The organism is Microbulbifer rhizosphaerae, assembly GCF_014191725.1.
Classification (GTDB): domain Bacteria; phylum Pseudomonadota; class Gammaproteobacteria; order Pseudomonadales; family Cellvibrionaceae; genus Microbulbifer; species Microbulbifer rhizosphaerae.
Window position 1 is genome coordinate 57,672 of record NZ_JACHWZ010000013.1, and the last position, 111,119, is coordinate 168,790.

The window sequence follows — 111,119 nt, forward strand, 5'->3', positions numbered from 1 at the left end:
CCACTTCCCAGGTGTTCAGGATTTTTCCGCGCAGGGGCATGATGGCCTGGAATTCGCGGTCTCGGGCCTGTTTGGCGGAGCCGCCGGCGGAGTCGCCCTCCACCAGGAAGAGTTCACTGCGCGCGGTGTCGCCGCTGGAACAGTCCGCCAGTTTGCCGGGCAGCGCGGGGCCCTGGGTGACTTTTTTGCGTGCGACTTTTTTTGCGGAGCGCAGACGTTTCTGCGCGTTGCCGATGCAGAGCTCGGCGAGGCGGTCGCCGTCTTCAGTGTGCTGGTTGAGCCACAGGCTGAAGGCGTCCTTGGCCACACCGGAGACGAAAGCGGTGGCCTCGCGGGAAGAGAGGCGCTCCTTGGTCTGGCCGGAAAACTGCGGGTCCGCCAGTTTGGCGGAGAGCACATAGGAGCACTGGCCCCAGATATCCTCCGGCCCCAGTTTGACTCCCCGCGGCATCAGGTTGCGGATTTCGCAGTACTCGCGCATGGCTTCCAGCAGGCCGGAGCGCAGGCCGTTCACATGGGTACCGCCCTGGCTGGTGGGAATCAGGTTGACGTAGGATTCAGCGGTGACTTCGCCGCCCTCCGGCAGCCACTGCACCGCCCAGTCTGCGGCCTCGCTGGTGGCGGCGAAGCTGCCTATAAAGGGTTCCGCCGGCAGTACTTCCCAGCCGTGGTTCGCGTCCGCCAAGTAGTCCTTGAGGCCGTCTTCGTAGTACCACTGCTCGGATTCACCGTCCTGCTCGTTGATAAATATCACGGTGAGGCCGGGGCAGAGCACCGCCTTGGCGCGCAGCAGGTGGCGCAGGCGGGGCACAGAGAATTTGGCGGAGTCGAAATATTTCGGGTCCGGCATAAAGCGCAGGCTGGTGCCGGTGGTGCGCTTGGGGCAGCTGCCGATCACTTCCAGGTCCGAGGCCTTGTCGCCGTTCTGGAAACCCATGCGGTACACCTGGCCGTCGCGCTGGATGGTGATTTCCAGCACCTTGGACAGGGCGTTGACCACCGACACCCCCACGCCGTGCAGGCCGCCGGAGAACTGGTAGTTTTTGTTGGAAAACTTGCCCCCGGCGTGCAGGGTGGAGAGGATGACTTCCACCCCGGGGCGGCCTTGTTCCGGGTGGATGTCCACCGGCATGCCTCGGCCGTCGTCGCTCACCGACAGGGTGTGGTCTTTGTGCAGGACCACTTCGATTTTTTTCGCGTGGCCGGCGAGGGCCTCGTCCACGCTGTTGTCGATGACTTCCTGGGCCAGGTGGTTGGGGCGGGTGGTGTCGGTGTACATGCCCGGGCGCTTGCGCACCGGGTCGAGTCCCGTGAGTACTTCGATATCTTCGGCGGAGTAGTTGGCCATATTCTTATTGACTGCTTGTTGACAAATTCTGCTGTAGGGCGGGCCTGGGGCCCGCTTGCGGAGCTGGAGCCTTCAGCGCTCTAACAAATAGCTCCGCGTTCCCGGGGCAGGGGCGCTCCTACGGGTTAAATAAAAATTCAATTATCGGCGCGCAGTAGCGCGCGAAGCCCTGGAAGCTGTGATCGCCGCCGTCCTCGAGGGTCTGCCGCTGGCCGCGGTAGAAGTCTTCCGCCTCGCGACAGTCCAGAGTCTCGTCGCCGCGCTGGGCCAGCAGCCAGTAGCGCGCGGCGAGGGGATGGGGCAGCGATTCTTCCAGTTGGCGCATGGTATCAACGTCGGCCGGGGTAAGGCGATACTCCTGTGCCCCACCGCTGTAAGGCGTCAGCGTCTGCCCCAGGTAGTTGGGCATAAAGTGTGAGGGGTGCACCGCCGGATTGACCACCACCGCCGGCAGCCGGTAGCGCTCGGCCAGGTAACTGGCCCAGAAACCGCCCATGGAGCTGCCCACCAGGCCGATGGGACCACACTCGCCGCTTTTTACAAAGCTTTCCACCAGGCCGCTCAAGGAGTGGGCGGCAATGGCCGGATAGGGGGAGATCTGCGGCGCGCAGTAGACGATGCTCGGGTGTGCCTCCGCCAGCCATTTGCGCAGCAGCTGGCATTTGGTCGACTGCGGCGAGGAGAGGAAGCCGTGGAGATAGATGAGCAGGGGGCGGTTTTGCATGGGCGGGGATTATAGGGGTTTGGTGGGGTTTATGCCTTGTCCCAAAGCCGGAGGCGGGCCTGGGGCCCGCCAGCCGAGCTAGGGCTCGGCGCTCCCGGCTTAGCGCAGGGTTTTGTCCAGGCTGCTGAAGGCGCGGCGCAGGTCCACTTTCATGTCGTTCCAGAAGGTGACGCTGGTGAAGCGCTCCAGGCGGCCGGGGCCCAGCCCTCCGAATTTTTCACCAATATCCCGGCGGTCGCGGAAGCGCAGCATCAGTTTGCCCTCGTCATTGTAGAGTTCGCCCACCAAGACGCCGTAGGCGCTCTGCTCGGCGTACACCCGCCACAGCCAGGCGGAGGGCTCCAGGGGGGCGGCCAGGGAGAAGCGTTCCAGGCGCAACTGCAGCGTGTAGTCCGCCACTTGCGGGTCGGCCACCAGTTGGCTGTTGCGCGGGGAGAGAAATTTTTCGCTGAAGATCTCCGCCATCAGTTCCTGCAGCCTGGCCCGGTCTCTTGCGTCCAGCTCATAGTCCCGGGCGCGCAGGGGCTGGCCGGGGCCTGCGACGCGTTTGGTGTAGTCGATTTCCACCGGCACCACGTAGACAGCGGAGCCGCTGAGGTCGAAGGCAAAGGCAGCGGCCACGCTGTCGAGGCCGCTGGTGCGGGGCTGCAGTCCGTCCGCGGTCTCCGCTTCGGTGGGAGCGGCCTGCTGTGTGCAAGCGGAAAACAACAATACGGAAAACAGGAAAAACAGCGGAAAAACCACGCGCATCTTCAACCTCACAACTTCCGGGGACAAAGTTCCATTGTACGGGCGCAGCGGCGGGAAAGGCAGGTTAATACTCAAGTTTCGGAGTTCGAGGCGCCTGCCGGTGGCACAAGCTGAAGCGGGGTGCGCCTTTCCGGGACTGTCTGCGAGAGGGACCTCGCGGACAAGCCTACAGGGACGTATTCACGGCGTGTCCCGGAAAGGCGCACCCCGCTTCAGCTCCCGGAACTGAACCCCGAAACTTGAGTTAATAAAGGTTAATAACCAGCAGAGGCGAGATCGACACTGTATTCAGAGACGGTGACCCGCTCTACTCCGGTGCGATAACCGCCGTCGTTGCGCAGTTCGAACCAGCGGTAGCCGGGCATCTTCTCGTCCACGGAAAAGGGACCGCTGCCGGGAGTGAACTGAACGGAGGTGGAGGGAGTGGCGTGCAGGCCGATATGCCCCAGGCGGCTGTCGAACTGCTGGTGCACATGCCCCCAAACCACCGCTTTGACGCTGGGGTTATCGCCGATCAGTTGCAGGAAACGATCGCGGCCGCTACGCAGCATATGGCCGTCGATCCAGGCACTGCCCACCTGTACCGGCTGGTGGTGCATCAGGATCATCAGCGGGTGCGCAGCGTGCAGGGCCAGCAACTCTTCCAGGCGCTCCAGTTGGGAATCGTCGAGGCCGCCGCAGATTTGCCCCCGCAGGCTGCTGTCCAACAGCAGCAGGCGCCAGTCTCCCAGCGACACCACTTCCGGGTGCCGCCCCGGTGCCACCCGGTTCATGCGCGCAGGGTTGTCGTGATTGCCGGGCAGCCAGTACCAGGGAATTTCCACCCGCTGCATTTTTTGCAGGAAGCGGCGATAGGAGCCTTCGGAACTATTGGCACTGATATCTCCGGTGGCGACCAGAATGTCGGCATCGGACTGTTCCCGCTCGATCGCGCGCAGCACTTCGTCGAAAGTATGCCCGGTGTCCAGGCCAAGCAACTGGTAATCCGGCCGGCCGCCGATATGGGGGTCGGTAAACTGCACCAGGCGATGTACGGGCCCGACTGACTCTTCTATCACACGCTCACCTTGTCCACGCCCCCAGTGATGGCAGGCGGGTCAGAGCCGTCGGCCATCCAGTATCAGTTCAATTTCCGCGCGGCCATTCGCCAGGCAGTGGCCCAGCCATTCGCCGAGGAAGCGGTTGGCCTGCTGCCGTTCGTCCGCGCAGTGCATGCGCGGGTTGGGGTAAGTGAAGCCGGCTCCGTTGTCACCCACCGGTCCGCGTCCATCCACCGCCACCACTTCCGCCATGCGCGCGTCGTGGTAGAGGCGCACGGTGATCTGGGGCGGTGCCAGCCAGTTCCGCTCGCCGGTCTCAGCGCTCGCGTTCAGGCACACCTCGGTGGTGTAGCGGGAGCGGGACTGGACCGACAGTTCCAGGGCCCCGTGGGGCATCTGGTAGCGCCAGTGCTCCCTGTTCGCCAATTCCGGCAACAGTTTGCGCAGGCGCAGATAGTTGGCGTCGCAATCGGCATGATAGGCAGGTAAATCCACCCGATATTCTGTCTTGCCACCCGCCTCCCGGAGGCGGCGCGCACGCTTTTCCGCCACCGCTCTCGTTTTTACCGATAGGCCCATTATCGACACTCCAATTCTATTGTCGCCGTGATTCAGCTCTCAGTTTGCGCCCCTGCCGGGCAATTGAGCGGGATTCCTTTGTGACCCGCCATTCACAATGAGATTTTGTTCCTGCTTACGGCGATTTATTGAAACAATATTTCAGCCACCACCCATGCGCGCCCGATTCAACTGCAGCCACTGCAGGCTGATCACCGTGGCCGCGTTGTCGATCGGGCCGCCCGCCTCGGTGTGGGACTCCAGCACATCGAACACCGCCTGAAGTGGGAGCACCCGCAGGCGGATGTCCTCGTGTTCGTTATCCAGGCCGAAATGACCCTCGGCGCCGCGGAGGTCCGCCAGGGCGCAAAAGAGGTGCAGGCGCTCGGAGCTGCCGCCGGGGCTGGGCATATAGCTGCGAATGTAGTGCAACTGCTCCACTTCCAGCCCGGCCTCCTCCTGCAGTTCGCGCCGCGCCACGGCTTCCAGGGACTCGCTCTCCTCCACCATACCCGCCACCACCTCCAGACACCAGGGCCCTTCGGGGCGATCCAGGGCGCCGATACGGAACTGCTCAGTGAGCGCGACCAATTCGTGGACCGGGTCGTAGAGCAGCACCCCCACGGCGGCGCCGCGCACAAACAGTTCGCGCTCTATCTCACTGCTCCAGCCGCCGCGGAACAGCCGGTGGCGCAGGCGCAGTTTCTGCATGGTGAAGAACCCTTCAAACACCGCCTCCCGGGAGACGATTTCCACCGCGTCGCGGGCGAATTGCGGGGAGAGGTCGGTTTCGGTTTTTTTGTCGTTATCGGTCATTGTTCGGTTTTTCGCTTTGTCGATGACGTCCGTGGGCTTCAGTAGAGTGCGCCGTGCGCACCCTACACGAGTCCCAGGTTTCCGGTCAGTACGGTGGGAAGCGGTTAAAGATCAGTGCCATCTCCTCGCGCAGCCGCTGCTGGTTCTGCGCCGGGTCCCGGTAGCGGCCGGCAGAGGATACCGTGCTGCCGCGCCAAAGGGGTGAGCGCTCGGGGGAGAGTACATCCACCACCAGGGTGTTTTCGCGGTAGTGGCGCACGTCCAGCGGCGCGCGCCAGCCCCATCCCCAATAGCGATAGCCGCCGTAGAGGGCGAGGCTGTCTTCATAAACGGCAACCTTGTCCACCGAGTAAAGCTGGACCCTGACCACGAAATCGGCGCTTTCGGCACTTTCCGCCGGCCGGTAGCGCGTGCGCAACAGGCCGTCCGCCGCCTGCCGGACGCGCTTCAGCTCCAGTGGCGATACCGGGCCACTGGCCAGCGGGTCCAACAGGTAGTAGCTGTCGAGCCGGGAGAAATCGGCCTGGGGGTCGTAGTCCACCACCACCGGGCTGGTGGCGACGCAGCCGGCCAGCGCGAGCGCCAACAGGGGGAAGAGGGTGCGCAAAATAACAGTCATGCCAATCTCCTACTGCTGTTTTCAGAAGATCTGGCTTCCCTGCCTGGGTGTCTAGGGCGCCGCCGGAGGAAGATCCTTCAGGAGATCGCGCACCGCAGCACTGAGTATACGCCGGCGTTCCGCGGCGTCCTCCGAGCGCGTCATCAGCTTGGAGGCACTGCCGCCCCAGATGGACGGCTCCCCGGGGCGGCCGATGCCCAAGGTCAGGGTGACCCGCGGCGCACCGGTGCGCGTGGGCAGTTCCACCACCCCGGGAGTCGCGTTGCTGTCGAATTGCGCATCCCAGCTGGAATCGGTGGGGTCGCCGGCAAACTGCTCCTCAATCACCGCCACCTGGTAGTCCACCACCATGTCCGCGCCGGCGCCGTTCTCCACCAAACGATAACCCCGGGCGCCCATCTCCGCGGCCACTACGTCGCGCATTTCCTGGTCCAGTTCCACCAGTTGTGCCGACACCTCGGGCATATCACCGAGTGCCGACGGGCCCCAGGTATAGGTAGAGAAGGCCACCGGCGCCACCCGCGGCTCCACCCTCTGCACCTCCATGGTTTCACAAGCGGCCAATAGCAATACGGCAAGCAGGCCAATTAATTTTATACGCATAGCAAATCCCTGTTCCCTGTTACTTGGCCGGCTCGGTCGAACCGTACAATTCTATTTTAGGACTCCAGCGCAGCCACTCCGGTTTCGCCTCCGGATAGAGGGGGTAGTGGCTGCCGGATTCCACTTCCCGCCCCATATTCGGCCCCTCAGGGGTGGCGAAGGCGACGCCGCCGGCGAGGAGCGCCCGGGCCGACTCGGTGTGAACACTGAGGCCGCTCATCAGGCCGAAGTTGACATCCACACCGCTGGCGTTCCAGAACACCGTGTGTTCGCGCACCAGGGTGCGATAACGCGGCTCGATATAGACATAGATATAAACCCGGTCCGCCAGTTCCCCGAGAGCGAAACCGGTCACTTCCCCCACCTGCACCTGACGGTAGTAGACCGGGCTGCCGGGGGCCAGCGAACCGCGCCGCGGCGCGTCCAGGATCACCGTGAGCCCGGGGCGCATCATGGTGTCCGCCAGGCCGGGGGTCGGCGGCTCGGCAAGGGCGATGAACTCCAACTGCACTTCCCCGCCGCCGGGTTCCAGCGCCAGATAGCGGCCGCTGACGAGGGTGTCCAGGTTCTTCACTTTGTCGATATCTATCTGCGGCGACACCACCCAGAAGCGGGTGCCGGCCCGCGCGAAGTGCTCGGCGCGGTGATAGAGTTTGGCGGTGGCACGCACCGATTCCAGCTCGCGGCCAAGGCGCAGGCGGGTGATTTCCCCAACCTGGACGCCCTTGTAGCGGATCGGCGAGCCCTCTTTGAGGCCGGAGGCGTCGGACAGGGCGATATGAATGGTCACGCCCTCTTCCAGCGCAGCCTCGCGGCTACTGTAGAGATGGAAGGTGTCGCCGCTGCGCGCCGGGCCGGCGCTCTCCTGCGCTCCCGGGGGGCTCCCGAAGGCGACGCCGCCGCGCACCAGAGACATCAGCGAGTCGGCCTCCACCTCGACGCCGCCGAAGCTGGCGCTGGCGCGCAGGCCGCTGATATTCCAGAAGCGGGTGCGATTGTTCACCAGATAGGCATAGCGCGGCTCGATTACCACGAACACCTCCACGCGCTCGCCGTCTCGGCTCAGCTTCATACCCTGAACCGTGCCCACCGGGATGCGCCGGTAGTAGACGGAGGCGCCGCGCTGCAGGGAGCCGGTGGTGCGCGCGGTCAGGCGCAGGTGCAGGCCGGGTGCCCGCGGGTCCCGCGGCGGCGGCGAGGCGAGGGCGTCGAAGGTGCGCCGGGAGCGCTGGCCGCGGCGCAGATCCACCTCAATGCGGTTGCCCTTGAGCAAATCGCTGAGGCCGCTGGCGATATCCAGAGTGGGAGGAGCGATCCAGAAGCGGGTATTTTCGCTCAGCAGCTCGTCGGTGATCGGGTCCATCAGCACCGTCACCTCCATGCCTTTCATATTGCGACTGGCCTTCACTGAGCTGACCTCGCCCACCTTGATACCCTGGTAGAGCACCTGGGTGCTGCCGGGGGTGACACTGACCCCGCGATCGAAATTGAGTGTCACCGGAATACCGGCGTCCGCATCAGCGAAACTCTCGTAAAGCTTGAATTCACTGCCATCCACCGCCAGCGGCGAATGGCGCTGGTTTTCCGGGGTGTAGAAACTCACGCCACCGGCCACCAGCGCGGCCAGGGACTCCATGTTCACCGTCACCCCGCTGATATCGCCCTCGATGGACAGCCCGGAACTATTCCAGAAGCGGCTGCCGCGGTGTACCAGGTGAGCGTATTCGCGGCGGATAAAGAGGTCGATCTGCACCCGGGAGTCATCCTCGCTCAGATGGTAATTCTCCACCTGGCCCACCTGCAGTTGCCGGTAGTAGACCGGCGAACCCCGATTCAGAGACCCCAGCCGCGGCGCATTGACCACCACGCGCAGGCCCTCACCGCGCACGTGGGCGGGGGGCTCCGCCAGGGCCACGAATTCCCGCTCGCGCGCGCCGCTGCCCGGCTCCACGGCGATGTAGTTGCCGGACACCAGCGCCTCCAGGCCGCTCACCCCGGTGATCGAGAATTCCGGCTTGACCAGCCAGAACCTGCTGCCCTCCACCAGCAGGTACTCGGCACTGCGATTGAAATCCACCTCGGCGAGTACTCCATCGGCGCCATCCAGTTCCCGGGCATTGGGCACCAGGCGGAAATCCCGCACCACGCCGATATCCACCCCGGAGTACTTCACCGGGGTCTTGCCCTTTACGAGGCCCTCGCCGGAGGGAAAGAGGATAGTGACGCGGATGTCGCCCTGGGTGAAATCCCGGTACACCAACCACACTGCGATCAGCGCCGCGGTCAGCGGCAGCAGCCACACCAGGGGCAGGCCGCGGCTGCGCCGGAGCACGCCCTCCCGGGCAAACTCTTCAGCCATTCCGCACCGCTCCCTCCACTGCGCCCTTCCGCCCCCGGCGCGCATCGTAGGCGTCCCAGATCAGGCGCGGATCGAAGAAGCGGGCCGCCAGCATGGTCACCACCACCACGGTGGCAAAGGCGGTACTCCCGGGGCCGGCGGCCACTTCGGCGATGGCCCCCATGTCCACCAGCGCCACCAGGATGGAGATCATGAACAGGTCCAGCAGCGACCAGCGGCCGATCGCCGATACCACCCGGTACAACTGCATCGCCTGCAGAGGGATCAGCGGCAGGCGGAACTGTATCTGCACCAGCAACAGCACCAACCCCACCAGTTTCATCACCGGCACCGCGATACTGGCCACGAACACGATCAGGGCGATCCCCCAGAGGCCGGTGTCATACAGCTGCATCACCCCGCTGACAATGGTGCTGGGCTCACCGGCTCCCAGGTAAATGACGGTCATCACCGGCAGGATATTGGCGGGCACCAGCAGGAAGGCGCCGGTAATGACAAAGGCCCAGGTTAAGGTGAGGCTGCCCACCTGGCGGGTGTGCACCCGCGCGCCGCAACGGGGGCAGCGGCAGGACTCCTCGCCCTGGGGCATGCGCACCAGTTGGTGGCAGCAGAGGCAACTGGTGAGCCCGGATTCCCGCGCTTTTGGCGGCCCGGTCACGGCCCGTCTCCCGCGGCTTCCCCAGCCGGCGGCCGGTCCCGGCGCCGGGCCATGCGCGCCCAGACCGCGTGAGGATCGAAACTCAGGGTGGTCAGGTTGGAAACCAGCATCATAGCGGCAAAGCAGTAGAGTCCCGGCTCCACCACCATCTTCCCAAGGTCGCTCATTTTGACCAGCGCCACCAGTATGCCCAGCATATACACGTCCAGCATGGCCCAGTCCCGCAGGTGATGATACCAGCGCACTGCGTTGGCCACCGGGCGGTCCAGAGCCTCCCAGCCGCAGCCCCAACTGATAAAGGCCAGCAGGGTAAATTTGCCCAGCGGCGCCAGTACGCTGCAGAAGAGTACCAGGGAGGAAAGCCAGATATAACCGGCACCAAACAGCGACTGCACCCCGTTGAACAGCGTGTTTTCAGCGCCGAAGGTAAAAATGGAAAAGTGCAGCAGCGGCAGGGTGGCGGACGGGATGAACAGCAGCAGGCCGGTAAGGCTCAGTGCCGCGGTATAACGAATGCTGTGTGCGCCGTTGCGATGCAGAGTGGCATTGCAACGGGGGCACACCAATTTCTGCCCCAGGGGGGCCACCGCGCGCTCCAGCAACAGGTCGCACTGATGGCAGGCGCGCCGCCAGGGCCCGGGCTTTTTTTGCACTGCCTGCTCCATCGCAATTCTTGCCCTTTTCTGCAAGATGTTTGCCGCATCCAAAATAAATCCGGCTGCGTCTATTGCATCGATGAGTTTCGCCCGGATATCGGTAACACCGGTTTTTACCGCTTAATCACCGGTAGCCGCACATTCGCGTCGGTTTAACGAAGATATACCAAAATGCCGCCATCGTCGCCTCGACGCCCCCCCAGGCCACGGGTACACTTTCGCGACTGCTTTCGCCAGGGGGGAGACTGGCAGCGCTTTGAGACCGCACCCACCACAGGAAGTTTAAACAGATGAAAAGAAGTGATGTCACTCCGGGCCATTCCCCGCGCCCGTTGAAAACTCATATCACCGCCGCGCTGAAAACGCATTTCGCGGCCGCGCTGAAGGCTCCGCTCGCCGCCGCCCTAGTGGGCTTCGGTGCAATGCAGGCTCAGGCCGATACCCTGTGGGAGATCTACCTGCAGGCCCTGGACAACGATCCGCAGCTGGCCGCCGACCGCGCCGCTTATCACGCCGGATTGGAGGCGAAAAATCTTGGCCGCTCGGCGCTGTTGCCGCAGATCCAGGGCACCGCCGAGGCCAGTAAAGTCCGCTCCGATACCGACAGGGTCCAGAGCCAATTCAACGACGACGGCACTATCTTGGTGATTCCGACCACCACTAAGAGCGACACCGACGATCGAACTTACAGCGTCAGGCTGGACCAGGCGATATTCGATCTGCCGGCTTGGTTCGGCTACAAGCAGGGCAAGAAGATCAGCGAACAGGCCGCCGCCGAGTTCAGCGCCAACCAGCAGGAGATGATGCTGCGAGTTTCCGTCGCCTACTTTGACGTACTGCGCGCCTACGACGTGCTGGAGGCCGCAATCGCCGAAGAGGAGGCCCTGGCCAAGCAGTTGGAACAAACCCAGCAGCGCTTCGAGGTGGGTCTCACCGCCATCACCGACGTCTACGATTCCCGGGCCGCCTACGAGAACGCGGTAGCACGGCGGCTCACCGCCCAGGACGACTTGCTCAGCAATTTCGACGCCCTGTCGGTGCTCACCGGCGGCCACCACGATTCGGTGGCCCCCCTGGGCGGGGATTTCGCGGTGGTCGCACCGGAACCCATAGAGCGCAGCGCCTGGGTGGACTTCGCCCTGGCCAACAACTTCGACCTGAAGGCCTCCCGCCTGGCCGCGGATGCCGCCGGCTATAGCGCCCGCGCCGCCGCGGCCGAGCATCTGCCGACCCTGACCGGTTCTTTGAACTACCAGAAGTACCACAGCGACGGCGATCTGGAAATCGACTCGCAAACGATTCCAATCGATACCACTCAGGAAACCAGAATCGCAGCAATCACCTTGCAGGTACCCATCTACACCGGCGGCCGCCTCAGCGCCAGCCGCCGCGAGGCGCGCAACCTCGCCTTCCAGGCGGAGGACCTGAGCAATCTGGTGGAACGTGACACCGTGCAGAACACCCGCACCCTGCACCGCGCGGTGGTTACCGACGTGTCCCGGGTGGAGGCGCGCCAGCAGGCAGTGATCTCCGCCAAGAGCGCCCTGGAGGCTACCCAGGCGGGTTACGAGGTGGGCACCCGCAATATCGTGGACGTGCTGCTGGCCCAGCGCACCCTCGCCCAGTCGCGCACCGACTTCGCCAACGCTCTCTACGACTATATCCAGAATACCCTGGACCTGAAGCGGGCGGCGGGACTGCTGGCGCCGGACGACCTGCAGAGCCTGGAAAGGGAACTCAATCCCGCCACCCCGGTTTACCGTGTGGCGGAAGCGGTGATGGTAGCGCCGCCTACCAAATGAGCAGCGGCTCCGGGCTTCCCATCGGGCGAACCCTGCGTTCGCCCTAAATTAAACTGTCGATTTCCCCGACCAGCCGCTCCAGCGCACCGCTGTTCTCCGCCGCCACTTCCCGCCCGCGCTCACCGGCGCTACGGCGCCCGCTGTCATCCCGCAGCCAGTCCGCCAGTTGGTCGGCCAGCTGTTCCGCATCCTCCACCACGCGCATGCCGCCGGCGTCGATCAACAGCTGGGCCACGGTGGAGAAATTGTGCAGGTGCGGGCCGCATACTACCGGCACGCCCCAGGCCGCGGGCTCGATAATATTGTGCCCGCCCACCGGCACCAGGCTGCCGCCCACAAACGCCAGGTCACAGGCACCATAGAAACGCAGCAACTCGCCCATGGTATCCCCCAACAGCACCCGGTGGGCCGGGCCGGGCAGCCCGTCGTCGCTGCGCCGCAACAGGGCCAGGTTGCGGCTCCGGCACAGGCGCGCCACGCTGTCGAAGCGCTGGGGGTGCCGCGGCACCAGCACCAGCAGCAATTCCGGGAAGTCCTCCAGCAGCCGCTGGAAAGCGTCGAGCACTATCTCCTCCTCGCCGGCATGGGTGCTGGCCGCCAGCCACACCGGCCGGCCTCTGCGGCCGCGCCACTGGTGTGCCAGCACCTGGGCCTCACTCTCCAGCCCCAGGTTTATCTGCAGGTCGAACTTGATATTGCCGCTGGCGACCACCCGCTCCGCCGGCAGACCCAGTTCGACAAAGCGCTGCGCATCGGCGGGATACTGGGCCACTACGCGATCCAATTCTCGCAACATAGGCCGTGCCAGGCGGCCGAAGCGGGCGTAGCCGGCAGCGGATTTCTCACTCAGGCGGGCGTTGGCCAGCAGCGTGGGGATACCGCGCTGCGCACAGTGGGCGAGCAGGTTGGGCCAGAGCTCGGTCTCCATGATCACCAGCGCGTCCGGGCGCAGGGCATCGACAAACGGCGCTATACACTCCGGCAGGTCATAGGGTGCGTAATAGTGCAGCAGGCGCCCGCCGATCAATGGTTGCAATACCGCGCGCGCGCGCTCGGAACCGGTGGGCGTGCTGGTGGTAACCAGCCACTGCCAGCGCGGGTGGCGCGCCGCCAATTTTTCGATCATCGGCACTGCCGCCAGCGTCTCGCCCACGGAGACCGCGTGCACCCAGATCAGGGGCGCGCGGCTCGCGCGCTCCGGCACCCGGCCAAAGCGCTCACGCCAGCGGCTCCGGTACTCCGGCTGCGCGCGGCCGCGCCACCAGAGACGCAGGAGAATAAGGGGAACTGCGGCCCGGAGCAGCCAAGTGTAGAGGGAACGCATGGGGATAGGTATTTCGCTGCAAGCTTCTTTCGGGGCCGCCATGATAGGGCCTGTTTACTCTAAATTCGATAGCTGCATTACCGCCCTGAATGGGCTGGAAAAGGCCCTCTACAATCGGAAAGAATAAATTATCCCAACTTATCTTTCACAACGAATAAAAAATTTGGTATCGTCCTGCTCAATGCATGATGGTTCTTCGTCCGGCCGGACGGAGAACCCTATTGCACGCACGGGCAGTATGTTAATCGTTGGAGGTACGCGGCCAATCAAAGTTAGGGAGAAATAATCATGATAACTGGCAGAATGTGCACACTGCTTTGCCTGGGCTTGCTCAGCCAGTGGGCAATTGCAGATGGTGAACAAAAAATACAATCTGGGCTGAGGGCGCAGCTTGCCGCTGAAGAACAGCAACTGCTGCCGAAGCGACAGGAATATATTCGTTATTTCAACAGCGCCTATGCTGCTTATCCTTCCATACCCGACGGGACTCTTGAAGCCATTGCCTACGTACAGACCCGCTGGATGCATCTGGACCCGGACCGGTCAGCGGGACCTACCTCCCATCAGCATATGCCCAAAGCCTATGGGGTGATGGGCCTGTATGGCGGGGGAGGGTTTGAAGATCAGATCTCCCTGGCATCTGCAATCACCGGTATTGTGCCGGAAAAAATCAAACGGGATCCCGAGTACAACATACTTGCCGCTGCCGCATTGCTGGATGCAGAGCTGCGCGAAGATGCCGACCGGATGAATATTCTGCGGGGCGGGATGCTTATCAAGCCGAAACGGGAAGACATGACGCCGATTCTCAAGCGCTACGCGGGCTTCTCTCCTTATCCGGAGGAAAATGCCGCGCAGGAATACGTGCGAAACAGTTTCGCCTATGACGTCCTTCTCGCCCAAGATCGAGGCGTGGACGATCGGGGCATCAAGGTTCCCGAGAACCCCGTTTCCTGGGAGCGGGCCTTTTCACCTGAACAATTGACCGCGATGCGGGCACCCTTTGTCCGCCTGGATGTCACCGAGGATATCCTTGAAACCAGAGAGTATCGCGTTGATCCGATTACCAAAACGCTTCAGAAGAAAGACGCTACGGAAAGCAATTCTCTGGAGATGCCGGAAACGGGAGCGAATGCGCAGGGTTCCGTAAGTATTCAGAGTACGGATTATGGTCCCGCACGGTGGGTGCCGTCGCCGTACTACCACAATCGTTCCTCCTATGACTCCACCACTATCCATACCGCTGAGGGGACTTACGCGGGCACCATCAGCTGGTTTCAGAATAATCCTCGCTCGGTCAGTGCCCACTATGTGATACGCAGTTCTGACGGCCAGGTAACTCAGATGGTGCGCAACCATAACGCAGCCCACCACGTAGGCATCCATAATGGCACCACTCTGGGCATTGAGCATGAAGGCTATGTCGACAACAGCTCGTGGTATACCAACGCGATGTACAACAGTTCCGCCGCACTGGTGAAAAACTTTTGTGGTCGCTACGCGGCTATCGACTGCAGTAAAGCCTACAACGGGCCAGCGCACAGCTCGGCGGTAGTACTATCGTCCTCCATCGATGTCAAAGGGCATCAACACTATACCGGCCAGGACCACACCGATCCGGGAATCAACTGGAACTGGAGCAAATACTACTCGTTGCTCAACGACGGGTCCGACGGCAACCCGCACAACCCGTACGCCCCCGAGGAGATCTGCGGCAGCGGCTACGAGGTGATCGACTCGCACGCGCTCAGCGGCGGGCGGGTGTACCTGCTTTACAACAGCTCCAATGGCTACAACTGCGCAGTCACCCTCAAGACCCTCAATCTCGGCAGTCCGAGTGCAGTCTCGGCCAGCCTCCAGGTCAAAGGGGAAACCATGGCCACCGACTCAGGCAACTTCTCCTACTACGCCGGACCAGTGAAGAGATCCGCACCGGATACCTGCGTCAAATGGGGTGGTTCGGTCGGCTCCGGCTCCTACATGAGCGAATTCGAACACTGTGGCTAACCGACGGACAGCCTCGCAAGGTAGTACCCGATATCAGGACCCTCGCGTCGCATTTATCGCTTAACTATTAACCCGGCAAACTATTTGATTGCCGGGTTAATAAGCGCCATTCGGGACAGAGGGTATCGACGGCAAGGACCGGCTCTGCGATTTTTAGAGATGCCCTTCAGTCCGCCGCCTTTCTGCTATTATGGCCGGCGCCAGTTCCGCGCCGAGCAGAGGTAGTATGCCCCCCAGCCGCAAACCCCCACAAAAAGTCCATCTCGATGTCGCGGTGATCGGCGGCGGTATCGCCGGCCTCTGGCTGATGCACCGGCTGCGGTCCTCCGGCCTGTCCCGCGCCCTGTTCGAGCAGGAGGCGCTGGGCAGCGGACAAACGGTGGCCTCCCAGGGCATGATTCACGGCGGGATCAAATACACCCTCGGCGGCACCCTCACCGGAGCTTCGGAGGCGATCAAGGATATGCCGCAGGTGTGGCGCGACTGCCTCGAGGGCAGCGGGCAAGTGGACCTGTCCGCGGCGAAAATTCTCTCCGACCACTTCTACCTGTTTTCCAGCGGTGGCAGCGCGTCAAAAGTCGGCACTTTTTTCGCCAGCAAACTGACCCGCGGCCGCGTGCACCCGGTGTCCGGGGATGAGCGCCCGGAAATTTTCCGCCACGCGGATTTTCGCGGCAGCGTCTACCAGTTAGTGGATCTGGTATTGGATGTGCCCAGCGTGCTCGATGCACTGAGCGCACCGCTGCGCGACCAGCTGAAAAAGATCCGGTCCACCGCCCGCTGGCAGCGCGATGCCGAGGGCAACGCTGTTTTGTTCGCCGACGCCGACGGCGAAACCCTGGAAGTGCACGCGCAGAGATTTATTCTCACTGCGGGCCTCGGCAACGAAAAGATCCTCGAGCAACTCGGCTGTCGCACACCGCAGACCCAGCGCCGCCCGCTGCAGCAGGTAATGGTCCGCCACCACCTGCCCCACCGCTTTTACGGCCACTGCCTGGGCGCGGAAAAAACCCCGCGGCTCACTATTTCCAGTCACCCGCTGGGCGACGGCACCTGGGTCTGGTACCTGGGCGGCTCGCTGGCCGAACGGGGGGCATCCCTTTCGCCGGAAAAACTGATTACCGAAGCCCAACGGGAACTGTGCGAACTGATGCCCTGGGTCGATCTGGGCGACTGCCAGTGGGCCACCCTGCCGGTAGACCGCGCCGAACCCCGCCAGCGCAATTTCGCCCGCCCGGACAAGGCAGCTGCGCTGCGCACCGACAACTGCGCCAATGTGATCGCCGCCTGGCCCACCAAGCTGACTCTGGCCCCCAACTTGGCGGACGAGGTGCTGGCGCTGCTGCACGAGGACGATATCCAGCCGGCGGGCGGCGATATCGGCGCGCTGCAAACGCTGCCCGAACCACGGGTAGCGCCGACACCCTGGGAGAAAGCCTTTGCCTGAAATCACTCTGTCCCCGCTACCCCTGAACCCCCTGGGCGACACCGGCATGCAGGTGAGCGCCCTGGGGCTGGGCACCGTCAAACTCGGCCGCGACAAAGGCGTGAAGTACCCCGGCAGCTTTACCATTCCCGACGACCGGCAGGCGGCCGACCTGATCGCGCGCGCGCGGGCCTGGGGCATCAACCTGATCGACACCGCGCCCGCCTACGGCAACAGTGAGGAGCGGCTGGGCAAGCTGCTGCGCGGACAGCGCGACCAGTGGCTGATCTGCTCCAAGGTGGGCGAGGAATTTGCCGGCGGGCAGTCGAGCTTTGATTTTTCCGCACACCACACCCGCATGAGTGTGGAGCGCAGCCTGCGCCGGCTGCACACCGAGGTACTGGATATGGTACTGGTGCACTCGAACGGCGACGACGAACGCATAGTCCGCGAGGAAGAAGTGCTGGATACCCTGCGGAAACTCAAGCGGGAGGGACTGATCCGCGCCATCGGCATGTCCGGCAAAACCGTCGCCGGCGGCCTGTTGGCGGCGCAGTACAGCGATGTGGTGATGGTGACCTACAACCTGCGCGAGCGGGGGGAGGAGGCAGTGCTGGACTACTGCTGTAAAAACAACAAGGGCGTGCTGGTCAAGAAAGCCCTGGCCAGCGGCCATATCGCCGGAGAGGAAGGTGGCGATCCGGTACAGGCGAGTATGGACTTTGTCTTCGCCCACCCCGCCGTGACCAGCGCCATTGTGGGCACCATCAACCCGGTGCACCTGGACCACAACTGCAGCTGTGTGCTCCGTGCGCTCTCGCGCTCAAATCCAACCCGGACGTGAATGGCACTAAGTTAAGCCATAAGTTCGATGCGAAGGGCCTGATGCCGGGGGTTCTTTGCGGGACTGTCTGCGAGAGGGACCTCGCAGACAAGCCTACAGGGACGTATTTACGGGGGGGCGCCTAGCCCGTGTCCCGCAAAGAACCCACGGCAGCAGGCCCGCCCCTAAGCCTTAACTTAGTGCCATTCAACCCGGACGTAAATACTCTCAATCAAGCTCTCATACTCGTCATACCGGCGCAGGCCGGTATCCAGTCCAACGGCACACTGGGTTCCGGCCTGCGCCGGAACGACGAAGTTCAGGTTTCCGCCTCGGTCCAGTCCTGTAAATAGCGGTACAGGCGCGCGCAACTACCGAAGTCCGGATACTGGTGAAACAGTCCCTTGACCCATTGCTGCCGCGCCGGCACCGGCGCATCTTCCCGCAGTGCCTCTTCCAGCGCTCCCTGCAGCTGTTCCGTGGTCTCAGAGAAGTCCGACGGCAGTACCCGGTCGAAGGGCACGGCAAAACCGCGGCTTTCCATATAGCGCTGCAGGTCCCATGCGTAGAAGACTATGGGCCTGTCCAGCAACAGGTAATCCACCCAGATCGACGAGAAGTCGGAAATCAGCAGGTCCACTTCGCGCATCAGGCAGGACACGTCGTCGTACACCGCCTGAGAGCAGTCGACGATACGCTCCGAGCTGTCGATCAGCTCCCGGTAGAGGTCCAGGTCCCGAGGATGCGGGCGGATACCCAGCAACGCGTTGTGGCGCTGCAGCAGTGGTTCCAGCCAGTGCAGATCGTCCTTGCCCAGCCCCACGCTGCTGCGGTCGTAGTCGCGGAAAGTCGGCGCGTAGAGCAGGAAGCGGCGCCCGGCCTTGGCACTGCGCGCGCGCATGACCAGTTGCTGGCTGGCACCGGGCAATTCGGTGTAGGGCATGCCTAAAAAATCGTTGCGCGGCAGTCCAAACACCTTGATTTTTTTTGCTTCACTGACGAAAGCCCCGGCGATAATCGAACGCTCCAATACCGAAGCTACTGAAAACAACTTGATACGCCGGCTCTTGCGGAACTCGCGGTGGAACTGGTGATTGGTGAAGCGCTCGTCCAGATTGCCGATCGCCTTGATGGGAATACCGTGCCACAGGTTCACCAGCCGACTGGAGCGCACCAGGGAAAATTTGCCCAGTGCCAGCCGCTGGCTATGGCTGATAAAGCAGTAGCGACAGCGCAGGCGCAGGTGGATTTCGCGGCGGGAGCCACCGGGCACATACTGGGCCTCGCTGACGTCCGCCGGGCGCCCCTCGCCGCGGTAGTCGATCAGGTAGGTCTGCACCTCGCCGCGGGCATTGCAGTAATTCCACAACGCGCGAATGTTACCCTCGAAGGTCTGGTGGCGATTGATATAGAAGAGCCAGATATCCGGGCGCGGACGCACCATCAGGGAACGGAAATAATACTTCACCGCCAACAGGCGTTGCGTGACGGCCTTCACTCCTCCACCCCCCTGATGACTTCGATCAACTGGGTGGTGGAAATGGACGGCGTGCGCGGCAGATAGACCACGCGGCAGATATCGCTGCAGAAGTCGAAACGCCCCGCCCAGTCGTCACCCATCACCAGGATGTCGGCTTCATAAGCGAGGATATATTCGCGCTTTCTTTCCAGGGATTCCTCCAGGAACACATCGTTCACGCAGCGCAGCGCAGCGACGATGGCCATGCGCGACGCCTGGTCGTACACCGGGTAGCGCTGCTTCTTGGTGTAGTTCAGCTGGTCGGAGGACACACCCACCACAAGGGAATCGCCCAGCGCCGCGGCCCGCTCGAGCAGGCGCAGGTGTCCCAGGTGAAACACGTCGTAGGTGCCAAAAGTTATTACCCGCATAGGCAGGCCGGTTCTCGCTCTTTAAAAGTGTTTGCTAATGCTCTATCAGCGGAATTTTTATTTTTTAATTTTTTCCACTATCGCGGTGGTAGAGCAGTTGTCGAGAAAATCCAGCGAACGCACTTCACCGCCGTAGCTTTCCACAATCTGCCAGCCCACCACCTGCTCCTTGCTGTAGTCACCACCCTTCACCAGAACATCCGGTTTAAGCAGCTCCAGCAAGCGCTCCGGCGTATCGTCGTCGAAACTGGTCACCCAGTCCACCGCTTCCAGCCCCGCGAGCACCGCCATGCGGCGCTCCACCGGATTGATCGGCCGGCCCTCGCCCTTGAGCCGTGTCACCGAGGCATCACCGTTGACCGCCACGATCAGCCGATCCCCCAGGCGGCGTGCCTGTTCCAGATAGCCCACGTGGCCCGCGTGCAATATATCGAAACAACCGTTTGTAAACACGATTTTTTCACCGCGGGCACGAGCGTCGGCCAGGGCATAGACCAACTGCTCTCCTGTCATTACACCGCGCCCGCTGTGGCCCTCCGTCGCCAGGGCGCCGCGCAGCTCCGGTCCGGAAACCGTTGCCGTGCCCAGTTTGCCCACAGCGATGCCCGCGGCGATATTGGCCATCTCAACGCTGCGCGGCAGGCTCTCACCAGCGGCGATGCCCGCGGCCAGGGTGGCGATCACCGTATCGCCGGCGCCGGTTACGTCGTAGACCTCGCGCGCCCGGGCCGGAAGGTGCAGCTCCTGCAGACCGCGCTGCAGCAGGGTCATGCCGTGCTCGCCGCGGGTGATCAGCAGCGCCTGCAGGTCCAGCTCCTCCATCAGCTTTCCACCCTTTTCCACCAGTTCTTTTTCGCTGGCGCAGGGACCCACCACCAGTTCAAATTCCTGTAGATTGGGTGTGAGCAGGGTGGCGCCCCGGTAGCGGGCAAAATCCGCGCCTTTGGGGTCCACCAGCACCGGCAGTTGCCGCTCCCGCGCCAACCGTATCAGCTCCTGACACCGGGCCAGGGTGCCCTTGGCGTAATCGGACAGCACCAGCGCACCTACACCCTCTGCGCGGCGCGCGAGCAGTGCCGGCAGTCCGGCGCAGTCGGACTCGGCAAAGGGCTGCTCGAAATCCAGGCGCAACAGTTGCTGGTGTCGGCTCATCACCCGCAATTTGGTAATAGTGGGAGAGAGATCAGAGGCAATAAAATCACAGTGCACACCAGCGGCGCTCAGTGTCCGCTCCAGCGCCGACGCGGCGTCGTCCCGTCCCACCAGGCTGATCACGCTGGCCCCCGCGCCGAGGGAGGCCAGGTTGAGGGCCACGTTGCCGGCACCGCCGGGTCTGTCCTCGGTGTCCCCCACCAGCACCACCGGCACCGGAGCCTCCGGGGAAATACGGCCCGTATCGCCGGTCCAGTAGCGGTCCAGCATCAGGTCGCCAATCACTAGAACCTGGGCGCGGTTGAAAACGGGCAGGGGTGCGATCATAGATACCATCGGGCAAACAAAAATAAGTGGTCGGGGGAACCGGAAATCCATCCCGAATATCAAAGCCGGGGAGTTTAACACAAGCAAAATGTGCCAGAGGTGACACGCTTGGAAATACGGGGACCCACGGGCTCCTAGATAGCGCTGTCCTGTGCGGTTAGAATGCCGCACTATATTGCCGCCCCGCCGACGGGCGCCCGAGTACTGAGACACCCTATGCCTGTTACCGTCCTGCAACTCTGCCACTGCTACACCATGCCCTTTGTGGATATCAGCCAGCAGTACGCCGAACTGATGCAACGGCAGGGCGCGCGGGTGGTCACCGTTTTCCTCACCCGCCCCCGGGACGAGGCACTGGCGCAATCGCACAATTCCGACAAGACCGTTTTTCTGGAACTGCGCTCCCAGGATGTGCGCGGCCTTAAGCTGGGCCTGCTGCTGCGCCTGCGCCGCCTGTGCCGCGAGGAGGGCGTCAGCCTGGTGGTAGCACACCGCTGGAAGCCCATTTATCTGGCCACCCTGCTGCAACTGACCATGCCGTCGCTCAAGGTGAGCGGGGTGGCCCACGCCCTGGGACAACTGCAGCGCCACGGCCGCCGCCTGCTGTTTCAACTGTTCGGGCGCCGGGTGCATCTGTTGGGAGTCTCCGACGCTACCCGCGACGACCTGCGACGCTGCCTGCCGGCGGCGGCGCACTCCCGTGTGCAGACGCTGTACAACTATGTCGATTTCGATACCCTGCGCGACCGGCAGTTGGACAGGGTCGCCGCGCGCAAGGCCCTGGGTCTGCCCGACGACGCCTGGGTATTCGGCAATGTGGGCCGCCTGCACCCGCACAAGGACCAGGCCACCCTGCTGCGCGCTTTCGCACGGATCTCCGTGGAGCTGCCGTCTGCACGGCTGTGTGTCCTCGGACAGGGCGAACTGGAAACACAGCTGAGACGGCTCGCCGCGGAACTCGGCGTGGCCACCCGGGTCGACTTTCTCGGTGTGGTACACAATGCTGCGCGCTACTTCCGCGCCTTCGATTGTTTCGTGCTCAGCTCCAGGCGCGAGTCCTTCGGCATGGTGCTGCTGGAGGCGATGGCGGCGGACGTACCAGTGATCGCCAGCGACGCCGGCGGCGCCCGAGAAGTTGTGCACTCCCGTGTTTGGCGCCCACAGCCCGGCGATGCCGGGAGTTTTGCCGAACGCATGCTGGCACTGGCAGAGCTGGACGACGACGCGCGGGCAGCGCTGGCCGCCGAGCAACTGGCCTTTGCCAGTAGCCACTTCAGCCTCGGCGCCATCGAACAGCAGCTTAGCCAACTGGAACTGCACCAGTGGCTTCGGGAAGCCCCCCAGCTCGCAGACTCACAATCCCAATAAGAGCTCCGCAGAAGCTCGAGACAGAAACCGGTTTATGCAGTTCTCCATCCCTTTGAGGCGCAACCCCGAGCGCGCCGCACATTTTCTCTTCTGTGGCTTTATGATTTTTCTCGCCGCCTTCCTGCTGCCCCTGAGCACCAAGGCGGTCAACAATATTTATTACACTCTGGTGCTGCTGCCCCTGGTGTTCACACTGGATCGGGAGACGCTGAGGGATTTCCACTGCAGTCCGCTGGTCAATCTCTGGTATGCGCTGCTCGGCTACCAACTGCTCAGCTACGCCTGGAGCATCGAGTACAGCGAAGAATTCGTCCCCAATCTGAAGCGCCTGTTCTATCTCTACGGCCTGGGGCTGGTGATCTTCGTACTGGTCCGCAGCGGCAAGCCGCTGTCCCGCTGGGTGATTCCCGCAGCGCCACTGCTGATTGCATTGGCGGCGATAGGCAATATGCTCTGGTTCTACAGCGCACATGACTTTCCCCAAGCGCGCCTGGTAGGTGCCAGCCGCATCTCCAACCCGATATTCTTCGGCTCGATTGCCGCGGCCTTCTCCGCCGCCGCACTGGTGCAATGGCACGGCTGGAGTCGCCGCTACCGGTTGCTGTTGCTGCTGGCTGTGGCGGTCAACCTGGGCATTATCTACCTCAGCCAGTCGCGCACCGCGCTGCTCGGGGTGGGAGTCTGTATCGGCAGCCTGTTGCTGGTATTGCCGCGACTGCGCTGGCTGGCGTTGGCCTGCGCCGCGGCGCTGGGCTTGCTGGCACTGGTGGTCGACTGGCAGCCGCTGCTGGCCAGGGGCATGTCCTACCGCCCGGACATCTGGCTGGCCCAGTGGCAGAGGGTGGTGGAGAGCTGCAGCGCACTCTTTGGCTGCGGCCTGGGGGTTAACCCGCAAATAACACTCGAACCGACGCACAATCTCCACCATCCCCACTCCATCTACATGGCCTGGGTGGTATACGGCGGCCTGCTGGGCCTGGCGGCCTATCTCTCGGTACTGGGACTGATTCTGCGCGCCTCGCTGAAAGTGGAGCGGCTGCTGCCCTGGGTGGCTCTGCTACTGGTGGGGCTGGGAGCCACTATGGTGGATGGCGACAAACTGTTGGAATCCCCCAAGGCACTGTGGCTGCTGGTGCACCTGCCGGTAGCGGTGCTGTTGGCGGAACACGCCCGGGCTCGGCGCAAAGACGCGCCCGTTACAGCCGGTGACCCGCTCCGTAGCGACGCCGGTGCCGTTCAGTGATCTTGCGGTAATCCGCGGCGATCCAGCGCCGCACCCGCGCCGGGTCCCAACCGCGTTGTTCACCGTAAACCGCCTGTACCCGATGGACGAAGTCCGCGCTGCAACCGGCCTCCTCGCAGTCCACCAGGAAACGCGCCAGGTCCCGCGCGCCACTGCGCCCCGGGCGCGCGCGGGATACCGAATCCAGATCCACCAGCCAGGTTTCATTTCCGCGCCGGAGTATATTGCCCCACTTGAGATCCCCGTGGACCAGGCCCGCCGTGTGCATCGCCGCCACCTGCGCCAACAATCCTTCGATCGCAGGCGCCAGCTTTTCCTCGACACCCGGCGTGCCCGCGCAGGATAGCAGCGGCGTTGCGCCTTCCAGCCATTGCGCCACCTGTATCGAATGTCCACCGCCGCGGGCATAGCCCAGGCTCGACGGTACGGATACACCCAGCTGTTGCAAACGCAAAGTGGTGCGGTGCACAGCGGCCGCGCGCGCGGGCAGCAGCGGACGGTGCCGGTATTGCTTGACCAGCATTAGTTGGCCGCCGATTTCCACACGGCGGGTAGCGCGCCGCGCTTCCGACTTCAGCAGCTCGCAGGCCACCGGCCAGCGACCATGCAGCCAGTCCACCAACAGATTTTCATCCAGGTGCCCGGCGCGCAGCACACCGCGACAACCGCCGCGGCGCCAATATCTGTATTGGGAAAGTTCAGTGGTCACATATCATCCCGGGAGATATTCCAATATCTCAGTGGACAGGGAGCTGTTGCCGATGATCTTGCCGGCGGGGCGCCCGGCCATGCGGGCCGCCAGGCGCCTGCCAACCAGCGCGCGCAGGCGCCGCTCGGCACGCGCAGAGAGGCCGGCGGCGGCGCAGTAGGCACGCCAGAAACGCAGGCGGTCGGTACGCTGTATCTGGGGCGCCTGCAGCATATTGATCTGCACCAGATTGCGCACCCGCTCGCGCTCGCGCAGGTAGGGCATGCGGCGGCTGCGCTCGTTGTCGATAAAGTGAAAATGCGGCTGCCGAGCGACACTGTCCACCAGCACATTGAACGGGCGCAGGTCGCCGTGGGCAAAGCCCAGTCTGTGCAGCCGCCCCACTTGCGACCCCAGGTCGGTGATCAACTGGCGTTTCCAGTGCAGTCGCTCCCTGCTCTCGGGCCGGGTCAGGTAGCTGGCCAGATAATCCGCCCAGGCCACGCCGCAGATGCTCTCCATCACGATCCAGGGCACGGCCCCGGCAGTCTGTGCGGCGAGGATCCGCGGCGCGGAGAAGCCCGCCTCGAGCAACTTGCGGGTGTTTTTGCAGCAGCGCGCCGCGCGACTGCCGCGCAGGGCGGTCTTTAGCGGCTCCAGCCCCGTGCGCGACAGAAAAGCCTTGAAATAAAACTCCCGCCCGTCCAGGCGGATGCGCGCCACCCGGGCGTAGGGCGAACTTTGCACCCAGTGCCAGCTGCCGTCATCGGGCAGTTGCCAGTCCCGCGCCACCACTTGCGCGGCCATCTGCTGCAGCTGTTGTGCGATGGAATCCGCCATAAATCTCTCTCAAAACCTGATAGCACTAGCTCCCGTAGGGCGGATAAGCGAAGCGCATCCGCCGCTCCAATGTCCGACCGCGGTGGATGCGCTTCGCTTATCCACCCTACGAAAAAGCCTTCCGCACTTAAGTCGGCGTCATTAATCTCTAATCTAAACCTATCGTTTAACGCCCGCCGCGCGCTTGCGCGCCTCGCGCTCACGCACCCGGGCCATCTTCTGTGCGACGCTGCCCCAGAAGCGCTGCCGCCGGCGCAGCGTGTCCGCCGGGCTTTCGCCCTCGCCCAAACCTTCATAGCCGCGCACAAAACGCAGCAGATCGGTGCGGCTGAGGCCGATATCCACCGCGGAGAACCACAGCCCGGCGATATCCTTGATCCGCCAGCGGTTTGGCGTGCGCCCGCGCACCTGCGCCCGGTGCAGGTCGATCAACGACAGCCGGATATCGCCGTGCTCCAGCCGCTCGCTGTCGAGCAGAAAATGGCAAAGGTAGAAATCCCGGTGGTTGACCCCGCCGCAGTGCATGCGCCGCGCGATACGCGCCACCTCCGCGATCAGTTGCCATTTCAGCGCCCGCGACGGCGGGCGCCGGGGCCAGTCGCCGCAGAAGTCTTCCAGGCTGATGGAGGGCTCTATCGCCTCGGTGACAATAAACGAGCGCCTCTGCGCGGGGCTCCAACCGCGCTCGCCGAAGGCGGCCACTTTCATGGTGGCCAGATCCAGCTGTTCCAGCCGGCGGATAGCGCGCAGCTCGGTGGCCGCTCCCACCACCGGGCGGCGCAGGCGCAGCCACTGGCCGAGGATATGCCGCCAGCCCACACCGCTGTGCAGCTTGGCGAAATAGGCCTTGCCATTGAACTCGAAGCGGAAGGTACGCCGCCCAGGCATGGTGCGGAAATCCCGCCCCGGCGTGGTCCAGAGTTCCTCGAAGGGGTCCCGGTCGCGCCACAGATCCGCAAAGGGCCCGGTCAGTTCAATCACTCCTTCGCGCCTCCAACTCGGAGCGGATTTTCTCCAGCACCACCGGGCCGAGATTATACAGATCGGCCTCCTTACTATATGTGAGCGCAAACTTATGCCAGCTGTTGCGCACGCCGTCGTCCAGCGCTTCCATCAGTACTTCACCGAACTGCTCCCGTGAGAAGGGCTCGGCCAGTACCCGACCCGCGCCGGATCGCTCGATATGGGTGGCGTAGCCGGCGCAACCGGAGACGATCACCGGCAGCCCGGCGATCAGCGCCTCCACCAACACCATACCGGCGGCCTCCTCCCGAGCCGGGTGAAGCAGCACATCCGCGCCCATCATCCACTGGCGCACCTCTTCGGAGGGGCCGGCAAAGTGAACCCGGTCGGCCACACCCAGTGCCTGAGCCTGGCGCAGGTACTTGTCTGCCCCGCCCTGGCCAAGCACCGCCAGGCGCGCGCGGGGGCGTCCGGCCAGGGCCTCGATGCAACGGTCCACCCCCTTGCGCCGGAAGTCGCTGCCCACATGCAGAAAGACCACGTCGCCCTCGACCGCGTTGACCCGCTCGCGCACGAACTGCCGCGCGGCCCCTGCGGCTTGGGGGTCATAGGCAAAATCCCGGCCGATTCCCGGCGGCACCGGGGTAAAGCGCTCTTCCTCGGTACCGTAGCAATCGCGGTACTCGCGCTTCTGTTTTTCCGTGAGAGTGAAAATCTGCGTGCCGAGCTCCGGGGCGAATACCGCCCGCTCGAAATCGAGGAAATGCCGCGCGCGCGGGCTGAAGCGGCTGCGCCAGCTCTGCGCGCGGTTGGCCCGGTAGCAGGGGTCGGCGGCGAAATAGAAATCCAGCCCCGGCATGCGGTTGAACCCCAGCAGCGCATCCAGGGCGTAGTCGCCCCGCACCGACGCCAGCCAGCGGGCAAAATTGCGGTCTTTCACATGGTTCTGCCAGCCACCTTTTTTCCAACCAGAGGGTGCCAACACCAGTTCCAGCTCCTTTGGCTTGTCACCGCGCCACTGGCGGGTAAAGGCGGTGACTCTGTGCCCTTGCGCAAGCGCCTCCTCGGCAATACGCAGAAAGTCCTTTTGCAATCCGCCGAAGGGGAAGTATTTGAATAGCGCCATTCCGAGGTGCATTAGCGGGCTTCCTGTATTGCGGCCTGGAGTTCGTCCCATACCCTGGCCGGGGTCAGGCCGGAAAAAATGGCCGGCTTTACATCTGCATCGCCGGGAGGAAAGTCCTCGGCGCAGAGGTAGCGCTGGTTGGCGCCGTATGCACCTACCAGTCTCGGGGAGGTGGGACCGTAGAGGGAGACCGCCGGGGTGCCCAGTGCTGCGCTCAAATGGCCGAGGCCGGTGTCCACGGCCACCGCACCCTCGGCGCCGGCGATGGTGCCGGCGATTTCCGCCAGGTTCATCTTCGGCAGCACCGCGGCGTTTTCCACTCCCCGTGCCAGGCGGAGAGCGCGTTCGCGCTCGATCTTATTTCCCCAGGGCAGCAGCACCCGGTAGCAATCCGCGGCCTGTTCGACCAGTTCGCGCCAGTAGGCTTCCGGATAGTGCTTGTCTTCCCGGGTAGTACCGTGCAGGAACACCACATAGGGCGAGTCGCCCACCGGGGCCGGCCGTGCAAAAGCGCTGCGCGTCAGGCCGCAGTCCACCGCCTCTTCGCAGAGCCGGTAGCTGAGGGCCTCGGCGAACAGCCGGCGCAGGCGCAGCACCGCGTGCTGGTCTCTGGCCACGGTGTATTTGCGTTGATAAAAGAGGCTCGCCAGGGGCTCGCGGGCGCTGGCCCAGTCGTAACCGGCCACGGGCGCGGCCACCTTGCGGGCGATAAAGGCGCTCTTCAGCAGGCCCTGGCCGTCGATCACCAGGTCGTACCGTTGCGCGGCCAGTTGTTCGCGAAAGTGCCCCCACTCGCCGGAGCGGCGCGCGGCCAGTGGCTGCCTGCGCCAGCGGCGCAGGGCCACGGGGATCACCCGCTGCACCGCGGGATGCCAGGCGGGGATCTCGGCGAAGGCCTCCTCCGCCACCCAGTCGAAGCGCAGTTGCGGCAGGGCGCACGCCGCCTCGGTCACCGCGGGCAGGGTATGCACTATGTCGCCGAGGGAGGAGGTTTTTACGATAAGTACGTGCACGGAATCAGGTGGCCAATTGGTCGAGGGCGGAGACAACGCGATCCGGCATCAGTTGGGTCATGCACTTGTGGTGTCCCAGGGGACATTCGCGTTGAAAACAGGGGCCACATTCTACCTCAATGGATACTACCCTGACCCGTTCCCCCAACGGCGGGGTGAAGCCCGGGGAGGTGGAGCCGTACACCGCCACCAGCGGCCGGCCCAGGGCGGCGGCCACGTGCATCAGTCCGGAGTCGTTGCTCACCACTCCGTCGGCTTCGGCCAAAAGGTCGATTGCCTGGGCCAGGTCGGTTTCACCGGCGAGGTTGAAGGCCCACTGCCGGGTCTCATCGGGCAGTTGCTCGACGATCTGTTCGCAGACGGCGCGGTCGTTGGCGGAACCCATCAGCCATACCTGCCAGCCGCGGCCGATCCGCTCTTCGGCCACCGCCGCGTAGTGCTGTTCCGGCCAGCGTTTGGAGGGACCGAATTCGGCACCGGGGCAGAGAGCCAACACCGGGCGCTCTGCGTCCAGAGAGAGGCGGCCGCGCAGTTCGCCGGTATCGGTACCTACTTCCAGTTTCGGGTAGGGCAGATCCTGCGGCAGCGCTGCACTCTTTTCCAGGCCCAGGGCGGCGAAGCGCTGAATCATCAGCGGGTAGCGCTCTTTATCCAGCACGCGCAGGTCGTTGAGCAGACCGTAACGCAATTCGCCGCGCCAGCCGGTGCGCCGGGGGATGCCAGCGAACCAGGGCACCAGTGCGGATTTGAGTGAGTTGGGCAGCAGTATCGCCTGCCGATAACCGCCCCCGCGCAGGGCTTTGCCGAGGCGCCGGCGCTCGCCCAGGCCCAATTTGCCGTGGCCCAGGGGCATATCCACTGCGGCGCGCACCTCCGGCATCCGCTCCAGCAGCGGGCGGCTCCAGGCCGGCGCCAGCACGTCGATGGCGCAGTCCGGACGCTCGCTCTTGAGCAGCTTGAACAGGGTTTGCGCCATCACCATATCGCCCACCCAGGAGGGGCCGACGATCAGGATCTGCTGGGGGAGTGTTTCCGGGATGGGGTTCAAATGCGGCTCCGGCGGGTGAAACCGGGGATTTTATGAGAAGCGGGGGAGAGGAGCAAAATTTGTGCGGCTTTCGTTGCAGGAGCCTGCTTGCAGGCGAACGGCTACAGCGCTTCGTAGCCTTCGCCTGCAAGCAGGCTCCTACAGCGGGCCTCACGGCCCGCAAGCGGAGCTGGAGCTCCGCGGTCCCGGCTATGAATTCGCCGCCAGCTCCAGATCCGGATCAGCCACATCGGTCAGCCAGCCCAGGTGTGCCTGGCTCTTGCCCTGCACCACATCGAAATACAGCTGCTGCAGCCGCTTGGTGATCGGGCCCCGGCGGCCCGCGCCTATGCTGCGGCCGTCGAGCATGCGGATGGGCAGCACCTCAGCGGCCGTGCCGGTGAAGAAGGCCTCGTCGGCGATATAGACTTCATCGCGGGTGATGCGCTTTTCCACCACCTGGTAGCCGCACTCCCTGGCCAGCTCGATTACCGAGTTGCGGGTGATGCCGTCCAGGCAGGAGGTGAGTTCCGGGGTGTAGAGGACGCCGTCACTGACGATAAAGATATTCTCGCCGCTGCCCTCGGCCACATAGCCCTCCGGGTCCAGTAGCAGGGCCTCCTCGCAGCCGTTGCGGATCGCTTCCTGCAGCGCCAGCATTGAATTGATGTAGTTGCCGTTGGCCTTGGCCTTGCACATGCTGATATTCACGTGGTGGCGAGTGTAGGAGGAGGTGTTCACCTTGATCCCCAGCTCCCGCGCTTCCGGGCTCATGTAGCTGGGCCACTCCCAGGCGGCGACGATCACGTGGGCCTGCAACTGGTCGGCGCGCAGGCCCATGCCCTCTGAGCCGTAGAACACCATGGGGCGCAGGTAGGCTTCATGCAATTTGTTCTCGCGCACCACCAGGCGCTGGGCCTCGTTCAGTTGTTCCGCGTCGTAGGGCATGGGGATGTTCATGATTTTGGCGGAGCGGAAAAGTCGCCGCGTGTGGTCCTGCAGGCGGAAGATACTGGTGGCACTTTCGGTCTGAGCGCCTGCGGCGATTTTAGTTTGATAGGCACGCACGCCTTCGAAGACGCCCATGCCATAGTGCAATGTGTGGGTGAGCACATGCACCCGGGCATCACGCCAGGGGATCAATTCGCCATCGAACCAGATGGTGCCGTCGCGGTCGGCAAAAGACATGGGAAAACTCCTACAGATCTAGCTGTTCCCACTCTTCTGTAGGAGCGGCCGTTGGCCGCGATCAAGCTCGTATCTTCGCACGTACCGATCGCGGCCAACGGCCGCCCCTACAAGGGTGGAATTCCGGTAAAAACAGTTTAGGCGGGGCTCAACCGAGCAGCAGCCGCCAGCTTGTTTGCACGGTCTTTCTTTCCGCTTTGAAGTGGTCACCGGCAACAGCTCCCGGCAGTTGTTGTAGCGCCAGGCGATGACCTTCGGATCGGTAGGCTTTGTAGGCGTCGATCAGATGCGCGGCTTGGTGGGCCGGCATCAGGCCCGCCTCGGTGAGGCTTTCGAGTATGCGGATATTGTCGGTGTACCGCACAATCGACGGCGCTTTCCGCGCCCAGGCCAGTGCCGCATATTGAACCATAAATTCGATGTCGACAATACCGCCGGGGCCCTGCTTGAGGTCGAAAGTCCCGCCGTTGCTCTTATCCAGGTGCGCGCGCATCTTATCGCGCATGGCGACCACTTCGCCGCGCAATTTCTTCTCGTCTCGGGGTTGGCACAGCAGATCCAGGCGCAGCTGTTCAAACCCGGCGCAGAGGCGCGGGCTGCCCGCCACCGGGCGGGCGCGCACCAGCGCCTGGTGCTCCCAGGTCCAGGCGCTCTCGCGCTGGTATTTTTCGAACGCGGCCAGCGAGGTCACCAACAGGCCGGAGTTGCCGGAGGGGCGCAGGCGGGTGTCCACCTCGTACAGGGGGCCGCTGAGGGTGCGGGTCTGCAGGATGTGGATCAGCCGCTGGGCCAGGCGGGTGTAGAAACTCAGGTTATCGATTCTGGTGGCGCCGTCGGTGCTCTCTTGCGGATCGGCATCGTGCACGAAGACGATATCCAGGTCCGAGCCGTGGCCCAGCTCCAGGCCGCCCAGCTTACCGTAGGCGACGATGGCGAAGCGCATATCCCCATCGGAGCTGCCCGCGGGTGCGCCGTATTTTTCCAGCATCTGCCGCCAGGCCATCTGCAGTGACTGCTGCAGTATCGCTTCCGCCAGCCAGGTGAGGGAGTCGCTCACTTTCATCAGCGGCAGTGTGCCGTTCACCTCCTGGGCGGCGATGCGCAGACTCTGACTCTGCTTGAAGTGGCGCAGGGCCTCCATCTGCATCTCCAGGTCGCCGGGGTCCAGGCGCAGCATTTCCCGGCGCAGTTCATCGGCGATATCCTCCCGGGAGGCGGGTGCCAGCAGGCGGCGGGAATCCAGCAGTTCGTCCAGCAGTATCGGGTGGCGGGCCAACTGCTCAGCGATGCGGGGGCTGGCGCAGCACAGGCTCAGCAACTGGTTCAGTACCGGGGGATTTTCATTGATCAGCACCAGGTAGGCGCTGCGGCGCAGCACCGAGCGCACCAGCGGCAATACCCGTTCGAGGGCCAGCAGTGAATTTTCCTCCTGTGCGGCGGCCGCCAGCAACAGGGGGATAAACCGGTCCAGACGCACGCGGGCGGTACTGGGTAACGCGGAAACGATTCGCTCACCGCGCAGTTCCGCCAGCAACTTCAATGCCGCCGGGGCGGGGGCGAAGCCCGCTTCGCCGAGGGTGCGCAGGTTGACCGCTTCCAGGGTTTCACTGCCGCAGCCGGCCCACAGGCTCTCCCACTCCTCCGCCGCACTGGGTTCGGCGATCTCCTCCGGCGGCGCGATCACCGTGTCGAACTCCCGCTCGATCACCCCGCGCCGGTCGGCCAGTTCGCCGAGTAATTGCTCCCAGCTGTCGTAACCGAGGGCGAAAGCCAGTCGTTCGCGGCGCTCGCTCTCCGCCGGCAGGGTCTGCGTCTGCCGGTCGCGCTCCGCCTGCAGCGCGTGCTCGATCCGGCGCAGCAGCAGGTAGGCCACCGCCAGTTGGTCGGCGGCGCCGGGCTCCAGGTGACCGTCGCTCTCCAGCAGCGGCAGCAGCTTGAGCAGGTTGCGCTCGCGCAGGGCAGGCTCGCGGCCGCCGCGGATCAGCTGAAAGGATTGGACGATAAATTCGACTTCGCGGATTCCCCCCCTGCCCAGCTTGATATTGTCACCGAGGCTGCGGGCGCGCACCTGGCGCTGGATCAGCGATTTCATTTCGCGCAGCGCATCTATTGCGCCGAAGTCGATATAGCGGCGGTAGGTGAAGGGGCGCAGCAGCTCCATCAGCTCGGCGGCATCGGCCCCGCTGCCCGCCACCGGACGCGCCTTGACCATGGCGTAGCGCTCCCATTCGCGCCCCTGGGTCTGGTAGTAGTCTTCCAGGGCGGCGAAGTGGCTCACCAGTGGGCCGCTGTCGCCGTAGGGGCGCAGGCGCATGTCCACGCGGAACACGAAACCGTCGGCGGTGATGGCGTCCAGGGATTTGATCAGCCGCTGGCCCAGGCGCTGGAAGAATTTCTGGTTTTCCAGGGACTGCTCGCCATCGGTGTGGCCCGGAGAGTGGTACGCGAGGATCAGGTCGATATCCGAAGACAGGTTCAACTCGCGGGCCCCCAGTTTGCCCATGCCCAGCACCACCAGGGACTGGGGGTTGCCGCTGTCGTCCCGCGGCTCGCCGTAGCGGCCGGCCAGCTCGCGATGGTGCCAGTCCAGCGCGGTTTGAATACAGGTTTCCGCCAGATCGCTGAGGCGGGTGCAGACCCGGGGAATATCCCACTGGCCGGCGAAATCCCGCCAAATCGCCTCGGCGATGGCGCGGTTGCGCAGGCGGCGCAGCTCGCGGTCGAGGGCTTCCTCGCTGTCGATATTTTCCAGCGCGGAGGTGTCCAGGCCCAGGTCTTCGCTCTGCAGTAAATCGGGCAGCAGTTCGGGAGTACGGCAGCACTGCTGGAAGAAGAAGTCCGAGCCGATAAAGCTGCGCGCCAAATCCAGTTGCAGGGATTTGTCCTGCAACAGGGATTCGGCCTTTGCGGTGAGTTCTTCGCCCGCGGATTCTCGCCAGTGGTGCCACTGGTCATCGAGTTGCGGGCTGAATTGCGATGGGCAGGTTTCGAATAGTGGCATTGGCGGTGTTCCGATCGCGGCCATGGGCCGCTCCTACAGGCGGGCCTGCGGCCCGATGCGGAGCTGGAGCCCTTAGCGCTCTATAAACAGCTCCGCGGTCCCGGGAATTAAAACGCGATATCCGGCGGCGGCGCCACGCGCAGGACTTCCGCCACGGTGGTGATACCTGCGGCGACCTTCTTGGCGCCGGACAGGCGCAGGCTGTTCATGCCCTCGCGCATACCCTGGCGACGCAGCTGCTGCAGGTCGCAGTCGGGCGTGACCAGGCCTTGGATGGATTCGCTGAACGGCAGTATCTCGTAGATGCCCTGACGCCCCCGGTAACCGGTATTGCGGCACTCCAGGCAGCCCTCGGGGCGGTAGACCACGTCCGGCAGTGGCGCCTTCCAGGGCCGCACCAGCGCCTGCCAGTCCTCCTCGCTGACCTTGTCCTTGCGCTTGCACGCGGGGCACAGGGTGCGCACCAGCCGCTGGGCCATCACCCCCAGCACCGTGGATTTCAGCAGGTAGTGCGGCAGCCCCAGGTCCAGCAAACGGGTGACCGCGGTGGGGGCGTCGTTGGTGTGCAGGGTGGAGATCACCAGGTGGCCGGTGAGCGCCGCCTGCACTGCCATCTGCGCGGTTTCCAGGTCGCGGATCTCGCCCACCATGATAATGTCCGGGTCCTGGCGCATCAGGGTGCGGATGCCGGCGGCGAAGTCGAGGCCGATGGCGTGGTGCACCTGGGTCTGGTTGAAGCTCTCCTCCACCATCTCGATAGGGTCCTCGATGGTGGAGACATTCACTTCGCTGGTGGCCAGCTGCTTGAGACCGGTGTACAGGGTGGTGGTCTTGCCGGAGCCGGTGGGGCCGGTGACCAGGACTATACCGTTGGGGCGGCCGAGCATGGTATGCCAGCGGGCCAGGTCGTCGCCACCCAGGCCCAGATCGCTGTAGGAGCGCGCCAGCACCTCGGGGTCGAAGATCCGCATCACCAGTTTTTCACCGAAAGCGGTGGGCAGGGTGGAGAGGCGCAGTTCCACCTCGCTGCCGTCCGGGCGCTTGGTCTTGATGCGGCCGTCCTGGGGCTTGCGCTTCTCCGCCACATTCATGCGCCCGAGAATTTTCAGGCGGCTGGTGACCGCGGCGTTGACCTGGTCCGGCAGTTCGTGGATAGGGTGCAGCACGCCGTCGATGCGGAAACGGATGCGCGCCATCTCCCGCCGGGGTTCGATATGGATATCACTGGCGCGCTGGTCGAAGGCGTGCTGCAACAGCCAGTCGACGATATTGACGATGTGCTGGTCGTCGGCGTCCGGGTCCTTGAGCTTGCCCAGTTCCAGCAGTTGCTCGAAATTGCCGGCACCGGAGCTGCCCTTGAGGCCGCTGGCCCCGGAGATGGAACTGGCCAGGGAGTAAAACTCCACACAGTAGCGCTGGATATCCGCCGGGCTGGCCACTACCCGCTGCACCGTCCGACCGCTGGTGTGTTCCAGTTGTTCTTCCCAACCGCTGGTATAGGGCTGCGCCGTGGCTACCAGCAGCATGTCCTTGGTAGCCTCCACACAGAGGATCTGGTGGCGCTTGGCAAACTGGAAGCTCATCACCTCGGTGACTGCGGCCACATTCACCTTGAGAGGGTCGATATGGTAGAGGCCGTGAGAGGAGGAATCCGCCAGCCACTGGGTGAGGGTCCCGTCGTCCAGTACCTTGCCCGGGCGCTTGCGATTCTCCAGTTCACAGCTGGCGATATAGCTGAGCGGGTGCATTTGCGCCTGCTCAGCGGTGCGCGGGGTGCCGATCAGCCGGTTGGCGTCCTGTCGGTTGATATAGCCCTGGGATACCAGGTCTTCCAGCAATCCCCGCAAATCCAGTAACCTGTCCGCAACTTTGCCTACCATAGGGAAACCCATTCTTCCATTGTCCGACCGCGCATTGTAGCTCTATCGGAACCCGGTGACAGTGCACCGTTAACGCGCATTGTGCACAAACTTTCGCCACCGGGTGGCTCCAGGATCACCCGCGCGTACGGGGGGGAGATTTATGGGCGAGCGGGTTATTAACGCCCTTCCGACAAGTTGCGGTACCATGCCGCCCATTTGCGCCAGAGAGCAAAGGAGCACCCATGCCCCTGTCCAATATCGCCAGCCTGTTTGGCCGCTCGCCGATCAAGCCGATCAAGGAGCATATGGCCACGGCCCACGAGGCCTCGGCGGACCTGGTCCCCTTCTTCGAAGCCCTGATGCAGGGTGACCTGGCCACCGCCGAGCAGGTCCAGCAGCGTATCTCCGCCAGCGAGAACCGCGCTGACGACATCAAGAAAGACCTGCGCCTGCACCTGCCGGACAGCCTGTTTATGCCGGTTTCCCGCTCGGATCTGCTGGAGCTGCTCCACGCCCAGGATGAAGTGGCCAACACCGCCCAGGATATCGCCGGGCTGGCCACCGGCCGCAAGATGGAGATTCCGCAACAGTTGCAGCCGCTGATGAAGACCTTCGTCGACAGCGCCGTAGCCGCCTCCGCCCAGGCCCTGCTCGCCATCAACGAGCTGGACGAGTTATTGGAATCCGGCTTTGCCGGGCGCGAAGTGGATATCGCCCAGCGCATGACCGAGGAGCTGGACGAACTGGAGCGCAAGTCCGACAAGCTGGAAGTGGAAGTGCGCGCGGCGCTGTTCAAAATCGAAAAAGAACTACCGCCGGTGGATGTAATCTTTCTCTACCGGGTGATCGATTGGATCGGCGACCTGGCCGACCGCGCCCACAGCGTGGGTAACCGTTTGCAGTTGTTATTGGCACGCTAGGGGGCTTACCGTGGAAATTCTTACTCAATACGGCACTGTGCTGTTGATCCTGGCCTGCGTATTCGGTTTCTTTATGGCCTGGGGGGTCGGCGCCAACGACGTGGCCAACGCCATGGGCACCTCGGTGGGTTCCCGCGCGCTGACCATCAAACAGGCGATCCTGATCGCCATGATCTTTGAGTTCGCCGGCGCCTACCTGGCTGGCGGCGAGGTCACCGCCACCATCCGCAAGGGCATCATCGCGTCGGATGTCTTCAACGACCAGCCCGAACTGCTGGTGTACGGCATGCTCTCGGCGCTGCTCGCCGCCGGCACCTGGCTGATGATCGCGAGTATTCTCGGCTGGCCCGTGTCCACCACCCACTCCATCGTCGGCGCCATCGTCGGTTTTTCTGCGGTTGGAATCTCCATGGAGGCGGTGGCCTGGGGCAAGGTGGGCAGTATCGTGGCCAGTTGGGTGGTGTCGCCGCTGCTCGCCGGCACCATTGCATTTTTACTCTTCCGCAGCGTGCAGCGGCTGATCCTCAATACCGAGGACCCCTTCAACAATGCCAAGCGCTATATCCCCTTCTATATGTTCGCGGTGGGCTGGATGATCGCCATGGTGACTTTGACCAAGGGGTTGAAGCACGTACTGAAAGATGCCCAAATCGAGCTGTCTTTTTTGCAGGATGCGGGCATTGCCGCGCTGGTGGGTCTGCTGGTGATGGGTATCGGTGTGACCATGCTGAAGCGCATCAAGCGCGATCCGGCCCGCGAGCGGGAGAACCGCTTTGCCAATGTGGAGCGGGTCTTCGCCATCCTGATGGTCTTTACCGCCTGTGCCATGGCCTTCGCCCACGGCTCCAACGACGTGGCCAACGCGGTGGGGCCGCTGGCCGCGATAGTCAATACGGTGCAGACCGGCGCGGTAGGGGCCAAGGCCACCATGCCCTCGTGGATTCTACTGCTGGGGGGCGCCGGTATCGTGGTGGGCTTGGCCACCTACGGCTTCAAGGTAATGGCCACCATCGGCCGCAAGATCACCGAACTGACTCCGAGCCGCGGCTTTGCCGCCGAACTGGGCGCGGCCTCCACCGTGGTGCTGGCCTCCGGTACCGGCCTGCCGGTTTCCACCACCCACACCCTGGTGGGCGCGGTGCTGGGCGTGGGCCTGGCCCGCGGTATCGGCGCACTGAACCTGCGCATGATCAGCACCATCGCCGTCTCCTGGGTGGTCACCCTGCCCGCCGGTGCCGGTATTGCGATTCTGTTTTTCTTTTTCTTCAAGGGCGTGTTCGGCTAGCAGCCGGATACATAACTGCTAAAAAGGGGAGGCGTCACCGACGCCTCCCCTTTTTCTTGCCATGATGATCCTGGAATTCGCCGATATCGATAAGCGGCAGGGAAGTGATCTATCTGCGCGGTCAGATAACGCTATTATTATAGCCGCGGTGCTGATCGACAGGTGGCGCCATGAAAAGGATAAGGGACAGAGCTATGGGTAATTCCGCGGTACCAGACCTGAAACAGCAGCTGCAGCAACTGGTGGCCTGCCCCAGTGTCAGCGCCACCGATCCCAAACTGGACATGGGTAACCGCGGGGTGGTGGAACTGCTCGCGGCCTGGCTGGAAACCCTGGGCTTTTCGGTGGAACTGATGCCCCTTCCGGGCCAGCCGGACAAGGTTAATATGATCGCCACACTGGGGAAGGGTAACGGCGGCCTGGTACTGGCGGGCCACACCGATACGGTTCCCTACGACGAGGGCCGCTGGCAGACGGATCCGTTTGAACTGCGGGAAAGGGACAACCGCTTCTACGGCCTGGGCAGCACCGATATGAAGGGCTTTTTCCCTATAGCCATCGAAGCGGCCAAATCCTTTATCGGCAAACCGCTGCAGCAACCGCTGATTATTCTCGCCACCGCCGATGAGGAAACCTCCATGGCCGGTGCCCGCGCCCTGGTAAAGGCCAGTCGGCCGCGGGCCCGCTACGCGGTGGTGGGCGAGCCCACCGGACTGAAACCCATCCGCATGCACAAGGGCGTGATGATGGAAGCGGTGCGTATCACAGGCCGCTCCGGCCACTCCTCCGATCCTTCGCTGGGCGCCAGCGCCCTGGAGGCCATGCACAGGGCTATCAGTGAGCTGCTGGCACTGCGCAGCGAGTGGCAGCAGCGCTACCGCAACCCCGGTTTTGCGGTGCCGGTGCCGACGATGAACCTGGGTTGTATCCACGGCGGCGACAACCCAAACCGGATCTGCGGCTATACCGAACTGCAGTTCGACGTGCGCCCACTGCCGGGTATGCCACTGGCGGACTTGCGCGCAGAGCTGGACAAGCGACTACACGGATGCATCCAGGACGAAAAAATCCAGCTGGAGTACGCGCCGCTGTTTCTGGGCACCGAGGCTTTCGAGCAGTGTGCCGGCTCGCAGTTGGTGAAGGTAGCGGAGACGCTCACCGGCCACAGCGCGGAAAGCGTGGCCTTTGGCACCGAGGCGCCCTATTTCAAAAGCATGGGGATCGAAACCATCGTGCTGGGGCCGGGGGATATCGACCAGGCGCACCAGCCGGACGAGTATCTGGGGCAGGAGCGCATCGCACCGATGGTGGAGATACTGCGCGGGCTGATTGCGAAGTTCTGTCTGTAGGAGCGGCCGTTGGCCGCGATCAAGTTTGGTAGAACCGGATAATCTGATCGCGGCCAACGGCCGCTCCTACAGGGAAAACTGCGCGGTCCCAAAATACGGTATATTTCCACAATATTTCTTCAACACACGGAATACGCATTCGTGAGCGACAACAGCGCCTCCCTGAACTGGTTCCGCCACGCCGCGCCCTATATCAATGACCTGCGCGGCCGCACCCTGGTGGTCGCCGTTCCCGGCGATGCACTGGAACACGCCAATTTTCGCAATCTGGTGCACGATCTGACATTGCTGGTCAGTCTCGGTGTGCGCCTGGTGGTGGTGCACGGCGCGCGCGTCCAGGTCAATCGCGCCCTGGCCGAACACGGGATCGAGAACCGGTTTTACGGCAACACCCGGATCACCGACCGGGAGACGCTGGAGGTGATCAAGGCCGCGGTGGGCAGGCTGCGATTCGATATCGAGGCGGCCTTTTCCCAGGGGCTGCCGGATTCCCCCATGGCGCGCTCTGCACTCAAGGTGATTTCCGGCAATTTCGTCACCGCGCGCCCCATCGGCGTGCTGGACGGCACCGACCTGCGCTGGACCGGTCAGGTGCGGCGCATGGAAGTGAATACGATCGATCGCGCCCTGGAGCAGGGGGCACTGGTGCTGCTCTCGCCACTCGGCACTTCGCTGACCGGCGAGTTGTTCAACCTGAACTACCTCGACCTGGCCGCCGAGGCCGCCAAGGCACTGCGGGCGGAAAAGCTCATCCTGTACCGCGACACACCCCAACTGCTGGTCAACGGCGAAGCGGTGTATGAACTCAGCATCGTGCAAGCCGAACAACTGGCCGATCAGGTGGATAGCGAAACCCTGTACTGCGCCATCCGCGCCTGCAACGCGGGGACACCGCGGACCCACCTGCTGAGCTATGCGGACAACGGCGCGCTGCTGCAGGAACTCTTCCGCCGCGAGGGTGCCGGCACCATGATCTACCGCGATACCTATGAGGTGGTACGCCGCGCGCGCATCACCGACGTGGGCGGCGTTCTCGGTCTCATCCGCCCGCTGGAGAAACAGGGCATCCTGGTGCGCCGCTCGCGGGAAAAACTCGAGGCGGAAATCGACCACTTCACCCTGGTGGAAGTGGACGGCACTCCGGTGGCCTGTGCGGCGCTCTACCCGATACAGGATGAAGCGGGCGAGACGGTAGCCGCGGAGATCGCCTGCGTGGCCATCCACCCGGACTTTCGCGGCGGCGGCCGCGGCGCCAAGCTGCTGCACCACCTGGAGCGGCAGGCGGGAGTCCTGGGGCTCGGGGAACTCTATGTACTGACCACCCAGGCGGAACATTGGTTTATAGAGCAGGGCTTCTCCCAGGTTGCAGTGCAGGACCTGCCCGCGGCGCGGCAGTCGCTCTATAACATACAGCGCAATTCCCGCGTTCTACATAAGCGGCTTTCTACGCAACAATCTCTCTCACAGCCAGAAAAGAAAGGACAGGCATCCTAGTCAAAAGCACTACCGGGAGACCTTCCGCCAAGTTATCCTAAAAGCTGTCTTTTTTTGCTAAGCTGTCGCCCCATTTCGTACAGCCGGACACAGACTCTATGCCCCAGTACCGCTCCCGCACCTCCACCTTCGGCCGCAATATGGCCGGCGCCCGTGCCCTGTGGCGCGCCACCGGCATGAAGGACGACGACTTCAACAACAAGCCGATTATTGCGGTGGCCAACTCCTTCACCCAATTCGTGCCCGGCCACGTGCACCTGAAGGATATGGGCCAGTTGGTGGCGCGGGAGATCGAGAAAGCCGGCGGGGTGGCCAAGGAGTTCAACACCATCGCGGTGGACGACGGTATCGCCATGGGTCATGACGGCATGCTCTACAGCCTGCCCAGCCGTGAGATCATTGCCGACTCGGTGGAATATATGGTGAATGCCCACTGTGCCGACGCGCTGGTTTGCATCTCCAACTGCGACAAGATCACCCCGGGGATGTTGATGGCCGCGCTGCGGCTGAATATTCCCGTCATCTTCGTCTCCGGCGGTCCCATGGAGGCGGGCAAGACCAAGCTGGCGGAACACAAGCTGGACCTGGTGGACGCCATGGTGATCGCCGCCACCGATTCCGCCTCCGACGAAATGGTCGAGGCCTACGAACGCTCCGCCTGCCCCACCTGCGGCTCCTGTTCCGGCATGTTCACCGCCAACTCGATGAACTGCCTGACCGAGGCCCTGGGCCTGTCGCTGCCGGGCAACGGCACCCTGCTGGCCACACACGCGGACCGCCGGGAACTGTTCCTGAGCGCGGGGCGGGAAATCGTCGCCCTGGCCAAGCGCTACTACGAAGGGGACGACGACAGCGCCCTGCCACGCAACATCGCCAACCGCGCCGCCTTCGCCAACGCCATGGCCCTGGATATCGCCATGGGGGGCTCCACCAATACCATCCTGCACCTCCTGGCCGCGGCGCAGGAGGGCGAGGTGGACTTCACCCTGGCGGATATCGACCAGCTGTCGCGCAAGATCCCGCAGCTGTGCAAGGTGGCGCCGAACACGCAGAAATATCATATCGAGGATGTGCACCGGGCCGGCGGGGTTATGTCGATTCTCGGCGAACTGGAAGCGGCCGGGCTTCTGGATGCGAGCCTGCCCACGGTGTACAGCCGTTCTTTTACCGAAGCGCTGGCGCAGTGGGATATCCGCCGCACCGACGACCAGGCAGTCCACGACTTCTTTCGCGCCGGCCCCGCGGGCATTCCCACCCAGACCGCCTTCAGCCAGGATTGCCGCTGGTCGAGCCTGGACGGCGACCGCGAGAACGGCTGCATCCGCTCCGTAGAGCACGCCTATTCCGCAGAGGGCGGCCTGGCGGTACTGTTCGGCAACCTCGCGCCGGACGGCTGCGTGGTAAAGACCTCCGGCGTGGAGGAGGAGCTGTGGCAGTTCGAGGGCCCGGCGCATGTTGTCGAGAGCCAGGAAGCCGCCGTGCAGAATATTCTCGACGGCAAGGTGAAATCCGGCGAGGCGGTGATCGTGCGCTATGAAGGGCCGAAGGGCGGACCGGGTATGCAGGAGATGCTCTACCCGACCAGCTACCTGAAATCCAAAGGGCTGGGCAAATCCTGCGCGCTGATTACCGACGGTCGCTTTTCCGGCGGCACCTCCGGTCTGTCCATCGGTCACGTGTCCCCAGAGGCCGCCTCAGGCGGCGCCATTGGCCTGGTGGAGAGCGGCGATACCATTCGTATCGATATCCCTGCGCGCACCATCGAAGTGGATATCCCCGAGGCCGAGCTGCAGCGGCGCCGCCAGGCGATGGCCGCCAAAGGAGATTCGGCCTGGAAACCGGTTGAACAGCGCCCACGCAAGGTGAGCAAGGCATTGAAGGCCTACGCCCTACTGGCCACAAGTGCCGACAAGGGCGCTGTGCGCGAAATCGATTAACCTATTGTAGGAGCGGCCCATGGCCGCGATCGATCTGCCTTCGTAGTAGATCCCGATCGCGGCCATGGGCCGCTCCCACAACAGGGGCATCAATCCGCTATTTGGTACCGGATCCGGTTGCGCACACCGTGGCGCTCCACCGGCTTGCCATCCTCCAATTGCGGCTGGTACTTGAACCTGGCCGCCGCGGCAACGGCAGAGCGGTTGAAGACATCCGTTAGCCTCCCCTCGCTGTCGTAGCCCGCCACTGCCCGCGGGTCCCGCACACTGCCGCTTTTGGTTATGGTGAATTCCACCACTACATAGCCTTCGATTCCACGACGCAGCGCCGCTGAAGGGTATCGGGCTGCCGGCTTGAATACCGGTATCGGGTCCCGCGATACAATGACTTCCGTTCCGCTACCTTGCGGCCTCGGCGGTGCAATTAACGTGGGCACTACAACCGGATCGACAGTGGTTTCAATGATGGTGGTCACAGGCTGTGGCGGTACTGCCTGCGGCGGCTGCGGAGGGTCGTTCCTGATAACCGTCGGTTCTCGCGTCGGCATATGCACGGGTTTGATCGGGCCGAGATTGTCTTCGGGAGGCTCCGTATAATCGGTGGCGATCAGGTGGCTCATAATAAATAGCAGTGCCAGGGTACTGATCGCGGCCAGACCGAGGCTGCGGCTGTAAGTCGAAGCAATGACAAAGAAAACAAAGGGATTTTGTTGAGGATAAGCTCTATCCATAACACCTCTCCTGATTATTATTAGGGTGTTGGAATCGGCGGCCGAAGCCGCCGGCGTTGGAAAAAGCTGATCAGCTGTCTCTATTAATAGCAGAATTAAATAGAGTTGCAAACTATTCTCAGTCGCAAGCTCAATAAGTAATCAGTGCTGTAGGAATGGGTAAAGCGCAGCGTGCCCACCCGTCCCGCAATAAAAAAGGCCGCACATCGCTGTGCGGCCTTTTTGGCAGGATAGTGGCAATTATTAAATTGCCAGCTGCTCCTCGCGCTCCTTCTCTGTCTCGATGTAGTTGATCCACTGTTCGGCGTACTTCTTCGAGCTATCGTGTTCCAGAGCCTTCTTGAGGCTGCTCAGCGCATCGTCGTACTTCTTCAGGTTGGCATTGGCCATACCCAGCACGATGTACAACTGGCCCGGGCGCTTGATGCCACCCTTCCTCAACGCCCTGTCACCCATGTTGACGGCCTGCTCGTTCTTGTCCAGGTCCAGGTAGATACCAGCCAGACGGGAGTAAAGCTCACCCTTGGCGGACAACTTGGCCGCGGCCTCAAGGTTCGGGATCGACTTCTGCAGCTCCTGGGCCATCTGGTACGCCTGGGCCAGGGTTTCCAGATTCTTGGAGGTGCGCTCGATCTTCTTCTCCTTGATCCCCATGTCGATCACCTTGGCGCCCTTGTAGGGCATATCGTGCCCCATAAAGAGATAGGCCATATTCAACAGCTCTTTCTCTTTTTGCAGGGCACCGGCGATATAAGCCGCTTCCATCATGTGCAACTGGTCTTTCTCGCGCTTCAATTCGCCGTACATACTCGCCAGCTGCTTGTAGTACTCGCCTTTGGGGTAGTGCTTGACCAGTTTCTCGAGAATGTTGGCGACCATCTTATAGTCGTTTTTCTCGTAATAGAGATAGCGCTGCAAACCGAACCAGCTCTCCTTGGGCACCTTGCCCTCTTTCTCGTACATCGACACGGCGGTGTTGATATCCGAAAGCGCCCTGGCCTCGTCACCCTTCTGGTAATAGATCTGGGCGCGCAGGTTGTAGGAGTCTGCAGTGACCTGCTCTGGAGCAGCAGCGGCAAACCACCGGTTCAGATAACTCAACGATTGATCGTAATTCTCAGTCACGAAGGACAGCTGGGCAACGGTAAATAGGGTTTCCACTTCCAGCGCCTCAGTCAGGTTTTCCGAACCCTGCCGCAGAACATTCTGGTAGGCACCGATGGCTTCCTTATAGCGCTCCATGCTGTAGTACACGAAGCCGTAGAAGTAGTACATCATCGCGATTTCGTAGCCGTTGAACTTGTCCTTGTCGGCCTCCATCTCCCGCAGCGCCTCCAGGGCCCCATTCCAGTTCTCCGCTTCCGCGGCTTCCTGTGCCTTGCCCAGCTTTTTCGACACGTTTTCACGCATCGACGGTACTTTGCGCGTCTTCTCCTCGGCCGCTCGGGCCTGGGCGAAGCCGGCTTCAATGCCCACCGCTTCCAACACGGTGACGCTCACCGCCGGCGCCAGTACCAGGGGCAGCGCCACGGACGTGCGCAGGACGAATTTGGACAGCCCTTTCGTCATGGTCGTCATATTCATATGCGTCCCCTATTAGTTCTTGGCCATATTGAAGCTGATCTTGGTCTTCACACCGGGCACTTCCATTGCCTGGCCATCCACGACCCTCGGCTTGTACTTGTACTTCAAGGCCGACTTGATCGCCGCGCGGTTGAAGATAGTTGTGGGATTGCCGTCCAGGGTAAAGGCCTCCACCACCTTCGGATCGCGCACGGAGCCGTTGGTGGTCACCGTATACTCGACGATCACGTAGCCCTCAATACCCCGCTGCAAGGCGCGACGCGGATACTGCGGCTGAACCTTTACGATGGGCAGGTAGTCGCCCTCGCTAAAGGCGCCACCGAGACCGCCGATCTTCAGATCCGCACTCCCACGGGGCGCAGACATGTTGATGCTGTCGTCCAGGTTCGGTTCATCGTATTCCGGTTCCGGCATTTCCGGCGGCGGCTGCTCCGGCTCGTCGGGCTTGTCCGGTTTACGGGTGTCGTACTGGGTTTCGATCTTCTGCTCGGGCATCACCACATCGGCAACCTTGATCTGCTCCTCATCCTCGGGAGCACCCATATTTGCCTGAATCAACTGATGCATGGTGAAGATCAGGGCGAAAGTCGTGGCTATCGCCAGCGTACCCGCCCCTGCTAGTCTTGCCGGATTCATAGCTGTTAACTCTTTTCTGTCGCGACCGATACTTTCTCGATACCGATTTCCCTGGCGGCATTCGCAATCAGGGCAACCTTCTCGATATCCGCTTTCTTATCGGGTTGAATTACCAACCACCCCTTGGGGTTTTGTGCGTAGAGACGCTCCAGGGTGATTTTCACCAGGCGGTCATCCACGTGCTCCTTGGCAATCCAGATTTCGTTGCTCTCGTTAATCGCTACCAGAATAGAGGCGGCCTTGAGGTCAGCGGTTGTCGCTTCCGGCTTCACCACATCGACACCGGGAACCTTGATAAAGGTGGCGGTGACGATAAAGAAGATCAGCATGATAAACACCACGTCCAGCATGGGCGTGAGGTCGATCGCTCCCGCTTCTTCTTCTGCCGTATTTTGTTTTCTGCTCATAGCAACTCTCTTAGCGAACTTTCCCCGTGAGGCACTTCCGAGGGAGTGCCCCGGGGAAAGTTTCTGGCTTGGCTAAACCTTCTCGGCAAATAGGCGCGCGCTTTTGGCGGGCCACTTGCCCTATGTGTGCCTTAGTGATCCATCGTCAGATGGTCTTCCAGCAACTGGGTCTCACGCTCCGCCTTGCGGCTGATATAGGTGTTGGCAAATACCCCGGACAGTGCCGTAACCATGCCCGCCATTGTCGGGATAGTGGCCATGGAAACACCGCTGGCCATCTGCTTGGCATCACCGCCGCCGGTTATCGCGAGGACCTCGAACACATTGATCATGCCCCACACCGTGCCCAGCAGCCCGAATAGGGGTGCGAGGGCCACACAGGCCTGAATCATGTCCAGATTGTCCCCGATCTTCTCGGATACCCGGGAAATCAGCGCGTGGCGGATCTGGTGGGCGCCCCAGGATTTGCGCTCGGAGCGCCCCTCCCACTGGTCCACCGCTCCCTGAACGTCACCTTTCAACCCCTTGTTGAAGTAGAAGACCCGCTCGAAGATCAGCGTCCACATAAAGAAGGTCAGGCCGGCGATTAGAAACAGTACTGGCCCGCCCGACGCCATAAAGGCGTTGACGGCGGCCCATGCGTCAGTCAATGCGTGCATGTTGCCGCCTCCTCTTATTTGCGCTCAGCGCTTTCCGCCACGATACCGGTGCTCTGCTCATCCAGGATATGCAGGATGCGCTTGGCGCGGCCGTTGACGATGGTGTGCATCAGTACGGTGGGGATCGCCACGCACAGACCCAGTACGGTGGTTACCAGTGCGGAGGAGATACCACCGGCCATGGCCTTCGGATCGCCGGCGCCGAAGATGGTGATCGCCTGGAAAGTCACGATCATACCGGTCACAGTACCCAGCAGACCCAGCAGCGGGGCTACCATGGCGATGATCTTCAGCAGGTTGAGACCGGACTCGATGGCCGGGCGCTCTTTCAGCACCGCCTCTTCCATCTTCAGTTCCAGGGTCTCGCCATCCACACCGCGGTTCTCTTCCGCCACCGCCAACACGCGGCCCAGCGGGTTGTTGGTATTCGGCGTGGAAGAACGCAGCTGAGCGTTAACCTTGGCACTCATACCGGACAGCGCAATCAGGCGCCAGATGGCCAGCAGCATCGCAAAGGCACCCACCGCGGAGATGATGTAGCCAACAATACCGCCCTGATGCCAGCGCTCAACCATACTCGGGCTGTTGATCATGGCCTTCAGGTAGGAGCCGCCGGTGGGGCCGGTGGGGTCGACACCGAAGGCATTAAAGCCGGAAGTGGCGGCCTGCAGGTTGGCAGCTTCGCTCTGGAATTTGCCGCTGGGCTGGCGTACCAGCTCGGCCATTTTGCTACCGTCGATCAGTTCCAGGTACTTGCCGTTGGAAACCAGGTTGAAGTTACCCACGCGTACAACTTCCTGCTCGACCTGCTCGCCGTCGGGTTTGATCACTGTGCCGGTGAACTTGACCACCTTGCCGGACTCGACGGTCTCGCGCTGCAGTTCGTACCACAGGCGCTCGATCTCCTCGATGGTCGGCAGCTTGGTAGCGGAGTCCATCTTGCTGATCAATTGGTCCAGAAATTCGGTGCGGCCGGGGTACTGGGCGGATACGAGGGAGGTGCTCAGGTTGGCGCGCAGGTCGCCGGTGGTGGAGGTCAGGTGGCCGAACAGCTCTTTCAGGGAGCCCATGCGCTCGTCCAGTTGCTGTCGCTTCTGCTGAACCAGCAGTTCCTGCTCTTTGTACTTCTCCTCTAACTGGGCGGAGCGGGCCTCTTCGGCCGCGCGGGTGTTTTTCGCCTGGGTCAGCAGGGCCTGCTGATTGGCCTTCTGGCGGCGGAATTGTGCTTCGCGCTGCTGGTGCTCTTTGGATTCGGCGACCTTGGAGCTGCGCACCATCTGCAACAACTGGTCCAGGGATTGGGCTTTTTCCTGGGCAACGACGGAGGCGCTGATCAGGCCAGCCGCCGTGACGACGGCTGTTAATGAAAGGACGCGTTTGGCGATAGAGGTTCTCATTGCGCTGCCTCCGGAGCCGGAATCGGCATGTTCATGATGTCTTGGGTGGCCTGCTGCTTGGCGATTTTCAGGCCCTGCAGAACGGCGCGGCGGTATTCGCCGGCATCCACTTCCACCCAGCCCTTCTGCTCTTTGTCGTAGGCCATGGTAATCTTGGAGTCCTTGGTCTGCGCCAGCAGGGCGATACGGCCGATCTGCAGCACGTTCACTTCGCGCTCCTGGCCATTCACATTCAGGGTATCGCCGTAGCTACTGAGCTTGCGGCCGTATTCGGCTTCAAAGTTGTACAGTTCCAGTACCTGGCGGAATTTCTCCGCGGCGGTGATATCGGAGCGGTCCATATTCCTCTTGACGCCTTCGAGGTTGGCCAGACGCTCTTCCAGCATGAAGGGCGCGTCCAGTTCGATAAACTGTTCCAAGCCGTCCAGCATACGCAGGATCAGCGGCTGAATTTGACGTTCGATAACGGTGACGTTGTCGATGGACTCTTCCAGGTCTTTGATCACTGACAACTGGTTGGCCAGTTGCTTCTCCAGCTGGCGGTTGTAAACGCGCAGGCCGTCGATTTCCTTGTTCACCACCTTGAAGTCCTGCAGCAGGCTGGTGGTTTCCTCAGCGATCTTGTCGATGCGCTTTTGCGAAGCCTGAGCCGCAGAGGTCTTCTGCTGGCCTACGGTGAGGACGTTGTCGAGTGTATCCGCAGTGGCTACGCTGCCGTAGAGTGCGCCGGCAGACAGCGCAGTGGTCAGCGCCACAGCCATGAATCGCTTGGTTTTCATTAGACCCCCCAGTGGGTTCAATATTTCACAACATGGTCGCGATGATTTAGCTGCCACAACGCGGTGTACGTTTGTTTTAACAACAGTGGTTTGAAGACAGCTAAGAGCCGCACATTGTAAACAGCCGATTTGATTATTCAAATGTCGATTGACAGTATCGACCTCCGTGTGTAGCGAAGTAACAACCGGGTAACACTCCCGGGTTTCCTGCACACATTTGCGGCGACGTTCGCGGTGCGAGCGAGGATGGAATTTAACAGAATGAACACAAAATAATCAAACTGTTTTTATTTCGACCTGTCGTACTGGACTAAGCAGTAGTTATATTCATCCCTTTCCGAGGCCGGGTAACACGCCCGACTGGATTCCTTCCACTGGTCACACAAGGGTGGAAAGAAGGCGTCTCCTTCCACCTCGGCATCCACTTCTGTGAGATAGACACGTTTCGCCTGCGCCAGGGTCTGGCGATAGATCTGCGCGCCGCCGATCACCATCACCTCGGCGGCGCCGCTGGCAGCGGCGGACCGCCGCGCCAGCTGAAGCGCCTCTTCCAGGGAGGCTGCAGACTGTACCCCCTCGGCACTCCACTCAGGACTGCGACTGACCACGATATTGTCCCGTCCAGGCAGCGGTCGTCCGATGGACTCGAAAGTCACACGCCCCATCACCACCGGCTTGCCCAGGGTGGTGCGCTTGAAAAACTGCAGGTCGCCGGACAGGCGCCAGGGCAGGCCGTTGTCGCGGCCGATGGCGCCGTTGCGCGCCACCGCGGCGATCAGGGCTATGGGGATTTCCGCCATTACACTGCCACCGGTGCCGGGATATGCGGATAGGCCTGGTAGCCGCGCAGTTCGAAGTCCTCAAAGCGGAAGTCGAACAGTTCGGCCACTGCGGGGTTGAGGAGCATCTGCGGCAGCGGCAACGGCTCGCGGCTCAGTTGCTCCTCCACCTGCTCCAGGTGGTTCAGGTAAAGGTGGGCATCGCCAAAGGTGTGGATAAACTCGCCCGGCTCGAGGCCGCACACCTGCGCCAGCATCAGGGTAAGCAGGCTGTAGGAGGCGATATTGAAGGGCACCCCCAGGAAGATGTCCGCGCTGCGCTGGTACAGCTGGCAGGACAGCCGGCCATCCGCCACATAGAACTGGAACAGGGCGTGACAGGGTGCCAGGGCCATGCGCCCGACGGCGGCGTTGCCCCGCGGAGATACTCCCTCGTCAGGAAGATCGGCGGGGTTCCACGCGCTCACCAGCAGGCGGCGGGAATCCGGGCGGTTCTTCAGTTGCTCCAGCAACTGCGCTATCTGATCGATGCGGCGCCCGTCCGGCGCGGGCCAGGAGCGCCACTGGCAACCGTATACCGGCCCCAGGTCGCCCTCCTCGGTGGCCCATTCGTCCCAGATACGCACACCGTTCTCTTTTAAGTAACCGATATTGGTGTCACCGCGCAGGAACCACAGCAGTTCGTGAATAATCGAGCGCAGATGGCACTTCTTGGTGGTGATCAGCGGAAAGCCCTCGGCCAGGTCGAAGCGCATCTGGTAGCCGAACACGCTGAGGGTTCCGGTACCGGTGCGGTCACTCTTGCGGGTGCCGCTGTCGCGCACATGACGCATCAGGTCCAGGTACTGCTTCATTACTGTGTGCCCCCTTTCGCCTGGCCCCGACCTTCGGGAAGCGGCTGGGTGCGGTAGCTCCATACCATCATCGCGACGCCCGCGGCGATCATCGGCAGGCTGAGCAACTGGCCGCGGGTCATCCAGCCGAACAGGTCGAAGCCGATATGGCCATCCGGCTCACGCACGAATTCCATCGCAAAACGGAAGATGCCGTAGAGAGTCACGAACAGGCCGCCCACCGCCAGGCGCGGGCGCGGTTTACTGGAGTAAATCCACAGCACCACAAACAGCACCAGACCCTCCAGGAACGCCTGGTACAGCTGCGACGGGTGGCGCACCAGCAAATCCGGGTCCCGCGGGAAGACCATCCCCCAGGGCACGTCCGTGGGCCGCCCCCACAGCTCCTGGCCGATAAAATTTCCGAGGCGACCGAGGCCCAGGCCGATAGGCACCAGTGGCGCCACGAAGTCGATCAGTGCGGGGAAAGTGGTGCCGATCTTGCGCGCGTAGAGAGTGGCGGCGAGCATCACCCCGATCAGGCCGCCGTGGAAGCTCATGCCGCCCTCCCATACGCGGAACAGGGACAGGGGATCGGAGGCCAGTTCACCGAAATTGTAAAAGAGCATATAGCCGATCCGGCCGCCCACCACGACGCCGATGGCGCAGTAGAGAATCAAATCCTCCACTTCCGACTTGATCACCGGCGACCAGGGCTTGCGGCTGCGCCGCAGGGCCAACCACCAGGCGGCTGCAAAGCCGGCCAGGTACATCAGCCCGTACCAGTGCACTTTCAGCGGGCCTATGGCCACGGCTACCGGGTCGATTTGGGGATAGGGGATCATTGTGACTTCACAGTTATTGGCGAGCTCATTGAGATGAGCGAAATCTTACCAGTTAAAGCGGGCGGAGAGTAATGCGGAATAATGATGAATGCGGAATGCGGAAACTCACCGCGTTAGCCGCTACTATTCCGCATTCATCATTCATCATTCCGCATTCATCATTCATCATTCCGCATTCCGCATTCCGCATTCCGCATTCATCATTCCGCATTCAATCCATGTGCCTATTGCTGTTCGCCTACCGCCGCCACCCCGAATACCCGCTGCTGATGCTCGCCAACCGGGATGAGTTCCACGGTCGCCCCAGCGCACCGGCGTCGCCCTGGGAGCGCGGAGAATTGGTGGCCGGGCGCGATCTGCAGGCCGGCGGCACCTGGCTGGGTGTGGCCAGGGGCGGGCGCGCGGCGGCGGTTACCAATGTGCGCGAGCCCGGTCGTGCCCCGCCAGCCGATACGCTCTCGCGGGGAGATATCCCGCGGGATTTCCTGCGCGGGCAGCGGCTGCCCTGGGATTACGCCACGAGGCTGGAGGCGGCGCGTTATCGCGGCTTCAATGCGGTGCTCTTCCAACTGGGTGCGGAGCCGGAACTGGTCTGCGCCGGCAACCGCCACCGGACCTTCGCCTTCTCCCCCGGGGTCCACGGCATTTCCAACGGCGCTCCGGACGCCCCCTGGCCCAAGGTGCTGAAAGGGAAGGCCGGTACAGAGCGGCTGTTGGCGGGTATCCAGGGCGGAATCGATAAGGACAACTTCGTGCGCCCGGCCCTGACCCTGCTGCAGGACAGTACACCGGCGGCGGTGGCGGAGCTGCCCCATACCGGGGTGGACCCGGCGCTGGAACTGGCGCTCTCTTCCATTTTTGTGCAGATAGATACCCGCGACTCCCCCTCCCGCGGCTCCTATGGCACCCGCGCCAGCAGCCTGGTGGCGGTCGACCCTCGGGGGCGGACGCAGTTGTGGGAACAGAACTACTACAATGGCGAATTGAACGGCCCGCTGCGCCATTTTCGCCTAGATTGATAGTCGACGGTCGGCGGGGATTGTTGGGGCGGAGCTTGTGTTCGCCCACGAGCCTGGGGCGTCTCCTCCCCCAACTTCCCCCACCCCCTCAGAGAGGGGAGCGCTGAGGCCCAGCCTTGGGTCGTGACTCCCATAGAGTCAAATGAATCAAACGCCAAGCAAACTCCGGATTTATTGCCATACTTACTTTCACAGGCAGCTGGATGTTGACTTACGCGCAACTCAGCGCCGTTTGCTGCCTCTTCATAAAGGAAGGTCGCGCGGGACGCATGACACAGGCGGGCCGTCGATAGTATCGACGAACAATAGGATCGGTTCGCCGCAGGTTGGGAAGGTATAAACGATCTGGCGCCCGGCCACCCCAAAATCTGGCAACCCGGGCCCTGCAGTATCGCTGAGGTACCATGTCGTATTTCAACCCCGAGCGCCGCACACACAAGTCACCGCTGCCGCTGATGATCCTCGGCAGCCTGTGCGTTTTCGCCCTTTATTTCGCCTTCGCTGCCAATCAGCAAACGGTGCCGGTGCTGCCGGAGAATGCCGTGCGCCCCCATTTGGTGCGCTGGCTGGAAGAGAACCCCGACTCCTGGCCCGCCCAGGATCCGATCTTCAACCCGGCGGCGGTGCGGCGCATCTACCAGCGCACGGATTACCGCCTGCTGTGGTTCGACAACTACAGCCTCAGCGACACCGCCAACGACCTGTTGAAGCAGCTCACCGCCTCCAGTTCCGGCAACCCCAGCAGCATGGTGGACTACCGCTACCACCTGGGCTACTTCGACCGCACCCTGCGCGACACGCCCCAGCGTCTGCAGATGGCCGCGGTACTCGATGTGCTGCTCACCGACGCTTTCGTGTCCTACGCCCAGGACACCCAGTTGGACCGGCTCAAGCCCAAGAGCCGCCGGCAGCTGAATATCACCCCGGTGCATCATGCGGAGGGCGAATACCGCCTGGTGGGATTGCAGATGCCGCGGCAGGCCGCTGCCACCCCCAGCGGGCGCAAGTACTTTCGCGGCTATACCCGTGGAACCCGTGGAACCCGTGGAACCCGTGGAACCCGCGGAACCCGCAGTCGCAGCTACAACGTCGAGCGCTCGCGTCACTACTCCACCTACTCCGCCCGCCGGCCGTCACCCTCGCGTTTCTCCCCTGGCGGCCTGCCCCCGCGCAACGGCTACCGCAGCTATCGCAGCGAGAACGGGCTGCCGCCGGTGGGGCGGGTTCCGGACCACAGCGAAGGTCCCTATATAGAGGACAACATACTCTACGGTGGAGATGCCGCGGCCCTGCGCAACGAGCTGGCGCGTCTCCGCAACCTGGCGGACAGCGGCCGCTGGCGACCTCTGCCCAAGGGCCCCGCCATGACTATCGGCGCGCGCCATCCCCACGTAGCCCAACTGCGCAACATGCTGTCCCTCTACGGCGACTATCATAGCTACGGCGGCGAGCCCAACAGCGACAGGTTCGACCGTCGCCTGCACGAAGCGGTGCTGCGCTTCCAGGCACGCCACGGCCTCAAGCCCGACGGTATCGTCGGCCGCCTGACCCGCCAGCGGTTAAACCTCTCCCCCACCGCTCGCGCACATGTCATCGAGACCAATATCCGCCGCCGCCAGCAGTTGCCGGCAGACCTGGGCAGCCGCTTCGTACAGGTCAATATTCCCGAATACAAGTTGCACTATGTGGAGAACGGCCGGGTCAGGCTGTCGATGAACGTGGTGGTAGGCAAAAAGAAACACGCCACGCCGGAAATCAATACCCGGGTGAGCAAGGTGATATTCAACCCCACCTGGACAGTGCCGCGCAGCATTCTGGTGAATGAAATACTGCCCAAGGCCCGCGCCAACCCCAGCGGCATGGAGAACATGGGCTACCGGGTAGTGAGCGGCAGCGGCGAACATCTGCCGTTGACCCCCAAAAACCTCTCCGCCGCCGGCCGGGGCTCCTACCTGATGCGCCAGCTGGGCGGTGAGGACAATATCCTCGGGCGGGTCAAGTTCGAGATTCCCAACAAGTACGATGTGTACCTGCACGACACCCGCGCCAGGAGTCTATTCACCCTCACAGACCGGGGCTACAGTCACGGCTGCGTGCGCCTGGCAAAACCACGACATCTGGCCCAGGCGCTGTTGCAGGATCAGGGCGACTGGGACCAGTGGCGCATCGACCAGCTCACCACCGGCGACGAGACCACCGAGGTGAAACTGAAACAGCGGGTGCCGGTGTACATCACCTATTGGACCGCCTGGGTGGACGGCGAGGGGCGCCTGAACTTCCGCCCGGATATCTACGACAAGGACGGCCTGGCGGCCAATCAATTCTAGCCAATCTGGTGTTGGCGAGTGGCGGGAGTGGTCTAGCAGCGCTTCCCGCCGCCGGCCACTCTCATATATTCCAATTCCACCCTTAGGCCTCCCGGCGCATTCCCCAAAGGTATTGGGGCACCCCCTCCCTGCAAGTTACCAATGTGAATACGGCGATCCGTCCGCCGACTCACTCCGGCTTGCAGGGAGTAGACCATGGGTCTCCACACCAGCCAGTACATTCGCAACCCTCTCAGCTGCAGCGCCCTGGCGCTCGCAATGGCGCTCGCGGTGGGTGCCACCCCGCCCGTCACCGCCCAGGCACCGGCGGTCGAGCCACACCTGGAGGCGCTGGACAGCTTCGCCCCCTACGGCCGCCAGTACGCGCTGATGCGCGAGGAACTGGCGCGCTATAGCGCCCTCGCCGAGGGAGACCAGTGGCGGCCCCTTCCCAAGGGGCAAACCCTGTCACCGGGGATGCGCGATCCACGCGTCGCCCACCTGCGCAGCCTGCTGATGCAGTATGGTGACTACCCCCTCGACGACCACACGGACACCGCCGCACCCATGGATGAATACGACGCCCGGCTGCAGGAGGCGGTAAAGCGCTTCCAGCGGCGCCACGGCCTGAAAGAGGACGGCCTGGTGGATCAGCGCACCCGCGAGCGCCTGAACGTCGACCCCGCCCGGCACGCCCGGACGCTGGCCGCCAACCTGAAGCGGTGGGGGGAGATGCCCAAAGACCTGGGCCCCCGCTATATCCTGGTTAACATCCCCGATTTCAGCCTGCGCCTGATGGACCGCGGACGCGAGCAGTTCCGCATGCGCGTGGTGGTGGGCAAGACCCGCACCAAGCACCAGACCCCGCAACTGGCCACGCGCATGACCCGGCTGGTGTTCAATCCGGTGTGGCGGGTACCGCCCAGCATCGCCGTGCACGAATTGCTGCCCAAGGGCGGCGGCGCCCTCTCCGCCCGCGGCTTCCGACTGGTCAACCATCGGGGTCGCGCGGTGCCCTTCAGTGCGCGCAACATCGCCGCCACCCGCCGCGGCACCGTCAGCCTGCAGCAGAAGGGCGGCCCCAAAAATGCCCTGGGGCGGGTCAAGTTCGTGATCCCCAACAGCCACGCCATCTTCCTGCACGACACCCAAAGCAAACACCTGTTCAAGCGGGGGCAGCGCGCCTTCAGCCACGGCTGCATACGCCTGGAAAAGCCCATCGAGTTCGCCCGCAGGATGCTGGCCGAACAGAACGGCTGGGGAGAGGAGCGTATCGACCGCATGGTGCACAGCGGGCGCACCCGCGCCGTGGAGCTGGAGCAGCCGATACCGGTGTACATCGCCTACTGGAGCGCCTGGGTGGACGAGGAGGGGTTGCTGCAGTTCAGGCCCGATATCTACAACCGCGACAACCCAGGGGAAACCAGCGGAAAAGAAACCGATAACGACTGACCGGGGTGAAACATGGCACTTGTCAGGAAACGCTGGCGGCTGCTGGCGGCCATCGCCTGCCTGGGCGCTGCGGCCGCAGTGCCCGCAGCCGGCGAGAAGCCGCAGATCCATCCCGCGCACGCCGGCGAGCAACTGCGTGCGCAGGCCGCCCACTACCGGCAACTCGCCGGGCACTGGGAACCCATTGCCCCCGGCGGCCCCCTCCACCCCGGCGATCGGGGCGCGCGCGTGGCCCAGTTGCGCCGCCTGCTCCAGCTCTACGGCGACTATCAGGGCCCACCGGGACCGGTCCGCACCGCCAGCCGTGACAGCGCGCGCTTCGACAGCAGCCTGCAGCGGGCACTGGAAAACTATCAACGCCGCCACGGCCTGGAGGCCAGCGGCGTCGCCGGGGCGGAAACCCTGGCCGAACTGGCGGTCCCCCCGGGCCAGCGCGCGCGCCAATTGGAGTTGAATGCCGAGCGGGGGGACCAGTTGCGGATCCCCAGGAAGGAGCGCTATGTGCTGATCAATGTGCCCGATTACCGCCTGCAACTGGTGCAGAACGGTACGGTCACCCTATCCATGAAGACAGTGGTGGGTAAAACCAGCAGCCGCACTCCCACACTCAGCAGCCGGATCACCGGGATAGTATTCAACCCCACCTGGACAGTGCCGCGCAGCATCCTCCTCACCGAACTGCTGCCCAAGGCCCGCAACAATCCGCGGGCCATGCACGAGCGGGGCTACCGGGTGGTCAGCTACCGCGACGGCGACACTTCCCCCATCTCAGAGGACAGCCTGGCCCGCGCCGCGAGCGGCAACGCCACGCTGCGCCAGGTAAGCGGCGCCGGTAACACCCTCGGACGAGTCAAATTCATACTGCCCAACCGCAAGTCGATCTTCCTGCACGACACCCAGGCACACAGCCTGTTCGACCACCGTGAACGCGCCTTCAGCCACGGTTGCATACGCCTTGAGCGGCCCCAGGAACTCGCCTACGCCCTGCTCGACGAGCAGGGATGGGACAGGGTCCGTATCGCCCAGGCTACCAGTGGGGATGAGACAGTGAGGGTCCAAGTGAGCCAGCCGCCGCGGCTGTTCATTACCTATATGACCGCGTGGGTCGATCCCGGGGGCCGTCCCCAGTTTCGCCGCGACATCTATCGCAAAGACGACGGCTAGCCCCGGATAGCCAATACTGAACAGTCATAAAAAAAATAATTTATTACGAAAACCCCTGAGATGACAACGCCATCTCATATTCCCCTGCCTGTTTCCCCTGATCTCCCCACTTCCGGGCTTCTCTGCATAGGGTGTGGAGAAAAAAATACCAGGGGTCCCTTTCGATTGTTTCTTCATTAGCAGTGTACAGTTTGTAACCGCAGGTTATTTTTTGTACATTCCTTCCCGTGCCCTTTGGCACCAAAAGCAACCCCCAGGCAAATTGACATAGAGATAACGAGGCGGAAACAGGATATGAATAATCCCTCCAGACGCCGGTTCTTGGCCGTAACCTGCGCAACAGCGGCGGCGGTCAGCGCTGGACCGACACTCGCAAGAGCGGGCAGCTCCCGCACCCTGAAAATGCGCAACCTGCATACCGGGGAAAGGCTGAGCACCGCCTATTGGGCCAACGGCAGCTACAACAACAGCGGTTTGAAGCAGTTCAACCGTCTGCTCCGCGACCACCGCGCCAACGAGGTGACGCGCATGGACCCGAAGCTGTTCGACATCGTGTACAAGCTGAAGCAGAAGCTGAACTTCAACGGCGAGGTCGAGATCATCTCCGGCTACCGTTCAGCCAAGACCAACGCCAAGCTGCGCGCAGCGGGCCGCGGCGTGGCACGCCGAAGTTACCACACCCGCGGTATGGCCCTGGACATCCGCATGCCCGGTATCAGCACCTCCAGGCTGCGCCGCGCGGCCCTGGACCTGAAGGCGGGCGGCGTCGGCTACTACCCGAAGAGCGGCTTCGTGCACGTGGATACCGGACCGGTCCGCCGCTGGTAGTCCAGGGGACAGAAGCCAGTTGTCAGAAGACAGAAAGGCCGCCGGAGCAATCCGGCGGCCTTTTTTATGCTCAAGTTCCGGAACAGAACCGGGGACTGGTACCACCTTGTGGGAGCCAGCCCTGCTGGCGAAGCAAGTGTCGCCGGTATCTCAATCGCCCTCAGGCAGGCTCCCACAATGTGTTATCCACCAATAGTCCATCCACAACCCCGAAACCCGCCTAGCCTGCGGGACCCAGCTTCACTGGGGTCATCTCCTCCTCGGACGCCGGCACCTGGGTAACCCCGGACATCAGCCCCGCCAGCCCCTCCAGCAGGTTCCGCGCCCGGGCCAGCTGACTGAGTTCCGCCAGCTCTATGGGGTCCTCCATCTTCAGCAGCAGTTCCTCCAGCGCGGCGAATGTCTGCGCCAGGGCCGCCGCCTGGTGCCGGTCCAGCAGCAGTTCGGCCAGGCCGGCGCCCTGGGCCGGCAACCAGTTCGCCTGCAACTCGCGCAGCGAGGCCAACAGCGCCTGCTTGGAATCCGCCGCGCGGCTGCTCTCCACATCGCTCTCGGAACTCTCCGGCAGACGGCGCAGCAGTTCTTCGTCCACCAGCCGTGTGTGGGCCGCGCGTATCTGCTGAAGTCGCTCCACAGGGGCCAGGGCCAGGAAATGGCGGGACAGGTCATTGGCGGCAAAGGGCCAGCGATCCACCAGGCCGTCGATATCCTCCCCCATGCCCTCCCCGATCAGACGGGTGAGTTCGCGGCGCCGGTTGGTGGCCTGGGCCTCCGGTTTTTCGCCGGCGCCGACGGCGACAAACTGCTCTGCAGTGCGCTCGCTGGTGGGCCCCCAGAGCATGATCTCCATGGCGTGAAAACCGGTGCTGGCCTCCTCGTGTGCGGTGAGCCGGTGCTGCCTGCGCAGGTTGGGCAGGGTCAGCTCGATCGCGGTATCGTTGACGATGCCGCTGTCCGAGTAGCCGGGCACCGTGTCCAGGTAGCCGGGCTGCGCCGGCCAGCTGTCCAGAGCCAACAACAACGCCTGCCCCTGTTTGCGCAACTCTGCGGGAGCAAAAGCCACCTGGATATAGGGCAGCGCGGCGGTGAACTCTCTGTGGGCATCAAGCCAAGCGAGTTTGGCTGCCTCCAGGTGATCCTCGCTGGGCTTGTCCAGCAGAGTGGCGACAGCGCGGTTGAGCGCCTCCACCGCCGCTCGGGCGTCGGCCAACTGGACCTGTCCCGCCTGCCACACACCGCGGGACAGCTCTTCCGCCGCCGCCGGATCCACGGTCTCCACTACCGGCCGCTCCGGCACCGGCTGCTCCGCGCCTTTGCGTTCACAGGCCGGCAGCACCGACAGGGCAACCAGCAACAGCGCCGGGCGCAGTCGCCGAACCAACTCTTCGATCACAATTCTTCCCCACACAAGCAAAATAAGACTAACCCCCCCGGAAACCTGTCAGTCGCGCAAGCTGATAACCGGCCAGCCGCGCGCCTCGGCCTCCGCGCGCAAACGCGCATCGGGATCCACTGCCACCGGGTACTGCACCTGCTGCAGTAGCGGCAGGTCGTTGATGGAATCGCTGTAGAACCACTTCTCTCCGTCGCGGTACTCAGGATTGTGCGCCAGCCACTGCTGCAGGCGCACAACCTTGCCACCCTGGTAACAGGGCTCGCCTACCACCCGGCCGGTAAAGCTGCCTTCCAGCTCCTCAGGCTCGGTGGCCAGCAGGGTGTCCACCCCCAGGAGTTCGACGATGGGCTCCACCACGAAACGGTTGGTGGCAGTGATAATCATAATATGGTGACCGTCGCGGCGATGCCGACCGATTAACGCTTCTGCCTTCGGCAGCCAGATTTCGCTGATCACCTCCTGCATGAACTCCCGCTGCAGGTTGTTGAGCTGCCCCCGGGAGAGCTGGGCCAGTGGCTCCAGGGCAAACTCCAGGTAGGCGAAGATGTCCAGTTCACCCCGCTGATAATCGCGGTAGAAGCGATCGTTGGCGGAGCGGTAGCGCTCGCCGTCGACGTGCTCGCGCTCCACCAGAAACTCCCCCCAGGCGTGGTCGCTATCGCCACCGATAAGGGTGTTGTCCAGGTCAAAGATTGCCAACTGCACCGATTTCTCCCCATCATAACTATAGGCGCGACGGGCAATTTTACTCCGCCATCGCGCTGCGCACACCGCCTTCTGCGCCTAATTGCCGTAACCTCCCCGCTGTGGAACAATGCTGGGCAACACTGCGCGGCGACAGAACCGCGCGAAACAGATTCGAGGACGGTATTTTGAGCGACGGCAAGGCAGTGCAAGCCGGGCGAAAAAGCCGCCGCAGATCCATCGGACAGCCCAACTCCGGCGATAGCGGGAAGAACCGGGGGCGCGGAGGCGACAGCAGCAACAATATCGACACCGAGGGCTTTCGCCCCAATGTCGGGATTATCGTGCTGAACGCCCGCGGCCAGGCACTGTGGGCGCGGCGGGTGGGTGGCAAGGACGCCTGGCAGTTCCCCCAGGGGGGGATCAACCCGGGGGAAACTCCGGAACAGGCCCTGTACCGGGAGCTTTATGAAGAGGTGGGATTGACCCGCGACCAGGTCAGCCTCATCGCCTGCACCCGCGGCTGGTTGCGCTACCGGCTGCCGCAACGGCTGATCCGGCGGCGGGCGGAGCCCCTCTGTATCGGCCAGAAGCAGAAGTGGTATCTGTTGCGCCTGGAGGCTCCCGACAGCGCTATCAGTTTCGACAATGGCTACAAACCGGAATTCGACCACTGGCGCTGGGTGAACTACTGGCACCCGCTGAGCAAGGTGGTGACCTTCAAGCGTGAAGTATATCGGCGCGCGCTGACCGAATTGGCTCCGCAGCAAATACAATTGGAGAAGCGCTTTTCAGAAGACAGGAACCAGAAACCGGGGGAGTGACCCCCCGCCCGCTGGTTTTCCCGTCTTTTGTCATCAGGAAAGGAGGACAGGCCTTTGCTCGGATCCCTGCGCAGTATCGTCCAGGAAGTCAACGCGGCCCGGGACCTGCATGCAGTATTGGATATCATCGTACGCCGTGTGCGCGAGGTGATGCACACTCGCGTGTGCTCCGTCTACCTGCGGGACAAAAAGTCCGGCAACTACGTGCTGATGGCCACCCAGGGGCTCAACCCGGATGCGGTGGGCAAGGTGCGCCTGGCCCCGGGTGAGGGCTTGGTGGGCAATGTGGTCACGCGCGAAGAACCCATCAACCTGGAGCAGGCAGAGGCCCACCCCGCCTACCAGTACTTCCCCGCCACTGGTGAGGAGCGCTTTTTCGCCTTTCTCGGCACTCCCATCATCCACCACCGCAACGTGCTCGGTGTATTGGTGGTGCAGCAGGCGGAGAAGCGCCGCTTCGACGAGGGCGAAGAGGCCTTCCTGGTCACTCTGTCCGCACAGCTGGCCGGGGTCATCGCCCACGCCGAGGCCACCGGGGCACTGGCGACTATCGGCAAGCAGCGGCACGAAGCCAAGTTCGGCGGGCTTGCCGCCTCCCCCGGGGTAGCCATCGGCCGCGCGCATATCATCATTCCGCCGGCCAATCTGGCCACAGTACCCTATTCCTCCTGCATGGATGTGGACGCCGAACTGGAGCTGTTCCACCAGGCGCTGACCAGCGCCCGCGGCGAGATCCGGGAGGTAGGCGAACGCCTCAAAGGTGAGCTGAACCGGGAGGAGCGCGCGCTGTTTGACGCCTATATCAGCATGCTCGACGACAACTCCCTGGCGGTGGAAGTGTGCGACCGCATCCGCCAGCAGCTCAGCGCCCCCCGCGCCTGGGCCGAAGTGATGCTGGAACACGTGCGTCGCTTCGAGGCCATGTCCGACTCCTATTTTCGCGACCGCGCCGCAGACGTGCGCGACCTGGGTGCCCGGGTGCTGATGCACCTGCGCCAGCAGCAGCAGAGCCAGCGGGACTACTCGGAAAACACCATACTGGTCGGCGAGGAGTTGACCGCCGCGGTACTCGCGGAGGTACCGCGGGAAAAACTTATCGGCCTGGTGTCGGTAAAGGGCTCCGCCAACAGCCATGTGGCGATTATCGCCCGCGCCATGGGCCTGCCGGCGGTGATGGGGGTCCAGGACCTGCCCTATGAACAGATAGACGGCGCCGAACTGGTGGTGGATGGCTACCGCGGCGAACTGCACGTGCACCCGGGCCGGGAACTCCGGCGCCGCTACGACAGCATCGTGGAGGAAGAGCGCGAGTTGGCGCGCAACCTCGACCACCTGGCGGGCCTGCCCGCGGAAACCTCCGACGGCCACCGGGTGCGCCTGTGGGTCAACACCGGGCTGATGGCGGACGTGGTACGCTCCCTGGAGCGCGGCGCCGAGGGGGTGGGACTCTACCGCACCGAGGTACCCTTCCTGCTGCGCGACCGCTTCCCCTCAGAGGAGGAGCAGCGGGAGATCTACCGCGAACAGCTGCAGGCCTTCGCCCCCCGCCCGGTGACCATGCGCACCCTGGACATCGGCGGCGACAAGGCCCTGGCCTACTTTCCCATCGAGGAGACCAACCCCTTCCTCGGTTGGCGCGGCATTCGCGTCACCCTGGACCACCCGGAAATCTTCCTCGGCCAGGTGCGCGCGATGATGAAGGCCAGCCTGGGGCTGGACAACCTCCGCATCATGCTGCCGATGATCAGCGGCGTGGGAGAAGTGGACGCAGCGCGGGTGCTGGTGGAGCGCGCGCACCGGGAACTCCTGGACGAGGGCTATGAAGTCGCGCTGCCGCCGCTGGGCATTATGATCGAGGTGCCCTCGGCGGTTTACCAGGCGCGTGAACTGGCCGAGCGGGTGGACTTCATCTCCGTGGGCAGCAATGACCTCACCCAGTACCTGCTGGCAGTGGACCGCAACAACAGCCGAGTGGCCAATATCTACCACGCCCTGCACCCGGCGGTTCTGCGCGCACTGCAGGAAGTGGTCACCGCCGGGCGCGAGGCGAACACCAAGGTGGGAATCTGTGGCGAGCTGGCTGGCGACCCCGGCGGCGCCCTGCTGCTGATGGCCATGGGTTACGACGTGCTGTCCATGAACGCCACCAACCTGCCCCGGGTCAAGGCCGCGCTGCGCGCGGTACGCAAAGCGGATGCGGACCACTTGCTGCAGCAGGTGCTGGTCATGGACAATGCGGATGAAATAGAGGAAACGGTAGAGGAATACCTGAAAGGGCTGGGACTAAAGGCGCTGCTGCAGCCGGCGGGGGATAACGAAGTGGCCGGGGGTTAGTGGTCGGTGACCGATGATCAGTGACAAAAAAGCCGCTGCCAACCGCAGCGGCTTTTTTGTCACCGGTTACTCCTCTGCCTCAGCCCGGTAGGCCTCCGCATCCAGCAGCTTGTCCAGTTCACTCGGGTCGCTGGGCTTGACGCGAAAGAACCAGCCGTCGTCGTAGGGAGAGGCATTGACGGTTTCCGGGGCGTCTTCCAGCGCCTCATTAACCGCGACCACCTCGCCGGAAACGGGTGCATAGATATCGCTGGCGGCTTTTACCGACTCCACCACACCCGCCTCGTCACCGGCGGCCAGGTTGGTGCCCACTTCCGGGGTATCCACATAGACCACATCCCCCAACGCATCCTGGGCGTGGTCGCTGATACCAACGGTCACCGTGCCGTCCTCTTCCAACCGCGCCCACTCGTGGCTGGACAGATATTTCAGTTCACTGCGAATTTCGCTCATGTTGTGATCCCTCTAATTATCAAATTACGGATTTTCCGTTGCGCACAAAACAGGGTCTTACCACCTTTACCGGTACCGGTTTGTTGCGGATTTCCACCTCAGCGGTTTCGCCCACGGTTACCGGGACCCTCGCCAGTGCGATGGAGTGGCCCAGGGTGGGGGAGAAGGTGCCGCTGGTGATGATACCGCGGCCGCCGTCGCCGTCCACCACCACTGGCTGGCCGGCGCGCAGCACGCCGCGCTCCTTCAGCGCTAGCCCCACCAGCTTTTCCTTTACGCCCTCGGCTTTTTCCTTTTCCAGCGGTGCGCGGCCGATAAAATCGCGCTCTTCCGGCAGCCAGGCGATGGTCCAGGCCATGTTGGCGACCAGCGGCGAGATATCCTCGTTCATCTCGTGGCCGTAGAGGTTCATGCCCGCCTCCAGGCGCAGGGTGTCCCGCGCCCCGAGGCCGCAGGGAGCCACACCGGCATCCGCCAGCGCGCGCCAGAAACCGGGGGCATCCTCTCCAGGCAGCATGATCTCCAGGCCGTCCTCGCCGGTGTAACCGGTGCGCGCCACGAACCAGTCGCCGCGGGCCACACCCTGGAAGATATCCAGATCGTCGATGGCCGCGATCCACTCGATGCCCAGCGCTGCCTTCGCTTTGTCGAGCGCCTCGGGCCCCTGGATTGCCACCATGGCGAGTTCGGGATGCTCGCTCAGGGTTACGTCGAAGGATTCCGCCTGACGGTTCATCCAGGCCAAGTCCTTCTCGCGGGTAGCACAATTGACCACCAGACGGTAACCGGATTCCTGAAGGTAGACGATCAGGTCGTCGATCACCCCGCCCCGCTCGTTGAGCATACCGGTGTAGAGGGCCTTGCCGGGGTTGCCGTCCAGCTTGGCCACGTCGTTGGCCAGCAGATGGCGCAGGTAATCGCGGGCGCCGTCGCCATCGATATCCACCACAGTCATATGGGAGACGTCGAACATGCCCGCGTCACCGCGCACCCGGTTGTGTTCATCCAGCTGCGAGCCGTAGTGCAGCGGCATATCCCACCCGCCAAAATCCACCATCTTGCCGCCCATGGCGACATGCGTGTCATACAGAGGCGTTCTGTTTCCCATCTTTGTTCTCAATCCAGTGCGAGTGAAAGCCGCGTATTCTAGGGCCTGTTCACACTAAATTCGATAGCCGCGTCCGCCGGCAAAGATGCCGCAAGGAGGCAACATCGATAGAAAGCTATATAAATATGCCAAAAAATAACTTTTGGCGATAACGCCTATACGGTAGTTTTAGCCGACACTTCCCGGACACACAATGACTATGGATTGGGCTGGCTGGTTTTCCCTGGCGCTGGTATTCGCGTCCCTGGCAACGCTGATTTTTACCCGACTGCAGCCGCACCTGGTGATGATGGCGGCGCTCACCCTGCTCAGTGCCAGCGGCGTGCTCACCGCCGAGGAGGCGCTGTCCGGCTTCGGCAACAGCGGCCTGATCACCGTCGCCGCCATGTTCGTGGTCGCCGCCGGCATCCACGGCTCCGGCGGCATCGACCTGCTGGTCAAACACCTGCTGGGCAGGCCCGGCTCGGTGCGCGCGGCCATGTTGCGGGTGTTCACTCCGGTGATGGCGCTGTCCGGCTACCTGAACAACACCCCGGTGGTGGCCACCATGATCCCCGCGATCAACGCCTGGGCCAAGCGCATCGATATAGCGCCGTCCAAACTGATGATTCCGCTCAGCTACGCCGCGATTCTCGGCGGCACCCTGACCCTGATCGGCAGCAGCACCAACCTGGTGGTCAACGGCCAGTACCAGGCGCTCACCGGACGCGAGAGTTTCTCCCTGTTCTCCATCGCCGCCGTGGGGCTGCCCGCCGCTCTCGCCGGCACCCTGTTTATGCTGCTGTTCTTTCCCCGCTGGCTGCCGGACCGCCGCGAAAAGAAACCGTTTGGCAACCTGCGCGAGTTCACCCTGGAAGTCGCTGTCGCCCACGGCGGCCCGCTGGTGGGGCAGACGGTGGAAGAGGCCGGGCTGCGCGGACTGCGGCGCGTCTACCTGGCGGAGATAGAGCGCAACGGCGACGCAATCACCCCGGTGCGCTCGGAGGAGGTATTGCGCGGGGGCGACCGGCTGGTGTTCGCCGGGGATACCCAGGCCATTTCCGACCTCCTGCGCATGCGCGGCATAGTGCCCTCGGAGGAGGACGCCAGCGAGACCCTTGCCACCGAGCGCGGCGAGCGGAGGCTGGTGGAAGTGGTGGTCTCCCCCCGCTGTGACGCCATCGGCAGCAGCATCCGCGACGCCCAGTTCCGCAGCCGCTACGGCGCCGTGGTGCTGGCGGTGGCGCGCAACGGCGAACGGGTGGCCGGCAACCTTTCCAGCATCAGGCTGCAGGGGGGAGACACCCTGCTGCTGGAGACGCGCCCGGCGTTCGTCAGCCGCCAGCGCTTCAATCGCGACTTCCTGCTGGTCAACGAACTGGAGGAGGAGTCCCCGCGCCACGAGAAAGGCTATATCGCCTGGGGCATCATGATCGCCATCGTGCTGGCCGCCGCCAGCGGCCTCACCAGTATGCTCAATGCCGCCCTGCTGGGCGCCGGCGCCATGCTCGCCAGCGGCTGCTGCTCGGTGAACCAGGCGCAAAAGAGCCTGGATCTCACGGTGATTCTCACCATCGCCGCCTCCTTTGCACTCGGCGTCGCCCTGCAGAAGACCGGCGTGGCCACTGTTCTGGCGGAGGGCGCTATCAGCCTTTCCGGAGGCCGCCCCTGGCTGATGCTGGTGGTGGTCTACCTGTGCGTTTCCCTGCTCACCGAGATGGTCACCAACAACGCCGCGGCAATTATCATGGTGCCCATAGTGCTGCAGATCACCGGCAACGCAGGGCTGAACCCCGAACCCTTCATGTTTGCGGTGATGATGGCCGCCTCCGCCAGTTTCGCCACCCCGCTGGGCTACCAGACCAACCTGATGGTCTACGGCCCGGGTGGCTACCGCTTCAGCGATTACCTGCGGGTGGGCATTCCGATGAACCTGCTGGTGGGGCTGGTGAGCATCGCCGTGCTGCTGAGCGGCTGGGACCTGACCGCGACGTGAATTCTTCTTTGCGCCGCCCCACTCCGGGTGTATAAGGACTTCCCTGCGCGCCCCCGGAGTACCCTGTTGAACCCACCCCCTTCCACTGCCGCCGAGGCCCGCGAGTTCGGTCCCGGCGGCGGCGACTCCCTGGACCCAATCGCCGCCGCACTGCGTGAGCACGGCTATATCGTTCTGCCCTCGCCGCTGCCACCGGCCCTGTTGGGCGCGCTGCTGCGTCACTTCAAATCCATCGACCGCGAGCGTTTCCGGCGCGCCGGTATCGGCCGCGACGAGGACCACCAGCTCAACCGCTTTGTGCGCACCGACGAAATCTTCTGGCTGGACAAGTCCAACCCGGCGGTCTCCGCCTACCTGGGCTGGGCGGAGACCCTGCGCCTGGGGCTGAACCGGAGGCTGTTCCTGGGGCTGTTCGACTACGAGTGCCACTACGCCTACTACGATCGCGGCACCTACTACAAAAAGCACCTGGACGCCTTCAAGGGCGGCACCAACCGTGTGGTCAGCACCGTGCTCTACCTGACTCCCAACTGGCAACCGCAGGACGGCGGTGAGCTGGTGATCTACCCGCCGGAAGGCTCGGGGGAAGAGCCCCTTGTCAGGGTGGCGCCGCGCTTCGGGCAGATGGCGATCTTTCTCAGCGAGGAGTTCCCCCACGAAGTGCTGACGGTGCACCGGCCCCGCTACAGCGTTACCGGCTGGTTCCGGGTCAACAATTCCCTGGGAGAAAATATCGATCCGGCGCGCTGACGGGTGAGCCCAATGTACCCTCACCCTGTAGGAGCGGCCGTTGACCGCGATCTGACTGTGCTACGAAGCCAGTCAGATCGCGGATACTGCTTTCTCCACCTATTGCAAAAAATTCAGCTCTTTCATGGCAATAACTCGCATTCTCCGGCGCGGCGACGCCGCGCCGACAGGGAAAATCGGGATCGGGACACGCGGGAAAAGCAGAGTTATTAATCCGTCATAAAACGTTTTAATAATCGGCGCGGCCCATGGGTTCTCTGGATATCGGGTTATGCGGAAGGAGGGGCTCGTATGGAGTTGCCGCTGCGGGCTATCTGAAAAGGAGTCTGACTGCACAGGCGGGGAATTTGAAGATGCCCGAACGGCTCCCCCGCAGTTGCGAGAGCGAGTTGAAAATCTCCATCGCCGTCTTCATCAGCGGGAGGGAAGCCCTGGTCATCGCCGCCAGCTTGCATGTAACTGGCGACATTCCCAATCTTTTGAGTTTCAACCGGGCCCGTCTCCGCCTGCACCGCATTGCACAGCAGCAGCGACTGAAGAACAAGAAATAAAAGCCCGGTTCGCACGAAAAAAATCCTACATTAAAATCACGAATACCTGAATTGATAGACCGCGACGGTGGAGCGGGGTTTCATCATTTGTCGCTGTCCGGCCGGTCGACGGTATCACTTTCGGTTTCCCGTCCATCCTGCGCCTCCTGGACATCTTCGTCCACCTTTAATCCATATCTTTTCGAGCGCCAGCGCCACAGGCGCTTGGCGACTTCCTGGCGGTCCGGGGTCTTATCCGCCTCGTCAACGATCTCCTCCCCCAGCAGGGTTTCCAGCAGATCTTCCAGGGTTACCAGCCCCTCCAGGCCGCCGTACTCATCCACCACCGCGCTGATCTGCACCCGCCGCGCGAGCATTTTCTGGAACGCCTGGTAGATGTTAGCGGTCTCCGGCAACATCAGCATATCACGCCGGTATTCCGCCAGTTTTTCCGCCGAGTTGCCGCGGGCGTAGGCCAGCAGCAGGTCCTGCTTGAGCACGAAGCCCACTACGCAGTCCGGGTCCTGGCGCTCGTAGACCGGGATGCGCGAAAAGCGGCTTTTTTCCACCTCTTCATAGGACTCTTCCACAGTCGCGTCCTGGGACAGGGAGAAAACCACGGTGCGCGGTGTCATTACCTCGCGCACGGAGTGGTCGCGCAGGGTGAAGAACAGGTTGTGCAGGATATTCGATTCGCGCCGTTCCAGCTGTCCTTCCGCCTCGCCCAACTCCGCCATCACCGCAAACTCCGCGCGGCTGAAACCGGTGAGTGTAGGTTCGTGGGAGAGCCCCCGGGTCAGCCACTCGGACAATTTCACAAACGGATACAGTACCCATACCAGGAGCCGCAATACATAACCGGTCACCGGCGCCAGCTGGCGCCAGTAAAAGGCGCCCAGGGTCTTGGGAATAATTTCCGAGAAAATCAGGATCAACAGGGTGAGGATCGCGGAGGCCAGGCCCAGAAACTGGCTGCCGAAAACCGCCGCCGCCTGGGCGCCCGCACCGGCGGCGCCGACGGTGTGCGCCACGGTGTTGAGTGTGAGGATCGCCGCCAGCGGCGCGTTGATATTCTCCTTAAGCTTGCGCAGCACTCCTCCCGCCCTATGCCCCTCCCGCTCCAGCAGGCTGATGTACGGCGTGGAGACACTGAGGATCACGGATTCGGCGATCGAGCAGAGAAAGGAAAAACCCAGCGCAATCAGAACGTAGGCGATCAGTAGAATCATAAATCGTTAGAGCCTGTCTGGACTCGTGCAGGAAACTTTCCGGAGCCAGGCTTTGCAAACTTCACACAGACTCCCTCGATTTTATTTAGCAAAATTTCTCGCGCCACCGGCGAGACAGTAGCAGAACGCCAGCAGCAAACCGCAGAAAAATCCCCCCAGGTGCGCGGCATTGGCGATACCGACGCCGATAACATACTCCACCAACCCGCTGGCGCACAACAGCAGCCAGGCCACCGCCAGCCCCACGATACCGGGGGGCACATCCCGCCAACCCGGCTGCCAGCGCTGCAGTACGAATACGCTGCCCACCAGCGCGTAAACCACGCCGGACATGCCGCCGAAAAGAATTTGCGGAGACCAGTAGTACTGAATCAGATTGGCCACCGGGGCGGAGATGAAAACCAGTATTGCAAAGGGAAGGGTGCCGGCGCGCGCCTCCAGCGGCCGGCCCAGAATCCAGACGCCCAGGGCGTTGAACAGCGCGTGAGGTAATGAGAAATGCACTATCGCCGGCGTCCACAGCCTCCAGTAATCTCCCTCAGTCCAGTGCCGCGCAAGGGTGGACAGGCCGGAACTTCCGGTTCGCTCCGGGTAGATGATCAATCCCCCCGCCAGATCTTCCCGCAGCAGAAACCAGCCGGCAAAGCACAGCGCGATCAGGATCAGGCTGAGGGGTGTACGCCGCCAGGGCCAGGTTGGCAGGAATACGGCGGAAGCCGCCTCCTCCGCTTCACTTTCCCCGGTGGCCTCCACCGGCTCCACGCGGATATCCGCGAGATTGATTTCCCCCGCGCGCCACCGTTCCAGCAGCGGGCGAAGCATTTCCGCCAGCTGCGGATCGGGGGTGGAGACCACTTGGCGGTTTCCCTCTTCGGCAATGCGCAAGGGGAGGTGATAGCGCCGAGCAAATTGCGCCAGTTCGGTGAGGTCTCTGTCGAGGGGGAATTCGCAGATGTCGATCCAGTGATTCAAGAGACAGGACCTGTATTAGCAATCGTGCAACACCGTGGCGGGCCTATGGCCCGCTTGCGGAGCTGGCGGCGGGCGCTCCCGAGCTCCGCGGTCCCGAGTCCCGAGTCCCGAGTCCCGAGTCCCGAGTCCCGAGTCCCGAAAAAATTACACCGCCATGGCGCGGAGAATGATGCGCTTTTTCAACAGCGGGCTGGCGTCCACCATACTCAGGCCGGTGTTGCGCAGCCAGCGCCAGTGCAGGTCGCCGGCGCCGAACAGGGATTTGAAGGTACTCATGGCTTTGAGGGTGGCAGCGTTGTCGCCGCGGCGGCGGCGCTGGTAGCGGGACAGCGCCGAGGGGTCCGCGGGCTCAAGGCCGCGGTTCAGGGCGCGACCTATCTCCTCGCTGAGCGCGCGCACGTCCTGCAACCCCAGGTTGGCCCCCTGCCCGGCCAGGGGGTGAATATTGTGGGCGGCGTCGCCAATCAGTACTGCGCCGGGGCCGTAGTAGGACTCTGCGTGGCGCGCCCGCAGCGGGAAAGAGAAGCGCTCGCTCACCGATTCGACACATCCCAGGCGGCTCTCGAAAGCCTTTTCCAGGTTCAGTGCGAAGGCGCTGTCGTCCAGCATCATCAGCTCCCGCGCCAGGGCCTCGTCCGCCGACCAGACCACCGCACAGTGGTTGTCGTCCCCCAGTCCGGCCAGGGGCAGGAAGGCCAGCGGCCCGCTTTTCAGGAAGCGCTGCCAGGCGGTGTGTTGGTGCGAGGCTTCGCAGCGGGCCACGCACACCAGGGCCGTCTGCTGGTACAGGGTGTCGCGGGTGCGGATTCGCAGCAGTTCGCGCACCTTGGAGCGGACGCCATCGGCCCCCACCAGCAGGCGGGTACGCAGAATTGCCCCGTTCTCCTCCAACCCCTCAATGACGTTCACGCGGTCGCTGCGCGCCTGCAGGTGCCACAGGCCGCAGTCGCGCCACCAGCTCTCCAGACGGAAGCCGGTAATCACTTCCACATTGGGCAGAGCTTCGATGCGCTCGCGCAGCGCCGATATCACAACGCTGTTTTCCACGATATGCCCAAGGTTGGGCAGCTGCACATCGCGACTGTTGAAGCGCACCGAGCCGGTGCCCTCCGCATCCCACACACGCATTTCAGTGTAGGGGCAGGCGCGTCCGGCAATCGACGGCCAGGCGCCCACCTCGTCGAGCAGTTCCTGGGAGGCCTGGGTAAGCGCCACCACCCGGGGATCGTAGGTGGCCGCGGAAACCTCCGGCAGCTCCCCCGCCTCCAGGAGAGCGACCTGCAGCTGTGGGTGGCGTACCGCCAACAGGGCGGCCTGGGCCATGCCCACCATGCCGCCGCCAACGATCGTGATATCCATGCGTTCTCTGTTCATCCGGCGTCTACCACCTGCTGCTGTATCCCGCCACTTACAATCCGAACCCCGCCGCCTGGCCGACAAAGCCGGCGCGCAACGGCGGCGCCAGGGTCAACCCCAGCAGCCCCGCCTGGCGCAGGCCCCGGGCCCACAGGCTCCCGGAAGCGAATAGCGACGGCACCCGATCGCTGAAACCGATGGTCAGCTGTTGATCCAGCCGCCGCTCGCGGCCGTACTCCTGTAACAAGTCTAGCTCTCCCGGCGGCGCGCCGGCGGCGCAGCCGCGGGCCAGGGTCAGGGCCAGGGCATGGCAGTCGCGCAGTGTGAGGTTGAAGCCCTGCCCGGCCACCGGGTGCAGAAAATGGGCGCAGTTGCCCACCAACACCAGACCGCGGCGCCATTGCTCTTCCGCCAGGGACAGGCTCAGGGGATAACTGTGCACTTTACCGGCGCGCAGTATGCGCCCGGCGCGCCAGCCGAAGGCCCGCTGCAGGCGTTCGACAAAGGCACCGGCCTCCAGGGACGCGATCTGCTCGGCCTCCTCGTCGGCACAGGTCCACACCAGTGCCACGCGGTGCTGGCCGTCTCTCCGGGGCAACGGCAGCAGGGCCATGGGCCCCCTCTCGGTAAAGCGCTCGTAGGCCACACCGCCGTGGTCCCTCTGCAGGCCGACGGTGGTGATCAGCGCCCGCTGGCGGTATTCCACCCGCTGCACGCCGATATTCAGTTGGTGGCAGAGCGGCGAATCCACACCGTCTGCCACCACCAGCAGGCCCGCCTGCAATGTCCGCTCCGAGCCGCCCTCCTCCGCGCGCCAGCTCAATTGGGCCCCCCCGCTCTCCATGGTCACCGCGCGCACCTGCGCCGGCGCGAGCAGCTGCGCATCGGTTTGCGCCAGGGCGTCGTAGAGTACGGGGCCCAGAGCGGCATTCTCGATCACCGCGCCGAGCATGCCGGCAAAACTGGCGCGCTTCCGCGGGTCCGCCTCCAGGATCGCGCCCAGGCCCCGGCCCCGGTCCGATACCTGAACCCGTTCGATCGGCGCACAGTAGTCGCGCAGCCGCGGCCAGAGTCCCAGCTCGGAGAAAATCTGCAGGCTGCCGGCGGCCACCGCGGTGGCGCGGGTGTCGAAACTGGGCAGCTGCGGGGCGGTGCCGGCGGTTGGCAGCGGCAGCGGCTGCCGCTCCAGCAGCGCCACCGACAGCTGCGGGCAGAATTTTTGCAACAGCAGCGCGAGGCTGGCGCCGGCCATGCCGCCGCCAACGATGGCTATGTCCACAGTCTTTACCACAGTTCCCCCTGTACCTGGCCCTCGCGCATGGAGTATTCGATATCCGCCACGGTTTTGGGCGCCGCGGCGGAAAGCACCTCCGGGCCGTCTTTGAGCAGCGCCACATCGTCCTCGATGCGGATGCCGATACCGCGAAAACGCTCGGGCACTTGATCGTCGTCCGCGGCGATATAGACCCCCGGCTCCACGGTCATCGCCATTCCCGCCTCCAGCTGCCGCCACTGGCCGTGCACCCGGTAGTCGCCGGCGTCGTGCACGTCCATACCCAGCCAGTGGCCTGCGCGGTGCATGTAAAAGCGGCGGTAGGCGCCGGTTTCGATCAGGCCGCTCACCTCGCCGCGCAGCAGGCCCAGGTCCACCAGTCCGCGAGTGATGACTTCCACACTGGCGAGGTGGGGCTGGTCCCAGTGATTGCCGACGCGGATCTCGTCGATCGCCGCCAGTTGTCCGGCGAGCACGACTTCGTACAGCGCCCTCTGTTCACCGCTGAAGCGGCCATTCACCGGGTAGGTACGGGTGACGTCGGCGGCGTAGCCGCGGTACTCGCAGCCGGCGTCCACCAGCACCAGATCGCCGTTTCTAAGCGGCGCGCTGTTGGCGCTGTAGTGCATCACCAGCGCGTTGCGCCCGCCGCCGACAATGGTGGGGTAGGCCGGTTCACGCGCACCGGCGGCGACAAAGGTATGCAGTATCTCGGCCTCCAACTGGTATTCATACAGGCCGGGGCGGCAGTTGGCCATGGCCCGTGTGTGCGCTTCGGCGGTGATCTGCGCGGCGCAGCGGAGCAGGCGCAACTCCTGGGCGCTTTTGAACAGGCGCAGGTCGTGCAACTGGTGATCCAAATCCACCAGTTCCGGCGCCCCGGCGCTGCCGCGGGCGCGATCGATTTCACGCAGGTAATTCTGCAGGCGCCGATCCAGTTGCGGAAAGCGCCCCAGGGTGTAGTGGATGCGCTCGCGCCCCTCCAGCAGGCCGGGCAGGATATCGTCCAGGTCGCCGATCGGGAAAGCGTCGCACAGGCCGCAGTGTTCCGCGGCGCGCTCCGGGCCCAGTCGCGGGCCCTCCCAGGTTTCCTTTTCCGCATCGCGCTCGCGGCAGAATAACAACGCCTCTCCCTGGGTTCGCCCGGGCACCAGCACCAGCAGCGCCTCCGGCTCCTCGAAACCGGTGAGGTAGAGAAAATCGCTGTCCTGCCGAAAGGGAAAATAGGTATCGCGGGAGCGCAGCTGTTCGCGCGCGGCGGGTACTATCGCCAGGCTGCCGGGGAGCAACCCGGCAATCAGCCGCGCGCGGCGACGGGCGAATTCCGCCTTGCCGATGCCCATAGCAGCGCTTCTGGAGATGCCCATAGCTGCACTTCTATAATTGGTCATCAGTGAACGGTGGGGCCGCGGCTCTCAGCTGCTGTGTCAGTGAAAATATTCAGCACCGCCATCCGCACATACTCCTGCACCTGCACGAGCTGGTTCTCCGCCTCTTCGGATTCGCCCGCGGCCTGCTCGTCCACCTGCGCAATGATACCGATATCCCGCAGGGCCTCACTGCTGGTAGGCGGCAATTCGCCGCTGTGGCCACCGATGCCAAAACCGTGCAGGAACCCCTCGCACCAGTGCCCCAGGGTGAGGGTACGCTCGGCCAGGTCTTCACTTCCGCTGAGCAGCAATTGGAATCCGAAGTCGCTGTCGCGCAGCTGCCGCAGGCTGTCCTCCGCCAGTTGCAGAAACTCCCGGTTCAGGTCCGCGGGCACGGCTTCCAGCTGCAGAAATTCCCCCAGTTCCCTCTGCCAGCGGCTTTTATCCGGCCGTGCGCCGGCGGCCAGTACGCCGCACGCGAATCCGTGCAGTTCGCTGGGGTCCACTTCGCCACCGGCGGACAAAATCGTGTTGGCCAGGGAATCGAAGTCTTCGGCTGCGCGAGTCATAACTACGCTCATTCAAAAATGGTCAGGATTTGTGCAATTCACCACTTTCGACCAAAGTGGCCGCAGGGCAGGGTGCAAAATTGTGATTGCCTGCGCGGGCGGGCAATTGACCCTCCAATACGCCGGCCATATAGTAGCGGAATAACCCGGTCTACGCAGGAATTATGGACAAGTTGCAAGCGCTAGAAAGCACAGTGGACTCGCTGATCGCCCGCTGCCAGCAATTGGCCGAGGACAATCGCGAGTTGCGCCAGCAGGAGGCCGAGTGGCTGCGCGAGCGCCAGCGTCTGGTAAAAAATAACGAGGCCGCCCGCTCGCGGGTCGAGGCCATGATCAACCGCCTGAAAGGGCTAGCGCAAGAATCCTGATGGGTGAGCCAACTCTGACCTCAGAGACCGTCACGGTCTCCATACTCGACAAAGAGTACCGCGTGGCCTGCCCGAAAGACGAGCAGGCCGAGCTGCAGGCGTCTGCGCGGCTGTTGCACGAGCGCATGTCGCGTATCCGCGCCAGCGGTTCGGTGATCGGCCTGGAGCGCATCGCCGTGATGGCGGCGCTGAATATCGCCCACGAACTGATTCAGGCCAAGGCGGAACTCACCCGTGCCCCCCTGGAGCAGGAGATGCTCGAACGTCTGCAGGAGAAGGTGCAGTCCGCACTTGGTGACATCGACTCTTGACTTTGGCGTTTGCACGGCATTTCCGGCACAGAGCCGTTTAGCCTTTTTTCCCAGCGCGCGTTATACTTCTTCTGCCCTGAGGTGTTGGCCAGTTGACTATGTCCTCGAGCCGATAACGTCACCCTGGCGGCTTCCAGCGGGTACTGGTGCGCAAGTCCGCCAAGCAGCGGAAAGCCTAATGTATCCCGGAGGCCTCCACCTTGAACCCTACGGTTCAAGGCTACGTCTTCAGCCGCACGCTCGGGGCTCCTCTTTCAACTCCGGATAATTCATCCTTGAATTATTCGGACACGCCGATTGCGGCACATGTCCCAATCGGCTCCTGCCAGATCGGCAACCTGTACAGCAGGAAGTCTCCTCCAAGTAAACTTCATGCGTCCAACAATGCAAGAAACCAAAGCGCAACTGCGCCGCAGAATGCGAGCGGCAAGGCGCGGCCTGAGTCCATACCTGCAACGCCGCGCCGCTACCGCGGTTGCCTCCCGGTTGAGCCGCAGCTCGCCGTTTCGGCGCGCCCGGCATATTGGCATCTACTGGCCGATGGACGGAGAGGTGGATGTCCGCGGGCTGGTGCGGCAATTTCCCGCCAAGCATTTCTACCTGCCGGTGCTGCCGGCGGCGCCGCGGCCGCAGCTACGTTTCCGCCACTGGAGCGGCGGGACGCTCAACTACCGCAACCGCTATCGCATTCCGGAGCCCCTGCGCGGCCCCGTCCAGTCGCCGTGGCGGCTGGACCTGGTACTGGTACCGCTGGTGGCCTTCGACCCCGCCGGCGGGCGCCTGGGCATGGGAGCCGGCTTCTACGACCGCACCTTCGCCTTCAAACGGCGACTGCCGGGCGCCGGCCCGCAGATGATCGGCGTGGCGCACCAGTTGCAATGTGTGGAGCAACTGCCGGTGGACGGCTGGGATATTCCGTTGAGCGCGGTGGTAACGGAACAGCAGTTGTATCGGTGTGGCTGATGGTCGGCCGGGCTGCGCAAACGAAAAAGCCGGACGCGAGAGCGTCCGGCTTTTTCGTTTGCGGGCCGAGCGGGGCGCTTAGCGCGTCACCACTCCCTGCTGCAGGGCCGCCGGCGGCTCCGGGTCGTCAGAAGCGAAGACCTCGGTGAGACCGGCACTGCTCAGCAGCACTCCCGCAACAAAGACAACCACGGCGATTGTCAGTGCATCGGGTTTCATGGGGACCATCCTGTACGATCGAGTGTGTTCTTGTTATGAGCGTTTCACCCTGCGTTAGATTCACTTCAACGCAAAAGTTCCGCATCAAGCAAGATACTCGACTACCGGTGGAAAAGTAACCGGCCAGGCTGCATTTTCGTGACAAATGTCGCAAATTTAACCCAAAAGTTCGACAAATCCGTTCGGTTGAACCCGCATTTCTCACAAAGATCCGTAGCGAGGCGGTTCCAGAGTGCGGCATGGCTGGCTTTCGCGACAGGAGGAGCGCGCAGGCGTACTTGCAGTACATCGAGCAATCCGACCGAGCGAAAGGCGGCCAGGTCGTGCTCTGGGGCCGCCGCAGTAGGAAATTTGTGAGAAATGCGGGCTAACTGGCCAGGAAAAACCGGTAGGCGGGATTGTCGCTTTCGTCCCAGAAGGGGTAGTGCAACTGCTCCAGCAAGTTCCGCAGCTCTCCCCGCTCCCCCTCCGCCACCTGCATACCCACCAGCACCCGGCCATAGGCGGCACCGTGGTTGCGGTAGTGGAACAGGGTGATATTCCAGCGCCCCGCCAGCTGTTCCAGGAACTTGCGCAGCGCCCCCGGACGCTCGGGAAACTCGAAGCGGTAGACCGCCTCGTCCTCCAGCCCCGGAGCGCGCCCGCCCACCAGGTGGCGGATATGCAGCTTGGCCATCTCGTTGTCGGTGAGATCGGTGACTTTGTAGCCGCCATCCGCCAGTTGCTGTACCAGCTGCGCCCGGTCCGCATCCGCGGCTACCTGCAGGCCGACAAAGATGTGCGCCTCGCCGCTGTTGGCATAGCGGTAGTTGAACTCGGTGATGGCCCGGTCGCCGAGGCTGCGGCAGAAGTCCAGGTAGCTGCCGGGGCGTTCGGGGATGGTCACCGCCAGCACCGCCTCGCGCTTCTCGCCTATCTCGGTGCGCTCGCTGATATAGCGCAGGCGGTCGAAGTTGATGTTGGCTCCGCTGCACACAGTGGCCAGAGTGGCATTGCGGCTGTCGCTCTGCTCCATGTATTTCTTCATGCCGGCAAGGCCCACGGCGCCGGCGGGTTCGGCGATGGAGCGGGTGTCCTCGAAGATATCCTTGATCGCCGCGCAGATCTCGTCGGTGGTCACGGTGATGACGCCGTCAATCGTCTCCCGCAGTACGCGAAAGGTCTCAGCGCCGATCTGCGCCACTGCCACGCCGTCGGCGAATAGCCCCACCTGGGGCAGGCGCACCCGCCGGCCCGCCTCCAGCGCAGCCTTGAGGCAGGCGGCATCTTCCGGCTCCACCGCGAAAACTTTCACTTCCGGACGCACGTATTTGATATAGCTGGCCATGCCCGCGGCCAGGCCGCCGCCGCCCACGGGTATAAACACCGCATCCAGGTTGCCGGGGTGCTGGCGCAGCAGTTCCATAGCCACTGTGCCCTGGCCGGCGATGACATCCGGGTCGTCGTAGGGGTGTACGAACACCAGGTCGCGCTCTTCCACCAGTTGTTGTGCGTGCGCGGCCGCTTCGTCGAAGGTGTCCCCGTACAGCACCACCTCGGCGCCGCGCATGCGCACCGCGTTTACCTTGATCTGCGGGGTGGTGGTGGGCATTACGATAGTGGCGCGCACCCCCAGCTGCGCCGCACCCAGCGCCAAACCCTGGGCGTGGTTGCCGGCAGAGGCGGCGATGACACCGCGGGCTCGCTGCTCCGCGGGCAGTTGCAACAGCTTGTTGTAGGCCCCGCGCACCTTGAAGGAGAACACCGGCTGCAGATCCTCCCGCTTGAGCAGAATGCGGTTGTTGAAGCGGTGCGACAACTGGCGCATGGGCTCCAGCGGGGTCTCCGAGGCGACATCGTAGATGCGCGCGTCTAAAATGCGCTTGATATAGGACTTGGGCATGGTGGGACAACAACAGCCATTGCGGTGAATTCAGCCCACCAGTCTAATCTCCCGGCAGCATCATTGCCACCAAAATACGACTTGCACGCGAGTTTTTTCTCTCGCGCAGGCCTTTATTCAATAAAAATTGCACAGGGGAAGCCTTTTGACCAGCACAACCCAGGATCAGCTCAAGCGCGCCACCGCCCGCGCCGCCGTGGAAACCATCGCACCCAAACTGGAGGCGGATTCCATTGTCGGCGTGGGTACCGGCTCCACCGCCAATTTCTTTATCGACTACCTGGCGGAGATCAAGGGCCGGTTCGACGGCACCGTGGCCAGCTCCGAGGCCTCCGCCGAGCGCCTCAAATCCCACGGCATTCCGGTGTACGACCTGAACAGTGTGGACGGCATCCGGGTCTATGTGGACGGCGCCGATGAGACCAATCCGGCGCTGCAGCTGATCAAGGGCGGCGGCGCCGCGCTCACCCGGGAGAAGATCGTCGCCGCCTGCGCGGAGGAGTTCGTGTGCATCGCCGACGAGAGCAAGTGGGTGCCGGTGCTGGGCAGCTTTCCGCTGCCGGTGGAGGTAATCCCCATGGCCCGCTCGCTGGTGGCGCGGGAGCTGGTCAAGCTGGGGGGCGACCCGGTGTACCGCCAGGGGGTGGTCACCGACAATGGCAATGTCATACTGGACGTGCACAACCTGGAGATCATGGAGCCGGTCGCCCTGGAAGAAGCGATCAACAATATCACCGGCGTGGTGACCAACGGCATCTTCGCCCTCCGCCCGGCGGACCTGCTACTGCTGGGCACTGCCGCCGGGGTCAAAGCCTTTAGCGCCCAATAGAAAGTCTTTAGCGCGCAATAGAAAACCTTTACCGCCAAATAGAATCATGCTGAACAATAAGAAGCCCCTCGTCCTGTTCCTGCTGCTGTGCACCGGCCTGACCGCCGGCTGCGCCACCAGCCCGCCCAGCAATCCCGGTGATATCTGCTCGATTTTCCGCGAGAAAAAGGGCTGGTACGGCAAGGCCAAGGACGCCGAGGAGAAGTGGGGCTCCCCCATTCCCACCATGATGGCGGTGCTGCACCAGGAATCCCGTTTCGTGCACGATGCGCGACCGCCGCGCACCAAGATCCTCGGTTTTATTCCCGGCCCGCGCCCCTCGGATGCCTACGGCTATCCCCAGGCGCTGGACAGCACCTGGCGCAGCTACCAGCGGGCGGCGTCCCGTTACGGCGCCGATCGCGATGATTTTGGCGACGCCATCGATTTCGTCGGCTGGTACAACAACACCAGCCAGCGCCAGTGCCGCATCCGGCCCGACGACACCTACCATCTCTACCTGGCCTACCACGAGGGCCACGGCGGCTTTAATCGGCGCACTTTTCGCAGCAAGTCCTGGCTGAAGAAGGTGTCCCACAAAGTGTCCGCCCAGGCGCAGACTTACCAGAGGCAGCTCGCCGGCTGCGAGAGTTCGCTGAAGCGGCGCAAGAGGTTCCTCGGGATTTTTTGAGTCGTGACCAGCCAGTTCTCAGATCTGGTGGGGCGCAATTCTCTCCGATGAGTTTTAGGCGGCAAATGGCGCGATAACCTCGCGGGAAGCGTCTAAGCTGAGCAGAACAACGCCTTTTCCGCGCCTCCGCGGCGGGGCGCTTGTCGCCTTACCGAGACGCTGGGCCACATTCCCTGTGTAAAAGCGTCCGCCACCTGTCTCTGTCGAGGTATCCAATGAAAGTACCAGCTATCGCACTCGCGCTTTTGTTTGTCGCCCCCATGGTTATCGCCCAGGCTGGCGGCGGAGAGGTCGCTGTTCAGCAGGTCCAGAAAGTCACCTTCAGCGATGCGAAACTGGAGAAATTTGCCAACGCCTATCGTTCTATTGTCGACCTGAGCCGCGAATATGCGCCGAAAATCAAGGCATCGAAAAATATCGAGGAGACGGAAGCGCTGAACCGGGAGGCACAGTCCAAGATGCTCTCGGCGGTCAAAGCGGCGGGGCTGAGCAAAGAGGAATACCAGGAAATCGCCAATCAGTTGAAAAGCGACCAGACACTGGTCAAGAAGGTCAACAAGCTGCTGCAAAAACAGCAATAGTCAATAAACAGTCTCCAATGATCAATTACCAGCAAGCTGGTAATTGATCATTGTTTATTGGCTATTGGTCACTGCCATTCCGGCGTTGCTGATCAACTATGCGGCGGAACGCAAGAGCGTTGTGTGCGCCAAATCATTCGGGGGCCGGCGAAGACACACCGAGTACCCTGCAGATAGCCGGCAGCTGTTCCCGCACCCACTGCCGATCGAAGGAACCCCAGTCTTTCAGCACATAGTAACCGTCGTTGTTGCGCACGCCCTGCTGAACAAATTCCACCCGGGTGCCGTGCCCCGGCAGTCCCTTGGCGATAATGTCCTGCACCGTGCGGCGCGGCCAGCCTGTGGCCTCCTCCAGTGCCGGGTTGTTGGGCTTGGGCATGGTCTCGATCAGATGGGCGATCAGCATGCGCCGACAGATGGTGGGATTGAGCTGCTTTTCCAGTTCCGGATTCATAGTGATGTCCTGTTGTGCATCGACTGTTTGTAGCACAGCCTCGCCCCTGTCCCAACCCTGAATGCAGTACCGACGTGACACCCAACCCTGTGCCCGGCCGGTCACTATCGCCATTCACCCAAACCTGACTTTCCCCGCCGCATTGCGCATAATCCCGAGTCCAATCCACATCGACTGGGGACAGGACAGTGGAGACAGAAACGCAAATCGAGCACGAGACACATCCGGGTATCCTCGCCGCCGCGGTGCAGGCGCAGCTGGCCGGGGCTCGGGCGGCGGGGCTGGACTGCCGGCAGTTGCTGCTGGATGCGGAGATAAATCCAACCCTGCTGGAGGAACCCGACAACCGCATCCCCCGCGAGCGTGTGGCACTCCTGCTGCGCCGGGAGTGGGACCTGCTGGCGGACGAGTCCGGCGGTTTCCTGGCCCGCCCCTGGCTCCCCGGCACCTTCGCGATGATGGGCCACGCCTGTATCAGCTGTCCCAACCTGCGTCGCGCGCTGCTGCGCTCCGGGCGCTTTGTGTCCATGGTCAGCGACGATCTGCAGATCAAGCTGGTGGAGGACGGCGAGGAGGCCCGGCTGCTGATCCATCACGGCAACGACCGACACCTGCCCAACCAGATTTTCGTGGAATCCCTGGCGCTGATCTGGCTGCGCTTTTTCAGCTGGCTGATCGACCGCACCATTCTGCTGGAACGGGTGCACCTGGCCTTCCCGCCACCGGACTACAACGAAGACTACAGTGATATGTTTCCCTGCCGGCACTATTTCCACCAGCGGGAGACCTGTCTGGTGTTCAGCACCCGCTATCTGCAGATGCCGTTGGTACGCGACGAACAGCAGCTCGCCGAATTTCTCGGCCGCGCTCCCGAATGCCTGCTGGCCCAATACAAATCCGACAACAGCTACACCGGACGCGTCCGCCGCATGCTGCAAAACCAGGGCGGGATCGAAAACCTCTCCCTGGACGACGTGGCCGCGCGCCTCTACACCTCGCCGCAGACCCTGCGCCGTCGGCTGAAGGAGGAGGGCAACAGCTGGCAGGACATCAAGGACTCTGTACGTCGGGACATGGCCGTGTACCAGTTGAAAAAACAGGAGACCGCGGTAGCGGAGATCGCCGAGCGACTGGGTTTTTCCGAGCCCAGCGCCTTCAACCGCGCGTTCAAGAAGTGGACCGGGCTGGCGCCGGGGGCCTATCGGGAGAAATTCCGCGGTCCGTAGATACCCAGTCTCGAATCGAACTCACGACTCGTCATACCGGCGCAGGCCGGACGACCAAAGCGTGAGTTCACCTCGCCTCTGTATCGCCGAATCTCCCTACCCAAAGGTCACCACCCGCACACTGATGCGGCGGTTTTTCTCCTTGCCCTCTTCGGTGCTGTCATCGGCGATCGGTTTGGCCGAGCCCATACCTGTCGCGGTTATCCGGTTGCCATCGATACCCTTGTCCACCAGCATCTGACGCACTGCTTCGGCGCGCTCTTCGGAAATCTGCTGGTTCTTCGCCTCGTCGCCCTCGCCGGAAGTGTGGCCCTCGATGGCGATGGTGACCCCCGGATTCTCCTGCATAATTTTTACCAATACGTCCACATCCGGCACCGACGGGCTGGTGACCGTGGCGCTGTCCGGGGCGAACTGAATGCCCAGTGGAAATTCGCGGTTGGGGTCCCGGGCGGCATTGTCCAGGTACTCGCGAAAACTGCTGGCGAAATCGCCGCCGGTCACCGCCTCCATGGTGGTATCCCGGGAAGTTGTTTCCGGTGCGGCCGCCACAGAAGGAGTCGCCGGTTCGCCGGTAATCACTGTTTCATCCTCCAGGATCACCCCGCTGGGCCTGTCCTCCACGCGATCTTTCCTGGCACACATATTCAGCGCGTAGAGTGCCGCCAGGGCGATCAACAGCGGCCAGAACCACTTGCCGAAACTGGCGCCACGCCTGCGCTCCTCCGGGGTCCGCGCCGCTTGGGGTTCCGCGTGCCCGCGGGAAAAAGCCCGGGCCCCTTCTCCGAGGCTCTCAAAGCTGGTGACACCCAACTCCTGCAGCATATCGCCCGGTAACTGGTCCTCGATATAAGGTTTCTGATCCAGCAGCAGCGTGGCCAGCCCACCCATATCCAGGTTCTGGCTTCTCGCCTTTTGACCCAGGACCGACATGGTTATCGGGGCAATCACCCTCAGCAGATTGCCGCCGGTCTCGACATCCAAACCCAGCGACGAGGAAAAAGCCTGGATGATGTTGCCCCGTTTGTTTCCGAAAATGGTATCGAGCATGTCGTCGCCACTTTCCTGCAGGCCGCTCATCCGCTCGGAGTCCCTGGAAATATGGCTAAGCGAGGATAAATCCAGCTCGCTGTGGCCGGTGACCATATTGAGCATGCTGCCCAGGCCGCTCCGGTCGGTGCCCCTGTGCAACATACCCGCTATGGTGGTGGCCATCCCCGCCTTCAGAGCGGACTCCCCCTTCCCCGCCGGAATGCCCAGAGCGCTGTCGAGAGCACTGATGCCGGTTGGTCCCAGCTGCCGCTCAGCCACCTCCAGTAAATTCTCCGCCATAGCGAATCCTCGTCGTTTAAAACAACAAAAACGTCTCTCCTGAGTGTATGGCAGCGTTATCTTCGGGTTAGTCCGATTCCGAATAATTGACGGTCCGGACCCACGAATGGATTTATGGTCACCACCAACAGAGGGCGTCACCCCCACTGACGCCTTTTATCATTGCGCCATTGCAGGGCGCGACTAACTTATAGAAACTCAAACAATAACCAGCGAGGCAACCCCATGCCCAGCGAAGCCTATATCTACGACGCCATCCGCACGCCCCGGGGCAAAGGCAAGCCCGGCGGCGCTCTCTACGAAGTCAAACCCGTCACCCTGCTCGCCGACCTGCTGCGCGAACTGCAGCGCCGCAGCGGCCTGGACACCGAGCGAGTGGACGATATCGTGATGGGCTGCGTCACCCCGGTCGGCGACCAGGGCGCGGACATCGCCAAGGTCGCCGCGCTGGTGGCGGGCTGGGACGAGAATATCGGCGGCGTCACCCTGAACCGCTTCTGCGCCTCCGGCGCCGAGACGGTGAACCTGGCGGCGGCCAAGGTGCGCTCCGGATGGGAAGCGCTGGTAGTGGCCGGCGGTGTGGAATCCATGTCCCGCGTGCCCATGGGCAGCGACGGCGGAGCCTGGGCGGAGGACCCGCACACCTCGATGGAGATCGGCTTCGCGCCGCAAGGCATCGGCGCCGACCTGATCGCCACCCTGGGCGGCTTCAGCCGCGAGGAGGTGGATCGCTTCGCGCTGCAGTCGCAGCAAAAGGCTACCGCCGCCTGGGAGAGAAACGCCTTCGGCAATTCCATCGTGCCGGTGCGCGACCGCAACGGCCTGTTGATCCTGGACCGGGACCAGTTGGTGCGCCCGGACACCTCCATGGAGGGGCTGGCGCAGCTGAAACCCTCCTTCGCCGCCCTGGGCGACCTGGGCTTCGACAGCGTCCCCCGCGCCCGCTACCCCCAAGTGGAACACATCCGGCACGTACACACCGCCGGCAACTCCTCGGGTATCGTCGACGGCGCTGCGGCGCTGCTGATCGGCAGCGAAACCGCCGGGCGCGACCTGAACCTCACCCCGCGCGCGCGCATCGTCTCCGCCGCAGTCGTGGGCACGGACCCCACCATCATGCTCACCGGCCCGGCGCCGGCCACGCGCAAGGCGCTGGCGGTCGCCGGTTTGCAGGCCGGCGACATCGACCTGTTCGAAGTGAACGAAGCCTTCGCCGCGGTGGTGCTGCGCTTCCAGCGCGAACTGGATATCGATCCCGAAAAAATCAACGTCAACGGCGGCGCCATCGCCATGGGCCATCCCCTGGGCGCCACCGGCGCCATGCTGATCGGCACGCTGCTGGACGAACTGGAGGCGCAGCAACTGCGCTACGGGCTGGTTACCCTCTGCGTGGGCGGCGGCATGGGCGTGGCAACCATTATCGAGAGGCTCTAAAAATGGAAATTGGCAAGATGAAATCCATTCGCCTGGAAAAAGACAGCGACAATATCGCCCACCTGATCCTGGACAACCCCAACGCCTCCGCCAATGTAATGGACCGGGATTTTACCGAGTCCCTACGCGAAGCTGTCCAGCAGCTGCAAAACAGCGATTTCACCGGCATCATCATCCGCTCCGCCAAGAAAACCTTCTTTGCCGGCGGCGATCTCAAGGCGCTCTATGCGGCCAAACGGGAAGACGCGGCGGAGTTCTTCGACAGCTGCGAGGCACTCAAGGCGGACCTGCGCTGGCTGGAAACCCAGGGCAAACCGGTGGTGGCCGCGATCAACGGCGCCGCTTTGGGGGGAGGCTGGGAAATCTGCCTCGCCTGTCACCAGCGCATCGCGCTGGACAGCGGCACGGTAAAAATCGGCCTGCCGGAAGTCACCCTGGGGCTGCTGCCCGGCGGCGGTGGCTGCACGCGTATGCCGCGCCTGCTCGGCCTGCAAAATTCCCTTCCCTACCTGCTGGAAGGCAAGCAGTTGAACGCGCAGCGCGCGCAGGAAGCCGGCCTGATACACCAGTTGGCGCAAACCCCGGAGCAACTGCTGGAACTGGCGCGCACATTTATTCTCGCCAATCCGCAGAGTCAACAGCCCTGGGACAGCCCCGATTACCGCATGCCCGGCGGCGATGCCAACAACCGCAAAAACACCCAGCTGCGGATCATTGCCCCGGCGATGCTCAGGCAGAAGACCAAAGGCTGCCTGCCGGCACCGGAGGCGATCCTCGCCACTGTGGTCGAAGGCGCCCAGGTGGATTTCGATACCGCCAGCCGCATCGAATCCCGCCATTTTGTCGAACTCGCCTGCGGACCGGTGGCAAAAAATATGATCGGCACCTTCTGGTTCGGCAAAAACGCCGTCGAGGCCGGCGACTGCCTGCCGGAGGCGGTGCGCGAAGAAATGCGAGCGGAAAAAATCCAACCGCTGCACAAAATCGGCATCCTCGGCGCCGGCATGATGGGCGCGGCCATCGCCTATGCCTGTGCCGGAAAGGGCGTGCAGGTTGTGCTTAAAGATATTTCCGCGGAGGCCGCGCAGAAAGGCAAGGGATACGCCGACAAGGCGCTGCAAAAGCGCCTGCAACAGGGAAAGACCGACGAGAACTCCGTGCGGGAAATCCTCGACCGCATCCATCCCACCGCAGACCCGCAGGATCTACAGGGCTGTGAACTGGTGATCGAGGCGGTTTTCGAGAACCGCAAACTCAAAGCCGAAGTCACCGTCGAGGCGGAGACGCAATTGGCCGAGAGCGCAGTCTTCGCCTCCAACACCTCCACCCTGCCTATTACCGGCCTGGCCCGCGCCAGTACGCGGCCAATGAATTTTATCGGCCTGCATTTCTTCTCCCCCGCGGACAGGATGCCGCTAGTGGAAATTATCCGCGGCGAACAGACCTCCGACGACACCCTGGCCCGGGCCTTCGCTTTTGTTCGGCAGATCGATAAGACACCGATCGTGGTCAACGACAGCCGCGGTTTTTTCACCTCGCGGGTGTTCGGCTGCTACACCAACGAGGGTATTGCCATGCTGGGGGAGGGCGTCTGCCCGGCGAGCATCGAAAACGCCGCCGCACTGGCGGGTTTCCCGGTGGGACCACTGGCGGTCAGCGACGAAGTGTCGCTCACACTGATGGGCAAGATTCGCCAGCAGACTGTCGCCGATCTGGAGACGGAGGGAAAAACCCCGGCCGCCCATCCCGCGGATTCAGTGGTGGACCGCATGTTGGAACTGGGCCGCGCCGGTAAAGCCTCCGGCGGCGGCTTTTACAGCTACCCGGAAGGCAGGAAAAAACACCTATGGCGCGGACTGGAGGAGGAATTTCCCGAAGCCGAACAGCCGCCGCTGGTGGATATCGAGGAGCGGCTGCTGTTTATTATGGCCCTGGAGACCCTGCGCTGTTATAACGAGAAAATTCTGCGCAGTGTGCGCGAAGCCAATATCGGCTCCATCTTCGGCATCGGCTTTCCACCCTGGACCGGCGGTGCCCTGCAAACTATCAACCAGTACGGCCCGGCGGAATTCGCCCGCCGCGCCCGGGAACTGGCGGAGCGCTACGGCGAGCGTTTTGAACCACCGGAAATGCTGTTCGACAACCAGGCCCTGACCGACGAATGAAATCTTGTGGGAACGGCCCCTGGGAACGCCGAGCTCCAGCTCGGCTTGCGGGCCGCAGGCCCGCTGTCGCGGCCAACGGCCGCTCCTACAATGAAAAATAACGCAGGAGAAAAACCATGATCCCGAGAACCGTCTTCAGCGAGGAACACGAACAGTTCCGCGACACCGTGCGCAAATTCCTGGAAAAAGAAGCCGCGCCCTTCCACAGCCAGTGGGAAAAAGACGGCCAGGTGGACCGCGCGCTCTGGACCAAGGCCGGGGAAATGGGTTTTCTCTGCCCGCAGGCGCCGGAGGCCTACGGCGGCCTGGAAGTGGATTTCGGCTACAACGCCATCATCGACGAGGAAATCGCCCGCGCCGGCCTCACCGGCATCGGCTGGGGACTGCACTCGGATATCGCCGTGCCCTATATCGTCAACTACGGCAGCGAGGAACAGAAACAAAAATACCTGCCCAAGTGCATCAGCGGGGAAATCGTCACCGCCATTGCCATGACCGAGCCCGGCGCCGGCTCCGATCTCCAGGGCGTGCGCACCACCGCAATCAAAAAGGACGATCACTACCTCCTCAACGGCTCCAAGACCTTTATCACCAATGGCCAGCACGCCGACCTGGTAATCGTGGTGGCCAAGACCAATCCCGAAGCTGGTGCCGCCGGCACCAGCCTGCTGCTGGTGGAAGCGGACAGCCCGGGATTCAAAAAGGGCACCAACCTGGAAAAAATCGGCATGAAAGCCCAGGACACCTCGGAGCTGTTCTTCGACGACGTCAAAGTGCCGGCGGACAACCTGCTCGGCGCCGAGGGCCAGGGTTTTATCTACCTGATGCAGGAACTGCCCCAGGAGCGGCTGAGCGTGGCTCTCGGCGCAATCGCCAACGCCGAGGCCGCGCTGGGCTGGACCCTAAACTATGTGCGCGAGCGCAAAGCCTTCGGCCGCGCCATCGCCGGCTTCCAGAACACCCAGTTCAAACTGGCGGAACTGGATGCGGAACTCACCGCCATGCGCGTATTCACCGACCGCTGCCTGGAACTACACTACGAAAGGAAACTCGACGTGGCCACCGCGGCCAAGGCCAAGCTGCTGACCACCGATTTCCAGTGCAAACTGCTCGACGAATGCGTGCAACTGCACGGCGGCTTCGGCTACATGTGGGAATACCCCATCGCCCGCTCCTGGGCGGACGCACGGGTGCAGCGCATCTACGCCGGCACCAACGAGATTATGAAATTGATTATTTCCCGGGAACTTCTGAAGGAATAAAACAGGGGACTCGGGATGTAGGATGGGCAAAGGAGCGCAGCGACGTGCCCATCACCACGCGCCTGATGGGCACGCTGCGCTTTGCCCATCCTACAGTCCCCATGTAGGAGCCTGCTTGCAGGCGAAAAAGCTACGAAGCCCTGACCCGTTCGCCTGCAAGCAGGCTCCTACAGCGAAATCGCGAACCCTACCTATCGGCAAACAGTCATGTCCAACAACAAAGCCCCACTCAACGGCCTCAAAATCCTCGACTTCACCACCCTCCTCCCCGGCCCCTACGCCACCATGCTGCTGGCGGACATGGGCGCCGACGTACTGCGCATCGAATCCCCCACACGGCCGGACATGCTGCGCGGCCTGCCGCCGATGGTGGGCGCTGACAAGAGCATCTCCGCCGCCCACGCCACCATCAACCGCAACAAAAAATCCCTGGCCCTGGATTTAAAAAACCCCAAGGCGGTGGAAATCGTGCGGCGACTACTGGTGGAATACGACGTGGTGCTGGAACAGTTCCGCCCCGGGGTAATGGACAACCTCGGCCTCGGCTATGAAAACCTGCGCGAAACCCGCGAAGACCTGATCTACTGCTCCATCACCGGTTACGGTCAAACAGGGCCCCTCAACGACCGCGCCGGGCACGATATCAACTACCTGGCCCTGTCCGGCCTGGCCAGCTATTCCGGGCGCCTGGAGAGCGGCCCCAGCCTCGCCGGCACCCAGGTCGCGGATATCGCCGGTGGTTCTCACCACGCGGTAATGTCGATTCTCGCCGCCGTTTACAAGCGCAGCCAAAGCGGCGAGGGCAGCCGTATCGATATCGCCATGACCGATTGCGCCTTCGCCATGAACGCCATATCCGGCGCCTGCGCCCTGGCCGGCGGCGGCAACCCGGAAATCGAGAGCGAACTGCTCAACGGCGGCAGCTACTACGACTACTACCGCACCGCCGACAACCGCTATCTCTCCGTGGGCAGTCTGGAACCGCAATTTGCCGAGCGCTTCTTTACCGCTCTCGGCAAACCCCAGTGGCTCTCCAGGATTGTGCAGGAGGACCAGCAGGAATCCCTCAAGGGGGACATCGCCGAACTCATTGCCCAGCAACCACTGGACCAATGGATGCGACTGTTCGCGCACATCGACGCCTGCGTGGAACCGGTACTGGATTTTCTCGAGGCGGCGCAGAGCCAGCAGATGCAGCAGCGGCGAATGATTTGCGAGGCGACGGACAGTGATGGCGAAGCGATCGCCCAAATCAATACCCCCTTCCTGTTCGACGGCGAAAAACCGCAACGGCACAGCGCCGGGGCACCGCTCGGCACCCACTCGCGGGAAGTGCTGGGTGCGTTGGGCTACAGCGGGGAGGATATCGAGCAGCTGCGCGCCGATGGCGTTATTGCCTGAGGTTCCAGATCGAGACTGCCTCTGAACTCTGCTTCTTCCGAGATAGGTAAGGTGCGCTTCGAGTTCAGCGTAAGTCGCGACTGATGGACATAGCGCACACTATCGCGCGTTATGCGCTGTAGTTGCAACAGCAGTATGCCTGGCTCCGGATTCCGCTTATTATCCTATGCACCGGAATTTCGATGATAAGAAACCGGCAGTAACCACTCCCGCGCACGGTCAGGAAAAGCGCGTTTCTGGCGAGGGAGTGTCGCTTCCTGATCGCGCCGCGCTGCAGAGTCCCGCAAAACCATGAGTGAGAATGAAACCCTGACGGCACAAGAACCTGTCTCTACCGAGAGGCAGGAAGAGTATCCCGTGCAAACCGGCAGCAGCGATGCAGGTGACTCGCCGAACGTCGCCGCCTGCCGCAACTGTGGCGAGCCGTTGCTCGGCTCGCACTGCTATGCCTGCGGCCAGCCGACGAAGAGCCTGGTGCGGCAGTTCCCGGAAATGATCGGCGACTTCTTCAATTCCGTATTCGGGCTGGATTCCCGCATAACGCGCACTATAGTGCCGCTGCTGCTGAGGCCTGGATTCCTCACCAATGAGTACTTTGCCGGGCGCCAGGTGCGCTATGTGAGCCCGGTGCGGCTGTTTGTATTCCTGTGCCTGACAGCCTTCTTCGTCGCGCAGCTGAGCAGCGACTGGCGCTCCGACGATTCCGTTAATCGCCCCGCCGGCAACGCGCTCATTGGCGGTGTCGACCTGCCCTCGGTGGAGCACAACATCAGCGAGGCCACCAGCGTTGCCGAAGTCGTACGCTTGCGCGATCTGGCGCTGAAAGAGATCGACGGCATCGCCAAAGAGGACGCCGACATGCCCGGCGTCCGGGGCCTGCTGAACGGTGTGGAACAGATAGTGCGCAGGCATGCGCAGCAGCGTATCGCCGCACTCGATCCGGCCTCAGCCGCGGGCGACGATCCCCAGCAGCAAGTGGCCATCGATCCGCCCCGGATCGATGGCGCACCCACAGCCGTAAACACCTGGCTTGTGCGCCAGAGCACCCGCTTGGCGAGCAATATCGAACGTATCGAGCGCGATCCAAACCTGCTCAAGGATGCGCTGTTCGGTGCCATTCCCTCCACGCTGTTCATTGCGCTGCCGTTTTTCGCATTGATGCTGAGCCTGCTGTACCTGTTCAAGCGCCGCCTGTATATGGAGCACCTGATCGTTGCCCTGCACAGCCATGCGTTTCTATCCCTTGCCCTGCTGTTGATCGTGATCCTGTTTGACCTGCGCGCCTGGCTTACCGAACCGCATACCCTCCCCCAGGCACTGTTCAACCTGGCACTGCTCGCGCTGGCGATGTGGATGCCGCTCTATCTACTGCTGATGCAAAAACGTGTTTACCAGCAAGGTTGGCTGGCCACCTCGCTGAAGTTCACGGCGCTTGGCGTCGGCTACCTGATCCTGATTGGCGCCGCCGCAACCTTCACGGCACTGGCGAGCGTGGTCAGCCTCTAGCCCGGATATTGCACCACGCCGCTCAGTTTTTTGTATAACGCTATGATTTTCAGTAAATTTCCCGAGATATTCCCGGGTGACATTTTGCTGCCCACCACTGCTGGCCGCGCCTTCGCTTGATCTCTGCACGCTCATCACGGCCCGTGGCGCAATATCCGGGCTAGGCGGCAAATCGCGGATTTTGGATATTGCGCACTATATCGCGCGCTACGACTCTGATCCCTGGCATCCTGAAACTGCAGCTCCGCCAGGCGCTGATACAATGGCGATTCCCTATAAGCTCCGAGTGATTTCCCTGCGCGATCAGCTGCTCCTGATCCAATACGGCAATGTTATCGGCATGAGGAATCGTCGCCAGCCGATGGGCGATAGTGGTGGTGGCGCGCCCTTTTACACTAGCTGTCTAGTATCAAATGACGCTGAAACTGTACTCCGACCGTAATCATTTCTTGTATCATCGCACCTCCGCGCATCATGTTAGGATGAATCAACCGTGTCCAGATTATTTGAAGAAATTGATAGCCAAGCCTCACCTTTGGGTGAAATCTCCCTGCGCCGACGGCGTATTCCCGCGCTTGGAGACAGAGATATCTACGAAGTAAAGCTGGGCGATGAATTCCTGATGTCGAGCATGTTTGTGGAGGCGGAAGAGGCCCTGTCCACGCTTGGCCTGGCTCAGGTTCAGGGCGACAGGCTCGATGTGGTCGTCGGAGGCTTGGGTCTGGGTTATACCGCCGTGGCGGCGCTGAAGGATGAGCGGATTGCCGAGCTGCTTGTGGTCGAGGCCCTGGACACGGTCATTGGCTGGCACAGGGATGAACTGGTTCCACTTGGGAAAACCCTCAACACAGATCGGCGCAACCGCTATGTGCACGGCAGCTTCTTCGATCTGGCCACGGCCCCGGATACGGGTTTTGACCCGGAAAGCCCAGGAAAAAAATTTGATGCCATTCTCCTGGATATCGACCATTCCCCGACCGAATTCCTCAATGCAGACAACGCTAGCTTTTACACCACCGAAAACCTGGCGCTTATGGCAGAGCAGCTTAAACCCAAAGGCGTATTTTCCATGTGGTCGCAAAACCTGCCGGAGGAAGGCTTTGAGTCTTTATTGAAAACGGTTTTTGAGACTGTCGAGTCTCATGTGATTTCTTTTTACAACCCGTTTCAAAGTGGCGAATCTACGAACTCCGTTTATGTTTGCGCAAAGGGGCGGACCCGCCCCCAATAATTCGCCTAGCTATCCATCGCCGCAAACGCCTCGGCGATCGTCATTGGTGCCGTGGGACGGGCGTACATGGATTTCAGGTATTCCCTTAACTTGGGTGCGCCATCGAGCAACTGTGCTTCGATCGCAGCCGATTCAGTCAGCACAAGATCTCCGTCGACCAGTACCGGGACCTTGGCGGCGGGGTTGAGCGCAAGAAAGTCTTCTCGCCGGCACTCACCTTTCAAGATATCCACAGGGAGTAATTCGTACTCCAGGCCCAGTTCATTGAGCAGCCAGATTACGCGCAGTGCGCGGGTCGGCGGCGTTCCATATAGCTTGATCATTTCCAGCTCCAAGATTTCTTCAGCAGTGGGACAGCCGATTGACACGGCCTTCTCTGGCAGTCGTCAACCGGCCTCGGAAGTCGCCATATTCAAGACGTGGGGATTGGCAGGCACTCCATCACTTCCACGCTGTCACCGGGGAAGATGGTGAAGTGCGGGTGTTCTTCAAAGAGCTTTGCCGCCTCTTCGTGGGTTTCCGCCTTTACGATGACATATCCCGACATGTTGTTGCGGGTGTCGGCAATTCCGTTGGGGTCAATACGCTTGGTCTTGCCCAGCGGGCCGCCAGACGCCACGAGAATGTCTTTGTGCTTTTCCATCCAGGCACCCCAGGCGGCCATGCCCTTCTGCATGCGCTGCTGGCGTTCGTCCTCGGACAGGTCTTCCCATCCTTTCATTGAATCCGGGGTGCCGAGATAAATGGCGAGAAAGCTTTTCATCGTTTCTCCTTTCGGTTCTGTCACTGATTGATTTCCGGTTCTACCAGGCGGGCCAACGCCGATAGCGATTCCTGCCAGCCGAGGTAACACATTTCAACAGGAATCATGTCGGGAATGCCTTCCTGAACGATGGTTAGTTCGGTACCACAGGACACGGTCTTGAGAGTGACCGTGACATTCATGGTGCCGGGCAGGTTCGGGTCGTCGAAGGTGTCGGTGTAGCGGATCAATTCGTTCTCCACCAGTTCCTGGTATTCACCGCCGAACGCATGGCTGTGCCCGTTGGTGAAGTTGGTGAACGAGGCCTTGAAGGTGCCGCCCACCTTGGCATCCAGGTGCGCGAACTCAGCGTAGAAGCCGTCTGGTGGCAGCCATTTGGCCATCGCCTGCGGATTCAGAAAGGCGCGATAGATGCGCTCGGCGGGTGCGCGCAGGACGCGATGAAGACGTACGGTTCCGCTCATGGTGTTTCTCCTGGTGAGTACTGGTGCTAGGTGTTGTTACTGCACGCAGTAGCTGGATATTGGTACTGCGTATTGAAAGACATCGATTCCCCTCAGCCGGCGTTGCCGCCGGCCTGGTTGCCTTTTTCCATCAGCTCCCGTGCCGGGCGGACTTCCACCGAGCCGTATCGGGCCGGCGGGATCTTGCCGGCCAGGGCGATGGCCTCGTTGAGGTCTTTGGCTTCAAGCATGTAAAAGCCGGCGAGCTGTTCCTTGGTTTCGGCAAAGGGGCCATCGGTGGCGGTAATGCGGTTGTCGCGTACCCGCACCGTGGACGCCGTGCTGGTGGGCAGCAGTGGGCTGCCGGTGATGTAGTGGCCGCTTTCGCTCAGGCGGGCGACACACTCTATGCATTCTTGATTGAGCGAGTCCCATTCCTCCTGGGACTTACGCTCCATGATCTTTTCGTCGTAATAGACTAGCGCCAGGTACTTCATAATGTACTCCTCCTGTTTCGATAACGACTGCGTTCGGGCGGTTTGGGGTTACCTCTCCAGGGTCCATATGGTGCCCGGGCGCGCCGGCGGCCGCTGTGACGCAATGCGTATTGTTTCGTTGAATTCATGCGGTTCGATAGTTAGTCGAACAGAGGCGGCGGAGTTCGACAGGGGGACGAAGCTTTTTCAAAAAAAATTGCCGAGCGCCGGCATCCAGTTCGGCCAGGCGGCGTGCCGGAAAGCGCCGTTCCGGTGCCTGTCTAGCCAGTGCCAGGGCGCGCTACGCGCTGTAAACTGGACAGTCCCGCAGCAAGGGGGCCTGCATCCCGCACAGTGGCAAATCTGGCCTAAAGTTGCTATAGAAAGGTACTGTAGAAAGTCACTATAGATCATGGGTAGGCGAGCCCGTACAATCCTGGCCCATCATTGGTTATGTCGGCGAGTAGCCGCCCAGCTAGGCAGACAAGATGCCCGATTCCCAGCCCAATAACCCGCTCCACGGTATTACCCTGGCTACCATTGTCGAAGAGCTGGAGGCCCACTATGGTTGGGACGGCCTGGCGGAGCGGATCGATATCAACTGCTTCAAGAGCGATCCATCACTGAAGTCCAGCCTCAAATTTTTGCGCAAGACGCCCTGGGCGCGCAGTAAAGTGGAGGCGCTATACATAGCGACTTTCAGCAAGCAAAACCCCTGGGGCGGCCACTGACCTGCTTTGAGTTGCATGCGCCCAGCGGCTACACGCTTGCTTGGAGTCAGGGACGAATGGCATTAGGTTAAGCCTGTTCTGCCTTGGAGGATGGGCAAAGGAGCGTAGCGACATGCCCATCTTCCGCGGCACTGATGGGCACGCTGCGCTTTGCCCATCCTACGAAAATCACTGTGTCCGGCTTAACTTAGTGCCACTCGAATCAGAGGCCATCTTTATCGGCGCCACCCGCCTCGCAATCCTTAAGCACCGGCTTCCTGGAACTGCAGTTCCGCCAGGCGTTTGTAGAGGGGTGAGACTTCTATAAGCTCCTGGTGGCTACCCTTTGCCACCAGCTGCCCCTGATCCAGCACCGCAATATTGTCCGCGTGCAGAATCGTCGCCAGCCGGTGGGCGATGATGATGGTGGTGCGGTTCCGCATCAGCGCCTGCAGAGCCTGCTGCACGTGATACTCGCTCTCGGCATCCAGCGCACTGGTGGCCTCGTCCAGCAGCAATATCCTCGGATCTTTCAGAATCGCACGGGCAATGGCCAGGCGCTGTTTCTGCCCGCCGGACAGGCGCGTGCCCTGCTCCCCCAGGTGGCTGTTGTAGCCATCGGGCAATTGCTGGATAAACTCATGGGCATGGGCTGCCTTGGCCGCCGCGATCACCTCCTCATCGCTCGCGTCGGGTTTGCCGTAGCGGATGTTGTAGCAGACATCCGCGGTGAACAGTGCCGGCTGTTGCGGCACCACCGCGATTTGCCTGCGCAGAGACGCTGTGTCCATCTTGCGAATGTCGACGCCATCCAGTGTGATGCGCCCGCCCAGCGGGTCGTAAAACCGTTGCAGCAGTTCCAGTAGCGTGGATTTGCCCGCGCCCGAGGGGCCGACCAGCGCCAGACTCCTGCCGCCTTCAACATTCAGGCTTAACCCGAGTACGGCGGGCTGATCGGGCCGGGAGGGATAACTGAAATCGACGGCCTCGAAGGCTACTTGGGCGCAGGATAGGGCACTGGCTGCGCTTGCAGCACCCGTGCTTACCGGGATCTCCGACTCCACCTGCAACAAGTCCATGAGCCGCTCGGTGGCACCGGTCGCGCGCTGCAACTCGCCATAGACTTCGGAAATGGTCGCTACGGCGGAACCCATCATGACGGCGTAAAAGACGAATGCCGCCAGGTCGCCGCTACTCATGCGCCCGGCGATCATGTCGTTGCCGCCCACCCACAGCAAACCGCTTACGGCCCCAAACATCAGCAGTATCACCACCGCTATCAATAGTGCCCGCTGACGTACACGGCGTTTGGCGATTTTAAATGCGGTTTCCACTTCCTCGGCAAATGCGTGCTTTTCGTAGCTTTCACGGGTGTAGCTTTGCACGGTTTTTATGTGCTGGATAATCTCACCGGCGTAACTGCCCACATCGGCAATGGAGTCCTGGCTGGCCTTGGATAATTTTCTTACCCTGCGGCCATAGAGCACGATCGGCAGCAGTACCAAGGGCACGCCCACCAATACGATCAGGCTCAGTTTGAGGTCGGTGAACAGCAACAGGACCAATGCACCCACAAACATCAGCGCACTGCGCAGTGCCATCGAGAAAGATGTACCGATGATATGTTGCAGTAACGTGGTGTCGGTGGTCAGGCGGGACATGATCTCGCCACTGCGGTTGGTCTCAAAATAACTCGGGTGCAGGGTAACGATATGATCAAACACCGCCTTGCGCAGATCAGCCACCACCCGCTCGCCCAGCCATGACACCAGGTAGAAGCGCACGTAGGTTCCCATCGCCATCAGGCCTGCCAGGGCGAGAAGGACCAGTACGGCTTGGGCCAGCGCCTGGCTGGAATCTCCTGTCAGCCCCTCATCAACAAGTAACCTGACACCCTGGCCGATGGACAATGTGATACCGGCCGTAAACACCAGTGCCACAACCGCCCCCACCAATACCTTCTTGTAGGGCCGCACAAACTGCCAGAGTGCGGCTATCATCTGGCGCGCACTCTGGCTCGAGGTGGTACTGGCAGGCAGATCCGCCACTGGTGAGGTGGCGGCGGGTTCAGCGGTATTCGACATAGGTTTCCAAAAAAGATCACGGTTTACGGCAATAATCTATCAAAATTCGACACGTCCCAGTTATTCTATCCATTGGGAGACTCGCGTGCCCGATCCTACTCCGCTTAAGCGATCGCTTTCCCTGTCCGTGACCAGCCTCTACGGCATCGGCACGATTATTGGCGCCGGCATTTACGTGCTGGTCGGCAAGGTGGGGGCAGCCGCGGGGCTGTTTCTGCCCTATGCGTTTTTACTCGCGGGCGTCATTGCCGCATTTACCGCCTTTTCCTATGCGGAGCTGTCTTCGAGATTCCCCCACAGTGCCGGGTCTGCCGCCTATATCCACGAGGCCTGGCATCGGCGCTGGCTGGTGCAGCTTGTCGCCGTCCTGGTTGCGACCACCGGCATCGTATCGGCGGCTACGATGGCAAATGGTTTCGTCGGCTATCTCGGGCTCTTTATCCAGATCCCGGACTATCTCGTCATCACCATTCTGGTTTCGCTGCTTACCCTGATCGCACTCTGGGGGATCAACGAGTCTGCTGTTACGGTTACCCTGGTCACATTGATAGAAGTCGGCGGCTTGCTGTTTGTCATCTATGTCAGCCGCGGCGCCACCGCGGTCCATGAGTGGCCGCAGATTTTCGATGCACCCAAATGGGACGCCTGGCCGGGCCTGCTGGTTGGCAGCTTTCTGGCGTTCTATGCGTATATCGGCTTCGAGGATATGGTCAATCTTGCCGAGGAGGTAAAGAACCCGAGCAAGACCCTGCCGCGGGCAATATTGATCGCGATTTCCGTAACCACATTATTCTATATGGCCGTTGCAGCCCTCGCGGTACGCACCACCTCTCTGGAGGCGCTCGCACAGAGCGAAGCGCCGCTGGCAAGCATTGTTACCAATGCCGGCCACTCGCCCGCATTTATCGGCATTGTCAGTATGTTTGCAGTGGTGAACGGTGCGCTGGTGCAGATTATCATGGCATCCAGGCTGTTGTACGGTGTTGCAAAGAAAGGAATGGCTCCATGGTTTTTTACCGGGGTCAGTGCCAAAACCCAGACCCCGGTAGTTTCCACACTGTTGGCGGGAGCGATTATTCTGCTTTTCGCGCTGTGGCTGCCGCTCGTCCTTCTGGCACAGATCACCGCGTTCATTATGCTGGTGATTTTCTCTCTGATTAACGTCTCCCTGATAGCCATCAAGATGCGTGGCGCAAAGATGGGTTGGGGCGCGATCAGCTTTTCGATATGGGTTCCGGCGATTGGATTTTTATTGTGCTTTGCGCTGATTGTTTTTCAAATTTTTGCTTAGAAGCTACTCCCGACCGCAATGACTGCCCCCCTCCCAGTAGGAGCGGCCGTTGGCCGCGATCGACCTTGCTTCGTAGCACCGCAGATCGCGGCCAACGACCGCTCCTACAAGGATGCTCGGAAATTATTTCATGGATTCCCGGCACCCCGATTTAAGTTTACTTCTCAATCACCTTCCGCAAAGATTGTTCAATCTGTCCGCCGCAATAGCCCCTCCCATTTTCCTGTCTTTGCCTGTCAAGAAAACGTCTGATGGATGGACGGGACTCTACTCTCTCGCAGAGTTTTGCAATATGCGGAGCATTTTCCTGCAGGTCGTCCTTCAGTTCCGGGAAGGAATAAACCATGGTGCCAAACAGCGCGGTGGTGGCGATGTCGGCCACTGAGATAGTGGACCCGAGCAGAAATCCCTTGGCACTTTTGAAACCGTGCTCCAGCCCGGTCTTTTCAAAAATCTTCATCCAGTCGGGTAACCGGGAGTAGCGGAATTCATCCCAAGTGTTTTTATTCCACATCACCGACCCATTGTAATTGGTGATTTCGATCAGGACGTCGTTGCAATCCAGAATCGTTTTCAGGGCCAGTGTGTGGGTTTCAGCTCTCTTGGGCAGATAGTCATACTCCCTTCCCAGGTGCATCAGGATGGCAGGCATCTGAGCAAAGTATGTTTTGCTCTTGCACTCGTAAAGATACGGCGACGCCATTCCGGGATTCTTGATTTTCAGGCTCCGTTCCGGATAGATATCCGTGGCATCATGCTTTTCGTATTTGGCTTCAACCTCCTCCAGAAAGAGCTGGATAAAGTTCCCTCGAAACGGTAAATCCCAATAGTAGAGCTTGTAGTCCAACATGGTCTGCCTCGGGAATGCTTGTGTGAGAAGGTGAAGGCTGGAAAGCGCTCCGCAAGCTTAGCAGTAATCACCAACAGTCGGCGCATTTTTAACTAAAAATGGCGCAATTATCAGTCATATAACCCGCACAGTAGTGCATAACCAAAGCATCCACTGGCCCGCGATAACCTGCACGCTGGGTACGACAAAATGCCCCGCCATGTCTCCACGATCGTGATATAAGAACCGATTATTTTTCCAGCAATTCGTCCCGGCAGATCCGGGCTTATCTTATATAGAACCACGGGGTAAACATGACCAAAACCGGAAAATTCGCCGCGGCGCTGCTGTGCTCGGCGGTGCTGGCCGCCTGCGGCCAGACCCAAAGCGGTATCGACCAGGGAGTCGGCGCGCAAACCGCAACGGCGCAGGCTACGCAAAGGAAAGCGGGCCCGGGACTCAGCGAAGCCTACGCAAAGCAGCGCAAACAGCAGATCGCCGCGGTGGATTACCGCCTGTCGGTACAGATCGACAAGAACGGCGAGAGCTTCGGTGGCCGGGTGGTCGCGGAAACCGAATTGGTGGAACCGGTCAAAGCACCGCTGACCATCGATTTCGCCGGCGGCAGCGTCAAGGCGGTGACCGTGGATGGCAAGTCGGTACCCTTCGAGTACAACGATCACTTCATCACCATCGCCCCGGAGCATTTGCACGGGGGCAAAAATGCCATCGCGGTGGACTACCGCCATCCCTATTCCACCGACGGCTCCGGCCTGCACCGCTTCGAAGATCCGGAAGACGGCCGGGTGTATATGTACACCGACTTCGAGCCCTACGACGCCAACCGGCTGTTCCCCCATTTCGATCAGCCCAACCTGAAGGCCCACTACACCCTGGACGTAAAGGCGCCGAAAGACTGGCTGGTGATTTCCTCGGTGCGCGAGGAAAAAATCGAGCAACTGGAAAATGGCTTCAACCACTGGTATTTCCCGCAGTCGAAGAAATTCTCCTCCTATATCTTCTCCCTGCACGCCGGCCCCTTTCATACCTGGGAGGACGACGCCGACGGTATCCCGCTGCGCCTGATGGCCCGCCAGAGCCTGGCGGAATACGTCAAACCCCAGGACTGGTTCACCTTCACCAAACAGTCCTTCGCCTTTTTCCAGGATTACTTCGAAGTGGATTATCCCTTCGTTAAATACGACCAGGTGATCGTGCCGGACTTCAACGCCGGCGCCATGGAAAACGTGGGCGCGGTGACTTTCAGTGAGCGGTTCGTTTCCCGCGGCGAAAAAACCCGGGCCCAGCGCTCGCGCCTGGCGAATGTGATCGCCCATGAAATGGCGCATATGTGGTTCGGCGACCTGGTGACCATGGACTGGTGGAACGGCCTGTGGCTGAACGAAAGCTTCGCCACCTATATGGCCAACCTGGCCCTGGCCGAGGCCAGCGAGTTCGACGACGCCTGGGAAAACTTCTACCTGGGCACCAAGCAGTGGGCCTACCACTCGGACCAGCTGGTAACCACCCACGCCATCGAACTGCCGGTGAACAATACCGCCGAGGCCTTTGCCAATTTCGACGGCATCACCTACGGCAAGGGTGGCTCGGTGCTCAAGCAATTGCCCTACTATCTGGGCAAGGAGGAATTCCGCAAAGGGGTGAGCAACTACCTGAAGGAACTCTCGTATAAAAACGCCGAACTGGACGACTTTATCGGCCACCTGGGTAAGGCCGCCGGCAAGGACTTGGGCCGGTGGCAGCAGCAGTGGCTCTACCAGCCGGGCCTGAACACCCTGACCGCGGACTTCCAGTGCAGCGACGGCAAGGTCACGAGCCTGAGCCTGAAACAGTCCGCACCGATGGAATATCCCACCCTGCGCGAACAGCGCACCCAGTTGGGCTTCTACCAAATGCAGGACGGCGCCATGGTGCGCACCGCCACCCTGCCGGTGCTCTATCGCGGCGAGGTCACCGAGGTGACGGGGGCCAAAGATATGGAATGCCCGCAGATCCTCTACCCGAACGAGGGCGACTGGGCTTTCGTGAAAGTGAATCTGGACCCGGTATCCGTGGAGCAGGCATCGCAGCATATCAACGATATCGACAGCGCCTTCACCCGCCTGATGCTGTGGCAGAGCCTCTACGACAGCGTCTACGACGCCAAGCTGCCGCTGGACCAGTATGTGCAGTTCGCGCTCGACAACGCCGGCCCCGAGACCGACATCAACGTGGTGCGCCTGGTCTCCGGCCACCTGACCACGGCCTACGCCTACCTGAACCAGGTCGCCATCGACGACGCCAAGCGCACTGAACTGCAACTCGCGATCGAGAGTTTCATCTGGCAACAGCTGCAACAGGCGAAGGCCGGCAGCGACGCGCAGAAAACCTGGTTCAGCGCCTTCACCGAAGCCGCGCACAGCGACGGGGCTCTGGCCAATGCCGGGAAGCTGCTGAATGGCGAGCTGGCCATCGAAGGCCTGACCCTGGACCCGGACATGCGCTGGAGCCTGGTGGTGCTGCAGAACCAACACCTGTACGGCGACTACCAGAAGGCCATAGAGCGCGAGCTGGAAAAGGACAGCTCCGACCGCGCGCGCAACTTCGCGATTTCCGCCGAAGCCGTGCGCCCGCAGCCGGAAGCCAAGGCCAAGTGGCTGGACAACGTCATCGACCACCGCGATGACTTCAAACTGAGCCAGCTCAAGGCCGCCGCCTACACCATGTTCCCCAGTGAGCAGTCCGAGTTGTTCCAGGCCAACCTGGAGCGCATCGTCGGCGCCATAGACGCCGCCAATGCCACCAATAGCCCGGAATATATCGGTACCTTCAAGGCCCTCTTCCCGCTGAGTTGCAGCGAGAAGGGCATAGAGCAGGTGAGCAAGATATTGGACGAGAAGAAAGACCTGAACCCGCTGCTGGAGAAGGGTATGAAGAACCGCCGTTTTGAAAACCAGCGCTGCGTGGCCATGAGCGAATTGCTGACGGGGAACTGATCCGCGCCTCAATAACCCGGCAGCATGGATTGCCGGGTTAATAAAAGGGCCCTAATCAAGTTTCGGCGTTACCCGCTGTGGGAGCCTGCCCTGCAGGCGAAAAAGGGTGCTAAACGGCAACGCCGTTATTCGCCAAGCCGATTTTTGCTCCTGCAAAATCTGCATTTCCGCCATCCATGGCGGTCACAAGCTGGCTCCCACAGGTTGCAGCCCCTTGACTCCTAGCATCAGGCGACACCGGCCTCCACTTCCGGTTGAGAACGCGGATTCGCGTACCACACCAGCAGCATGGCCACACCGATGGCCGGCAGCATCCACAAATTGAGCGCCTCCCAGCCCAGCCACGACTGCAGCTGTCCCGCCAGCAGGCTGCCGAAGGCGGCGCAGCCGAACACCAGAAAATCGTTGATGCCCTGCACCTTGGCCTTCTCCGCCGGGTGGTAACTGAGCGTGAGCAGCGAGGTGGCGCCGATAAAGGTGAAATTCCAGCCCACCCCCAGCGTCACCAGGGAAAGCCAGTAGTACCAGTAAGCGGAACCCCACTGCGCCACCAGGCAGCAGAGCGCCAGCAGCACACAACCGCACTGGATGATGCGAGTCTCACCGAAGCGGCCAATCAGGCGCCCGGTAAAAAACGATGGCAGGAACATGCCCAGCACATGCCACTGGATCACGCTGGCGGTATCACCGAAAGAGTGGTGGTGCCCGTGCATGGCAATGGGCGTGGCCGTCATCACCAGCACCATCACCCCGTAGCCAATGGAGCCCGCCACTATGGCGGTAAACAGCACCGGCTGGCGCAACAGCGCCCGGTAGGAACGCGCAGGCCCCTGTTGCTCCGCGCTACCCGGCTTCGGCAGGGGCAGGCAGGAGATTAGCACCAGCGTGAACAGGTACAGGCCAATCAGCACGGCGAAAGCCCCGAGAAATTCCCGCTCGGGGGCAAACTGCCCGGACCATACCGCCAGGTACGGCCCCAGCACGGCCGCCACCACGCCACCCGCCATAACCAGACTGATGGCCCGCGGCCGCGCCGCCGGCACACAGGCTTCAATGGCGGCAAATCGGTATTGCTGGCTGACGCCGATGGAAACCCCGAGCAGAAAAGTGCCCACGCAAAATAACGGGAAATGTTCCGCCGCCAATGCCAGATAGGCCAGCACCGCGCCGCCCACCCCGATCACATTCCCCAGCAGGAAGCCCACCTTGCGCCCCAGCCAGCGCATCAGATGCGCCGCCGGCAGCGTGGCCGCCATCACGCCGAGAAACTGCAGGGCAACCGGCAGGGTGGCGTAAGTGGAAGAGGGGGCCAGTTGCTGGCCAATCAGCGCGGTTACCGATACCAGCAGGATATTGCCGGTGACCAACAGAGCGGTGCCGAGGGCCAGGCCCCAGACGGTGATGGGCAACATAATGAAGATCCTTGCACTGCACATAGGGAGGAGCGTTACTATAACGCAACTGCTCACTCCCTGTGGGAGCCTGCCCTGCAGGCGAAAAGACGGTGCTACATGGCAACGCCATTATTCGCCAGCAGGGCTGGCTCCCACAGGGTGCGGTCCCATGACTCAATAGCACTAAGGCTGGTTCCGCGAAGTCCGAAACTTGAGTTACGTTCGTATCTACGAAATGCCAGAAGAGAAATCGGCAGGCGAGGCAATCGCAACCCTACCAACTCGACGCCATAAGAATGCCGGAGCGCCCATGCGTACCATTAGAAGAATCATGAAAAGAATCCTATTGCCTTTACTCAGCCTCGCCCTGTTGGCGGGCTGTGGTGAGGAAACCCGGGACACCGCAAAGGCTTCCGCCACCTCCCCCGCGGCCGCACCGGAAACCACACCAAAAATAGAGCGCCCCGACGCCCCCAGCCTCACCGCCAAATACGCGGCGCTGCGCAAGCAGCAGATCGCCAATGTGGACTACGGCATCTCGGTCAAGCTGGACAGCGAATCCAAATCCTTCTCCGGCCGCGTCATCGCCGAAACCGAAATCGCCCGGCCGCTGCAGCGGCCACTCACCGTGGACTTCAGCGGTGGCGAGGTGCAGTCGGTCAGCGTGGGCGGCAGGGAAATCCCGTTCGAGTACAACGGCTATTTCATCAGCATCGCCCCGGAGCAGCTGCAGCAGGGCCAGAACAGCATCGCCATCGAATACACCCACCCATACTCCACCGACGGCTCCGGCCTTCACCGCTTCGAAGACCCGGAGGATGGCAGCGTCTACCTCTACACTCACTTCGAACCCTACAAGGCCAACCGCTTCTTCCCCCATTTCGACCAGCCCGACCTGAAGGCCCGCTACACCCTGGACGTGGAGGCGCCGGGGGACTGGACCCTGGTCTCCGCCACGCGGGAAAACAAGGTGCAGCAATTGGAGAACGGCCACAAACACTGGCGCTTCCCCACCACCAGCAAGTTCTCCTCCTATATCTTTCCCCTGCACGCCGGCCCCTACGTAATCTGGGAAGACGATGCCGACGGCATCCCCCTGCGGCTGATGGCCCGCAAAACCCTGGCGGAAAACGTCAACCCCCAGGACTGGTTCACCTTTACCAAACAGTCCTTCGCCTTCTTCCAGGACTACTTCGGCATCGACTATCCCTTCGTCAAATACGACCAGGTGATCGTGCCGGACTTCACCATCGGCGCCATGGAAAACGTCGCCGCGGTCACCTTCAACGAGGCCTACGTCTCCCGCGGCGAAAAGACCCAGGCCGAACGCCTGCGCCTGGCCAATGTGATCGCCCACGAGATGTCCCATATGTGGTTCGGCGACCTGGTCACCATGCAGTGGTGGAACGGCCTCTGGCTCAAGGAGAGCTTCGCCACCTATATGGCCAGCCTCGCGCTGGCGGAGAACAGCGAATTCGACGATGTGTGGGAAAACTTCTACCTGGGCACCAAGCAATGGGCCTACGGCGCCGACCAACTGGTTACCACCCACCCCATCGAAGTTTCCGTACCGGACACCGACCAGGCCTTCTCCAACTTCGACGGCATCACCTACGGCAAGGGCGGCTCGGCGCTCAAACAACTGCCCTATTACCTGGGCAAAGACACCTTCCGCGAAGGCGTGCACAACTACCTGAAAAAATACGGCTACCGCAATGCCGAACTGCGGGACTTTATGGGCCACCTCGGCAAGGCCGCCAACAAAGACCTGCACCAGTGGACCCAGGACTGGCTCTACCAGGCCGGGGTCAACACAATCTCCTCCAGCTACCAGTGCACCGACGACAAGATCACCCAGCTGACCATTGCGCAAACGGCACCGGACCTAATAACCAAACAGCGCCCGGTACTCCGCGAACAGAAAATCCAGCTGGGCATCTACCGCCTGCAGGACGACATCATGACCCGCGTGGCAGCAGTACCGGTCACCTACAGCGGCGCCACCACGGAAGTGAAAGCAGCCCAGGGCCTGCCCTGCCCGCAGATACTCAACCTCAACGACGAAGACTGGGCCTATGTAAAAACCAGCCTGGACGACAAATCCGTCGCCCAGGTATCCCGGCATATCAACGCCATCGAAAGCTCCTTCACCCGCCTGATGCTGTGGCAAAGCCTGTTCGACAGCGTCACCGACGCCAGGATGCCGCTGACCGAATGGATCGACTTCGCCCTGAACAACGCCAGCGCCGAGAGCAATATCAACGTCATCCGCCTGATCAGCAACCACTTGGAAAAGGCAACCGCCTACCTGTACCGCATCGATATGCCCCAAGAGCTGCGTACGGAACAACTGCAGTCGATCGAAAACTTCACCTGGACCCAACTCAACACCTCCCCCGCCGGCAGCGACGCGCAGAAAACCTGGTTCGCAACCTTCACCGAAATCGCCCACACCGATGAAGTGCTGGATAACGCCACACAGCTGTTGACCGGCGAACTGGAAATCGACGGCCTGCCCATCGACCAGGACAAGCGCTGGCAACTGATCGTGCTGCTGAACCGCCACCTGCAAGGCGACTACGAAAAGCTGGTTGCGGAAGAATTGAAAAAGGATAACACCGACCGCGCCCAGAACTACGCCATCAGCGCCCGTGCTATCAGACCCAGCATCCAAATAAAGAATGAATGGCTGGACAATATCCTGAACAAGCGCGACCAGTACAAACTCAGCCAGATCAAAGCCGCCGCTGGCGCACTCTTCCCTGCGGAGCAACTGAATCTTTACCGCGATACCAGCATACGGCTGCTCGGCGCCGTGCCGCAGGTGAGCGGCACCGCGGATACGCTGTACAACAAAGCCTATGCGATGCTGTTTCCGGTTGCGTGCAGTCAGTCCGGGATAGATCAGTACAGCCAGATACTGGAGCAGAATCCGGAGCTAATGCCGGCACTGGGGCGGGTCCTTAAAAACCGCAAGCAGCAGAGTGAGTGGTGTATGGCGATGGCGGGGCAGCCCGGCGAAGCCAAAGCCGATTAACCCACGCCTCGTCACCCCGGACTTGATCCGGGGACCAGCTCTGATAGCGGGATAGAGAACGATACCGAAATGGCAAAGTAGCGGGTGCTCACCCCAGACACCAACCTACTGGTGCCGATCGAAAATCAAGGCTGATCAGATAAACAAGTGGCTGTCGAACCGAACCTCTGCCAGCCGCCGGGGAATCCCGCCTCAGTGCGGGGCTTGTTTTTGTGTTGGCGCAAAATTCTACCAAGATCAGCAGCGCTTGCTTCTATCTACCTGAAAGATTACGCAAGTGTTTGATTTATATGGGGATGCCGATATGATCAATAGCCGTAGTCGTAGGGGAGATATAGCGCAACTGCTATCTATTTCTGGACTGGCAGACCTGAATGGATTTTAAGCAATTGATTTTTAACAAAAATTTTATAGATAGCACCATAGTACTTAACTGGATAGTGAGTACATAGATATAAAGCAGCTGTTATGCCCGGTAAAATATGGAAGAGAAAATTTCCAAAATTGCAACACGAATAGTAGGTGGGTCGTATTTGGCGGCGGGCTTATTGATAGTGCTCCTATTTGGTATTGCATCAATAGCTTCCAGAGATTTTGATGTGGTCAAAAGCCCTTTCATGATAAAGGCATTTGTCATTTCAACGCTTTACATTCTATCCGTTGTACTGTTGGTTACTTTGCCTGGAAAGGATGTAATTAGGCGCTCAATCTCTTGGGGATTTTCAATATGCTTTCACGCGGGCTTTCTTGTATATTTAGCAGTATTCAATGATTTTGGGTCCGTCGCTTTTCTCTTGGGTCTGGTTGAATCACTAATTCTATCCTTGAGCATAGTTGGTCTTGGAGTGCTAGTTTACAACCAAGGGCGGAGGCGGGCATAACCAAGCCAAGCTGACGGACAGCCTACGCAAAGCGCTTCGCGCAAAAGCCGCTCCGGCTGTCGCAGTTGGCAACGTTATGCGTGATAGAGCAGGTACCCCTTGCTCACATAAAATGAGTGTACGACCTTGAAGAATGCAATTTTAATGTTTTTTTCTCAATATCGTTTCTTTTGGCGGCTTCAAATGCTCAGCCAGAAGTTTATATTCTGGATTGGAGCACAAAAATTTCGTTCTCGATACTTTGTAGGAGATAAAAAAGATAGTTTAATTGGATTGCGCAATTTATTTCAGATAACGCAGGTGCAATTAGTGCTGGCGTTAATTTTCGCCATATTTCTCCAAGTGTTAAATCCAGTGGTTATAGGGTTTTACAAATTTACGTTTTTCAAAATACCGAATGATAGTGATTATGTGACTTTCCTGGTAACCATCAGTGGAATTGGTGGCGTGTTTATCGGTTTGTATTATGCTGCAATCAGCACGATTGCTGGTTCCATTTATGCAAAAGTTCCAAATAATATTCGTGACCTTCTCGCGCAAGAGCGAGTTGGGAATGTATATATGCACTTCTTGTCCTTTGTGACTTATCTAGGTATATCATTAGTATCTTTCCGTGTTCTAGGTTTCGAGCGAATCCAGCTTGCAATACCTGTAATGTTGCTAGCGGCAGGAGTTGGGATAATCGCTTTCGTTAAATTAGGCCAACGAGTATTCTATTTATTTGATCCCACCGCACTTAGTCAACATTTGTTTGGCCAGTTAAGTCGATTCATAAAAATGGTAATGGCTGGAAGTCATCGATGGAATGACGCTGCTTTTCAACGGCATGCAAATAAATTGGCCTCATCCAGCCTGGATACGCTGGAAACTTTAGCGGATATAACAAAAAACGAAGTCCATCTACATGGCGCTCCTTTCATTGCCCTTAGTGAAAATCTAATCAAATTTCTCTTGTTTTATGAAAAGTCGAAAAATCAGATACCATCAAATAGTCAATGGTATGAACAAAAATATATCCATAGAGATTGGTATCGTACTGATGATTCAAGGGTATCCATAGCCCATCAAACTGGCACAACCCTGCAACCAGATATAACGAACGATAAAGAATGGGTTGAGGCTAGAGTTTTAGGGATTATTAAGCAATGTTTGGAAATCAATTTAAAAGGGGAGCGATATAACGAAGTATTAGAATTAGCAAGTTATATTGATGCTTATTTAAAGTTATTGGCTAGAAGCGGTAAAACTAGTCGAGCTTTTGAAATTATTGGGGAACTTGGGGAATCTGTTTTGCATATAATCTCCCCTGTATCAGAAAACGAAATAGTGTCCAATGAGGTTCTTGAAAAGCTCGCAATAATAGAGCGATTCGCATCAATGCCAATAACAATCGCATTAGCGTGTAGAGAGCATATCGAGGCATTAGATTCAAGAGTGGTAGAAAAGTCGCTATCAAAGATGATATGGAGAAATGATACGGATATCTACAAGCATAATTTTCCTTCCTACTGTTTACCAAGGCTCGAGTGGTTTAAGACAAGATTAGACTTTGAAGTTTCAACAGAAGGTAGAAAAATAACGCCAATCTGGTATCAGAAAGAACTTTTACTACAAATTGAAACAGATATCTTTGTTGAGAACACCAGGACACTGATAAACCAAGGCACAAGTCTATATAAATTGTGGATTTCTAAAACCACAGGCGCAAAACATCCGTGGTTAGTCGGTGCTGTGATGAGTAGAGAATGGGAATTCTGGCACAAAGTAGAGGACCAAATGGAAATATGGCCATACAAATGGTCGAACTTAAGCGATGAAAAGAAGATAGAAGGATTGCCTTGGTCTGATTTTGAACCCGAAAAACTAGAAAAGGATAGCAAGGAAAGACAATCAGAGTTGTTAAGGTTGATGTCAGCCCAGAATTTAATGCTAGCGTTTTTAACGAGGCCTGAAGGTTTTCCAGATTATGCTGGCCAGTTTTTGCATACTTCTGGCGAAGTCTCGTTTGAAGCGCTGCTAAATAATGACAAAGATTTATTAAACAATGTATTCACGATGTATTTGTATGGATGCATTATGCGCTTCGATAGTTTGCGTCCGAAGTCAGCGTCAATGGATTGGCGAGCACAGCAGGAATTCAAAATCGCCGCAGCACCGTTACTAGATTTAATGGAGCTTTCTGGTTATGCGAAAATAATGTCGGATTATCACAACGATGACCAAATATGGCAAATAGTAGTTGATTCTTGGAATAAATACTTTGCGGAAAGAGGAGAAGAGTCACCTTTGCCATTATTGGCTGGTTCTATCGCTTTTACAAAAGGGGCTTTCGAATTACCTCATAGAGGCGTATTGCGTACAAATTGGAAAATGCGTATCAGCCATAGATTGGCGGATGTTTCTCGCAACGAAGTCTTGTCAACGCATTTCATTGGATATCAGACAGAAATAGACCATGAAAGCGCTTTGATTCGGGTTTTTGCACGAGAGCCACATGGTAGTTTTCACGATGGTATAGATATATTTATTACTTTCTACCTACGAACAAAACAAGGAGCGGATCAGCTAGATTTCGGACAGAAACGCCGGGATTTGCAAGATTCTTTGGATAGAGAAGAAAGGAAGACAGCAAAAGCAGAAGACGAGGAAGATTTAGAGTGAGAGGGCATCGGGCACAGCTAAATATTAAACCTTCTTTGGCTACACGCTTTCCGAGCCTATCAAAAGGGTCGGATATTGATCCTGATGTCCATATGTTCACTGAAGATATTCATTTGGCAATTATGCCAATAGGTGCAAGAACATATAAGCAAAAAGAGTTCTCTGTTGAATTTCAGGGCGAAGCATCAGATTGTGAAATGGCAAAAGAAATAGTTGGCGAACTAGCTGAATTTGATAGATATGATACTGCTGGCATGGTGTGCGATGCTGTAGACAATATTGCCAGATACCTAGCCTGGGAAGGCCAAGCGGCCTTTGAAATTATAAAATACGAAGAGCGGATATATATTAATGGATTTACATCCAAGAATCTCTTTAAGTTATTTAATTGGTACCTGCAAATAATTCCACCGGGAGACAGGGATTTGTGGAAGCGGAAATTTTCGCTTATTGGCAAGGAAAAAGTATGGAAAGTAGAAATCCCACATGAGCTTGGAGGTGTGCGGGGCTATAAAAATATCTTAGAAAAATTGCGAAAGTACAATCACCTGGGCCCCAGTTTCTATAGACGAGATCTAGAGCGTGGAATAGCGGCAAAAGGTTTTGATTTCTTCAAATATGTAAGAAGTAGTGAAATATATTTCAACAGTGTTACTAGAGCTTGGGGATGGAACAGAAGAGATTGGAGTCAGGATAAATGTACTGAATTCTACTCATTTCATCGGATGCTCAATTTCAAGTATGCACAGGCACTTTTGCGCGAGCATATAATTGAAGAAATTAATCGGCTTTTAGGCAGGTTAGAAATTAAATGCAAATTGATAGTAACCGGCCTTCCGACTTCAAGTGATATTTTACAAATAAGAAATGATATGCAAAAAGGTGAACTTTCATTTACTGCAGTATCAGATAAAGTAGCAATGTAGTTTTGGCTAAATTATGCATAATCCAGCTTGCATAACAAGACGCTGTTGTCAGACTGATTTTCCGCTGCGCAACAGCCGCAAAGCGCGGTGTCAACTCGCAAAATAACGGAGGAATCAATGTATAGTTGGAGAAATGATCACATTCCCACAGAAGAAAAATACAGAATTTTTCGAGAAGTTACCTACGAATCTGTGATGGAAGAATTTCCCGAAATCGAGGCAAAGCAAATATCCTTTAAGGATACTTTTACTGCTGATTCATGGAAAATACTTAACCCTGTAGTTGCATAAAAAAAGCACGTTATCCTGCAAAAATACCGAGATTTGCAGTCTCAAACGTGTCTTTCAGATAAGGTCCTGGATCTC

General features: G+C 61.4%; 96 protein-coding genes and 1 other RNA gene (1 of these 97 only partly in view). 42 read left to right on the forward strand and 55 right to left on the reverse strand.

Translation table 11 applies throughout. The features are described from left to right. The 11 genes from parE to FHS09_RS14170 form a co-directional block, all read right to left on the reverse strand. Window positions 1–1,348: the 5' portion of a DNA topoisomerase IV subunit B gene (gene parE, locus FHS09_RS14120; RefSeq protein WP_183461000.1), read on the reverse strand. The gene continues 539 nt to the left of window position 1, outside the view; only the first 1,348 of its 1,887 coding nucleotides appear in the window; it begins with the start codon at window positions 1,346–1,348; its stop codon lies beyond the left edge, outside the window. A gap of 118 nt (window positions 1,349–1,466) precedes the next feature. Further along, window positions 1,467–2,072: a YqiA/YcfP family alpha/beta fold hydrolase gene (locus FHS09_RS14125; protein ID WP_183461002.1), complete on the reverse strand. Its 606-nt coding sequence runs from the start codon at window positions 2,070–2,072 to the stop codon at window positions 1,467–1,469. A 99-nt stretch (window positions 2,073–2,171) separates the two neighbouring features. After that, window positions 2,172–2,822: a hypothetical protein gene (locus tag FHS09_RS14130; protein ID WP_183461004.1), complete on the reverse strand. Its 651-nt coding sequence runs from the start codon at window positions 2,820–2,822 to the stop codon at window positions 2,172–2,174. A 254-nt stretch (window positions 2,823–3,076) separates the two neighbouring features. Further along, window positions 3,077–3,880, reverse strand: a complete 804-nt coding sequence (locus FHS09_RS14135; protein WP_343057487.1) for a metallophosphoesterase — start codon at window positions 3,878–3,880, stop codon at window positions 3,077–3,079. 39 nt (window positions 3,881–3,919) lie between these two features. Continuing rightward, the gene (locus FHS09_RS14140; RefSeq protein WP_183461006.1) at window positions 3,920–4,441 is read right to left on the reverse strand and encodes a DUF1249 domain-containing protein; all 522 of its coding nucleotides are present in this window, start codon (window positions 4,439–4,441) and stop codon (window positions 3,920–3,922) included. Window positions 4,442–4,582: 141 nt separating this feature from the next. Further along, window positions 4,583–5,236, reverse strand: a complete 654-nt coding sequence (locus FHS09_RS14145) for an NUDIX domain-containing protein (RefSeq protein WP_183461008.1) — start codon at window positions 5,234–5,236, stop codon at window positions 4,583–4,585. Window positions 5,237–5,321: 85 nt separating this feature from the next. Then, a complete protein-coding gene (locus FHS09_RS14150) occupies window positions 5,322–5,855 on the reverse strand; it encodes a DUF4136 domain-containing protein (protein ID WP_183461010.1) in 534 nt (177 codons plus the stop codon). A 51-nt stretch (window positions 5,856–5,906) separates the two neighbouring features. Beyond that, the gene (locus tag FHS09_RS14155; protein ID WP_183461012.1) at window positions 5,907–6,458 is read right to left on the reverse strand and encodes a DUF4136 domain-containing protein; all 552 of its coding nucleotides are present in this window, start codon (window positions 6,456–6,458) and stop codon (window positions 5,907–5,909) included. A gap of 19 nt (window positions 6,459–6,477) precedes the next feature. Then, window positions 6,478–8,817, reverse strand: coding sequence for a PqiB family protein (locus FHS09_RS14160; protein ID WP_183461014.1), 2,340 nt, complete (start codon window positions 8,815–8,817; stop codon window positions 6,478–6,480). Next, window positions 8,810–9,475, reverse strand: a complete 666-nt coding sequence (locus FHS09_RS14165) for a paraquat-inducible protein A (RefSeq protein WP_343057488.1) — start codon at window positions 9,473–9,475, stop codon at window positions 8,810–8,812. The genes FHS09_RS14160 and FHS09_RS14165 overlap by 8 nt, the downstream gene beginning before the upstream one ends. Further along, window positions 9,472–10,128, reverse strand: coding sequence for a paraquat-inducible protein A (locus tag FHS09_RS14170; protein ID WP_343057489.1), 657 nt, complete (start codon window positions 10,126–10,128; stop codon window positions 9,472–9,474). The genes FHS09_RS14165 and FHS09_RS14170 overlap by 4 nt, the downstream gene beginning before the upstream one ends. 293 nt (window positions 10,129–10,421) lie before the next feature. On the opposite strand from FHS09_RS14170, the gene FHS09_RS14175 reads away from it, so the two are divergent. Then, window positions 10,422–11,933 (forward strand): TolC family outer membrane protein, encoded by a 1,512-nt coding sequence (locus tag FHS09_RS14175; protein WP_183461019.1) that lies wholly within the window; start codon window positions 10,422–10,424, stop codon window positions 11,931–11,933. Between the two features lie 43 nt (window positions 11,934–11,976). Here FHS09_RS14175 and waaA read toward each other — a convergent pair whose 3' ends face one another. Next, window positions 11,977–13,257 (reverse strand): lipid IV(A) 3-deoxy-D-manno-octulosonic acid transferase, encoded by a 1,281-nt coding sequence (gene waaA, locus FHS09_RS14180; protein ID WP_183461021.1) that lies wholly within the window; start codon window positions 13,255–13,257, stop codon window positions 11,977–11,979. 288 nt (window positions 13,258–13,545) lie between these two features. Between waaA and FHS09_RS14185 the strand changes: the two genes are divergently transcribed. The 3 genes from FHS09_RS14185 (at window position 13,546) to FHS09_RS14195 (ending at window position 17,534) form a co-directional block, all read left to right on the forward strand. After that, a complete protein-coding gene (locus tag FHS09_RS14185; protein WP_183461023.1) occupies window positions 13,546–15,264 on the forward strand; it encodes an N-acetylmuramoyl-L-alanine amidase in 1,719 nt (572 codons plus the stop codon). Window positions 15,265–15,490: 226 nt separating this feature from the next. Next, window positions 15,491–16,711 (forward strand): FAD-dependent oxidoreductase, encoded by a 1,221-nt coding sequence (locus FHS09_RS14190; protein WP_183461025.1) that lies wholly within the window; start codon window positions 15,491–15,493, stop codon window positions 16,709–16,711. After that, window positions 16,704–17,534, forward strand: coding sequence for an aldo/keto reductase (locus FHS09_RS14195; RefSeq protein WP_343057490.1), 831 nt, complete (start codon window positions 16,704–16,706; stop codon window positions 17,532–17,534). The genes FHS09_RS14190 and FHS09_RS14195 overlap by 8 nt, the downstream gene beginning before the upstream one ends. Window positions 17,535–17,832: 298 nt before the next feature. Here the strand turns inward: FHS09_RS14195 and FHS09_RS14200 are convergent, their stop codons facing one another. Genes FHS09_RS14200 through hldE form a run of 3 tightly spaced genes read right to left on the reverse strand, consistent with a single transcriptional unit; the run spans window position 17,833 to window position 20,882 of the window. Next, window positions 17,833–19,011, reverse strand: a complete 1,179-nt coding sequence (locus FHS09_RS14200; RefSeq protein ID WP_183461027.1) for a CDP-glycerol glycerophosphotransferase family protein — start codon at window positions 19,009–19,011, stop codon at window positions 17,833–17,835. Further along, window positions 19,008–19,403 carry an FAD synthase family protein gene (locus tag FHS09_RS14205; RefSeq protein WP_183461029.1) on the reverse strand — a complete coding sequence of 132 codons (396 nt, stop codon included), beginning with the start codon at window positions 19,401–19,403 and terminating at the stop codon, window positions 19,008–19,010. Before FHS09_RS14205 ends, FHS09_RS14200 begins: the two co-directional genes overlap by 4 nt. 57 nt (window positions 19,404–19,460) lie before the next feature. Next, the gene (gene hldE, locus FHS09_RS14210; RefSeq protein WP_183461031.1) at window positions 19,461–20,882 is read right to left on the reverse strand and encodes a bifunctional D-glycero-beta-D-manno-heptose-7-phosphate kinase/D-glycero-beta-D-manno-heptose 1-phosphate adenylyltransferase HldE; all 1,422 of its coding nucleotides are present in this window, start codon (window positions 20,880–20,882) and stop codon (window positions 19,461–19,463) included. A gap of 216 nt (window positions 20,883–21,098) precedes the next feature. Here hldE and FHS09_RS14215 point away from each other — a divergent pair, with 216 nt between their 5' ends. Then, window positions 21,099–22,250 (forward strand): glycosyltransferase, encoded by a 1,152-nt coding sequence (locus FHS09_RS14215; RefSeq protein ID WP_183461033.1) that lies wholly within the window; start codon window positions 21,099–21,101, stop codon window positions 22,248–22,250. Window positions 22,251–22,284: 34 nt separating this feature from the next. Beyond that, entirely contained in the window at window positions 22,285–23,493 is a 1,209-nt protein-coding gene (locus tag FHS09_RS14220; protein ID WP_183461035.1) for an O-antigen ligase family protein, read from the forward strand. Here the strand turns inward: FHS09_RS14220 and FHS09_RS14225 are convergent. The 9 genes from FHS09_RS14225 to tfpB form a co-directional block, all read right to left on the reverse strand. Next, on the reverse strand, window positions 23,447–24,202 hold the full coding sequence (locus tag FHS09_RS14225) for a lipopolysaccharide kinase InaA family protein (protein WP_183461037.1): 756 nt from the start codon (window positions 24,200–24,202) through the stop codon (window positions 23,447–23,449). The genes FHS09_RS14220 and FHS09_RS14225 overlap by 47 nt on opposite strands. Before the next feature lie 3 nt (window positions 24,203–24,205). Then, window positions 24,206–25,021, reverse strand: coding sequence for a lipopolysaccharide kinase InaA family protein (locus FHS09_RS14230; protein WP_183461039.1), 816 nt, complete (start codon window positions 25,019–25,021; stop codon window positions 24,206–24,208). 159 nt (window positions 25,022–25,180) lie between these two features. Beyond that, complete coding sequence (gene rfaP / locus FHS09_RS14235; protein WP_183461041.1) at window positions 25,181–26,002, reverse strand: lipopolysaccharide core heptose(I) kinase RfaP; 822 nt, start codon at window positions 26,000–26,002, stop codon at window positions 25,181–25,183. Next, window positions 25,995–27,110 (reverse strand): glycosyltransferase family 4 protein, encoded by a 1,116-nt coding sequence (locus FHS09_RS14240; RefSeq protein WP_221192009.1) that lies wholly within the window; start codon window positions 27,108–27,110, stop codon window positions 25,995–25,997. The genes rfaP and FHS09_RS14240 overlap by 8 nt, the downstream gene beginning before the upstream one ends. A gap of 11 nt (window positions 27,111–27,121) precedes the next feature. Then, window positions 27,122–28,123, reverse strand: coding sequence for a lipopolysaccharide heptosyltransferase I (gene waaC, locus FHS09_RS14245; protein ID WP_183461045.1), 1,002 nt, complete (start codon window positions 28,121–28,123; stop codon window positions 27,122–27,124). A gap of 4 nt (window positions 28,124–28,127) precedes the next feature. Continuing rightward, window positions 28,128–29,171, reverse strand: a complete 1,044-nt coding sequence (gene waaF / locus FHS09_RS14250; protein ID WP_246395039.1) for a lipopolysaccharide heptosyltransferase II — start codon at window positions 29,169–29,171, stop codon at window positions 28,128–28,130. A gap of 189 nt (window positions 29,172–29,360) precedes the next feature. After that, window positions 29,361–30,338 (reverse strand): branched-chain amino acid transaminase, encoded by a 978-nt coding sequence (locus tag FHS09_RS14255; protein WP_183461047.1) that lies wholly within the window; start codon window positions 30,336–30,338, stop codon window positions 29,361–29,363. Between the two features lie 148 nt (window positions 30,339–30,486). Next, window positions 30,487–33,339: a bifunctional [glutamate--ammonia ligase]-adenylyl-L-tyrosine phosphorylase/[glutamate--ammonia-ligase] adenylyltransferase gene (gene glnE, locus FHS09_RS14260; protein ID WP_183461049.1), complete on the reverse strand. Its 2,853-nt coding sequence runs from the start codon at window positions 33,337–33,339 to the stop codon at window positions 30,487–30,489. Window positions 33,340–33,446: 107 nt separating this feature from the next. Then, complete coding sequence (gene tfpB, locus FHS09_RS14265) at window positions 33,447–35,219, reverse strand: type IV pilus assembly ATPase TfpB (protein ID WP_183461051.1); 1,773 nt, start codon at window positions 35,217–35,219, stop codon at window positions 33,447–33,449. Window positions 35,220–35,443: 224 nt separating this feature from the next. Between tfpB and FHS09_RS14270 the strand changes: the two genes are divergently transcribed. From FHS09_RS14270 to ilvD, 5 genes are all read left to right on the forward strand, one after another. Continuing rightward, a complete protein-coding gene (locus FHS09_RS14270) occupies window positions 35,444–36,121 on the forward strand; it encodes a TIGR00153 family protein (RefSeq protein WP_183461052.1) in 678 nt (225 codons plus the stop codon). A 10-nt stretch (window positions 36,122–36,131) separates the two neighbouring features. Then, a complete protein-coding gene (locus tag FHS09_RS14275; protein WP_183461055.1) occupies window positions 36,132–37,406 on the forward strand; it encodes an inorganic phosphate transporter in 1,275 nt (424 codons plus the stop codon). Window positions 37,407–37,600: 194 nt separating this feature from the next. Next, window positions 37,601–38,755, forward strand: a complete 1,155-nt coding sequence (gene argE / locus FHS09_RS14280) for an acetylornithine deacetylase (RefSeq protein ID WP_183461057.1) — start codon at window positions 37,601–37,603, stop codon at window positions 38,753–38,755. Between the two features lie 141 nt (window positions 38,756–38,896). Further along, complete coding sequence (gene argA / locus FHS09_RS14285; RefSeq protein WP_183461059.1) at window positions 38,897–40,249, forward strand: amino-acid N-acetyltransferase; 1,353 nt, start codon at window positions 38,897–38,899, stop codon at window positions 40,247–40,249. Window positions 40,250–40,347: 98 nt separating this feature from the next. Beyond that, complete coding sequence (ilvD, locus tag FHS09_RS14290) at window positions 40,348–42,186, forward strand: dihydroxy-acid dehydratase (protein WP_183461061.1); 1,839 nt, start codon at window positions 40,348–40,350, stop codon at window positions 42,184–42,186. An 89-nt stretch (window positions 42,187–42,275) separates the two neighbouring features. Here the strand turns inward: ilvD and FHS09_RS14295 are convergent, their stop codons facing one another. From FHS09_RS14295 to lgt, 10 genes are all read right to left on the reverse strand, one after another. Beyond that, window positions 42,276–42,917, reverse strand: coding sequence for an energy transducer TonB (locus tag FHS09_RS14295; RefSeq protein ID WP_183461063.1), 642 nt, complete (start codon window positions 42,915–42,917; stop codon window positions 42,276–42,278). Between the two features lie 243 nt (window positions 42,918–43,160). Next, window positions 43,161–44,501, reverse strand: coding sequence for a tetratricopeptide repeat protein (locus FHS09_RS14300; RefSeq protein WP_183461065.1), 1,341 nt, complete (start codon window positions 44,499–44,501; stop codon window positions 43,161–43,163). A 12-nt stretch (window positions 44,502–44,513) separates the two neighbouring features. Next, a complete protein-coding gene (locus FHS09_RS14305; RefSeq protein ID WP_183461067.1) occupies window positions 44,514–45,137 on the reverse strand; it encodes an energy transducer TonB in 624 nt (207 codons plus the stop codon). 5 nt (window positions 45,138–45,142) lie between these two features. Beyond that, the gene (locus FHS09_RS14310; RefSeq protein ID WP_183461069.1) at window positions 45,143–45,544 is read right to left on the reverse strand and encodes an ExbD/TolR family protein; all 402 of its coding nucleotides are present in this window, start codon (window positions 45,542–45,544) and stop codon (window positions 45,143–45,145) included. A gap of 131 nt (window positions 45,545–45,675) precedes the next feature. Then, window positions 45,676–46,203 carry a MotA/TolQ/ExbB proton channel family protein gene (locus FHS09_RS14315; protein WP_183461071.1) on the reverse strand — a complete coding sequence of 176 codons (528 nt, stop codon included), beginning with the start codon at window positions 46,201–46,203 and terminating at the stop codon, window positions 45,676–45,678. Window positions 46,204–46,217: 14 nt separating this feature from the next. Next, entirely contained in the window at window positions 46,218–47,600 is a 1,383-nt protein-coding gene (locus FHS09_RS14320; RefSeq protein WP_183461074.1) for a MotA/TolQ/ExbB proton channel family protein, read from the reverse strand. Then, a complete protein-coding gene (locus FHS09_RS14325) occupies window positions 47,597–48,379 on the reverse strand; it encodes a DUF3450 domain-containing protein (protein ID WP_183461076.1) in 783 nt (260 codons plus the stop codon). The genes FHS09_RS14320 and FHS09_RS14325 overlap by 4 nt, the downstream gene beginning before the upstream one ends. A gap of 287 nt (window positions 48,380–48,666) precedes the next feature. Further along, entirely contained in the window at window positions 48,667–49,179 is a 513-nt protein-coding gene (locus tag FHS09_RS14330) for a dihydrofolate reductase (RefSeq protein WP_183461078.1), read from the reverse strand. Next, the gene (locus tag FHS09_RS14335) at window positions 49,179–50,012 is read right to left on the reverse strand and encodes a thymidylate synthase (protein ID WP_183461080.1); all 834 of its coding nucleotides are present in this window, start codon (window positions 50,010–50,012) and stop codon (window positions 49,179–49,181) included. The genes FHS09_RS14330 and FHS09_RS14335 overlap by 1 nt, the downstream gene beginning before the upstream one ends. Continuing rightward, window positions 50,012–50,836 (reverse strand): prolipoprotein diacylglyceryl transferase, encoded by an 825-nt coding sequence (lgt, locus tag FHS09_RS14340; protein WP_183461083.1) that lies wholly within the window; start codon window positions 50,834–50,836, stop codon window positions 50,012–50,014. Before lgt ends, FHS09_RS14335 begins: the two co-directional genes overlap by 1 nt. Before the next feature lie 218 nt (window positions 50,837–51,054). Here lgt and FHS09_RS14345 point away from each other — a divergent pair, with 218 nt between their 5' ends. The 5 genes from FHS09_RS14345 (at window position 51,055) to mepK (ending at window position 57,605) form a co-directional block, all read left to right on the forward strand. Continuing rightward, window positions 51,055–51,855 carry an NRDE family protein gene (locus FHS09_RS14345; RefSeq protein WP_183461085.1) on the forward strand — a complete coding sequence of 267 codons (801 nt, stop codon included), beginning with the start codon at window positions 51,055–51,057 and terminating at the stop codon, window positions 51,853–51,855. Window positions 51,856–52,259: 404 nt separating this feature from the next. Beyond that, window positions 52,260–54,182, forward strand: a complete 1,923-nt coding sequence (locus FHS09_RS14350) for a L,D-transpeptidase family protein (protein WP_183461088.1) — start codon at window positions 52,260–52,262, stop codon at window positions 54,180–54,182. Window positions 54,183–54,377: 195 nt separating this feature from the next. Beyond that, window positions 54,378–55,613 (forward strand): L,D-transpeptidase family protein, encoded by a 1,236-nt coding sequence (locus FHS09_RS14355; protein WP_183461090.1) that lies wholly within the window; start codon window positions 54,378–54,380, stop codon window positions 55,611–55,613. A 12-nt stretch (window positions 55,614–55,625) separates the two neighbouring features. Further along, complete coding sequence (locus FHS09_RS14360) at window positions 55,626–56,777, forward strand: L,D-transpeptidase family protein (protein WP_183461092.1); 1,152 nt, start codon at window positions 55,626–55,628, stop codon at window positions 56,775–56,777. Between the two features lie 294 nt (window positions 56,778–57,071). After that, window positions 57,072–57,605: a peptidoglycan L,D-endopeptidase MepK gene (mepK, locus tag FHS09_RS14365; protein ID WP_183461094.1), complete on the forward strand. Its 534-nt coding sequence runs from the start codon at window positions 57,072–57,074 to the stop codon at window positions 57,603–57,605. A gap of 220 nt (window positions 57,606–57,825) precedes the next feature. Here mepK and FHS09_RS14370 read toward each other — a convergent pair whose 3' ends face one another. After that, complete coding sequence (locus tag FHS09_RS14370) at window positions 57,826–58,998, reverse strand: imelysin family protein (RefSeq protein WP_343057491.1); 1,173 nt, start codon at window positions 58,996–58,998, stop codon at window positions 57,826–57,828. A 48-nt stretch (window positions 58,999–59,046) separates the two neighbouring features. Continuing rightward, window positions 59,047–59,706 carry a histidinol-phosphatase gene (locus FHS09_RS14375; RefSeq protein ID WP_183461096.1) on the reverse strand — a complete coding sequence of 220 codons (660 nt, stop codon included), beginning with the start codon at window positions 59,704–59,706 and terminating at the stop codon, window positions 59,047–59,049. Window positions 59,707–59,990: 284 nt separating this feature from the next. Here FHS09_RS14375 and FHS09_RS14380 point away from each other — a divergent pair, with 284 nt between their 5' ends. After that, on the forward strand, window positions 59,991–60,509 hold the full coding sequence (locus FHS09_RS14380) for an RNA pyrophosphohydrolase (protein ID WP_183461186.1): 519 nt from the start codon (window positions 59,991–59,993) through the stop codon (window positions 60,507–60,509). A 54-nt stretch (window positions 60,510–60,563) separates the two neighbouring features. Continuing rightward, a complete protein-coding gene (ptsP, locus tag FHS09_RS14385) occupies window positions 60,564–62,843 on the forward strand; it encodes a phosphoenolpyruvate--protein phosphotransferase (RefSeq protein ID WP_183461098.1) in 2,280 nt (759 codons plus the stop codon). Between the two features lie 66 nt (window positions 62,844–62,909). Here the strand turns inward: ptsP and gcvH are convergent, their stop codons facing one another. Both gcvH and gcvT read right to left on the reverse strand, forming a co-directional pair. Continuing rightward, the gene (gene gcvH / locus FHS09_RS14390; RefSeq protein WP_183461100.1) at window positions 62,910–63,296 is read right to left on the reverse strand and encodes a glycine cleavage system protein GcvH; all 387 of its coding nucleotides are present in this window, start codon (window positions 63,294–63,296) and stop codon (window positions 62,910–62,912) included. A 19-nt stretch (window positions 63,297–63,315) separates the two neighbouring features. Beyond that, window positions 63,316–64,404 (reverse strand): glycine cleavage system aminomethyltransferase GcvT, encoded by a 1,089-nt coding sequence (gene gcvT, locus FHS09_RS14395; RefSeq protein ID WP_183461102.1) that lies wholly within the window; start codon window positions 64,402–64,404, stop codon window positions 63,316–63,318. 193 nt (window positions 64,405–64,597) lie between these two features. On the opposite strand from gcvT, the gene FHS09_RS14400 reads away from it, so the two are divergent. The 3 genes from FHS09_RS14400 to FHS09_RS14410 all read left to right on the forward strand — a co-directional run bounded on the left by FHS09_RS14400 (window position 64,598) and on the right by FHS09_RS14410 (window position 67,680). Next, window positions 64,598–66,379 carry an SLC13 family permease gene (locus tag FHS09_RS14400; protein ID WP_246395040.1) on the forward strand — a complete coding sequence of 594 codons (1,782 nt, stop codon included), beginning with the start codon at window positions 64,598–64,600 and terminating at the stop codon, window positions 66,377–66,379. Window positions 66,380–66,445: 66 nt separating this feature from the next. After that, the gene (locus FHS09_RS14405; protein WP_246395041.1) at window positions 66,446–67,129 is read left to right on the forward strand and encodes a 2OG-Fe(II) oxygenase; all 684 of its coding nucleotides are present in this window, start codon (window positions 66,446–66,448) and stop codon (window positions 67,127–67,129) included. Window positions 67,130–67,482: 353 nt separating this feature from the next. After that, entirely contained in the window at window positions 67,483–67,680 is a 198-nt protein-coding gene (locus FHS09_RS14410) for a hypothetical protein (protein ID WP_183461104.1), read from the forward strand. An 83-nt stretch (window positions 67,681–67,763) separates the two neighbouring features. Here FHS09_RS14410 and FHS09_RS14415 read toward each other — a convergent pair whose 3' ends face one another. From FHS09_RS14415 to FHS09_RS14440, 6 genes are all read right to left on the reverse strand, one after another. After that, a complete protein-coding gene (locus tag FHS09_RS14415; protein ID WP_183461106.1) occupies window positions 67,764–68,888 on the reverse strand; it encodes a CNNM domain-containing protein in 1,125 nt (374 codons plus the stop codon). An 81-nt stretch (window positions 68,889–68,969) separates the two neighbouring features. After that, window positions 68,970–69,860, reverse strand: coding sequence for a rhomboid family intramembrane serine protease (locus FHS09_RS14420; RefSeq protein WP_183461108.1), 891 nt, complete (start codon window positions 69,858–69,860; stop codon window positions 68,970–68,972). A 144-nt stretch (window positions 69,861–70,004) separates the two neighbouring features. After that, the gene (locus FHS09_RS14425) at window positions 70,005–71,219 is read right to left on the reverse strand and encodes a UbiH/UbiF/VisC/COQ6 family ubiquinone biosynthesis hydroxylase (RefSeq protein WP_246395042.1); all 1,215 of its coding nucleotides are present in this window, start codon (window positions 71,217–71,219) and stop codon (window positions 70,005–70,007) included. Between the two features lie 49 nt (window positions 71,220–71,268). Then, window positions 71,269–72,507, reverse strand: coding sequence for an FAD-dependent monooxygenase (locus FHS09_RS14430; protein WP_343057492.1), 1,239 nt, complete (start codon window positions 72,505–72,507; stop codon window positions 71,269–71,271). Then, a complete protein-coding gene (locus FHS09_RS14435; RefSeq protein WP_183461194.1) occupies window positions 72,501–73,832 on the reverse strand; it encodes an aminopeptidase P N-terminal domain-containing protein in 1,332 nt (443 codons plus the stop codon). Before FHS09_RS14435 ends, FHS09_RS14430 begins: the two co-directional genes overlap by 7 nt. A gap of 47 nt (window positions 73,833–73,879) precedes the next feature. After that, on the reverse strand, window positions 73,880–74,428 hold the full coding sequence (locus FHS09_RS14440; RefSeq protein ID WP_183461113.1) for a UPF0149 family protein: 549 nt from the start codon (window positions 74,426–74,428) through the stop codon (window positions 73,880–73,882). A gap of 164 nt (window positions 74,429–74,592) precedes the next feature. Between FHS09_RS14440 and FHS09_RS14445 the strand changes: the two genes are divergently transcribed. From FHS09_RS14445 to FHS09_RS14460, 4 genes are all read left to right on the forward strand, one after another. After that, entirely contained in the window at window positions 74,593–74,796 is a 204-nt protein-coding gene (locus FHS09_RS14445; protein WP_183461115.1) for a TIGR02449 family protein, read from the forward strand. Next, complete coding sequence (locus FHS09_RS14450) at window positions 74,796–75,107, forward strand: cell division protein ZapA (protein ID WP_183461116.1); 312 nt, start codon at window positions 74,796–74,798, stop codon at window positions 75,105–75,107. The genes FHS09_RS14445 and FHS09_RS14450 overlap by 1 nt, the downstream gene beginning before the upstream one ends. A 70-nt stretch (window positions 75,108–75,177) precedes the next feature. After that, window positions 75,178–75,358, forward strand: a non-coding RNA gene (ssrS, locus tag FHS09_RS14455) — 6S RNA. A gap of 133 nt (window positions 75,359–75,491) precedes the next feature. Continuing rightward, on the forward strand, window positions 75,492–76,070 hold the full coding sequence (locus tag FHS09_RS14460) for a 5-formyltetrahydrofolate cyclo-ligase (protein WP_183461118.1): 579 nt from the start codon (window positions 75,492–75,494) through the stop codon (window positions 76,068–76,070). Window positions 76,071–76,148: 78 nt separating this feature from the next. Here the strand turns inward: FHS09_RS14460 and FHS09_RS14465 are convergent, their stop codons facing one another. Continuing rightward, window positions 76,149–76,289 (reverse strand): hypothetical protein, encoded by a 141-nt coding sequence (locus tag FHS09_RS14465; RefSeq protein WP_183461199.1) that lies wholly within the window; start codon window positions 76,287–76,289, stop codon window positions 76,149–76,151. A 367-nt stretch (window positions 76,290–76,656) separates the two neighbouring features. Next, window positions 76,657–78,171 carry a threonine ammonia-lyase, biosynthetic gene (gene ilvA, locus FHS09_RS14470; RefSeq protein ID WP_183461120.1) on the reverse strand — a complete coding sequence of 505 codons (1,515 nt, stop codon included), beginning with the start codon at window positions 78,169–78,171 and terminating at the stop codon, window positions 76,657–76,659. Between the two features lie 145 nt (window positions 78,172–78,316). Between ilvA and rpiA the strand changes: the two genes are divergently transcribed. The 3 genes from rpiA (at window position 78,317) to FHS09_RS14485 (ending at window position 80,251) form a co-directional block, all read left to right on the forward strand. Further along, entirely contained in the window at window positions 78,317–79,000 is a 684-nt protein-coding gene (gene rpiA, locus FHS09_RS14475; RefSeq protein ID WP_183461122.1) for a ribose-5-phosphate isomerase RpiA, read from the forward strand. Window positions 79,001–79,046: 46 nt separating this feature from the next. Continuing rightward, window positions 79,047–79,670, forward strand: coding sequence for a transglycosylase SLT domain-containing protein (locus FHS09_RS14480; protein WP_183461124.1), 624 nt, complete (start codon window positions 79,047–79,049; stop codon window positions 79,668–79,670). A 215-nt stretch (window positions 79,671–79,885) separates the two neighbouring features. Next, the gene (locus FHS09_RS14485; protein ID WP_183461126.1) at window positions 79,886–80,251 is read left to right on the forward strand and encodes a DUF4168 domain-containing protein; all 366 of its coding nucleotides are present in this window, start codon (window positions 79,886–79,888) and stop codon (window positions 80,249–80,251) included. A 133-nt stretch (window positions 80,252–80,384) separates the two neighbouring features. Here FHS09_RS14485 and FHS09_RS14490 read toward each other — a convergent pair whose 3' ends face one another. Beyond that, window positions 80,385–80,705, reverse strand: a complete 321-nt coding sequence (locus FHS09_RS14490) for a helix-turn-helix domain-containing protein (RefSeq protein ID WP_183461128.1) — start codon at window positions 80,703–80,705, stop codon at window positions 80,385–80,387. Between the two features lie 188 nt (window positions 80,706–80,893). Between FHS09_RS14490 and FHS09_RS14495 the strand changes: the two genes are divergently transcribed. Next, a complete protein-coding gene (locus tag FHS09_RS14495) occupies window positions 80,894–81,931 on the forward strand; it encodes an AraC family transcriptional regulator ligand-binding domain-containing protein (RefSeq protein ID WP_183461129.1) in 1,038 nt (345 codons plus the stop codon). A gap of 96 nt (window positions 81,932–82,027) precedes the next feature. On the opposite strand, the gene FHS09_RS14500 is transcribed toward FHS09_RS14495, so the two are convergent. Beyond that, window positions 82,028–83,263: an OmpA family protein gene (locus FHS09_RS14500; RefSeq protein ID WP_183461131.1), complete on the reverse strand. Its 1,236-nt coding sequence runs from the start codon at window positions 83,261–83,263 to the stop codon at window positions 82,028–82,030. Window positions 83,264–83,488: 225 nt separating this feature from the next. Between FHS09_RS14500 and FHS09_RS14505 the strand changes: the two genes are divergently transcribed. The 6 genes from FHS09_RS14505 to FHS09_RS14530 all read left to right on the forward strand — a co-directional run bounded on the left by FHS09_RS14505 (window position 83,489) and on the right by FHS09_RS14530 (window position 92,262). After that, complete coding sequence (locus FHS09_RS14505; RefSeq protein WP_183461133.1) at window positions 83,489–84,697, forward strand: acetyl-CoA C-acetyltransferase; 1,209 nt, start codon at window positions 83,489–83,491, stop codon at window positions 84,695–84,697. 17 nt (window positions 84,698–84,714) lie between these two features. After that, complete coding sequence (locus FHS09_RS14510) at window positions 84,715–86,862, forward strand: 3-hydroxyacyl-CoA dehydrogenase NAD-binding domain-containing protein (RefSeq protein WP_183461135.1); 2,148 nt, start codon at window positions 84,715–84,717, stop codon at window positions 86,860–86,862. A gap of 116 nt (window positions 86,863–86,978) precedes the next feature. Continuing rightward, window positions 86,979–88,124, forward strand: a complete 1,146-nt coding sequence (locus FHS09_RS14515) for an acyl-CoA dehydrogenase family protein (protein WP_183461137.1) — start codon at window positions 86,979–86,981, stop codon at window positions 88,122–88,124. Between the two features lie 207 nt (window positions 88,125–88,331). Beyond that, window positions 88,332–89,525 carry a CaiB/BaiF CoA transferase family protein gene (locus FHS09_RS14520; protein WP_183461139.1) on the forward strand — a complete coding sequence of 398 codons (1,194 nt, stop codon included), beginning with the start codon at window positions 88,332–88,334 and terminating at the stop codon, window positions 89,523–89,525. 291 nt (window positions 89,526–89,816) lie between these two features. Next, window positions 89,817–91,031 carry a DUF3667 domain-containing protein gene (locus FHS09_RS14525; RefSeq protein WP_183461141.1) on the forward strand — a complete coding sequence of 405 codons (1,215 nt, stop codon included), beginning with the start codon at window positions 89,817–89,819 and terminating at the stop codon, window positions 91,029–91,031. Between the two features lie 493 nt (window positions 91,032–91,524). Then, window positions 91,525–92,262, forward strand: a complete 738-nt coding sequence (locus FHS09_RS14530) for a spermidine synthase family protein (protein WP_183461143.1) — start codon at window positions 91,525–91,527, stop codon at window positions 92,260–92,262. Window positions 92,263–92,267: 5 nt separating this feature from the next. Here the strand turns inward: FHS09_RS14530 and FHS09_RS14535 are convergent, their stop codons facing one another. The 4 genes from FHS09_RS14535 to FHS09_RS14550 form a co-directional block, all read right to left on the reverse strand. Continuing rightward, window positions 92,268–92,585, reverse strand: coding sequence for a glutathione S-transferase N-terminal domain-containing protein (locus FHS09_RS14535; RefSeq protein ID WP_183461145.1), 318 nt, complete (start codon window positions 92,583–92,585; stop codon window positions 92,268–92,270). An 89-nt stretch (window positions 92,586–92,674) separates the two neighbouring features. Then, window positions 92,675–93,025 (reverse strand): YciI family protein, encoded by a 351-nt coding sequence (locus FHS09_RS14540; RefSeq protein WP_183461148.1) that lies wholly within the window; start codon window positions 93,023–93,025, stop codon window positions 92,675–92,677. 20 nt (window positions 93,026–93,045) lie between these two features. Then, on the reverse strand, window positions 93,046–93,489 hold the full coding sequence (locus FHS09_RS14545) for an SRPBCC family protein (RefSeq protein ID WP_183461150.1): 444 nt from the start codon (window positions 93,487–93,489) through the stop codon (window positions 93,046–93,048). A gap of 92 nt (window positions 93,490–93,581) precedes the next feature. After that, complete coding sequence (locus tag FHS09_RS14550; RefSeq protein WP_183461152.1) at window positions 93,582–93,965, reverse strand: YciI family protein; 384 nt, start codon at window positions 93,963–93,965, stop codon at window positions 93,582–93,584. Between the two features lie 467 nt (window positions 93,966–94,432). On the opposite strand from FHS09_RS14550, the gene FHS09_RS14555 reads away from it, so the two are divergent. Next, the gene (locus FHS09_RS14555) at window positions 94,433–94,675 is read left to right on the forward strand and encodes a VF530 family protein (RefSeq protein WP_183461154.1); all 243 of its coding nucleotides are present in this window, start codon (window positions 94,433–94,435) and stop codon (window positions 94,673–94,675) included. A gap of 242 nt (window positions 94,676–94,917) precedes the next feature. On the opposite strand, the gene FHS09_RS14560 is transcribed toward FHS09_RS14555, so the two are convergent. Continuing rightward, window positions 94,918–96,738, reverse strand: coding sequence for an ABC transporter transmembrane domain-containing protein (locus FHS09_RS14560; protein WP_183461156.1), 1,821 nt, complete (start codon window positions 96,736–96,738; stop codon window positions 94,918–94,920). 85 nt (window positions 96,739–96,823) lie between these two features. On the opposite strand from FHS09_RS14560, the gene FHS09_RS14565 reads away from it, so the two are divergent. Then, window positions 96,824–98,029 (forward strand): amino acid permease, encoded by a 1,206-nt coding sequence (locus tag FHS09_RS14565; RefSeq protein WP_221192011.1) that lies wholly within the window; start codon window positions 96,824–96,826, stop codon window positions 98,027–98,029. Window positions 98,030–98,186: 157 nt separating this feature from the next. Here the strand turns inward: FHS09_RS14565 and FHS09_RS14570 are convergent, their stop codons facing one another. Continuing rightward, on the reverse strand, window positions 98,187–98,879 hold the full coding sequence (locus FHS09_RS14570) for a glutathione S-transferase (RefSeq protein ID WP_183461158.1): 693 nt from the start codon (window positions 98,877–98,879) through the stop codon (window positions 98,187–98,189). Window positions 98,880–99,172: 293 nt separating this feature from the next. On the opposite strand from FHS09_RS14570, the gene pepN (FHS09_RS14575) reads away from it, so the two are divergent. Continuing rightward, complete coding sequence (pepN, locus tag FHS09_RS14575) at window positions 99,173–101,854, forward strand: aminopeptidase N (protein ID WP_183461160.1); 2,682 nt, start codon at window positions 99,173–99,175, stop codon at window positions 101,852–101,854. A gap of 227 nt (window positions 101,855–102,081) precedes the next feature. Here pepN (FHS09_RS14575) and FHS09_RS14580 read toward each other — a convergent pair whose 3' ends face one another. Next, window positions 102,082–103,266 carry an MFS transporter gene (locus FHS09_RS14580; protein ID WP_183461162.1) on the reverse strand — a complete coding sequence of 395 codons (1,185 nt, stop codon included), beginning with the start codon at window positions 103,264–103,266 and terminating at the stop codon, window positions 102,082–102,084. Between the two features lie 313 nt (window positions 103,267–103,579). Between FHS09_RS14580 and pepN (FHS09_RS14585) the strand changes: the two genes are divergently transcribed. The 4 genes from pepN (FHS09_RS14585) to FHS09_RS14600 all read left to right on the forward strand — a co-directional run bounded on the left by pepN (FHS09_RS14585) (window position 103,580) and on the right by FHS09_RS14600 (window position 111,044). Beyond that, the gene (pepN, locus tag FHS09_RS14585; RefSeq protein WP_183461164.1) at window positions 103,580–106,285 is read left to right on the forward strand and encodes an aminopeptidase N; all 2,706 of its coding nucleotides are present in this window, start codon (window positions 103,580–103,582) and stop codon (window positions 106,283–106,285) included. Between the two features lie 1,007 nt (window positions 106,286–107,292). After that, window positions 107,293–109,827, forward strand: coding sequence for a hypothetical protein (locus FHS09_RS14590; protein ID WP_183461166.1), 2,535 nt, complete (start codon window positions 107,293–107,295; stop codon window positions 109,825–109,827). 92 nt (window positions 109,828–109,919) lie between these two features. Continuing rightward, a complete protein-coding gene (locus tag FHS09_RS14595; protein ID WP_221192012.1) occupies window positions 109,920–110,753 on the forward strand; it encodes a hypothetical protein in 834 nt (277 codons plus the stop codon). A gap of 117 nt (window positions 110,754–110,870) precedes the next feature. After that, entirely contained in the window at window positions 110,871–111,044 is a 174-nt protein-coding gene (locus FHS09_RS14600) for a hypothetical protein (RefSeq protein ID WP_183461170.1), read from the forward strand. Window positions 111,045–111,119 lie beyond the last annotated feature (75 nt).

What these genes read in the sequence shown, in the direction of transcription:
- FHS09_RS14355 (WP_183461090.1), top strand. Translation starts at nt 54,378, where the DNA reads ATGGGTCTCCACACCAGCCAGTACATTCGCAACCCTCTCAGCTGCAGC.
- lgt (WP_183461083.1), bottom strand. Translation starts at nt 50,836, where the DNA reads ATGATCCCCTATCCCCAAATCGACCCGGTAGCCGTGGCCATAGGCCCG.
- FHS09_RS14595 (WP_221192012.1), top strand. Translation starts at nt 109,920, where the DNA reads ATGTTCACTGAAGATATTCATTTGGCAATTATGCCAATAGGTGCAAGA.
- FHS09_RS14240 (WP_221192009.1), bottom strand. Translation starts at nt 27,110, where the DNA reads ATGGCGCTATTCAAATACTTCCCCTTCGGCGGATTGCAAAAGGACTTT.
- FHS09_RS14325 (WP_183461076.1), bottom strand. Translation starts at nt 48,379, where the DNA reads ATGAAAACCAAGCGATTCATGGCTGTGGCGCTGACCACTGCGCTGTCT.
- FHS09_RS14520 (WP_183461139.1), top strand. Translation starts at nt 88,332, where the DNA reads ATGTCCAACAACAAAGCCCCACTCAACGGCCTCAAAATCCTCGACTTC.
- FHS09_RS14155 (WP_183461012.1), bottom strand. Translation starts at nt 6,458, where the DNA reads ATGCGTATAAAATTAATTGGCCTGCTTGCCGTATTGCTATTGGCCGCT.
- FHS09_RS14145 (WP_183461008.1), bottom strand. Translation starts at nt 5,236, where the DNA reads ATGACCGATAACGACAAAAAAACCGAAACCGACCTCTCCCCGCAATTC.
- tfpB (WP_183461051.1), bottom strand. Translation starts at nt 35,219, where the DNA reads ATGGTAGGCAAAGTTGCGGACAGGTTACTGGATTTGCGGGGATTGCTG.
- FHS09_RS14435 (WP_183461194.1), bottom strand. Translation starts at nt 73,832, where the DNA reads ATGGGCATCGGCAAGGCGGAATTCGCCCGTCGCCGCGCGCGGCTGATT.
- FHS09_RS14535 (WP_183461145.1), bottom strand. Translation starts at nt 92,585, where the DNA reads ATGATCAAGCTATATGGAACGCCGCCGACCCGCGCACTGCGCGTAATC.
- pepN (WP_183461164.1), top strand. Translation starts at nt 103,580, where the DNA reads ATGAAAAGAATCCTATTGCCTTTACTCAGCCTCGCCCTGTTGGCGGGC.
- FHS09_RS14360 (WP_183461092.1), top strand. Translation starts at nt 55,626, where the DNA reads ATGGCACTTGTCAGGAAACGCTGGCGGCTGCTGGCGGCCATCGCCTGC.
- FHS09_RS14315 (WP_183461071.1), bottom strand. Translation starts at nt 46,203, where the DNA reads ATGCACGCATTGACTGACGCATGGGCCGCCGTCAACGCCTTTATGGCG.
- waaA (WP_183461021.1), bottom strand. Translation starts at nt 13,257, where the DNA reads ATGCGTTCCCTCTACACTTGGCTGCTCCGGGCCGCAGTTCCCCTTATT.
- FHS09_RS14415 (WP_183461106.1), bottom strand. Translation starts at nt 68,888, where the DNA reads ATGATTCTACTGATCGCCTACGTTCTGATTGCGCTGGGTTTTTCCTTT.
- FHS09_RS14215 (WP_183461033.1), top strand. Translation starts at nt 21,099, where the DNA reads ATGCCTGTTACCGTCCTGCAACTCTGCCACTGCTACACCATGCCCTTT.
- gcvT (WP_183461102.1), bottom strand. Translation starts at nt 64,404, where the DNA reads ATGGGAAACAGAACGCCTCTGTATGACACGCATGTCGCCATGGGCGGC.
- FHS09_RS14185 (WP_183461023.1), top strand. Translation starts at nt 13,546, where the DNA reads ATGATAACTGGCAGAATGTGCACACTGCTTTGCCTGGGCTTGCTCAGC.
- FHS09_RS14140 (WP_183461006.1), bottom strand. Translation starts at nt 4,441, where the DNA reads ATGGGCCTATCGGTAAAAACGAGAGCGGTGGCGGAAAAGCGTGCGCGC.
- FHS09_RS14525 (WP_183461141.1), top strand. Translation starts at nt 89,817, where the DNA reads ATGAGTGAGAATGAAACCCTGACGGCACAAGAACCTGTCTCTACCGAG.
- FHS09_RS14510 (WP_183461135.1), top strand. Translation starts at nt 84,715, where the DNA reads ATGAAATCCATTCGCCTGGAAAAAGACAGCGACAATATCGCCCACCTG.
- FHS09_RS14335 (WP_183461080.1), bottom strand. Translation starts at nt 50,012, where the DNA reads ATGAAGCAGTACCTGGACCTGATGCGTCATGTGCGCGACAGCGGCACC.
- FHS09_RS14445 (WP_183461115.1), top strand. Translation starts at nt 74,593, where the DNA reads ATGGACAAGTTGCAAGCGCTAGAAAGCACAGTGGACTCGCTGATCGCC.
- FHS09_RS14320 (WP_183461074.1), bottom strand. Translation starts at nt 47,600, where the DNA reads ATGAGAACCTCTATCGCCAAACGCGTCCTTTCATTAACAGCCGTCGTC.
- FHS09_RS14295 (WP_183461063.1), bottom strand. Translation starts at nt 42,917, where the DNA reads ATGGATAGAGCTTATCCTCAACAAAATCCCTTTGTTTTCTTTGTCATT.
- FHS09_RS14545 (WP_183461150.1), bottom strand. Translation starts at nt 93,489, where the DNA reads ATGAGCGGAACCGTACGTCTTCATCGCGTCCTGCGCGCACCCGCCGAG.
- FHS09_RS14305 (WP_183461067.1), bottom strand. Translation starts at nt 45,137, where the DNA reads ATGAATCCGGCAAGACTAGCAGGGGCGGGTACGCTGGCGATAGCCACG.
- gcvH (WP_183461100.1), bottom strand. Translation starts at nt 63,296, where the DNA reads ATGAGCGAAATTCGCAGTGAACTGAAATATCTGTCCAGCCACGAGTGG.
- glnE (WP_183461049.1), bottom strand. Translation starts at nt 33,339, where the DNA reads ATGCCACTATTCGAAACCTGCCCATCGCAATTCAGCCCGCAACTCGAT.
- FHS09_RS14450 (WP_183461116.1), top strand. Translation starts at nt 74,796, where the DNA reads ATGGGTGAGCCAACTCTGACCTCAGAGACCGTCACGGTCTCCATACTC.
- mepK (WP_183461094.1), top strand. Translation starts at nt 57,072, where the DNA reads ATGAATAATCCCTCCAGACGCCGGTTCTTGGCCGTAACCTGCGCAACA.
- FHS09_RS14330 (WP_183461078.1), bottom strand. Translation starts at nt 49,179, where the DNA reads ATGGCGGAAATCCCCATAGCCCTGATCGCCGCGGTGGCGCGCAACGGC.
- FHS09_RS14160 (WP_183461014.1), bottom strand. Translation starts at nt 8,817, where the DNA reads ATGGCTGAAGAGTTTGCCCGGGAGGGCGTGCTCCGGCGCAGCCGCGGC.
- FHS09_RS14550 (WP_183461152.1), bottom strand. Translation starts at nt 93,965, where the DNA reads ATGAAGTACCTGGCGCTAGTCTATTACGACGAAAAGATCATGGAGCGT.
- FHS09_RS14205 (WP_183461029.1), bottom strand. Translation starts at nt 19,403, where the DNA reads ATGCGGGTAATAACTTTTGGCACCTACGACGTGTTTCACCTGGGACAC.
- FHS09_RS14440 (WP_183461113.1), bottom strand. Translation starts at nt 74,428, where the DNA reads ATGACTCGCGCAGCCGAAGACTTCGATTCCCTGGCCAACACGATTTTG.
- FHS09_RS14125 (WP_183461002.1), bottom strand. Translation starts at nt 2,072, where the DNA reads ATGCAAAACCGCCCCCTGCTCATCTATCTCCACGGCTTCCTCTCCTCG.
- FHS09_RS14230 (WP_183461039.1), bottom strand. Translation starts at nt 25,021, where the DNA reads ATGGCGGATTCCATCGCACAACAGCTGCAGCAGATGGCCGCGCAAGTG.
- FHS09_RS14220 (WP_183461035.1), top strand. Translation starts at nt 22,285, where the DNA reads ATGCAGTTCTCCATCCCTTTGAGGCGCAACCCCGAGCGCGCCGCACAT.
- FHS09_RS14175 (WP_183461019.1), top strand. Translation starts at nt 10,422, where the DNA reads ATGAAAAGAAGTGATGTCACTCCGGGCCATTCCCCGCGCCCGTTGAAA.
- FHS09_RS14540 (WP_183461148.1), bottom strand. Translation starts at nt 93,025, where the DNA reads ATGAAAAGCTTTCTCGCCATTTATCTCGGCACCCCGGATTCAATGAAA.
- FHS09_RS14400 (WP_246395040.1), top strand. Translation starts at nt 64,598, where the DNA reads ATGACTATGGATTGGGCTGGCTGGTTTTCCCTGGCGCTGGTATTCGCG.
- FHS09_RS14465 (WP_183461199.1), bottom strand. Translation starts at nt 76,289, where the DNA reads ATGAAACCCGATGCACTGACAATCGCCGTGGTTGTCTTTGTTGCGGGA.
- hldE (WP_183461031.1), bottom strand. Translation starts at nt 20,882, where the DNA reads ATGATCGCACCCCTGCCCGTTTTCAACCGCGCCCAGGTTCTAGTGATT.
- FHS09_RS14570 (WP_183461158.1), bottom strand. Translation starts at nt 98,879, where the DNA reads ATGTTGGACTACAAGCTCTACTATTGGGATTTACCGTTTCGAGGGAAC.
- FHS09_RS14505 (WP_183461133.1), top strand. Translation starts at nt 83,489, where the DNA reads ATGCCCAGCGAAGCCTATATCTACGACGCCATCCGCACGCCCCGGGGC.
- pepN (WP_183461160.1), top strand. Translation starts at nt 99,173, where the DNA reads ATGACCAAAACCGGAAAATTCGCCGCGGCGCTGCTGTGCTCGGCGGTG.
- FHS09_RS14555 (WP_183461154.1), top strand. Translation starts at nt 94,433, where the DNA reads ATGCCCGATTCCCAGCCCAATAACCCGCTCCACGGTATTACCCTGGCT.
- FHS09_RS14270 (WP_183461052.1), top strand. Translation starts at nt 35,444, where the DNA reads ATGCCCCTGTCCAATATCGCCAGCCTGTTTGGCCGCTCGCCGATCAAG.
- FHS09_RS14300 (WP_183461065.1), bottom strand. Translation starts at nt 44,501, where the DNA reads ATGAATATGACGACCATGACGAAAGGGCTGTCCAAATTCGTCCTGCGC.
- FHS09_RS14255 (WP_183461047.1), bottom strand. Translation starts at nt 30,338, where the DNA reads ATGTCTTTTGCCGACCGCGACGGCACCATCTGGTTCGATGGCGAATTG.
- FHS09_RS14560 (WP_183461156.1), bottom strand. Translation starts at nt 96,738, where the DNA reads ATGTCGAATACCGCTGAACCCGCCGCCACCTCACCAGTGGCGGATCTG.
- FHS09_RS14515 (WP_183461137.1), top strand. Translation starts at nt 86,979, where the DNA reads ATGATCCCGAGAACCGTCTTCAGCGAGGAACACGAACAGTTCCGCGAC.
- ilvA (WP_183461120.1), bottom strand. Translation starts at nt 78,171, where the DNA reads ATGCCCAAGTCCTATATCAAGCGCATTTTAGACGCGCGCATCTACGAT.
- FHS09_RS14485 (WP_183461126.1), top strand. Translation starts at nt 79,886, where the DNA reads ATGAAAGTACCAGCTATCGCACTCGCGCTTTTGTTTGTCGCCCCCATG.
- FHS09_RS14490 (WP_183461128.1), bottom strand. Translation starts at nt 80,705, where the DNA reads ATGAATCCGGAACTGGAAAAGCAGCTCAATCCCACCATCTGTCGGCGC.
- FHS09_RS14310 (WP_183461069.1), bottom strand. Translation starts at nt 45,544, where the DNA reads ATGAGCAGAAAACAAAATACGGCAGAAGAAGAAGCGGGAGCGATCGAC.
- FHS09_RS14425 (WP_246395042.1), bottom strand. Translation starts at nt 71,219, where the DNA reads ATGGATATCACGATCGTTGGCGGCGGCATGGTGGGCATGGCCCAGGCC.
- FHS09_RS14130 (WP_183461004.1), bottom strand. Translation starts at nt 2,822, where the DNA reads ATGCGCGTGGTTTTTCCGCTGTTTTTCCTGTTTTCCGTATTGTTGTTT.
- FHS09_RS14580 (WP_183461162.1), bottom strand. Translation starts at nt 103,266, where the DNA reads ATGTTGCCCATCACCGTCTGGGGCCTGGCCCTCGGCACCGCTCTGTTG.
- FHS09_RS14410 (WP_183461104.1), top strand. Translation starts at nt 67,483, where the DNA reads ATGCCCGAACGGCTCCCCCGCAGTTGCGAGAGCGAGTTGAAAATCTCC.
- FHS09_RS14190 (WP_183461025.1), top strand. Translation starts at nt 15,491, where the DNA reads ATGCCCCCCAGCCGCAAACCCCCACAAAAAGTCCATCTCGATGTCGCG.
- FHS09_RS14345 (WP_183461085.1), top strand. Translation starts at nt 51,055, where the DNA reads ATGTGCCTATTGCTGTTCGCCTACCGCCGCCACCCCGAATACCCGCTG.
- ilvD (WP_183461061.1), top strand. Translation starts at nt 40,348, where the DNA reads ATGCCCCAGTACCGCTCCCGCACCTCCACCTTCGGCCGCAATATGGCC.
- FHS09_RS14460 (WP_183461118.1), top strand. Translation starts at nt 75,492, where the DNA reads ATGCAAGAAACCAAAGCGCAACTGCGCCGCAGAATGCGAGCGGCAAGG.
- argE (WP_183461057.1), top strand. Translation starts at nt 37,601, where the DNA reads ATGGGTAATTCCGCGGTACCAGACCTGAAACAGCAGCTGCAGCAACTG.
- FHS09_RS14150 (WP_183461010.1), bottom strand. Translation starts at nt 5,855, where the DNA reads ATGACTGTTATTTTGCGCACCCTCTTCCCCCTGTTGGCGCTCGCGCTG.
- FHS09_RS14480 (WP_183461124.1), top strand. Translation starts at nt 79,047, where the DNA reads ATGCTGAACAATAAGAAGCCCCTCGTCCTGTTCCTGCTGCTGTGCACC.
- FHS09_RS14350 (WP_183461088.1), top strand. Translation starts at nt 52,260, where the DNA reads ATGTCGTATTTCAACCCCGAGCGCCGCACACACAAGTCACCGCTGCCG.
- FHS09_RS14600 (WP_183461170.1), top strand. Translation starts at nt 110,871, where the DNA reads ATGTATAGTTGGAGAAATGATCACATTCCCACAGAAGAAAAATACAGA.
- FHS09_RS14500 (WP_183461131.1), bottom strand. Translation starts at nt 83,263, where the DNA reads ATGGCGGAGAATTTACTGGAGGTGGCTGAGCGGCAGCTGGGACCAACC.